Source organism: Xanthomonas melonis (assembly GCF_020783655.1).
Classification (GTDB): domain Bacteria; phylum Pseudomonadota; class Gammaproteobacteria; order Xanthomonadales; family Xanthomonadaceae; genus Xanthomonas; species Xanthomonas melonis.
Genome location: NZ_JAJGQH010000004.1, coordinates 55,087 through 168,642, shown reverse-complemented (window position 1 = coordinate 168,642; position 113,556 = coordinate 55,087). Strand labels below are relative to the sequence as shown.

The 113,556-nt window shown below is 66.9% G+C and carries 107 protein-coding genes and 2 other RNA genes (2 of these 109 cut by a window edge); 63 read left to right on the top strand and 46 right to left on the bottom strand.

The window, feature by feature from the left end; translation table 11 throughout:
- Positions 1–179, bottom strand: partial view of a two-component system sensor histidine kinase CreC gene (gene creC / locus LL964_RS05715; RefSeq protein WP_104587331.1) — the start only. 1,270 nt of this gene lie to the left of the window's left edge; only the first 179 of its 1,449 coding nucleotides appear in the window; the start codon lies at positions 177–179; its stop codon lies beyond the left edge, outside the window.
- Positions 180–228: 49 nt separating this feature from the next.
- Positions 229–933: a two-component system response regulator CreB gene (gene creB, locus LL964_RS05710; RefSeq protein ID WP_208621439.1), complete on the bottom strand. Its 705-nt coding sequence runs from the start codon at positions 931–933 to the stop codon at positions 229–231.
- Positions 934–1,093: 160 nt separating this feature from the next.
- Here creB and LL964_RS05705 point away from each other — a divergent pair, with 160 nt between their 5' ends.
- The 11 genes from LL964_RS05705 to LL964_RS05655 all read left to right on the top strand — a co-directional run bounded on the left by LL964_RS05705 (position 1,094) and on the right by LL964_RS05655 (position 16,212).
- Positions 1,094–2,002 (top strand): 23S rRNA (adenine(2030)-N(6))-methyltransferase RlmJ, encoded by a 909-nt coding sequence (locus LL964_RS05705; RefSeq protein ID WP_104587330.1) that lies wholly within the window; start codon positions 1,094–1,096, stop codon positions 2,000–2,002.
- Positions 2,003–2,384: 382 nt separating this feature from the next.
- Entirely contained in the window at positions 2,385–2,927 is a 543-nt protein-coding gene (locus LL964_RS05700) for a GNAT family N-acetyltransferase (RefSeq protein ID WP_104587329.1), read from the top strand.
- A gap of 407 nt (positions 2,928–3,334) precedes the next feature.
- The gene (mfd, locus tag LL964_RS05695; protein ID WP_104587328.1) at positions 3,335–6,799 is read left to right on the top strand and encodes a transcription-repair coupling factor; all 3,465 of its coding nucleotides are present in this window, start codon (positions 3,335–3,337) and stop codon (positions 6,797–6,799) included.
- Positions 6,800–7,353: 554 nt separating this feature from the next.
- Positions 7,354–7,683, top strand: coding sequence for an STAS domain-containing protein (locus tag LL964_RS05690; RefSeq protein ID WP_104587327.1), 330 nt, complete (start codon positions 7,354–7,356; stop codon positions 7,681–7,683).
- Between the two features lie 18 nt (positions 7,684–7,701).
- Positions 7,702–9,702, top strand: coding sequence for a chemotaxis protein CheA (locus LL964_RS05685; RefSeq protein WP_104587326.1), 2,001 nt, complete (start codon positions 7,702–7,704; stop codon positions 9,700–9,702).
- Positions 9,703–9,792: 90 nt separating this feature from the next.
- Positions 9,793–11,937 carry a methyl-accepting chemotaxis protein gene (locus LL964_RS05680; RefSeq protein ID WP_146092364.1) on the top strand — a complete coding sequence of 715 codons (2,145 nt, stop codon included), beginning with the start codon at positions 9,793–9,795 and terminating at the stop codon, positions 11,935–11,937.
- A gap of 11 nt (positions 11,938–11,948) precedes the next feature.
- On the top strand, positions 11,949–12,464 hold the full coding sequence (locus LL964_RS05675) for a chemotaxis protein CheW (protein ID WP_104587325.1): 516 nt from the start codon (positions 11,949–11,951) through the stop codon (positions 12,462–12,464).
- Positions 12,465–12,489: 25 nt separating this feature from the next.
- Complete coding sequence (locus tag LL964_RS05670) at positions 12,490–13,773, top strand: EAL domain-containing response regulator (protein WP_104587324.1); 1,284 nt, start codon at positions 12,490–12,492, stop codon at positions 13,771–13,773.
- Positions 13,774–13,776: 3 nt separating this feature from the next.
- Positions 13,777–14,583: a CheR family methyltransferase gene (locus tag LL964_RS05665; protein ID WP_104587323.1), complete on the top strand. Its 807-nt coding sequence runs from the start codon at positions 13,777–13,779 to the stop codon at positions 14,581–14,583.
- Positions 14,580–15,713: a protein-glutamate methylesterase/protein-glutamine glutaminase gene (locus tag LL964_RS05660; RefSeq protein ID WP_167395319.1), complete on the top strand. Its 1,134-nt coding sequence runs from the start codon at positions 14,580–14,582 to the stop codon at positions 15,711–15,713. The genes LL964_RS05665 and LL964_RS05660 overlap by 4 nt, the downstream gene beginning before the upstream one ends.
- Positions 15,714–15,888: 175 nt before the next feature.
- Positions 15,889–16,212 (top strand): hypothetical protein, encoded by a 324-nt coding sequence (locus LL964_RS05655; RefSeq protein WP_104587321.1) that lies wholly within the window; start codon positions 15,889–15,891, stop codon positions 16,210–16,212.
- 156 nt (positions 16,213–16,368) lie between these two features.
- On the opposite strand, the gene LL964_RS05650 is transcribed toward LL964_RS05655, so the two are convergent.
- The 3 genes from LL964_RS05650 to gpmA form a co-directional block, all read right to left on the bottom strand.
- Entirely contained in the window at positions 16,369–18,471 is a 2,103-nt protein-coding gene (locus LL964_RS05650; protein WP_104587431.1) for a M13 family metallopeptidase, read from the bottom strand.
- Between the two features lie 289 nt (positions 18,472–18,760).
- Positions 18,761–19,075 carry a hypothetical protein gene (locus LL964_RS05645; protein WP_104587430.1) on the bottom strand — a complete coding sequence of 105 codons (315 nt, stop codon included), beginning with the start codon at positions 19,073–19,075 and terminating at the stop codon, positions 18,761–18,763.
- 147 nt (positions 19,076–19,222) lie between these two features.
- Positions 19,223–19,972, bottom strand: a complete 750-nt coding sequence (gpmA, locus tag LL964_RS05640) for a 2,3-diphosphoglycerate-dependent phosphoglycerate mutase (RefSeq protein WP_104587320.1) — start codon at positions 19,970–19,972, stop codon at positions 19,223–19,225.
- Here gpmA and nfi point away from each other — a divergent pair.
- The 3 genes from nfi to LL964_RS05625 all read left to right on the top strand — a co-directional run bounded on the left by nfi (position 19,943) and on the right by LL964_RS05625 (position 22,539).
- Positions 19,943–20,782 (top strand): deoxyribonuclease V, encoded by an 840-nt coding sequence (gene nfi / locus LL964_RS05635; protein ID WP_146092363.1) that lies wholly within the window; start codon positions 19,943–19,945, stop codon positions 20,780–20,782. The two genes, gpmA and nfi, sit on opposite strands and share 30 nt — an antisense overlap.
- Positions 20,783–20,935: 153 nt before the next feature.
- Complete coding sequence (locus LL964_RS05630; RefSeq protein WP_104587319.1) at positions 20,936–21,826, top strand: pirin family protein; 891 nt, start codon at positions 20,936–20,938, stop codon at positions 21,824–21,826.
- Between the two features lie 251 nt (positions 21,827–22,077).
- Positions 22,078–22,539 carry a hypothetical protein gene (locus LL964_RS05625; RefSeq protein ID WP_104587318.1) on the top strand — a complete coding sequence of 154 codons (462 nt, stop codon included), beginning with the start codon at positions 22,078–22,080 and terminating at the stop codon, positions 22,537–22,539.
- A gap of 378 nt (positions 22,540–22,917) precedes the next feature.
- On the opposite strand, the gene LL964_RS05620 is transcribed toward LL964_RS05625, so the two are convergent.
- Complete coding sequence (locus tag LL964_RS05620) at positions 22,918–23,772, bottom strand: pirin family protein (protein WP_104587317.1); 855 nt, start codon at positions 23,770–23,772, stop codon at positions 22,918–22,920.
- Between the two features lie 230 nt (positions 23,773–24,002).
- Between LL964_RS05620 and LL964_RS05615 the strand changes: the two genes are divergently transcribed.
- Entirely contained in the window at positions 24,003–26,075 is a 2,073-nt protein-coding gene (locus LL964_RS05615; protein WP_104587316.1) for a carbon starvation CstA family protein, read from the top strand.
- A complete protein-coding gene (locus tag LL964_RS05610) occupies positions 26,075–26,299 on the top strand; it encodes a YbdD/YjiX family protein (RefSeq protein ID WP_104587315.1) in 225 nt (74 codons plus the stop codon). The genes LL964_RS05615 and LL964_RS05610 overlap by 1 nt, the downstream gene beginning before the upstream one ends.
- A gap of 639 nt (positions 26,300–26,938) precedes the next feature.
- Here the strand turns inward: LL964_RS05610 and LL964_RS05605 are convergent.
- Together LL964_RS05605 and LL964_RS05600 are read right to left on the bottom strand one after the other, a co-directional pair.
- A non-coding RNA gene (locus tag LL964_RS05605) (sX9 sRNA) lies at positions 26,939–27,014 on the bottom strand.
- A gap of 104 nt (positions 27,015–27,118) precedes the next feature.
- Positions 27,119–27,823 carry an HAD family hydrolase gene (locus LL964_RS05600; RefSeq protein ID WP_167395318.1) on the bottom strand — a complete coding sequence of 235 codons (705 nt, stop codon included), beginning with the start codon at positions 27,821–27,823 and terminating at the stop codon, positions 27,119–27,121.
- Positions 27,824–28,060: 237 nt separating this feature from the next.
- On the opposite strand from LL964_RS05600, the gene LL964_RS05595 reads away from it, so the two are divergent.
- Positions 28,061–28,825 carry an ankyrin repeat domain-containing protein gene (locus LL964_RS05595; protein ID WP_167395317.1) on the top strand — a complete coding sequence of 255 codons (765 nt, stop codon included), beginning with the start codon at positions 28,061–28,063 and terminating at the stop codon, positions 28,823–28,825.
- Positions 28,826–28,861: 36 nt separating this feature from the next.
- Positions 28,862–30,046 (top strand): Tle-like phospholipase domain-containing protein, encoded by a 1,185-nt coding sequence (locus LL964_RS05590; protein WP_104587312.1) that lies wholly within the window; start codon positions 28,862–28,864, stop codon positions 30,044–30,046.
- Between the two features lie 184 nt (positions 30,047–30,230).
- Here LL964_RS05590 and LL964_RS05585 read toward each other — a convergent pair whose 3' ends face one another.
- The 8 genes from LL964_RS05585 to LL964_RS05550 all read right to left on the bottom strand — a co-directional run bounded on the left by LL964_RS05585 (position 30,231) and on the right by LL964_RS05550 (position 39,618).
- Positions 30,231–31,481, bottom strand: a complete 1,251-nt coding sequence (locus LL964_RS05585) for a DUF819 family protein (protein WP_104587311.1) — start codon at positions 31,479–31,481, stop codon at positions 30,231–30,233.
- Positions 31,482–31,739: 258 nt separating this feature from the next.
- The gene (locus LL964_RS05580) at positions 31,740–31,955 is read right to left on the bottom strand and encodes a hypothetical protein (protein ID WP_104587310.1); all 216 of its coding nucleotides are present in this window, start codon (positions 31,953–31,955) and stop codon (positions 31,740–31,742) included.
- Positions 31,956–32,502: 547 nt separating this feature from the next.
- Positions 32,503–33,111 (bottom strand): nucleotidyltransferase family protein, encoded by a 609-nt coding sequence (locus tag LL964_RS05575; RefSeq protein ID WP_104587428.1) that lies wholly within the window; start codon positions 33,109–33,111, stop codon positions 32,503–32,505.
- A gap of 290 nt (positions 33,112–33,401) precedes the next feature.
- Positions 33,402–34,412 carry an XdhC family protein gene (locus LL964_RS05570; protein WP_104587309.1) on the bottom strand — a complete coding sequence of 337 codons (1,011 nt, stop codon included), beginning with the start codon at positions 34,410–34,412 and terminating at the stop codon, positions 33,402–33,404.
- Positions 34,409–36,616 (bottom strand): aldehyde oxidoreductase molybdenum-binding subunit PaoC, encoded by a 2,208-nt coding sequence (gene paoC, locus LL964_RS05565; protein ID WP_104587308.1) that lies wholly within the window; start codon positions 36,614–36,616, stop codon positions 34,409–34,411. The genes LL964_RS05570 and paoC overlap by 4 nt, the downstream gene beginning before the upstream one ends.
- Position 36,617: 1 nt before the next feature.
- Positions 36,618–37,568, bottom strand: a complete 951-nt coding sequence (locus tag LL964_RS05560) for an FAD binding domain-containing protein (RefSeq protein WP_104587307.1) — start codon at positions 37,566–37,568, stop codon at positions 36,618–36,620.
- The gene (gene paoA, locus LL964_RS05555; RefSeq protein WP_255626215.1) at positions 37,565–38,224 is read right to left on the bottom strand and encodes an aldehyde dehydrogenase iron-sulfur subunit PaoA; all 660 of its coding nucleotides are present in this window, start codon (positions 38,222–38,224) and stop codon (positions 37,565–37,567) included. The genes LL964_RS05560 and paoA overlap by 4 nt, the downstream gene beginning before the upstream one ends.
- Positions 38,225–38,619: 395 nt before the next feature.
- On the bottom strand, positions 38,620–39,618 hold the full coding sequence (locus LL964_RS05550; RefSeq protein WP_104587305.1) for a zinc-dependent alcohol dehydrogenase family protein: 999 nt from the start codon (positions 39,616–39,618) through the stop codon (positions 38,620–38,622).
- A gap of 249 nt (positions 39,619–39,867) precedes the next feature.
- Between LL964_RS05550 and LL964_RS05545 the strand changes: the two genes are divergently transcribed.
- Positions 39,868–41,373 carry a GGDEF domain-containing protein gene (locus LL964_RS05545; RefSeq protein WP_208621438.1) on the top strand — a complete coding sequence of 502 codons (1,506 nt, stop codon included), beginning with the start codon at positions 39,868–39,870 and terminating at the stop codon, positions 41,371–41,373.
- Between the two features lie 147 nt (positions 41,374–41,520).
- On the opposite strand, the gene LL964_RS05540 is transcribed toward LL964_RS05545, so the two are convergent.
- The 5 genes from LL964_RS05540 to LL964_RS05520 form a co-directional block, all read right to left on the bottom strand.
- The gene (locus tag LL964_RS05540) at positions 41,521–42,897 is read right to left on the bottom strand and encodes a sensor histidine kinase (protein WP_104587304.1); all 1,377 of its coding nucleotides are present in this window, start codon (positions 42,895–42,897) and stop codon (positions 41,521–41,523) included.
- A complete protein-coding gene (locus LL964_RS05535; protein ID WP_208621441.1) occupies positions 42,894–43,577 on the bottom strand; it encodes a response regulator transcription factor in 684 nt (227 codons plus the stop codon). Before LL964_RS05535 ends, LL964_RS05540 begins: the two co-directional genes overlap by 4 nt.
- A gap of 139 nt (positions 43,578–43,716) precedes the next feature.
- On the bottom strand, positions 43,717–44,640 hold the full coding sequence (locus LL964_RS05530) for an aspartyl/asparaginyl beta-hydroxylase domain-containing protein (protein WP_228329387.1): 924 nt from the start codon (positions 44,638–44,640) through the stop codon (positions 43,717–43,719).
- A gap of 97 nt (positions 44,641–44,737) precedes the next feature.
- Positions 44,738–45,544 carry a MipA/OmpV family protein gene (locus LL964_RS05525; protein WP_104587301.1) on the bottom strand — a complete coding sequence of 269 codons (807 nt, stop codon included), beginning with the start codon at positions 45,542–45,544 and terminating at the stop codon, positions 44,738–44,740.
- Positions 45,545–45,842: 298 nt separating this feature from the next.
- Entirely contained in the window at positions 45,843–46,853 is a 1,011-nt protein-coding gene (locus LL964_RS05520; protein WP_104587300.1) for a LacI family DNA-binding transcriptional regulator, read from the bottom strand.
- Positions 46,854–46,948: 95 nt separating this feature from the next.
- Here LL964_RS05520 and LL964_RS05515 point away from each other — a divergent pair, with 95 nt between their 5' ends.
- From LL964_RS05515 to LL964_RS05490, 6 genes are all read left to right on the top strand, one after another.
- Positions 46,949–48,001, top strand: a complete 1,053-nt coding sequence (locus tag LL964_RS05515) for a sugar phosphate isomerase/epimerase family protein (RefSeq protein ID WP_104587299.1) — start codon at positions 46,949–46,951, stop codon at positions 47,999–48,001.
- A gap of 25 nt (positions 48,002–48,026) precedes the next feature.
- On the top strand, positions 48,027–49,244 hold the full coding sequence (locus tag LL964_RS05510) for a nucleoside permease (protein ID WP_104587298.1): 1,218 nt from the start codon (positions 48,027–48,029) through the stop codon (positions 49,242–49,244).
- Positions 49,245–49,255: 11 nt separating this feature from the next.
- Positions 49,256–50,380, top strand: a complete 1,125-nt coding sequence (locus LL964_RS05505) for a Gfo/Idh/MocA family protein (RefSeq protein WP_104587297.1) — start codon at positions 49,256–49,258, stop codon at positions 50,378–50,380.
- Between the two features lie 19 nt (positions 50,381–50,399).
- Positions 50,400–51,254 carry a sugar phosphate isomerase/epimerase family protein gene (locus tag LL964_RS05500; RefSeq protein ID WP_104587296.1) on the top strand — a complete coding sequence of 285 codons (855 nt, stop codon included), beginning with the start codon at positions 50,400–50,402 and terminating at the stop codon, positions 51,252–51,254.
- A 16-nt stretch (positions 51,255–51,270) separates the two neighbouring features.
- The gene (locus LL964_RS05495) at positions 51,271–51,567 is read left to right on the top strand and encodes a c-type cytochrome (protein WP_208621437.1); all 297 of its coding nucleotides are present in this window, start codon (positions 51,271–51,273) and stop codon (positions 51,565–51,567) included.
- Between the two features lie 59 nt (positions 51,568–51,626).
- Positions 51,627–51,702, top strand: a non-coding RNA gene (locus LL964_RS05490) — sX9 sRNA.
- Positions 51,703–51,736: 34 nt separating this feature from the next.
- Here LL964_RS05490 and LL964_RS05485 read toward each other — a convergent pair.
- The 5 genes from LL964_RS05485 to LL964_RS05465 all read right to left on the bottom strand — a co-directional run bounded on the left by LL964_RS05485 (position 51,737) and on the right by LL964_RS05465 (position 56,540).
- Positions 51,737–52,468, bottom strand: coding sequence for a 3-keto-disaccharide hydrolase (locus LL964_RS05485; protein ID WP_208621436.1), 732 nt, complete (start codon positions 52,466–52,468; stop codon positions 51,737–51,739).
- 44 nt (positions 52,469–52,512) lie between these two features.
- Positions 52,513–53,088, bottom strand: a complete 576-nt coding sequence (locus tag LL964_RS05480; protein WP_104587295.1) for a gluconate 2-dehydrogenase subunit 3 family protein — start codon at positions 53,086–53,088, stop codon at positions 52,513–52,515.
- The gene (locus LL964_RS05475; RefSeq protein ID WP_104587294.1) at positions 53,088–54,773 is read right to left on the bottom strand and encodes a GMC oxidoreductase; all 1,686 of its coding nucleotides are present in this window, start codon (positions 54,771–54,773) and stop codon (positions 53,088–53,090) included. The genes LL964_RS05480 and LL964_RS05475 overlap by 1 nt, the downstream gene beginning before the upstream one ends.
- A 30-nt stretch (positions 54,774–54,803) precedes the next feature.
- The gene (locus LL964_RS05470; protein ID WP_104587293.1) at positions 54,804–55,718 is read right to left on the bottom strand and encodes a hydroxypyruvate isomerase family protein; all 915 of its coding nucleotides are present in this window, start codon (positions 55,716–55,718) and stop codon (positions 54,804–54,806) included.
- A gap of 294 nt (positions 55,719–56,012) precedes the next feature.
- On the bottom strand, positions 56,013–56,540 hold the full coding sequence (locus LL964_RS05465) for a single-stranded DNA-binding protein (RefSeq protein WP_104587292.1): 528 nt from the start codon (positions 56,538–56,540) through the stop codon (positions 56,013–56,015).
- A 272-nt stretch (positions 56,541–56,812) separates the two neighbouring features.
- Here LL964_RS05465 and LL964_RS05460 point away from each other — a divergent pair, with 272 nt between their 5' ends.
- Entirely contained in the window at positions 56,813–57,811 is a 999-nt protein-coding gene (locus LL964_RS05460; RefSeq protein WP_104587291.1) for a polyprenyl synthetase family protein, read from the top strand.
- 196 nt (positions 57,812–58,007) lie between these two features.
- Here LL964_RS05460 and LL964_RS05455 read toward each other — a convergent pair whose 3' ends face one another.
- The 5 genes from LL964_RS05455 to LL964_RS05435 all read right to left on the bottom strand — a co-directional run bounded on the left by LL964_RS05455 (position 58,008) and on the right by LL964_RS05435 (position 65,001).
- Positions 58,008–58,808, bottom strand: a complete 801-nt coding sequence (locus LL964_RS05455) for a dienelactone hydrolase family protein (protein WP_146092362.1) — start codon at positions 58,806–58,808, stop codon at positions 58,008–58,010.
- Between the two features lie 399 nt (positions 58,809–59,207).
- Complete coding sequence (gene murD, locus LL964_RS05450) at positions 59,208–60,617, bottom strand: UDP-N-acetylmuramoyl-L-alanine--D-glutamate ligase (protein ID WP_104587290.1); 1,410 nt, start codon at positions 60,615–60,617, stop codon at positions 59,208–59,210.
- Positions 60,598–61,953, bottom strand: a complete 1,356-nt coding sequence (murL, locus tag LL964_RS05445; RefSeq protein ID WP_104587289.1) for a UDP-N-acetyl-alpha-D-muramoyl-L-alanyl-L-glutamate epimerase — start codon at positions 61,951–61,953, stop codon at positions 60,598–60,600. The genes murD and murL overlap by 20 nt, the downstream gene beginning before the upstream one ends.
- Positions 61,950–62,408: a hypothetical protein gene (locus LL964_RS05440; protein ID WP_104587288.1), complete on the bottom strand. Its 459-nt coding sequence runs from the start codon at positions 62,406–62,408 to the stop codon at positions 61,950–61,952. The genes murL and LL964_RS05440 overlap by 4 nt, the downstream gene beginning before the upstream one ends.
- Positions 62,392–65,001 carry a bifunctional aspartate kinase/diaminopimelate decarboxylase gene (locus LL964_RS05435; RefSeq protein ID WP_104587287.1) on the bottom strand — a complete coding sequence of 870 codons (2,610 nt, stop codon included), beginning with the start codon at positions 64,999–65,001 and terminating at the stop codon, positions 62,392–62,394. The genes LL964_RS05440 and LL964_RS05435 overlap by 17 nt, the downstream gene beginning before the upstream one ends.
- 180 nt (positions 65,002–65,181) lie before the next feature.
- Here LL964_RS05435 and LL964_RS05430 point away from each other — a divergent pair, with 180 nt between their 5' ends.
- Both LL964_RS05430 and LL964_RS05425 read left to right on the top strand, forming a co-directional pair.
- Entirely contained in the window at positions 65,182–66,060 is an 879-nt protein-coding gene (locus tag LL964_RS05430) for a PhzF family phenazine biosynthesis protein (protein WP_104587286.1), read from the top strand.
- A gap of 31 nt (positions 66,061–66,091) precedes the next feature.
- Positions 66,092–66,973, top strand: a complete 882-nt coding sequence (locus LL964_RS05425) for a PhzF family phenazine biosynthesis protein (RefSeq protein ID WP_104587285.1) — start codon at positions 66,092–66,094, stop codon at positions 66,971–66,973.
- A 278-nt stretch (positions 66,974–67,251) separates the two neighbouring features.
- Here LL964_RS05425 and LL964_RS05420 read toward each other — a convergent pair whose 3' ends face one another.
- From LL964_RS05420 to LL964_RS05400, 5 genes are all read right to left on the bottom strand, one after another.
- Complete coding sequence (locus LL964_RS05420) at positions 67,252–67,863, bottom strand: glycine zipper 2TM domain-containing protein (protein ID WP_167395315.1); 612 nt, start codon at positions 67,861–67,863, stop codon at positions 67,252–67,254.
- A 151-nt stretch (positions 67,864–68,014) separates the two neighbouring features.
- Positions 68,015–68,449, bottom strand: coding sequence for an OsmC family protein (locus tag LL964_RS05415; protein WP_104587283.1), 435 nt, complete (start codon positions 68,447–68,449; stop codon positions 68,015–68,017).
- Between the two features lie 202 nt (positions 68,450–68,651).
- Positions 68,652–69,599, bottom strand: a complete 948-nt coding sequence (locus LL964_RS05410) for an aspartate carbamoyltransferase catalytic subunit (protein ID WP_104587282.1) — start codon at positions 69,597–69,599, stop codon at positions 68,652–68,654.
- A gap of 13 nt (positions 69,600–69,612) precedes the next feature.
- Positions 69,613–70,080, bottom strand: coding sequence for a Holliday junction resolvase RuvX (gene ruvX / locus LL964_RS05405; RefSeq protein WP_104587281.1), 468 nt, complete (start codon positions 70,078–70,080; stop codon positions 69,613–69,615).
- Positions 70,073–70,639 (bottom strand): YqgE/AlgH family protein, encoded by a 567-nt coding sequence (locus LL964_RS05400; RefSeq protein ID WP_104587280.1) that lies wholly within the window; start codon positions 70,637–70,639, stop codon positions 70,073–70,075. The genes ruvX and LL964_RS05400 overlap by 8 nt, the downstream gene beginning before the upstream one ends.
- A gap of 77 nt (positions 70,640–70,716) precedes the next feature.
- Between LL964_RS05400 and LL964_RS05395 the strand changes: the two genes are divergently transcribed.
- The 3 genes from LL964_RS05395 (at position 70,717) to LL964_RS05385 (ending at position 74,099) form a co-directional block, all read left to right on the top strand.
- Positions 70,717–72,564 carry a DUF4153 domain-containing protein gene (locus tag LL964_RS05395; protein WP_104587279.1) on the top strand — a complete coding sequence of 616 codons (1,848 nt, stop codon included), beginning with the start codon at positions 70,717–70,719 and terminating at the stop codon, positions 72,562–72,564.
- On the top strand, positions 72,561–73,100 hold the full coding sequence (locus LL964_RS05390) for a DNA-3-methyladenine glycosylase I (RefSeq protein WP_104587278.1): 540 nt from the start codon (positions 72,561–72,563) through the stop codon (positions 73,098–73,100). Before LL964_RS05395 ends, LL964_RS05390 begins: the two co-directional genes overlap by 4 nt.
- Positions 73,101–73,199: 99 nt before the next feature.
- Positions 73,200–74,099: a DUF72 domain-containing protein gene (locus LL964_RS05385; RefSeq protein WP_104587277.1), complete on the top strand. Its 900-nt coding sequence runs from the start codon at positions 73,200–73,202 to the stop codon at positions 74,097–74,099.
- A 13-nt stretch (positions 74,100–74,112) separates the two neighbouring features.
- Here the strand turns inward: LL964_RS05385 and LL964_RS05380 are convergent, their stop codons facing one another.
- From LL964_RS05380 to LL964_RS05370, 3 genes are all read right to left on the bottom strand, one after another.
- On the bottom strand, positions 74,113–74,787 hold the full coding sequence (locus LL964_RS05380) for a YitT family protein (protein ID WP_167395322.1): 675 nt from the start codon (positions 74,785–74,787) through the stop codon (positions 74,113–74,115).
- A 380-nt stretch (positions 74,788–75,167) separates the two neighbouring features.
- Positions 75,168–76,298: a PilT/PilU family type 4a pilus ATPase gene (locus tag LL964_RS05375; RefSeq protein ID WP_104587276.1), complete on the bottom strand. Its 1,131-nt coding sequence runs from the start codon at positions 76,296–76,298 to the stop codon at positions 75,168–75,170.
- Between the two features lie 112 nt (positions 76,299–76,410).
- Entirely contained in the window at positions 76,411–77,448 is a 1,038-nt protein-coding gene (locus LL964_RS05370) for a type IV pilus twitching motility protein PilT (RefSeq protein WP_104543511.1), read from the bottom strand.
- A gap of 305 nt (positions 77,449–77,753) precedes the next feature.
- On the opposite strand from LL964_RS05370, the gene LL964_RS05365 reads away from it, so the two are divergent.
- From LL964_RS05365 to LL964_RS05335, 7 genes are all read left to right on the top strand, one after another.
- Entirely contained in the window at positions 77,754–78,446 is a 693-nt protein-coding gene (locus LL964_RS05365; RefSeq protein WP_104587422.1) for a YggS family pyridoxal phosphate-dependent enzyme, read from the top strand.
- A gap of 312 nt (positions 78,447–78,758) precedes the next feature.
- Complete coding sequence (proC, locus tag LL964_RS05360; protein ID WP_104587275.1) at positions 78,759–79,613, top strand: pyrroline-5-carboxylate reductase; 855 nt, start codon at positions 78,759–78,761, stop codon at positions 79,611–79,613.
- Between the two features lie 491 nt (positions 79,614–80,104).
- Positions 80,105–80,527 carry an HU family DNA-binding protein gene (locus LL964_RS05355; RefSeq protein ID WP_104587274.1) on the top strand — a complete coding sequence of 141 codons (423 nt, stop codon included), beginning with the start codon at positions 80,105–80,107 and terminating at the stop codon, positions 80,525–80,527.
- Positions 80,528–80,670: 143 nt separating this feature from the next.
- Positions 80,671–81,255 (top strand): M23 family metallopeptidase, encoded by a 585-nt coding sequence (locus tag LL964_RS05350; RefSeq protein WP_104587273.1) that lies wholly within the window; start codon positions 80,671–80,673, stop codon positions 81,253–81,255.
- Positions 81,256–81,343: 88 nt separating this feature from the next.
- Positions 81,344–81,646 (top strand): DUF3861 domain-containing protein, encoded by a 303-nt coding sequence (locus LL964_RS05345; protein WP_104587272.1) that lies wholly within the window; start codon positions 81,344–81,346, stop codon positions 81,644–81,646.
- A 169-nt stretch (positions 81,647–81,815) separates the two neighbouring features.
- Positions 81,816–82,238: a hypothetical protein gene (locus tag LL964_RS05340; protein ID WP_228329386.1), complete on the top strand. Its 423-nt coding sequence runs from the start codon at positions 81,816–81,818 to the stop codon at positions 82,236–82,238.
- 55 nt (positions 82,239–82,293) lie between these two features.
- On the top strand, positions 82,294–82,890 hold the full coding sequence (locus LL964_RS05335) for a YceB family lipoprotein (protein WP_104587271.1): 597 nt from the start codon (positions 82,294–82,296) through the stop codon (positions 82,888–82,890).
- A gap of 132 nt (positions 82,891–83,022) precedes the next feature.
- Here LL964_RS05335 and LL964_RS05330 read toward each other — a convergent pair whose 3' ends face one another.
- Together LL964_RS05330 and LL964_RS05325 are read right to left on the bottom strand one after the other, a co-directional pair.
- Complete coding sequence (locus LL964_RS05330) at positions 83,023–83,562, bottom strand: type 1 glutamine amidotransferase domain-containing protein (RefSeq protein WP_104587270.1); 540 nt, start codon at positions 83,560–83,562, stop codon at positions 83,023–83,025.
- A 101-nt stretch (positions 83,563–83,663) separates the two neighbouring features.
- Positions 83,664–84,131, bottom strand: coding sequence for an SET domain-containing protein (locus LL964_RS05325; RefSeq protein ID WP_104587269.1), 468 nt, complete (start codon positions 84,129–84,131; stop codon positions 83,664–83,666).
- Between the two features lie 173 nt (positions 84,132–84,304).
- Between LL964_RS05325 and LL964_RS05320 the strand changes: the two genes are divergently transcribed.
- From LL964_RS05320 to LL964_RS05250, 15 genes are all read left to right on the top strand, one after another.
- A complete protein-coding gene (locus LL964_RS05320) occupies positions 84,305–84,763 on the top strand; it encodes an SUF system Fe-S cluster assembly regulator (RefSeq protein WP_104587268.1) in 459 nt (152 codons plus the stop codon).
- 15 nt (positions 84,764–84,778) lie between these two features.
- On the top strand, positions 84,779–86,236 hold the full coding sequence (sufB, locus tag LL964_RS05315; RefSeq protein WP_104587267.1) for a Fe-S cluster assembly protein SufB: 1,458 nt from the start codon (positions 84,779–84,781) through the stop codon (positions 86,234–86,236).
- 107 nt (positions 86,237–86,343) lie between these two features.
- Positions 86,344–87,108: a Fe-S cluster assembly ATPase SufC gene (gene sufC, locus LL964_RS05310; protein WP_104587266.1), complete on the top strand. Its 765-nt coding sequence runs from the start codon at positions 86,344–86,346 to the stop codon at positions 87,106–87,108.
- Positions 87,108–88,370: a Fe-S cluster assembly protein SufD gene (gene sufD, locus LL964_RS05305; protein WP_104587265.1), complete on the top strand. Its 1,263-nt coding sequence runs from the start codon at positions 87,108–87,110 to the stop codon at positions 88,368–88,370. The genes sufC and sufD overlap by 1 nt, the downstream gene beginning before the upstream one ends.
- Entirely contained in the window at positions 88,367–89,611 is a 1,245-nt protein-coding gene (locus LL964_RS05300) for a cysteine desulfurase (RefSeq protein WP_104587264.1), read from the top strand. The genes sufD and LL964_RS05300 overlap by 4 nt, the downstream gene beginning before the upstream one ends.
- A 195-nt stretch (positions 89,612–89,806) precedes the next feature.
- Positions 89,807–90,346 (top strand): GNAT family N-acetyltransferase, encoded by a 540-nt coding sequence (locus tag LL964_RS05295; RefSeq protein ID WP_104587263.1) that lies wholly within the window; start codon positions 89,807–89,809, stop codon positions 90,344–90,346.
- Entirely contained in the window at positions 90,343–90,672 is a 330-nt protein-coding gene (locus LL964_RS05290) for a non-heme iron oxygenase ferredoxin subunit (RefSeq protein WP_104587262.1), read from the top strand. Before LL964_RS05295 ends, LL964_RS05290 begins: the two co-directional genes overlap by 4 nt.
- Positions 90,673–91,027: 355 nt before the next feature.
- A complete protein-coding gene (locus LL964_RS05285) occupies positions 91,028–93,346 on the top strand; it encodes a TonB-dependent receptor (RefSeq protein WP_104587261.1) in 2,319 nt (772 codons plus the stop codon).
- Between the two features lie 48 nt (positions 93,347–93,394).
- Complete coding sequence (locus LL964_RS05280; protein ID WP_104587260.1) at positions 93,395–94,081, top strand: Fe2+-dependent dioxygenase; 687 nt, start codon at positions 93,395–93,397, stop codon at positions 94,079–94,081.
- Positions 94,074–94,832, top strand: a complete 759-nt coding sequence (locus LL964_RS05275) for a tetratricopeptide repeat protein (protein ID WP_104587259.1) — start codon at positions 94,074–94,076, stop codon at positions 94,830–94,832. The genes LL964_RS05280 and LL964_RS05275 overlap by 8 nt, the downstream gene beginning before the upstream one ends.
- 7 nt (positions 94,833–94,839) lie before the next feature.
- Positions 94,840–95,478: a PepSY-associated TM helix domain-containing protein gene (locus LL964_RS05270; RefSeq protein WP_104587258.1), complete on the top strand. Its 639-nt coding sequence runs from the start codon at positions 94,840–94,842 to the stop codon at positions 95,476–95,478.
- Between the two features lie 21 nt (positions 95,479–95,499).
- Positions 95,500–96,015, top strand: a complete 516-nt coding sequence (locus LL964_RS05265) for a DUF2271 domain-containing protein (protein WP_104587257.1) — start codon at positions 95,500–95,502, stop codon at positions 96,013–96,015.
- A 147-nt stretch (positions 96,016–96,162) separates the two neighbouring features.
- Positions 96,163–96,966 (top strand): DUF4198 domain-containing protein, encoded by an 804-nt coding sequence (locus LL964_RS05260; protein WP_104587256.1) that lies wholly within the window; start codon positions 96,163–96,165, stop codon positions 96,964–96,966.
- Positions 96,967–97,193: 227 nt separating this feature from the next.
- Complete coding sequence (locus tag LL964_RS05255) at positions 97,194–98,168, top strand: FAD:protein FMN transferase (protein WP_146092361.1); 975 nt, start codon at positions 97,194–97,196, stop codon at positions 98,166–98,168.
- Positions 98,165–99,787 (top strand): sulfite reductase subunit alpha, encoded by a 1,623-nt coding sequence (locus LL964_RS05250; RefSeq protein ID WP_104587255.1) that lies wholly within the window; start codon positions 98,165–98,167, stop codon positions 99,785–99,787. The genes LL964_RS05255 and LL964_RS05250 overlap by 4 nt, the downstream gene beginning before the upstream one ends.
- Positions 99,788–100,207: 420 nt before the next feature.
- Here the strand turns inward: LL964_RS05250 and LL964_RS05245 are convergent, their stop codons facing one another.
- Positions 100,208–100,909, bottom strand: a complete 702-nt coding sequence (locus LL964_RS05245) for a HutD/Ves family protein (protein WP_104587254.1) — start codon at positions 100,907–100,909, stop codon at positions 100,208–100,210.
- A gap of 422 nt (positions 100,910–101,331) precedes the next feature.
- Positions 101,332–101,706 (bottom strand): ComEA family DNA-binding protein, encoded by a 375-nt coding sequence (locus LL964_RS05240; RefSeq protein WP_323132941.1) that lies wholly within the window; start codon positions 101,704–101,706, stop codon positions 101,332–101,334.
- A 157-nt stretch (positions 101,707–101,863) separates the two neighbouring features.
- On the opposite strand from LL964_RS05240, the gene LL964_RS05235 reads away from it, so the two are divergent.
- The 4 genes from LL964_RS05235 (at position 101,864) to murU (ending at position 106,010) form a co-directional block, all read left to right on the top strand.
- Positions 101,864–103,357: a M20 family metallopeptidase gene (locus LL964_RS05235; protein ID WP_104587252.1), complete on the top strand. Its 1,494-nt coding sequence runs from the start codon at positions 101,864–101,866 to the stop codon at positions 103,355–103,357.
- 587 nt (positions 103,358–103,944) lie between these two features.
- Entirely contained in the window at positions 103,945–104,217 is a 273-nt protein-coding gene (locus tag LL964_RS05230) for a GlsB/YeaQ/YmgE family stress response membrane protein (protein WP_104541895.1), read from the top strand.
- Between the two features lie 42 nt (positions 104,218–104,259).
- Positions 104,260–105,279, top strand: coding sequence for an aminoglycoside phosphotransferase family protein (locus tag LL964_RS05225; protein WP_104587251.1), 1,020 nt, complete (start codon positions 104,260–104,262; stop codon positions 105,277–105,279).
- On the top strand, positions 105,276–106,010 hold the full coding sequence (murU, locus tag LL964_RS05220; RefSeq protein WP_104587250.1) for an N-acetylmuramate alpha-1-phosphate uridylyltransferase MurU: 735 nt from the start codon (positions 105,276–105,278) through the stop codon (positions 106,008–106,010). Before LL964_RS05225 ends, murU begins: the two co-directional genes overlap by 4 nt.
- 79 nt (positions 106,011–106,089) lie before the next feature.
- Here the strand turns inward: murU and hda are convergent, their stop codons facing one another.
- Genes hda through LL964_RS05205 form a run of 3 tightly spaced genes read right to left on the bottom strand, consistent with a single transcriptional unit; the run spans position 106,090 to position 109,093 of the window.
- Complete coding sequence (hda, locus tag LL964_RS05215) at positions 106,090–106,821, bottom strand: DnaA regulatory inactivator Hda (protein WP_228329385.1); 732 nt, start codon at positions 106,819–106,821, stop codon at positions 106,090–106,092.
- Complete coding sequence (locus LL964_RS05210) at positions 106,818–107,984, bottom strand: AI-2E family transporter (RefSeq protein WP_104587249.1); 1,167 nt, start codon at positions 107,982–107,984, stop codon at positions 106,818–106,820. Before LL964_RS05210 ends, hda begins: the two co-directional genes overlap by 4 nt.
- Positions 107,981–109,093: a DUF2066 domain-containing protein gene (locus LL964_RS05205; RefSeq protein ID WP_167395314.1), complete on the bottom strand. Its 1,113-nt coding sequence runs from the start codon at positions 109,091–109,093 to the stop codon at positions 107,981–107,983. The genes LL964_RS05210 and LL964_RS05205 overlap by 4 nt, the downstream gene beginning before the upstream one ends.
- 129 nt (positions 109,094–109,222) lie before the next feature.
- Here LL964_RS05205 and purM point away from each other — a divergent pair, with 129 nt between their 5' ends.
- The 6 genes from purM to LL964_RS05175 all read left to right on the top strand — a co-directional run.
- Positions 109,223–110,248 carry a phosphoribosylformylglycinamidine cyclo-ligase gene (gene purM / locus LL964_RS05200; protein ID WP_208621434.1) on the top strand — a complete coding sequence of 342 codons (1,026 nt, stop codon included), beginning with the start codon at positions 109,223–109,225 and terminating at the stop codon, positions 110,246–110,248.
- A gap of 15 nt (positions 110,249–110,263) precedes the next feature.
- Positions 110,264–110,722, top strand: a complete 459-nt coding sequence (locus tag LL964_RS05195) for a hypothetical protein (protein ID WP_104587246.1) — start codon at positions 110,264–110,266, stop codon at positions 110,720–110,722.
- Positions 110,723–110,744: 22 nt separating this feature from the next.
- The gene (locus LL964_RS05190) at positions 110,745–111,362 is read left to right on the top strand and encodes a DUF2238 domain-containing protein (protein WP_104587419.1); all 618 of its coding nucleotides are present in this window, start codon (positions 110,745–110,747) and stop codon (positions 111,360–111,362) included.
- The gene (gene purN, locus LL964_RS05185; RefSeq protein WP_104587245.1) at positions 111,349–112,017 is read left to right on the top strand and encodes a phosphoribosylglycinamide formyltransferase; all 669 of its coding nucleotides are present in this window, start codon (positions 111,349–111,351) and stop codon (positions 112,015–112,017) included. Before LL964_RS05190 ends, purN begins: the two co-directional genes overlap by 14 nt.
- Positions 112,018–112,081: 64 nt before the next feature.
- Positions 112,082–112,921: a DUF3108 domain-containing protein gene (locus LL964_RS05180; protein WP_104587244.1), complete on the top strand. Its 840-nt coding sequence runs from the start codon at positions 112,082–112,084 to the stop codon at positions 112,919–112,921.
- Positions 112,922–112,923: 2 nt separating this feature from the next.
- Positions 112,924–113,556 carry the 5' portion of a DUF3108 domain-containing protein gene (locus tag LL964_RS05175; RefSeq protein WP_104587243.1) on the top strand. The gene runs 48 nt beyond the window's last position, so the window shows 633 of its 681 coding nt (coding positions 1–633); the start codon lies at positions 112,924–112,926; its stop codon lies off the right edge, out of view.

The window sequence follows — 113,556 nt, the reverse complement described above, 5'->3', positions numbered from 1 at the left end:
CCCTGCGCAAGCTCGGGGCCGGCCATTTCCGCCAGTACATTGGCCGCATCCACCAGCGTGGATTCCATCGCCTGGCGCACGCCGGGCTTGACCTCGTTGACGAACACCCGCATCACGAAGAACGCGGCCAGCCCGACGATCAGGAAAAACCCCAGGAACAGCTTCAGACCGAGCCGCATCTCAGCGCCCGGCCCGGGGGACGCACGCACGCCTGGGCGAGGTCATCGGCTACACCTCCAGGGCGTAGCCGAGGCCACGGTGGGTGCGGATCGGATCGGTCGGCACGCCGGCCTCGCGCAGCTTGCCGCGCAGTGTCTTGATATGCGTATCGACGGTGCGATCGGCGCTGTCGGCGCTGGCGTCCCAGCCGCGGTCCATCAGCTGCGCGCGGCTGAGGATGGCGCCGGGCCGCTGCAGCAGCGCGGCCAGCAGCGCGTATTCGTAGCGGGTCAGCGGCAGCAGGGTCTGGCCGTAACGGATGCGGCTGCCTTCGCGGTCGATCGCAAAGGCGCCATGCGGCTGCCAGCCGGCTTCGGCGGCTACAGGCGCCGCCCGCCGACGCAGCCGCGCCCGCACCCGCGCCACCAGCTCGCGCGGAGAGAATGGCTTGGCCATGTAGTCGTCGGCGCCCAGCTCCAGCCCCAGCACCCGGTCGATCTCGTCGTTGCGGGCGGTCAGGAAGATCACCGGCACCTCGCTGAAGCTGCGCAGGCTGCGGCAGACGTCGAACCCGTTGATGTCCGGCAGGCCCACGTCCAGCACCACCACATCGGCAGGATCGGCACGCAGCCGCGCCAGCGCCTCGCGCCCCAGCACGCAATGTTCGGGCGCATAGCCCTCGCTGCGCAGCGCGTACAGCACGGTATCGGCAATGGCGGCCTCGTCTTCGACGACGAGCACGCGGACAGGAGCTTGGGACATGGCGCGCAGCATAGCCGCATGCGCGCGTGGTCTGCAGCGCCGTCGTCTCCCGCTCGCCCAGCACCGCGGGCTGCACCCGCTTTCGCAACGCTTGCCGGCCGGGTCCCGCGTCCGCACGCCGCCAGCCACCCGCGCACCAGCGCAAACGCGCCCGCCCGCTTACACTGCCGCGATGAACTATCGCCACGCCTTCCATGCCGGCAACCACGCCGACGTGCTCAAGCACATCGCCCTACTGGCGCTGATCGACTCGCTCAAGCGCAAGGACACCCCATTCTTCGTGCTCGACACCCACGCCGGGCGCGGCCGTTACCAGCTCGGTGGCGAGGAAAGCCGCAAGACCAGCGAAGCCGACGCCGGGGTACTGCGATTGATGGCCCAGCCCACCCTGCCAGACGTGGTCGAGCGCTATCTGCGTGCGGTGCAGGCCGACAACCTGGCGCCTGCACGCCCCGTGACGCCCGGGCAGAAGCCGGCCCGCCCCACCGCCGGCATCCAGCTCGATCATTATCCCGGCTCACCGCTGCTGGCCGCACAGGCGCTGCGCGCGCAGGACCGCATGGCGTTCTGCGAACTGCAGGCCGACGAGGCACAGGCGCTCAAGAGCCTGTTCGACAAGGACAGCCGCGTACGCGTGCATGCCGGCGATGGCTATGCGGCGATCCGCGCCTTCCTGCCACCGCGCGCGGGCGACATCAAGATCGGCCGCGGGCTGGTACTGATCGACCCGCCGTACGAGGCGCAGGACGCCGAGTACCCGCAAATCCTGCACAGCGTGCGCGAGGCGCTAGCGCGCTGGCCGCAGGCGATCTGCATGGTGTGGTACCCGATCAAGCTGCGCCGCAGCCTGCAGCCGTTCATGCGCAAGGCCGCCGCGCTGCCGGCCAAGTCGGTGTTGGTGGCCGAGCTGCAGGTGCGGCCGGACGACTCGCCGCTGCGCCTGACCGGCAGCGGGCTGTTGATCGTCAATGCCCCCTGGCAGTTCGACCGGGTGCTGGCGCCTGCGTTGCCGGTACTGAAGCAGCATCTTGGCGAACCCGGCGCCTCCACCCGGCTGGAGTGGCTGCGGCAGGACGCCTGATCCGCCGCCGGCGGTCGCGGCTGCCGGCGGCAGCCGGGGCCGGCTGGCGCTGCAGCGCGACACACGCCGGCCGTTACCGTCCCACCACCTGATCGCGCGCCCCCCGCTTCGAGGCGCGGCAACGCACGCGCCGGCCCGCGCGTGTCCGGGCCGCCGACCCGGCTGCCGGAGCTGCGTGTGTGAGCGTGCCACGGGAAGCCCCGCGGTCGGATGGCCGCCCACGCGCACCCTGCACTCTCACGACTGGCTCACGGCTCGGCTCGTTACAGTGACGTGAGAAGCACTGTCACCGCTTGTCGATCCCTCGCCGCGCACCGGATTCATTCACGGTTGCGCGCCGTGCTGGTGCCAGAATCTTCCGATCTTGAAGGAATTACCGGTCATGGCCATTCGCAATCGCATGCCTCCGTGGCATGAAAACTTCAGCCTGCCCAATGGCCGCACCCTGCTGCTCCGTCCGATCCGCCCCGAGGACGGCCCACCCTTGCAAGGGGCCTTCAGCCTGCTGGGGCCGGAGGAAATCCGCGCGCGCTTCGTGCGCTCCTCCACCGAGATCACTCCGGAGATGGTGCAGCGCCTGACCCATCCCAACCCCAAGAGCGAGATCGTACTGGTGGCCGCCGAGCAACTGCCGCCGGGCGAGGCCCTGGTCGGTGCGGTCGCGCGCGCCGCGCTGGTACCCGGCACCCGCCAGGCCGAATACACCATCCTGGTCAGCAGCTTCGTCGCCGGCCAGGGCTTGGGGCGGCAGTTGATGCGCAAGCTGGTCAAGTGGGCGCGTCGCAAGTACCTGGACTGTCTGTTCGGCGACGTGCTGCAGAGCAACGTCCCGATGCTGCAGCTGGCCGAATCCCTGGGTTTCAGACCGCAGGCGCATCCGGAGTCGCCGGAGCTGGTGCGGATGGTGCTGGAGTTGGATGCCTGAGGGGCTGGGATTCGGGATTTGGGATTTGGGATTCGGCTTGGAGCTGGCGATCTGCGGCTTGGTTGCAAGGACCAGTCGAGTCGGTCGGTGTGCCTAGCTTTCAATAAAACCACCAGCAAACTCTCTGGCGCGGTGTGCTTACCGATTGCGGGACCGTTGGCGGCATGGATGCCGCCAACGAGCCTCCAGGGACGGATTCACGGCGTGTCCCGCGAGCGGTAAGGGCGCCGCGCACTCGACCAGCGTGGCTTTGGACTCTCCAGGCCCCACAGAAAGCCGCCAACAAAACAGATGCACGAGCTCGCAAGGGCTGTAGCCCCGCAGCGCCCTTCGGCATGCACCGTGCGAATCACCTTTCACGCCAGATGGACCGGCCGCGGCGGGCGCTCTGATAAAATTGCCGGCTGATGCCGTCGCCTACCTACCCTTCTCCGCCGCTGCCCAAATCCGGCCAGCTCCGCGCCTACTGGCGCGCACCGTCGTCGCCCACTGCGCTGGCCTGGTCGATCGCCCGCGCGGCCGAGGCGCATGCCGGGCCGCTGCTGGTGATCGCGCGCGATAACCAGAGCGCGCACCAGATCGAATCGGATCTGCTGACCTTGCTGGGTGACTCGACGGCGCTACCGGTGGTGCCGTTTCCCGACTGGGAAACCCTGCCCTACGACCAATTCAGCCCGCACCCGGAGATCATCAGCCAGCGGCTGGCCGCGCTGCATCGCCTGCCCGGACTGAGCAAGGGCGTGGTAATCGTTCCGGTGCAGACGTTGCTGCAGCAGCTGGCACCGCTGAGCTACATCGTGGGCGGCAGCTTCGACCTGCGCGTCGGCCAGCGCCTGGATCTGGACGCGGAAAAACGCCGCCTGGAAAGCGCCGGCTACCGCAATGTGCCGCAGGTGATGGACCCGGGCGATTTCGCCGTGCGCGGCGGTCTGCTCGACGTGTTTCCGATGGGCGCGGACGCACCGCTGCGGGTGGAGCTGCTGGACGAGGACATCGACTCCATCCGCGCCTTCGACCCGGAATCGCAGCGCTCGCTGGACAAGGTGGACGCGGTCAAGATGCTGCCCGGCCGCGAAGTGCCGATGGACGACGCCAGCATCGAGCGCGTACTGGCCTGCCTGCGCGAACGCTTCGACGTGGATACCCGCCGCAGCGCGCTGTATCAGGACCTGAAATCCGGCATCGCCCCGTCGGGCGTGGAATATTACCTGCCGATGTTCTTCGGCAAGACGGCCACGCTGTTCGATTATCTGGACAGGCGCGTGCTGCCGGTGATCGCCACCGGTGTCTCCAACGCCGCCGATGCATTCTGGACCCAGGCGCAACACCGCTACGAACAGCGTCGCCACGATGTGGAACGCCCGCTGTTGCCGCCGGACGAGCTGTACCAATCGCCCGATGCGTTGCGCGAGCGGCTCAACAAGCTGGCGCGTATCGAAGTGTGGCCGGCCGATCACCCGCGCATCGACGAGGCGTCCGCGCTCGGCGACCAGCCATTGCCGCCGCTGCCGGTGGCCGCGAAAGACGCGCCCGCCGGGCAGGCGCTGGCGTCGTTCCTGGGCCATTACCCGGGCCGGGTGCTGGTCGCCGCCGACTCGGCCGGCCGCCGCGAAGCGCTGATGGAAGTGCTGGCCGCCGCGCAACTGAAGCCGGAGGTGGTTGCCGACGTGCCGGCATTCCTGGCCGGCACGCTGCGCTTCGGCATCACCGTGGCGCCGCTGGACGACGGCTTTGCGCTGGATGCCCCGCAGATCGCGGTGCTGACCGAGCGCCAGCTGTTTCCGGAGCGGGCAAACCAGCCGCGTCGCACCCGCCGCGTGGGACGCGAGCCGGAAGCGATCATCCGCGACCTGGGCGAGTTGTCCGAGGGCGCGCCGATCGTGCACGAAGATCATGGCGTGGGCCGCTACCGCGGGCTGATCGTGCTCGATGCCGGCGGCATGCCCGGCGAATTTCTGGAGATCGAATACGCCAAGGGCGACCGGCTGTATGTGCCGGTGGCGCAGTTGCACCTGATCAGCCGCTATTCCGGCGCCTCGGCCGAGACCGCCCCGCTGCATTCGCTGGGCGGCGAACAATGGACCAAGGCCAAGCGCAAGGCCGCCGAAAAGGTCCGCGATGTCGCAGCCGAACTGCTGGAAATCCAGGCACGCCGACGCGCGCGTGCGGGTCTGGCCTTGCAGGTGGATCGTGCGATGTACGAACCGTTCGCGGCCGGCTTTCCGTTCGAGGAAACCGGCGACCAGCTGGCCGCCATCGATGCGACCCTGCGCGACCTGGCCAGCAGCCAGCCGATGGACCGCGTGGTCTGCGGCGACGTGGGCTTCGGCAAGACCGAGGTCGCGGTGCGTGCCGCGTTCGCCGCGGCCAGCGCCGGCAAGCAGGTCGCGGTGCTGGTACCGACCACGCTGCTGGCCGAACAGCATTACCGCAATTTCCGCGACCGCTTCGCCGATTACCCGATGAAGGTGGAGGTGCTGTCGCGCTTCAAGAGCACCAAGGAGATCAAGGCCGAACTGGAGAAGGTGACCAGTGGCGAGATCGACGTGATCATCGGCACGCATCGGCTGCTGCAGCCGGACGTGAAATTCAAGGATCTGGGCCTGGTGGTCGTCGACGAAGAGCAACGCTTCGGTGTGCGGCAGAAGGAAGCGCTCAAGGCGATGCGTGCCAATGTGCACCTGCTCACGCTCACCGCCACGCCGATCCCGCGCACGCTCAACATGGCCATGGCCGGCCTGCGCGACCTCTCCATCATCGCCACCCCGCCGCCGAACCGTCTGGCGGTGCAGACCTTTATCACCGCCTGGGACAACACGCTGCTGCGCGAAGCGTTCCAGCGCGAACTCAGCCGCGGCGGCCAGCTGTATTTCCTGCATAACGATGTGGAAAGCATCGTGCGCATGCAGCGCGAGTTGTCCGAACTGGTGCCGGAAGCGCGCATCGGCATCGCGCATGGGCAGATGCCCGAGCGCGAGCTGGAACGGGTGATGCTGGATTTCCAGAAGCAGCGCTTCAACGTGTTGCTGTCGACCACGATCATCGAATCGGGCATCGACATCCCCAATGCCAACACCATCATCATCAACCGCGCCGACCGCTTCGGCCTGGCGCAGCTGCACCAGTTGCGTGGCCGCGTCGGTCGCTCGCATCACCGCGCCTACGCCTACCTGGTGGTGCCGGACCGCCGCTCGATGACCTCCGATGCCGAAAAGCGCCTGGAAGCGATTGCCTCGATGGACGAGCTCGGCGCCGGCTTCACCCTGGCCACCCACGACCTGGAGATCCGCGGCGCTGGCGAGCTGCTGGGCGAGGACCAGAGCGGGCAGATGGCCGAGGTCGGTTTCAGCCTCTACACCGAACTGCTGGAACGCGCCGTGCGCAGCATCCGCCAGGGAAAGCTGCCCGACCTGGATGCCGGCGAGGAAGTGCGCGGTGCGGAAGTGGAGCTGCACGTGCCCTCGCTGATTCCCGAGGATTATCTGCCCGACGTCCATACCCGCCTGACCCTGTACAAGCGCATTTCCAGCGCGCGCGATGCGGAGGCCTTGCGCGAGTTGCAGGTCGAGATGATCGACCGCTTCGGCCTGCTGCCGGATCCGGTCAAGCACCTGTTCGCCATCGCCGAGCTCAAGCTACAGGCCAATGCACTGGGCATACGCAAGCTGGATCTGGGCGAAAACGGCGGACGGCTGGTGTTCGAAGCAAAGCCGGCGATCGACCCGATGACCATCATCCAGATGATCCAGAAGCAGCCGAAGATCTACGCGATGGACGGCCCCGACAAACTGCGCATCAAGCTGCCGCTGCCCGAAGGCGCCGACCGCTTCAACGCCGCACGCGGCCTGCTGGCGGCGTTGGCACCGGGCTGAAGCGGGTAGCGGCGCAACGCTCCGCTGAGCAGACAGCCTCGAACGCTACGCGGCGTACGCACTATGCGCATGTGGGTCACGTGCCCGGCGGCGAGGCGATCCCCGGTCCTCGGCCGCAGCTGGATCCAGGCAAGACCCCTGCACGCCTGCGTATTCCCATCCTGTGCCCACCTCGCCGTTTCTCCAGCGGCGCTCTTCCACCGTCGGGATCGGCTTGCCTGCGGCACCACACCGCCACCTTCACGCCGATCGACCAATCTCCCGCGCTATGGCTGCGTTGGGGGTGCGCGCTGTCCAGGCACGATCGATCCGGCGCCATTGTCCACAGGACTGTCCCGGACAATCCGTCCCTGAGCCTGCTTGCGACAAAACTGAGCGATTAATTCGCGCGCAGTGACCCGTTTCGCATTTCCGTCATCGCACTGAATTAGGCCTAAATATTCCGGACCAGGGCCGATACCTGCATAGACCGGCAGCTGCGGCGTGTGCGAACCGCGCACGTTCACCCCACCGCAGCGCCATTCCCCGCGTCAGCGTATCGCCTCGAGGCATCCATGAGCACCCCATCGTCCGATTTTCCTGCGCCGCTGACGCTTGCCCTGGAGGGCGAGATGACCATTCGGCGCGCCGCCGAACTCAAGCCGCTGCTGCAGCCGGCGTTGGCGCATCCGGGCGGTCTGCATCTGGACCTGGGCGCGGTCAGCGAGATCGACACCACCGGTCTGCAATTGCTGCTGGCCACCAAGCAGGCCATCCAGGCCGACGGACGGCCGTTTTCACTGACCGACTCCAGCCGCGCGGTGGTCGATGTGATCGAACTGCTGGGCCTGCTCGAAGCCTTGTATCCGCACGCGGTCGCAAGCCTCGACGCACGCATTCACTAACGGACCGGTGACGCGCGCATGGACATGAATCAGCTGATGCAGACCTTCCTGGCCGAGAGCCGGGATCTGCTCGAGGACATGGAACGCCATCTGCTCGAAGCCGAGCGTGGCGAATCCTCGCCGGATGCGGTCAACGCAATCTTCCGCGCCGCGCATACCATCAAGGGCTCGGGCGGTCTGTTCGATCTGCCGCAGTTGGTGGGCTTTACCCACGTGGTGGAGAGCGTGCTGGACCTGGTGCGCGATGAAGCGCTGACGCTGAGTTCGGAACTGATCGCGCTGCTGCTGGTGTGCTGCGACCATATCCACGCCCTGGTGGAAACTGCGGCCGACCCCGGCCATGCCGATGCGGCGGCATTGGCCGCCGAAGCCGAGCCGCTGCTGGCGCAGTTGCAGACCTACCTGCAAGGCAGCGGCTGTGGCGTCACCGCGGCCGTCGCGCAGCACAGCACCCCGGAAAAACAGAGCGGTTACTGGCGCATCGACCTGAAACTGTTCGCCGATGCGCTGCGCTTCGGCAATTCCCCGCTCAAGCTGATCCGCAACCTGCGCAGCCTGGGCTCGGTCGAGTCGATCGACACCGACGACAGCCAGTTGCCCGCCTTCGAGGATCTCGACCCGGAGGCCAACTACCTGGGCTTCCGGATCCTGCTGCGCAGCGACGCCGACCGTGCTGCCATCGACGACGTATTCGAATTCGTGCGCGACGATTGCGACCTGCAGATCGCCGCCGTTCCGGCACCGGCCGACGCCGCCGCACTGCTGGCCAGCGCACCGGTGACGGTTGCGACGCTGGCCAACGTGCCCGCGGCCGCACCGGCAGCGCCGCGTCCAGCGCCGGAGTCCGGTGCGCGCGGCGGTGCCGACGCGCGCTCGATCCGGGTGGATGCGGACAAGCTCGATCGCATGATCGATCTGGTGGGCGAACTCATCATCGCCGTGGCCAGCACCAACGCCAACGCGCAGCGCAGCGGCGACGCGCAGCTGCTGGAATCGGCCTCGATCCTGGCCGGGCTGGTGGAAGAGGTGCGCGAAAGCGCGCTGCAGCTGCGCATGGTCAAGATCGGCGGCACCTTCAGCCGCTTCCAGCGCGTGGTGCACGATGTGGCCCGCGAGCTGGGCAAGGACATCGCGCTGGTGGTGGCCGGCGAAGACACCGAACTGGACAAGTCGGTGGTGGAAAAGATCGGCGACCCGCTCACCCACCTGGTGCGCAATGCGATGGATCACGGCATCGAACCGGCCGAGGTGCGCGTGGCGCGCGGCAAGCCCGCGCGCGGCACCGTGGGCCTCAACGCCTACCATGACTCCGGCAGCATCGTCATCGAGATCACCGACGATGGTGGCGGGCTCAATCGCGACAAGATCCTGGCCAAGGCGCTGGAACGCGGCCTGGTCGAACCCGGCCGCCAGCTCAGCGACCGCGAGGTCTTCGCCATGATCTTCGAGCCGGGGTTCTCCACCGCAGAAAAGGTCACCAACCTGTCCGGCCGCGGCGTCGGCATGGACGTGGTCAAGCGCAACATCACCGCGCTGCGTGGCACCGTGGAGATCGACAGCGCCGCCGGGCTGGGCACCACCATTTCGGTCCGCCTGCCGTTGACCCTGGCCATCATCAACGGGTTCCAGGTGGGCGTGGGCAAGTCGGTGTTCGTGGTGCCGCTGGACGTGGTGGAGGAATGCGTGGAGTTCGCACCCGACTACGCCAGCGACTACATCGACCTGCGCGGCAGCGTGCTGCCCTATGTGCGTCTGCGCGAGCTGTTCGCACTTGGCGGCAAGACGCCGGCCCGCGAGAGCATCGTGGTGATCCGCCAGGGCGCGCAGCGCTTCGGCCTGGTGGTGGACACCCTGCTGGGCGAATGGCAGACGGTGATCAAGCCGCTGTCGAAGGTGTTCGCGCAGGTCAAGGGCATCAGCGGCTCGAGCATTCTGGGCAGCGGCGATGTCGCGCTGATCCTGGATGTGCCCAGCCTGATCCAGCAGTTGCACCCGCAGCAGGACGCGCTGGCCGCCTGAGTGCCTGCACCACCGCTGTTGATATCCGGCGTCATCGCTGGCCAACAAACCGTTCGTCACGTTGTTCCCTGACCCCAGGAAGCTACCGCCATGTCACACCGTCTTCCGATCGCCACGCAGTTGTGGTTCACCGCCGCACTGGCCGTTGCCCTGCCCGTTCTCGTGATCGTCGCCGGCTTCGCGCTGACGCTCTCGCATGCCGCCCTGCTGGCCGCCAGCGTGGTCGCCGCGCTGGTCAGCGGCGTACTGCTGGCATGGGCCATTCGCCTGGTCAACGGTTCGCTGGACCTGGCCACCACGACGCTGGATGCCTTCTCGCGCGGCAATTTCGATGTCGCCCTGCCGCAGGATCGCGACGAGCAGGCCGGCGACGTGTTGCGCGGGCTGCGCAAGGTGCAAAGCGGCATCCGCCACGTCAACGAGGAGATCATTCGCGTCTCGCGCGAACACGATGCCGGCGAGATCGATGCGCGCATCGACGTGGCGCGCTTCGAAGGCGATTTCCGCGCCATGGGCGACGGCATCAACCGCATGGTGGCCAGCCATATCGCAGTCAAGAAGCAGGCGATGGCCTGTGTGGCCGAGTTCGGCCGCGGCAACTTCTCGGCGGAACTGGAACGGTTGCCGGGCAAGAAAGCCTTCATCAACGAGATCGTCGACCAGATCCGCGGCAACCTCACCGGCCTGGTCGCCGAGGTCAACCGCATGTCGGCCGAGCACGATGCCGGCGATATCGACGTGGTCATCGACACCCAGCGTTTCACCGGCGATTTCCGCCGCATGGCCGAAGGCATCAACGCGATGGTGGCCGGCCATATCGCGGTCAAGAAGCAGGCCATCGCCTGCGTGGGCGAGTTCGGTCGCGGCAACTTCACCGCGCAGCTGCCGCTGCTGCCGGGCAAGAAGCGCTTCATCAACGAAATCATCGAGCAGGTGCGCGGCAATCTCACCGGACTGATCGGCCAGATCAACCATATGTCTGCCGAACACGAGGCCGGCGACATCGACGTGGTGATCGACATCAGCCGCTTCGATGGCGATTTCCGCAGCATGGCGCTGGGCATCAACCAGATGGTCGGCGCGCATATCGCGGTGAAGAAACTGGCGATGGGCGTGATGGCCGAATTCGGCCGCGGCAACTTCGATGCGCCGCTGGCGCAGTTGCCGGGCAAGAAGGCCTTCATCAACGAGACCGTGGAGCGCGCGCGCGGCAACCTGCGCAGCATCTCGGAGGTGATCCAGGTGATGGGCGCCATGGCCGAGGGCGATCTCACCCATACCGTGGAAGGCCGCTACGAAGGCGCATTCGCCGACATGCAGCGCTACGTCAACACCACCATGAGCCGCCTCACCGAGATCGTCGACGAGGTCAACCGCAACGCCGAGAACCTGGCCAGCGCCTCCGAAGAGGTCAGTGCCACCGCACAGGCGCTGGCCCAGGCCGCCAGCGAACAGGCCGCCGGCGTGGAAGAGACCAGCGCCTCGCTGGAGCAGATGACCGCCTCCATCGCGCAGAACACCGAAAACGCGCGGGTCACCGACAGCATGGCCGCCAAGGCCGCCAGCGAAGCGGCCGACGGCGGCGACACCGTGCGCGCCACCGTGGTGGCGATGAAGGACATCGCCAAGAAGATCGGCATCATCGACGACATCGCCTACCAGACCAACCTGCTGGCGCTCAACGCCGCCATCGAGGCCGCGCGTGCCGGCGAGCATGGCAAGGGCTTTGCGGTGGTCGCCGCGGAAGTGCGCAAGCTGGCCGAACGCAGCCAGATCGCCGCGCAGGAAATCGGCGAGGTGGCCGGCTCCAGCGTGGAACTGGCCGAAAGCGCCGGCCGCGTACTGGGCGAGATGGTGCCCTCGATCCGCCGCACCTCCGATCTGGTGCAGGAGATCGCCGCCGCTTCGGAAGAACAGACTGCCGGGGTCAGCCAGATCAATACCGCCGTGGGGCAATTGAACCAGACCACGCAGTCGGCCGCGGCCAACGCCGAGGAACTGGCCGCCACCTCGGAGGAGATGAGCGCGCAGGCCGAACAGCTGCAGCAGCTGATGGGCTTCTTCCGGCTGGGCAATGGCGGACGCCCGGCCGGCCGGTCGGGGCCGCGTCGGACGACGCAGGCCAGCCAGCCGGTGGCCGCCCATGCACCGGCACGGCGTACCAATGTGCGCCAGATCGGCGTGGTGGCCGCCACTGCCGATGCCATCGACGAATCGCAGTTCGCCAGTTTCTGAAGGAGCCGACGATGCAACCGCACAGCAGCGCGTCCGCCGATGCGCCTTCGCCCACGGCGCCGCAGCAATACCTGACGTTTTCGTTGGGCAAGGAGATGTTCGGCCTGGGCATTCTCGGCATCAAGGAAATCATCGAGTACCGCGTACCGACCGATGTGCCGATGATGCCGTCCGCCCTGCGTGGGGTGATCAACCTGCGCGGGACGGTGGTGCCGGTGGTGGATCTGCAGCAGCGCGTCGGCCGTAGCGCCAGCGCGATCACCAAGCGCAGTTGCATCGTGATCGTGGAGATCGCCCATGGCGACGGGCACCAGGTGCTCGGCCTGTTGGTCGATGCGGTCAGCGAAGTGCTGGAGATCGCAGCCGAAGACATCGTCCAGGCGCCCAGCTTCGGTACCGGGGTTGCGCGCGATTTCATCCATGCCATGGGCAAGATCGGCGAGCGCTTCGTGATCCTGCTCGATGCCGATGCCGTACTGGGCCAGGATGCACTGGCCCAGCTCCCCGCCGCCGCACTGGCGGCCTGACTCTCGGATGCTCGCCAGGATTCCCATGCGCCCTGTTCTTCTCTCCTGCAACTGTACGCTGGCCGGCCCGGTGCTGGTCGTCGACGACAGCGTGGTCCAGCGCGAACACGCCATGGCGCTGTGCCGCCAGCTTGGCGCCAACGTGGTCGAGGGCGCCGCTGATGGTCATGCCGCATTGGACTGGTTGAGCCGCGCCAACGCACCTTCGCTGCTGCTGGTCGATCTGGAAATGCCCGGCATGGACGGCGTGCAGTTGCTCGACGCCTTGGCACGCGGCCAGTACACCGTGCCGGTGGTGGTGGTGTCGCAACGCGGCGGCGCGCTGATCGACGCGGTGATGCAGCTCAGCCGCAGCGCCGGGGTGCGCGTGCTGGGCGGCATCGAAAAGCCGATGAACCTGCAGGACCTGGCCGCCGTGCTGGAATGCGAACCTGCCTCCGCCGGTGCGACGCCGGCAGCGCGGTCGGCGGCGATCTCGCCACTGATGTCCAGCGGGGGCGCAGCCGCCTCGCGGCTGGACCGTGCCATGCGCCGCGGCGAGATCCGCGTGGCGTACCAGCCCAAGCTCGACCTGAAGGACGGCCGGCTGCGTGGCGTGGAAGCCTTGGCGCGCTGGCGCCGCCCGCAGGGCGACATGATCGGGCCGGACCGTTTCATTCCGCTGGCCGAACGTGAGGGACTGATCCACGCGCTGACCCAGCAGGTGATCGACAAGGCCATTGCGCAGATGGTGGACTGGCGCGAGGAAGGCTTTCAGCTGAGCCTGGCGTTGAACCTGTCGCCGAACCTGCTGAGCGAGCAGGATTTCCTCGAACAGCTGTGCGCCAAGCTGGCCGACAACGGCCTGAGCCCGGCTGACCTGGTGCTGGAATTGACCGAGAGCGCCATCGTGGAGCCGGCCAACGCACTGAGCATGCTGGCGCGCCTGCGCCTGCACGGCTTCGGGCTGTCCATCGACGATTACGGCACCGGCTTTTCGTCGCTGCAGCGCCTGGCCAGCATTCCGTTCACCGAACTCAAGCTGGACCGCAGCTTCGTGCAGGCCGCCCATCGCAGCCGCAGCCAGCGCACCGTGCTCGAATCCACGCTGGAACTGGCGCACCGGCTGGAGCTGACTGCAGTGGCCGAAGGGGTGGAAACGCCCGACGACTGGCGCCTGCTGCGCGAGCTGGGCTGCGATCTGGCGCAAGGCTACCTGATGGGCTCGCCGATGCCGGGGCCGATGCTGTCGGACTGGTGGCGCGAGCACGCCGTGCGCATCGCGCGCCTGAGCGATGGTTCCTTCTCCGCCGATGCGGATGTGGCCTGAGCCATGAGTACCGCCACTGCCATCACCGAGCAGGAGTTCGGCCGCTTCCAGCGCTTCATCTTCGAGGCGGCCGGCATCAGCATTTCCTCCGGCAAGAAAGCCATGCTGTGCGGCCGCTTGGGCAAGCGCCTGCGCGAACATCAGTTCAACAGCTACACGCAGTATCTGCAGCTGCTGGAAAGCCGCCAGGACCGCGCCGAGATCCAGACCGCGATCGATCTGCTGACCACCAACGAAACCTATTTCTTCCGCGAGCCCAAGCATTTCGACCTGCTGCGCAAGCTGGCAGGCGAGCACCGCGGCGGGTTGCCGTTGCGGTGCTGGAGCGCGGCCAGCTCCAGCGGCGAAGAGGCCTACAGCATGGCGATGGTGCTGGACGACACCTTGCAGGGGCGCCCGTTCGACGTGGTGGGTACCGACATCAGCACCCGCGTGCTGGCCAAGGCGCGTACCGGGCACTACGCGCTGCAGCGCATCGACGGCATTCCGCAGCCCTATCTCAAGCGCTACTGCCTGCGTGGCCAGGGCGAGTACGCCGGCACCTTGCTGGTGGAGCGGCGCCTGCGCGAGCGCGTGCAGTTCGTGCATGCCAATCTCAATGCCGCGCTGCCCGCACTGGGCAGCTTCGATGCGATCTTCCTGCGCAATGTCATGATCTATTTCAACGGCCAGACCAAGCGCGAAGTGATCCTGCGTGTACTCGCCAACCTGAAGTCGGGCGGCTACTTCTGTATCGGCCATTCGGAAAGCCTGAGCGAACTCGACATCGATCTGGTCCAGGTGGCACCCTCGATCTTCCGTAAGGCATGACCCGAGGATCCGCCGTGCCGACAGCCTTCAACCGCCCCGCCTCCGCCCCTGCCCCGCACACCATCAAGGCGATGGTGGTGGACGACTCGGCGGTCGTCCGCCAGGTCCTGGTGGGCGTGCTCAACGACGCGCAGGGCATCGAGGTGATCGCCACCGCCGCCGATCCGTTGCTGGCGATCGAGAGGATGCGCCAGCAATGGCCGGACGTGATCGTGCTGGACGTGGAGATGCCGCGCATGGACGGCATCACCTTCCTGCGCAAGATCATGAGCGAGCGTCCCACCCCGGTGGTGATCTGCTCCACGCTCACCGAGAAGGGTGCGCGCGTGACCATGGATGCGCTGGCGGCCGGTGCCGTCGCGGTGGTGACCAAGCCGCGCCTGGGGCTCAAGCAATTCCTCACCGATTCGGCCGATGAACTGGTGGCCACGGTGCGCAGCGCCGCGCGCGCCAACGTCAAGCGGCTGGCCGCACGCGTCAGCGCCGCGCCGCTGGAGGCCGAGGTCAAGCACACCGCCGATGTGATCCTGCCGGCGCAAAGCGGCCGCGCCCTGGCGCAGACCACCGAGCGCATCGTGGCCATCGGCACCTCCACCGGCGGCACCCAGGCGCTGGAAGAAGTGCTCACCGCTCTGCCGCGCGTGTGCCCGGGCATCGTCATCGTGCAGCACATGCCGGAAAAGTTCACCGCCGCCTTCGCCGCACGCCTCGACGGCCTGTGCCAGATCGCAGTGAAGGAGGCCGCCAACAACGACCGCGTCATGCCGGGCCGTGCGCTGATCGCACCGGGAGGCAAGCACCTGCTGTTGCGCCGTAGCGGGGCGCAATACTTCGTCGAAGTGATGGAAGGCCCGCCGGTCAACCGGCACCGCCCGTCGGTGGATGTGCTGTTCCGCTCGGCCGCGCGGGCGGCCGGCAGCAACGCGCTGGGCATCATCATGACCGGCATGGGCGACGACGGTGCCGCCGGCCTGCTGGAAATGCGTCAGGCCGGCGCACGCACGGTGGCGCAGGACGAGCACACCAGCATCGTGTTCGGCATGCCCAAGGAAGCGATCAAGCGCGGCGGTGCCGACCGCATCCTGCCGCTGGGCGCGATGGCGCGCGAGATCGTCACGCAGTTGCAGTAGCTGCCACGCGCTCGTGGTCGTGGCTCTACCGGCATGCATGCCCCCGGGCGACTGGAACCCTTGGTCGCCAGCCCCTAAAGATCCACCACCGCTGCCGCTATCGTTCTTGAAGACCCAGCATTGCGCGGGTCACCCGATGCGGCGACGCCCGCCGTCACGGGACAGGAGGTGCAGCATGGCCACACGCGATCTCACCGACAGCCTGTTCATCGATCCGGTCAGCGTCGACTCGGTATTCGTCGACCCCGTCATCGACGCAGGTGCCCACATCCACTGCACTGCCGCCACTGCCCCGCCGGTCCCTACCACCGAGGACGAGCGCTTGCGGCCGCAGCGACTGCAGCAGGCGCTCACCGTGCAGTGCCCGCAGCCGCAGCCGGTTCTTCGCCCCGAGTGGGTGCAGGCACGGGCCGCCTTGCTCGCGATGGGCGATGCGCAAGGCGATCGGGCTGCGCCGGAACCGTTCGACCGCTCGCCGCACGGCTGCCGCCTGCACTGACACGGGTGTGCGCTGCCGACGCACGCCGCTCGCGTGCGCCGGCGGATCTCGGCGCTGCGCATCCGGCGGTAGCCATCCAGATGCCGTGGCCGCACTACGGCGCCGCAGGCCGACCGCGCTCGCCCGAGGCGAGCGCGGTCGTTCGAGATGCCGCGGTTACCAGATCGCGACGCGGTCCTTGTCGCCGCGCACCATCGCATCGCCCGGCTTGCACTGGAATGCCTGCGCGAACGCCGGCATGTTCGAAGGCGCCCCGTTGGCGCGGAAATTCGCCGGCGCATGCGGGTCGGTGTTCAGGCGCACGCGCAATTCGCCAGCGGTGAAGTTGCGGCGCCATACCGTGGCCCAGTTCATGAAGAAGCGCTGGTCCTGCGAATAGCCGTCGATCGGCTTGTTCGCATCCGGCCGCTCCTTCAACGCCATCTGCAGGGCATCGTAGGCCACGGTCAGGCCCCCCAGGTCACCGATGTTTTCGCCCAGGGTCAGCTTGCCCTTGACGTGCACGCCGGGAATCGCCTCGTAGCCGTCGAACTGCGCCACCAGTTGATCGGTGCGTTGGGTGAACAGCTTGCGGTCGGCATCGGTCCACCAGGTCGCGAAATTGCCCTTGGCATCGAACTGGCTGCCGGAATCGTCGTAGCCGTGCATCATCTCGTGCCCGATCACCGCGCCGATGCCGCCGTAGTTCAAGGCCGGATCGGCCTTGGGATCGAAGAACGGCGGTTGCAGGATCGCCGCCGGGAACACGATCTCGTTGCGGGTGGCGTTGTAGTACGCGTTCACCGTCTGCGGCGTCATATGCCACTCGCGCTTGTCCACCGGCTTGCCGATCTTGTCCAGCATGTAGCGGTAGTTGAACGCCTGGGCGGCCTGCATGTTGGCCAGGAATCCGTCGCCACGCGTCTGCAGGCCCGACCAGTCGCGCCATTGGTCCGGGTAGCCGATCTTGGGCGTGAAGCTGGCCCACTTTTCCAGCGCGCGCTGCTTGGTTTCCGCGCTCATCCAGTCGAGCTTTTCCAGCCGCGCCTTGAGCGCCGCCGACAGGTTCTGCACCAGTTGCTGCATCTGCTCCTTGGATTCGGCGGGGAAGGCGGACTGCACGTAGAGCTGGCCCAGCGCCTCGCCCATCGCCTCGTTGACCGCGTTCAAGGTGCGCTTCCAGCGCGGCAGCATGTCCTGCTGACCGCGCAGCGTCTTGGCATAGAAATCGAAGTTGGCCTGCTCGAATGGCTTGGCCAGATACGGCGCGGCCTCGTCGATGCTGTGGAAGCGCAGGTAGGCCTTCCAGGTCTCCACCGGGGTGTCGGTGAGCATTGCATCGAGTTCGGCGAAATAGCCGGGCTGGCTCAGCGAGAAGGTGCCTGCCGGTACCTTGAGCGCGCTGAAGAAGGCCTGCCAGTCGAAGTGCGGCGTCACCGCGTTGGCGCCGGCCACATCGACCGGGTTGTAGCGCTTGGCCGGGTCGCGCAGTTCGATCCGCGACAGCGAGGCCTTGGCCAGCCGCGTTTCGAATGCCATCACCGCCTCGGCCTGCGTTGCCGCCTGCGCCGCCGGGATGCCGGACAGTTCCAGCACGCGTGCGATGTAGGCCACGTACTGCTCGCGGATCCTGGCCTGCGCCGGATCGGTGTAATAGCCCTTCTCGGGCAGGCCCAGACCGCCCTGCCCCGCATAGGCGATCATCTGTTCGGAATTCCTGTAGTCGGCATTGGCACCGAACGAGAACACCAAGCCCTGGCCCTTGGCATAGCTGTCGCGTAGCCACGCCGCGATGGCCGGCGCATCGCGCAGCGCATCGATCGCCTGCAACTGCGGCTGCAACGGCGCGATGCCGGCGGCGTCGATGGCCGCTTCGTCCGAGCCGGTGCGCCATAGATCGGCGATCTTGGCGTCGACCGAGCCGGCCGATAGATTGCCGCGCGCCAGCTGTTCCACCAACGCATGCTGGATGGTCAACGAGCGCTCGGCCAGTACTTCGAAACTGCCCCAGCTGCTGCGGTCGGACGGCACCGGGTTGGCCTTGAGCCACCTGGCGTTGACGAAGCCATTGAAGTCCTGGCATGCCTTGATGGACGGATCCAGGTCGCCACTGCCGAACGCCACGATCGGCGCATCCAGCGTGGACACGTCCACTCTGGCCGGTGCAGCCTGCGGCGCGGCGGGCGCGGCCTTGGGGGCCTGGTCCGAGGCACCACAGGCCGACAACGCGGCCGTCATGGCCAACGCAAGCGACAACGGCGAGAAACTGCTCAACTTCATTGCATTCTCCAAGGCACGACCGCGCATGCGCGGCCGAAGAAAGGTCGGCAGCCGGTCGAGCGCGCTGGCGACGAGCAGCGCATCGAGCAGCGCCCGCTCCTTCGTCAGCCACGCAACAACCGGCCATCCCAGATCACTGCAGCGGCACCGCAAGGCACTGAGGTCCGCTGCCGCGCGTTATCGAACGTCATTGCAACCCCTGGCCGCTGGCGCTCCTATCACTGACGCCGCGACCGACGTTTGTCACCCAACACCCGCATCCCGGCGCAGCACGCGCCATCGCATGCCCTCAACGACGCACGTAGAACGGCGCCATCACCAGGTACAGCGGATACGCCAACACCATCAGCACCAGGGCGACCTCATGCCCGGATGCCGCATCGGCCCATGCTTCCATCTGTCGCACCGGTCCGACGACGCCAAACCCCATCAGCAGCGCGCCCATCGCGCTGATCAACAACGCCAGCACCAGCCCAGCGCCGGAGATGTCGCGAGCGGCAAGGGCGACAAAGCCAGCGCCGCCTGCCACCAGCATGCCCAGCGTCACCAGATATGCGCGGCAGTAGACGGCATTCATCTGCCGGGTCTTCCGTTTGCCGGACATCATGTCCGGCCCGCACACGCGTGCGGGGCGCGCATCACGCCCATGCACCACCTCCATGCAACGCAGCACGCAGCGCTTTGCAGCCGTGTGCCACACAAGAACAGGCGCTGCGCGCGACGCACGCAACGCTGCAACCGCCAGCGGCGCTTACTTCGCCTTGCCCTGATTGGCGACTGCCTCGGCCGCCCGCTTGGCCGCTTCCGGGTCGCCCAGATAGCGGTAGCTGCGCACCTGCAGGCTGTCGTCCAGTTCGAACAGCAGCGGGATGCCGGTGGGGATGTTGAGCTCCAGGATCTGCTCGTTGGAAATGTCGTTGAGATACTTGTACAGCGCGCGCAGGGAATTGCCGTGCGCGGTCACCAGCACGGTCTGGCCAGCCTTCAACTGCGGTGCGATTGCATCGTGCCAGTAAGGCAGCACGCGCACCAGCGTGGTCGCCAGCGACTCGGTGCCCGGCAACGCATTGCGATCCAGCGTGGCATAGCGGCGATCGTGGCAAGGATGGCCGGGGTCGTCGACATCCATCGTCGGCGGCGGGATGTCGTAGGAACGCCGCCAGATCTTGACCTGCTCTTCGCCATGCTTGGCCGCGGTCTCCGCCTTGTCCAGGCCCTGCAACCCACCGTAATGGCGCTCGTTGAGGCGCCAGCTCTTGTGCACCGGCAGCCAGTCCTGGTCGAGCTCCTTCAATGCGCCCTGCAGCGTATGGATGGCGCGCTTGAGCACCGAGGTGTACGCCACGTCGAACTGCAGCCCTTCGTCCTTCATCAGCTTGCCGGCGGCAGCGGCCTCCTGACGGCCCTGCTCGGTGAGGTCCACATCCACCCAGCCGGTGAAGCGGTTGTCCAGATTCCATTGGCTCTGGCCATGGCGCAGCAGTACGAGTTTGCGGGTCACTACGGTTCTCCGATTGGGGCCGATCAGCCTGCGATTGTAGCGGCAGCCAGCGCATCGCTGGCGTGCACGATGCCGCCACGCACTGCACGCGATGCTGCGGCCATGTCCACCATCGCTCCCGTCTTCGCCGGTTGGGACGGCAGTGTCGTCCAGGCCCGACAGTTGCAGCAGCAACTGGCGCAGCAGGTCGTGCTGCAGGATACGCTCGCCGCAGCGCCGCAGCTGCTGGCCGGCTTCGACGTCGGTTTCGAAGACGAAGGCCGGACCACGCGCGCGGCGGCCGTGCTGCTGGACGCGCAGAGCTTGCTGCCGCTGGAGATGCAGGTGGCACGCGTACCGACCTCGATGCCCTACGTGCCCGGCCTGCTCAGCTTTCGCGAACTGCCGGCCCTGCTGCAGGCGCTGACGCTGTTATCGCGGCCGCCGGATCTGGTGTTCGTCGACGGCCAGGGCATCGCCCATCCGCGCCGGCTCGGCATCGCCGCGCACTTCGGCGTGGTGACCGGGCTACCCAGCATCGGCGTGGCCAAGCAGCGTCTTGCCGGCCAGTTCGCCGACCCCGGCCCGGAACGCGGCGACCACAGTCAGATCCTGCTGGGCGGCGCGCAGATCGGCTGGGCGCTGCGCAGCAAGCCACGCTGCAAGCCGTTGATCGTCTCGCCCGGCCATCGCGTGTCACTGCAAGGCGCACTCGACTGGACCCTGTGCACCCTGCGCGCCTATCGCCTGCCGGAACCCACGCGCCTTGCAGACCGCCTGGCCTCACGCCGCGGCGAGATCGTGCTGCCCGCGCAAGCAAGCCTGCTCTGATACAGCACGAGCGCGGGCCCCATGCATGGCCGGCGCGTGGACCACAGCCGTGCGCGATCGGGGCAGGCAGAACATTCCATCTTGGGCGCCGCCGCACGCAGGACGCGATGCGCATGCGAAGCTTCGGCCTCCGCTTCGTCACGAGCCAGCGCCATGACCACCCTGATCGCCCCGCGTGTGCACGACATCGGCGGGCTGCAAGTGCGCCGCGCCGTGCCCACCCTGCAGGCGCGCAGCGTGGGTCCGTTCGTGTTCGTCGACCACATGGGGCCTGCGGTGCTGGAGCCGGAGCATGGGATCGACGTGCGCCCGCATCCGCATATCGGCCTGGCCACGGTGACCTTCCTGTGGGCCGGCGAGATCGGCCATCGCGATACGCTGGGCTCGGATCAGATCATCCGTCCTGGCGACGTCAACTGGATGACCGCCGGGCGCGGCATCGCCCATTCCGAACGCACGCCCGGCCCCGAGCGCGTGCGCGAACACGCGTTGCACGGCATGCAGACCTGGATCGCGCTGCCGCGCTCGGCCGAGGAAACCGCGCCGGCGTTCCATCACTTCGCCGCCGCCAGCCTGCCGCAGCAACGCCGCGACGGGGTATGGCTGCGCGTGATCGCCGGCCGCGCCTATGGCGAGGAATCGCCGGTGCAGGTGTTCAGCGGCACCCTCAACGTGGCGCTGGATCTGGCACCGGAGGCGGAGATCGACCTGGATGCCGGCCATGCCGAGCGTGCCCTGTACATCCTCGACGGCCAGGCGCAACTGGACGGCGCCGATGTGCCGGCGCGCCACCTGATCGTCCCCGCGCCGGGCGCTCGTGGGCGCCTGCGCGCCAAAACCCCGCTGAAGGCACTACTGCTCGGCGGCGAGCCACTCGATGGCCCGCGTCATCTGTGGTGGAACTTCGTGTCCAGCTCCAAGGAGCGCATCGAACAGGCCAAGGACGATTGGCAGGCCGGCCGTTTCGGCACCATTCCCGGCGACGATCAGGAGTTCATCCCCCTGCCGCAGACTCCGGCACCGAAGCCGGTTGATTACCCTTGAAACCGTGCGCGAAACCAGCATCGGTACCCGATCGGTCGCCATGTCCCGTTTTGCGAGTGCCGCACCGCACAAGCGGTGCCGTGGGCGATTGCGACAGGGCTTGAGCTTGCTCCCGAAGATGTGGTAGTGATGGTGGCGTGAGCGGAGCGCGTCATGTGCACGGCAGACTCGAAGCGGGGAGCTAGAGGCGCTGCACGGCACGAAGGTCGACGTCGCCCCCGCATCGTCATCCAACGCCGGGGAACCCTTGAATGAAGCCTGCATCCTGCCTTGTCGGCCTGAGTCTGCTGCTAGCCGCAGCCACGGCCAACGCCCAGACCTCGCCAGTCTGCCCACCGCTGCCGCCAGCCTCAGGCCTGCAGTGGAACGAGCTGGCCGGTGCCGACTATCTGGTCTGCAAGGCGGTCAATGCCGAAGGCCGCCAGCTGGTGGGCATCATGCTGACCACGCGGGACCCGGCCATGGCGCTGGCCCGCGACCGGCGCGCCGAAAAGGGCCAGATCCAGCAGGAAGACTTCTACTGGTACAAGCTCGACCTGGGCGGCCGCGAGGTACCGGGCATGGAGTCGCGCCGCGTCACCGTGGTGGAGCTGGGCAAGAGGCGCTATGCGCAGCTCTGGATCGACGGGGCCAACAACGACGAACTGGCCTCGATGCAATCGCTGGTCCAGGCCATGGATCTGCAACCGGCCAGCCTCGCCCTGCAGCGCTGACCCGCGTGCGATGAGGCGCCATCCCGTGCCGGAGCGCGCCTCATCGGATCCCCCTCGCCTTCCGGACGTCCGCACGGCGAGCGCCGGTCGTTGATGGGCGCCAGGGCAGCGCACATCGAACCCCGCATGCGCCATGTGTCACGTGAATGCACCACGCATGCCCTGCATCCAATCGCACCTGAGCTCGCGGGCCGGCAGCCACACATCCTGGCTGTCGGCCCGCGAGGTATCGCTGCCGATCTCCCCAGGCAGGCACGATGCCGAGGCGGTGCGTGCCCGATAGGTCTGGCCTCAGGAACGCGCGCGCGGCAGCGTTATCGCGCGGGGGCGCAACAACCCGTGTGACCGTCGCCCTACCGCACGCTTGCGCGTTCGGGATCAGAACCGTCCTTCCTGAAAGTCGACGAACGCCTGCATCAATTCCTGCCTGGTGTTCATCACGAACGGGCCATGCCGCATCACCGGCTCGTTGAGCGGGCGCCCGGCCACCAGGATCAGGCGCGCGCCCTGATCGCCCGCACGCAGCGCCAGACGCTGGCCGCCGCCCAGCACCGCCAGTTCCTGCGCCGGCAGGTTGCGTGCGGCCTCGCCCTCGCCCACCGCCACCGCGCCCTCGAAGGCATACGCAAAGGCACTATGCCCCTCGGGCAGCAGATAGTCCCACGCCGCGTTCGCGTCCAGGGCGATATCCAGGTACACCGGGCTGGTCGCCGGCTGCACGATCGGGCCGGTCACCTCGCCCACTGCGCCGGCGATCACCTTGACCGTCACGCCTGCCGCAGGCTGCGCCACCGGAATGCGGTCCGGCGCGTACTCCTGGTACCGGGGGTCGGTCATCTTGTCGCGTGCCGGCAGGTTCACCCAGAGCTGGAACCCACGCATCCGCCCGGATTCCTGTTCGGGCATTTCCGAATGGATCACGCCGCGGCCGGCAGTCATCCACTGCACGCTGCCGGGCGTCAGCAGACCTTCGTTGCCGTGGTTGTCCTTGTGCCGCATGCGCCCGTCCAGCATGTAGGTCACCGTCTCGAAGCCGCGGTGGGGATGGCTGGGAAACCCGCCGATATAGTCTTCGGGCTTTTCGGTACCGAACTCGTCCAGCATCAGGAACGGGTCCAGTTCGGGAAGCTGCTGGGTGCCGATGACGCGCGTCAGGCTGACGCCGGCGCCGTCGGAGGTGGGCAGGCCGCGGATGGTGCGCAGCACATGCGCCGGTGTGGTCGGAGTGGTCATTGCCTGATCCCTGTGCAGTGTCTAGGTACAGCCATCATGGGTGCGGGTAGCGCCGCTCCCAATCACGACCGCTGCAACCGATCGTTCCAAACGCCGGCGTGCGCCCTGCCGCTAGCGCATCCTGCGCCCAAGCACTCTACGACCAAAGTTCTACCCTGCTGCGGAGCGCCGGCATTGACCGCAGGCGGGCACGGGTGGACCCTTGGGCGAATCGTTTCTGAGGGGCATGCATGAAAGGGTTCTCGAAGCTGGCCTGGGGCGCGCTGGCGCTGCTGGCTGCATTCTGTCTGGGTACCGTGGCGCTGCGGCGCGGCGAGCACATCAATGCGTTGTGGATCGTGGTGGCGGCGGTGTCGATCTATCTGATCGCCTACCGGTTCTACAGCCTGTTCATCGCCAACAAGGTGATGCAGCTGGATCCCACACGCGCCACCCCGGCCATCGCCAACAACGACGGCCTGGACTATGTGCCCACCAACAAGCACGTGCTGTTCGGCCACCACTTCGCCGCCATCGCCGGCGCCGGCCCGCTGGTCGGCCCGGTGCTGGCCGCGCAGATGGGCTACCTGCCCGGCCTGTTGTGGCTGGTGGTGGGCGTGGTGTTCGCCGGTGCGGTGCAGGACTTCATGGTGCTGTTCCTGTCCAGCCGCCGCAACGGCCGCTCGCTGGGCGACCTGGTCCGCGAAGAGATGGGCCAGGTACCGGGCACCATCGCCCTGTTCGGTGCGTTCCTGATCATGATCATCATCCTGGCGGTACTGGCGATGGTGGTGGTCAAGGCGCTGGCCGAAAGCCCGTGGGGCATGTTCACGGTGATCGCCACGATGCCGATCGCGATCATGATGGGGGTGTACATGCGCTACATCCGCGTCGGCAAGATCGGCGAGATTTCGGTGGTGGGGTTGATTCTGCTGCTGGCTGCGATCTGGCTGGGCGGCAAGGTCGCCGCCGACCCTACCTGGGGCCCGGCCTTCACCTTCACCGCCAAGCAGATCACCTGGATGCTGATCGGCTACGGTTTCGTGGCCTCGGTACTGCCGGTGTGGCTGCTGCTGGCGCCGCGCGACTACCTGTCCACCTTCCTCAAGATCGGCACGATTCTGGCGCTGGCGATCGGCATCCTGGTGGTGATGCCCGACCTGAAGATGCCGGCACTGACCCAGTTCGCCTCCAGTGGCGATGGCCCGGTATGGAAGGGCGGCATCTTCCCGTTCCTGTTCATCACCATCGCCTGTGGCGCGGTTTCCGGTTTCCATGCGCTGATCTCTTCCGGCACCACGCCCAAGCTGCTCGCCAATGAAGGCCACATGCGCTACATCGGGTACGGCGGCATGCTGATGGAATCGTTCGTGGCGATCATGGCGCTGGTGGCAGCGTCGATCATCGAGCCGGGCGTCTATTTCGCCATGAACAGCCCCGCTTCGCTGGTCGGCACCGATGCGGTCGCCGTCGCGGCCAAGGTGTCCGAATGGGGCTTTGCGATCACCCCTGAAGTGCTGGAAGCCACTGCCAAGGACATCGGCGAACACAGCATCCTGGCCCGGGCCGGCGGCGCGCCCACGCTGGCGGTGGGTATCGCGCAGATCCTGCACCAGCTGTTGCCGGGCGAGGACACCATGGCGTTCTGGTACCACTTCGCCATCCTGTTCGAAGCCTTGTTCATCCTCACTGCGGTCGATGCCGGCACGCGTGCGGGCCGCTTCATGCTGCAGGACCTGCTGGGCAACTTCATCCCGGCGCTGAAGAAGACCGAATCGTGGGCCGCCAACATCATCGGCACCGCCGGCTGCGTGGCGCTGTGGGGCTATCTGCTGTACACCGGCGTGGTCGATCCATTTGGCGGCATCCAGACGCTATGGCCGTTGTTCGGCATCTCCAACCAGATGCTGGCCGGGATCGCGTTGATGCTGGGCACGGTAGTGCTGTTCAAGATGAAGCGCGACCGCTACGCCTGGGTCACCATCATGCCGGCGCTGTGGCTGTTGCTGTGCACGACCTACGCCGGGCTGATCAAGATCTTCGACAGCAACCCGGCGCAAGGCTTCCTGGCACAGGCGCACAAGTTCCAGGCCGCCATTGCCAGCAACACCATCACCGCACCGGCCAAGACGGTGCCGCAGATGCAGCAGATCGTCACCAATGCCTACGTCAACACAGGGCTGACGGTGCTGTTCCTGTTCGTGGTGGGCGCGATCCTGATCTACTCGGTCAAGACGATCGTGATCGCGCGACGCACTCCGCAGCGCAGTGACCGCGAAACCCCCTACGTGGCCCTGCAGCCACACCAGATGGCGGACCTGTAATGGGCACCCAACTCGTCCTGGCCAGCCAGTATCAGGCGCACCGCCGCATCTGGCGGCGCCTGATCCAGACCGCGCGGCTGTGCTGCGGCATTCCCGACTACGACAACTACGTGCGGCATATGCTGGAAACGCATCCCGACAAGCCGGTGATGGATTACCCCGCCTTCTTCCGCGAGCGCCAGGACGCGCGCTACGGCGGCAAGAGTGGATTTCGCTGCTGTTGATCGGCTGAGTGGCTGAGTGGCTGATCAGCGAGTGACTGATCATCTGGTGGAACCGCAACAGGGCGCGATGCGAATCGCGCCCTATTGCGTTGCTGGCGTGAGTTAGCCGCAGGGTGCTTGCCTGCCACCGTCGCGGGACGCGCCGCAAAGTAGAGCGGCTGATCTGCGGCTTGGCTGCAAGGCCCTTGCCCGCTCACCATCGCGGGACACGCTGCAAGCTAGAGCGGCTGATCTGAGGCTTGGTTGCAAGGCCCTTGCCCGCCCACCATCGCGGGACACGCTGCAAGTACGTCCTTGTAAGATCTTACGCGGCATCCATGCCGCGTAAGGTCCCGCGACGGTGAGCGGGCAAGGACCAGTCAGGATGGTCGGTATGCAAGATGCAGGAGGCAATACATGAGGTGCTTCCAATTCGCTAATTCTCATGTCGTTGCGGCCCGCAGCGGCAAGCCAATGCAACTAGCAAGCTGGCCCGGTTTCACCTAGCGACCGACCAACTCTGGTGCGATGTCCTCACCGATTGCGGGACCGTTTGGCGCATGGATGCCGCCACCGAGCCCCCAGGGACGGGTTTACGGCGTGTCCCGCAAGCGGTGAGGGCATCGAACGCTCGACCAACTAGGCTTTTGATCTACGAGCGGCCAACAAAACGTGGCGAGCGGTCGTCAGGTGGGTGTGGACGGCGCGGAGGAGCCGGAGTGTACGGGTGGTTCGTGCCGATTCCGAGCAGCGGTGGCGCCCGCCTGGCGGCTGCACAGCCGCTTTATCAGTTGCTCTGAGCATTCGACTGCAGCCGAACGATGCGACGACGCGACATCCTCAACCAGCGCGCTTTTGCGCGAGCCGCTCGAACAATGCAGGCAAATCGCGCATATCGTCGAACACCTCCAGCACGCCGATCCGACGCAAGGTCTCGCTGTGCCCCTGTGGAATATGCCTGGCACCGGTAAACCCCAACACCTGCATGCCTGCCGCCAGCGCGGCGGTGGCACCGGTCGGGCTGTCTTCGATCACCAGGCAACGCTCCGGGGCGACACCGGCGGTGCGCGCGGCCAGCAGGTACACATCCGGTGCCGGCTTGGGCCGCTCCACCATATCGGCACTGAAAATCCGCCCTGCCGCACGCGCCGTGAGCCCGGCCCGCTCCACCGATGCAATCACGTTGTGACGCCGGCTGTTGGAGGCCACCGCCAGCGGCAACGGAATCTGCTCCAGCGCCTCGCGCACGCCCGGGATGGGCTGTACTTCGGCGGCGATCAGGGACTCGCTGCGTGCCTGGATCTGCGCCAGCAAGGTGTCCGGCAACGGCAAGACAAAATGCTCTTCCACACGCCGCAACACCTCGCGCGTGGTCTGCCCGAACGTGGTTTCCAGCAGCTGTTCCAGCGGCTCGCTCGGCACAAAAGACGCGAGCGCCTCACGCATCACCCGATCGGCCAATATCTCGCTGTCGACAAGAACACCATCGCAGTCACTGATCAGTAGCTCGTAGCCCATTGCACCCATCTGCTTGCAAAGCGCCATTATGCCGGCCGCCTTGTGACCATTGGCCGTGCCGCGGCGCCTGCGTGACGCTGACCGCATCGGACGACCCCGGGGCTGCACAGCCGCGCAAGCAGGCCGGGCCGTACGCCGACGCTGCTGCAGACGCAGGTTACGAAATCTTACCGCACCCGTTTTTTGCAGCTGGTAGGATCTGCCCCGCTGCGGCGGGACCTGCCGTAGCGTCTTCAGGAATGCGATCAGGAGAAGGAGATTTCGATGCAGACGCGATTCCCGACCCTGCTCGTTCTTGCGACCTCGTTTTTCGCGGTCTCATGCACCGCTTCCGCTGGTGCCAAGGAGCAAACCAACATGTCAGCTACGCTGCAGGACCACACCGTCGCCTTTCGCGACCCACGCTTGACTGACATCGCCGGCGCCATCGCGCAAGGCGACGTCGCCCGGCTCAAGGCCCTCGCCCCCACCGTCGATCTCGCCGCGCACGGCGATCAGCACGTGACCTTGCTGGAGTGGGCGATCTGGAACGAACAACCGCGCGCGCTGGATGCCCTGCTCGCTGCAGGCGCAGACCCTGCGCTGCCGGGTATGGACCAGGAAACCGTGGTGCACATGGCCGCGATGGCGCAGGATCCGGAGTATCTGAAGATCCTGCTGCAGCACAAGGCGCCGATCGACGTGGTCAGTGCGCGTGCCGGCTGGACGCCGTTGTTCCGCGCCGTGCAGAGCAAGCGCGATGCGCAGATCGACCTGCTGCTCGATGCCGGCGCCGACGTCAGGCGCGTCGATCACACCGGCAATAGCCTGCTGCATGTGGCCGCCCAGAGCGGTGCCGCCAATCCGGCAGTGTTGCGGTTACTCGAGGCCGGCGTGGATCCTGCGCTGCGCAACGCACAACAGAAGACCTTCCAGGCGTATTTCTTCATCACACCGGACCGGCTGCTCAATGCCGGCGGCCAGCAGGTCAGATCGGATGTGCGCGCATGGTTGAACGCCCACGACATTCCCGTTGAAAGCAGCCGCTAAGCGCGCTTTCCGCACGATCAACGCAAGGAGCCGCGCATGAGCCCGCAAGATTCCACTTCTTCCACCGCCGCATTTGCAGAAGCGATGCGCGGACAACAGCCGCAGCCGCAGGACCGGCAGTTTCCGGCGCTGCTGCAAGACCTCTACGCAACTGCGAACCAGCGCCGCGAGGGCGTCCCGGAGACGTTTGCGCCGCTCGCCAATGGCTGGTCGCGGATGGACGATAACGCATTGCGGCAGGCCGGCATCGACCCTGCCCTGCTGCACGATGGCAAGAGCGGCTTCGATGCCGCGTTCTATCGCAACGACCAGGGCCAGGTGGTGCTCGGTTTCTGCGGCACCGACGAAGGCAAGGACTGGAAGCACAATATCGGCCAGGGCCTGGGGTTCGACGATGCGCAGTACGCATCGGCCATCCAGCTCGGTGGCCAGGCCAGGCAGGCATTCGGCGACCAGGTCGTGATTTCCGGCCATTCCCTGGGCGGCGGCCTGGCGGCCGCATCGGCCATGGTCAACGACATCCCCGCTGTGACCTACAATGCGGCCGGCGTCAACGACCGCACGCTGGAGCGCCAGGGTCTGGATGCAGCGGCAGCCAAGGAGTACGCCAGCAGCGAGTTGATCCGCGGTTATCACGTCAAGAACGAACTGCTGACCCACTTGCAGGAAGACAGCATTCCGCTCAAGTGGGCGATGCCCGATGCGGCCGGCCACCAGATCGAATTGCCTGACCCGGATCCACTGTCGTTCGGGCAGCGCCTGGTGCCCGGCATGATGCTCAAGCATCGTCTGGACCTGCACGGCATGGATGCGGTGATCAAGGCGCAGGACATGCAATCACCGGAGCCCAACCGTGTCGCCGCGTTGCAGCCCGGCAGCCAGCTGTTCAACGATGCGGTGGTGCGGCTGGACGGCCAGCGCGAACGCCTGGGATTGCGCGACGACGACGCCTTCCTCAACACCGCCGCCAGCGTCGCTGCACGTGCCGGCAACGACGGCCTGCAGCGGATCGATCACTTGGTCCCCAACCGGCATGGCGACAGCCTGATTGCGGTGCAGGGCCGGATGGACGACCCGGCCCATCTGCGCAGCCACGTACAGACTGCCTCGGCGGCCAACGAACCTGTGCAAGGCAACGTGAGTCAGTTGCAGCAGCATAACCAGCAACCGGCGCATCAGCCTGCCCAACAGGAAGAGCAGCGGCGCGTCGTCCAGCACTGACGCGCGCCTGGCGACGCGAGAACCACTGGCGCCAGCGCAGGCTTGAGATCCAAAGGCATTGCAGCGTCGCCGCACGAGTGGCGGCGGCGCTGCGCTCCCTGTCGCAGCCGCCCGACGTGCAGCCGCTGTCAGGCGCAAGGGGCGCGGCCGAACGCCGGCGGGGTTGCGGCAGGCAGGCAGCCTGTCATCCGGCCCCAGCCATCGCGCGCAGCGTGATGCCAACGACATAGGCCAGGTAGGTACCGGTGGCATAGCCCAGCGTGCCGAGCAGCACTCCGACCGGTGCCAGCGCCGGGTGGAATGCGGCGGCGACCACAGGCGCCGAGGCCGGGCCGCCGACATTGGATTGCGAGCCGATCGCGAAGTAGAAGAACGGCACCTGCAGCCAACGGCCCAGTGCCCATAGCAGGACGATATGCACCGCAATCCAGATCAGGCCGAGCAGGAACAACCAGGGCCGGTCCAGCAGCGCCAGCAGATCCATCTGCATGCCGATGCAGGCGATCAGGAAATACAGCAGCAGCGAACCGATCCTGGAGGCGCCGGCGCCTTCCAGATTGCGTGCGCGGGTGAAGCTGAGCAGCAGCCCCAGGCTGGTCGCCAGCACCACCACCCAGACGAACGGCGCATCCAGACTGAATCGGCTGGCCCAGCTCAGATGCGCCTTGCACCAGGCGGCCAGCGGATTGGCGAGCGTATGCGCCAGGCCGACACCACCGAAGCCCACCGCCACGATCACCATCAGATCGCTCAGGCTGGGAATGCGCGCATGCTCGGCCTGGAAGCGCGCCATGCGCTCCTGCAGCGCGTCCAGCGCGCGCGTATCGGCGCCGCTGCGCGCATCGATCGCGCGGGAGCGCCCGGCCATGAAGATCAGGACCGCCATCCACACATAGCCGACGCCGACATCGACCACCGCAAACTGGCCGAAGGTCGTGGCATCCACATTGAACACCTCGCGCATCGCCAGCATGTTGGCGCCGCCACCGATCCAGCTACCGGCCAACGCCGCCATGCCGGCCCAGGTATCGCCCGCCACGGTGGCAGGATGCAGCCAGCCCATCACCTGGAACGCCACCACGGCACCCAGCATGATGCTCAGCGACGCCCCCAGGTACATGACCACCAGCTTGGGCCCCAGCCCCAGGATGGCGCGCAGGTCGATGCTCAGGGTGAGCAGGATCAGCGCCGCAGGCAACAACACATCGCGGGCGATCGGGCTATACAACCGCGTGTTGCCGCCGTCGATCAAGCCGATGGTGTTGTAGATTCCCGGCAGCAGATAGCACAGCAGCAATGCCGGCACCACCGCGTAGACCCGCCGCCACAGCCCCTGCTCGCGCGAAGAGGTCCAGAACACCGCGCCCAGGGTGGCGGCGATCAGACCGAAGACGACGATATCGTTCTGGATCAGGGCAGGAGCGGACGCAGTCACTGCAAGGCGGGTTCCGGACAGAGGGCCGCCGATGCGGATCGGTCCGACAGCGGCCGATGCGTTGAATCTAGCCGACCCGGTCGCCCGCGCAAAGCCCTGCAGGCTTGCAGCATGCCCGCACTCCAGCCGTATGGGTCAGCCGGCAACGGCGCAGCGCACGACCGTACACCGGCCAGCCGACCGGCAAGCGGACCAAGGGTGATGTTCGTGCCGGGATTGCCCTCGTGCGGACAGCCGGCACCAACGCCTCACATCGGATCAGCCGTAACGCCGCACCACGCGATCGCCCTCGGCGGTGTTCAGCACCACCCCACTGGGTTGACCGGTGAGCATGCAATGCAGCTTGGCCATGAGCTCGGCATTTTCCAGCGCGCCCTGCTCGCGCAGGTAACGCAGCGGCGACCATTGCGGGCGGGTGACCCACCAGCCACCTTGTTCGGGATGAATGCGTATGACGTATCGGGACTCGTCCATCAGGCCTCCGGCCAGTAGGTACAGCGCTCTAAACGAGGAGTGCCCTGCCGCGCAAACCACGCGGTGCACCCGGGATCGGACCATCCGTCTCAACCTGCGTGTACACCCCGCATGCCGACATGCCCTTACTCAAGGGGCCGCGGGAGAGTAGCCATAGGCCCCGCGTTCGGCATAGCCAGCATGCGTGTTTCCTAATGGTGGCGCCGTCGGGGGGACACTGGCGTACCGGTAGGAAAATTCTTACGTGACACGGATCACGTCCAGCGGTACATTCCTATACACAGGGTGAACGCCACGTAACAAGCGGCCACGACAAGGCTGCCATATCCGTGGGATTCACCCGCTGTTGCAATCGATTCATGAGTTCATGCCTCGGGGGAGGGCCCGCATGTATCTGCTCAGAAAGTTTCAGTTTCCGGTCAAGACGGCCATGGTGGTCGGCTATGTCCTGATCATCCGGGAAGTCGTGGTGCTGTGGTCCTGACGGGCCGGCAGCGTTAGGAGCCATAGCCTGCCGGGCCCAGGGAGCTGTGCCCGACAGAATGTCTCAGTCGCGATCCACCCAGCCCCGCTGCTGCGCTGCGGCCAGATCGGCGGGCGTGTCCACGTCCAGCGCGAGCGCGGGGGCGCTGACGCATCCGAGCGAATGGAGATCCAGGCTGGCGAACAGGCCGCGCAGGCCGCTGTCGCCTTGCAGGGGCACATTCGCCCAGACCGCATGCGCGACCACCGCGGGGATGCCGCGCACGCCCGCGTAGCCGCTGCTGGCACATCCGGACGCGGCGCGGTCGGCCGCGTCCAGCAGCGCGTGCAGATGCGCCGCCTCGAGCGCAGGCTGGTCGCAGCCGAGGATCAGGCTGCGGCGCAGCCTGTTGTCCTCGCGCACATGGCGCCGGAGCACGCCCAGACTGGAGCCCATGCCTGCGCTCCAGTCTTCGTGCTGCAGGATGTCCACCTGCAACCCGTGCAGCATGTCGCGCAGACGCGCCGCATCGGAGCCCAGAACCACTGCGCAGCGCAGCGGCGCGGTCTGCAACGCGATGCGCACCACCCGACGCAGCAACGGCTCTCCATCGCGCAACAGGGCCTGCTTGGAACGTCCCAGGCGCCTGCTCTCCCCTGCCGCCAATACCAGTGCCGCGTGGTCGTTGCTCATGCGCTGAAACTCCGTGGCAGCAGGGCACCGGGCCAATGCGCGGACCGCATCGGTGCGTGCGTTCCAATGGCGCTGCATGCCGGGCGCACCTGTCTTGCCACTGGGATGGACGAACCAACCGACTGACTGCAGTCCGAGGCGTCGCGGCGAACGGAGAACGGAAACATGGCGACGTTGCCCGCGGTGAGGGGAAGCATCAGCGTAGGGACTGGGCTGTACGTGCCAGGTGACCTCGACCGTGGCGAACGCGGGTCAGCGACGTTGAGGTGGGTTGCGATAGCCCAGGCGCATCAGGCGGCTGCCGCCCTCTGCGCGTCGGCGACGGCCTGGGTCGCCTCGGCAAGGATCCCCAGCGCGATGCCATGTGGCGACGAGTGCCCCGTGCGCCAGCCGGCGGGCAGCCGCAAGCGCGCCAATGCCGCCTCGTCGTACCCCAGCGCACGCAGCGCCTGCAGGCGCGTCTGGCGCTTGCTGCGACTTCCCAGGATGCCGATGCAGGCGACCGGCGATGCGAGACCGCGCTGCGCCACCTGCAGATCGATCTGCTCGTCGTGCGCAAGGCTGTACACGGCCGTCTCCGCGTCCAGCTGCAGCTCGCGCAATGCATCGCTCAGGTTGCGGCGATCGTAGTGTTCCATGCTCAGCCCGGGTGGCGGTTCGCCGGGGCCGTGCGGGCGCAGCACACGCACCTCGATGCCCATCTGGCTGGCCAGGGAGACCAACACCAACAACGCCGGGTCCGCGCCGACCAGCACCAGCCGCAAGGGCGGGCGGTGCACGCGCAGGAATTCGCCAGGACGAATGTCGCGCGCCGTGGCCGGATAGCGCACCGCGCCGCTGTTGCGATCCAGGCCGACAAGAAACGCCCGACGGTGCTGACGCGCGTTACGCCAGCGTGCCAGGTACTCGCCAAGATCCGCAACAGGCCAGACCAGGATGCCGATGCGGCCGCCGCAGCTGAGCTGGATGTCCAGTACCGCGCTGCCTGCGCCGTACTCCAGCCAGCGCGGCCGCCCGTCGCGCAATGCCGCCTGCGCCTCATGCGCCACCGCGGCCTCCACACACCCGCCCGAGACGTAGCCGGCTACGTCGCCGTCGGCAGTGATCGCCATCTCGCTACCCAGTGGCCGCGGCGAAGAGCCCTCTATCTCGATCAGGGTCGCCATCGCGACACGCTGCCCCGCACGGTGCCAGGCGGCAAGAACCGGCAACAGGTCTTCGTGCAGGGCGTAGCCCGGCCAGGCCGGCCAGGCCGGCGCCACTGGCGCGGCCCGGGCGGCGGGGGCGACCACGGCGCTCACGCGCGCAGCAGCTCGGGCAGTTGCGGCAGCAACTTGTCCAGCGTGATCGGATACTCGCGCACACGCACGCCCGTGGCGTTGTAGACCGCATTGGCGATCGCCGCCGCAACCCCGCAGATCCCGAGCTCGCCCACACCCTTGGCCTTCATCGGCGAAGACAGCGGGTCGCTTTCTTCCAGGAACACCACCTCCTGGTGCGGAATGTCCGCATGCACCGGCACTTCGTAGCCGGCCAGGTCGTGATTGACGAAGAACCCGAAGCGCTTGTCCACCGCCAGCTCCTCCATCAATGCCGCGCCCGCGCCCATGGTCATGCCGCCGATCACCTGGCTGCGCGCAGATTTTGGATTGAGGATGCGACCTGCCGCACACACCGCCAGCATGCGGCGAATGCGGATCTCGGCCGTCGCGATGTCCACGCCGACCTCGACGAAGTGCGCGCCGAACGTGGACAGCTGGTGTTGCTTGGCCAGGTCGCCGAATTCGATCTTGTCCTCCACCACCAGCGCGCCGTTGGCGGCCGCATCGCCCAGCGCGACGCGCTTGCCCGCGGCACGGACGTGGCCATCGGCGAACTCGGCCCTGGCCGGATCCATTCCAAGCCGCGTGGCGATGGCCTCGCGCAGTTTCACCGCCGCCGCATAGACGCCGGCGGTGGAGCTGTTCGCCCCCCACTGTCCGCCCGAACCTGCCGATGCCGGAAAGCTGGAATCGCCCAGACGTACATCCACCCAATCCAGCGGCACGCCCAGCATTTCGGCGGCTGTCTGCGCGATGATGGTGTAGGAGCCGGTGCCGATGTCGGTCATGTCGGTTTCCACCACCACACGCCCGCCCTGCTCCAGCCGCATGCGTGCGCCGGAGGTCATGACCGGGGCGTTGCGGAATGCTGCGGCCACGCCCATCCCGACCAGCCAGCGACCATCGCGCGTGCTGGCTGGCCTGGTCTTGCGCCTGGACCACTCGAAGCGTTTGGCGCCATCTTCCAGGCACTTGACCAGCTGCCGCTGCGAAAACTTGCGTTGCGGATTTTCCGGATCGACCTGGGTGTCGTTGACGATGCGGAACTGGACCGGGTCCATGCCGAGTTTTTCGGCCATTTCGTCCATGGCCACTTCCAGGGCCATCATCCCGGGCGCTTCGCCGGGCGCGCGCATCGCATTGCCTTCGGGCAAATCGAGCACGGCCAGGCGCGTGGCGATCAGGCGGTTGGCACCGGCGTACAGCAATTGCGTCTGCGCGGCGGCGATTTCCGGCTCGCCGTCGGGCAAATCGCCGGACCAGGTTTCATGCGCAATGGCGGTGAGCTTGCCGTCGCGCCCGGCACCCAGGCGAATGCGTTGCAGTGTGGCCGGGCGGTGGGTGGTGTTATTGGCGATCAGTGGCCGCGGCAGCATGACTTTCACCGGGCGCCCGACCTGGCGCGCTGCCAGCGAGGCGAGCAGCGCATCGGCGCGCAGGAACAGCTTGCTGCCAAAGCCACCACCGACGTAAGGCGACATGATGCGCACGTTCTCGCGCGGGATGCCCAGCGTGGTGGCCAGATCGCGTGCACCCCAGGCGATCATCTGATTGGAGGTCCAGACGCTGAGCTTGTCGCCCTCCCACATCGCGATCGACGCATGCGGCTCCATCATGGCGTGCGAGTGATCGGGCGTGGTGTACTCGGCATCGAGTTGCACCGGCGCCGCGGCGAACGCAGTGGCGAAATCGCCAACGTTGCTGTTGGGCGCGCCGCCCGACGTGACGACCTTGGCCCCGCCGCGCGCCTTCTTCAGGTCATACGCCCCCACGTGGCGGCCATAGTCCACCTTGATCAGCTGTCCAGCGGCGCGGGCCTGCTCGAACGTCTCGGCAACCACTACCGCGATCGCCTGGTGGTAATGCTGGATCTGGGGTCCCCCCAGCAGCTTGGCGGTATTGAGCTTGCCCTTGTGCAAGGTTCCGGCATTCTGCGCGGTGACGATGCCCAGCACACCGGGCGCATTGCGCGCGGCACTCAGATCGATGCTGCGGATGGTGCCTTTGGCAATCCCCGCACCAACCACATGCCCATAGGCCGTGCGGCCCGGCAGGTCGTGGTGTTCGTAGGCATACGGTGCCTGGCCAGTGGTCTTGAGCGGGCCATCGATACGGTCGACGGGCTTGCCGACGACCTTGAGCTGATCGATGGGATTGCGACCGGCAGGAGTGTCGAATTTCATATCAGGCCCTCGCGTCGGCCAGGATCGAGGTCAAGGTGCGCTCCACCAGCGGCAGCTTGAAGGCATTGTGTTCGGTCGGCTGCGCGCCGCCGAGCAGCACCGATGCGATGGCGCGCGCGCCCTGGCGTGATTGCGCTTCCGCGGCCTCGCTGCGCCAGGGCTTGTGCGCTATCCCACCGACACCGACGCGCGCGCTGCCATCGCGCTGCACGACGGCGGCAACCGATACCAGTGCGAACGCGTAGGAGGCGCGATCGCGTACCTTGCGATAGACGTGCGTGCCGCCAAGCGGCTTGGGAAGCGTCACCGCGGTGATCAACTCGCCGCGCTCCAGCACAGTCTCCAGATGCGGGGTCGTTCCCGGCGCCCGGTAGAATTCCGCAAGCGGCACCGCGCGGGTCTGCCCGTCCGGTCGCACGGTTTCCACCGTTGCATCCAGCACGCGCATGGCGATCGCCATGTCGCTGGGATGGGTGGCGATACACGCCTCGCTGGTACCGATCACCGCCAACTGCCGGTTGAACCCGCCGATGGCCGCGCAGCCACTGCCGGGCAGACGTTTGTTGCACGGCTGGTTGGTGTCGTAGAAATACGGGCAACGGGTACGCTGCAGCAGGTTGCCAGCCGTGGTGGCACGATTGCGCAGCTGCCCCGAGGCCCCGGCAAGCAGGGCGCGCGATAGCACCGCGTAATCGCGGCGCACCCGTTGGTCGGCAGCGAGATCGGTGTTGCGTACCAGCGCGCCGATCCGCAGGCCACCTTCGGGAGTGGCTTCGATGGTGTCCAGGCTCAACCCGTTGACGTCGATCAGATGCGACGGCGTTTCGATCTGCAGCTTCATCAGGTCCAGCAGATTCGTGCCGCCGGCGATGAACTTGGCCCCGGGCTGACGCGCAGCCTTGGCCGCCGCATCGGCCGGCGACGACGCGCGCTCGTAACTGAAAGCCTTCATGCGCGACCTCCGGCGACGTCATTGATCGCATCGACGATGTTGGAATATGCACCGCAGCGGCAGATGTTTCCGCTCATGCGCTCCTGCAACTCGGGCGTGGTGAGCCTGGTCTTGCCGGTGAGATCCTCGGTCACATGGCTCGGTATACCGCGTTCGACCTCGTCCAGCACCGCCACTGCGGAGCAAATCTGACCGGGCGTGCAGTATCCGCACTGATAGCCATCGTGCTTGACGAAGGCGGCCTGCATCGGGTGCAACTTGTCGGGTGTTCCCAGCCCTTCGATGGTGGTGACCTTGGCACCTTGGTGCATCACCGCCAGCGACAGACAGGAGTTCATGCGCTGCCCGTCGACGATCACCGTACAGGCGCCACACTGACCATGATCGCAGCCCTTCTTGGTGCCGGTCAGGTGCAGATGTTCGCGCAGCGCGTCCAGCAAGGTCGTGCGGTTGTCCAGGGTCAGCGTCACCGGCTTGCCATTGACATCGAAGCTCACCCGACTGGATGCGTTGGTCGGTTCCACGGCCTGACGTTGCGCTGCCGCGCCGGCAGCACTGGCGGCCATCGATTGGGTTGCGGCAACGCCGGCTGCCGACGCCGTGCCAGCGATCAATACCTCGCGACGGGTCATCTTGATGTCTCTCATGGCTGGCATCTCCAACAATGCTGGCTTGTACAGTTCTTTATCAATGTGCAGCGCAGCGGGTCACAGGCGCGTGAGCGACTGACCGCACGGGTCACAACGCGCAGGGTATCGCTCCATCCTGGGGCGGGGTTGGCTGCATCCGCACAGCCTGCGGAATACGCCGCCGAGCGGGCCGTATCGCCTCACTGCAGGGACGTAAACGGATGCGGCTGGAAGCACAGGCACAAGCGTGCGGCATGCACGATGATGCGCGTTGCAGCACACTCCGCGGCAACTGTCGGGACGACGCGCCAGCGACCGAAGTCGTCACGGTTGCGCCCGCCAACACGTCATTGGCGGGCGCGGTGCAGGCGCATGTGCGCTGTGTTGCCGTGATTTCCCTGCAGACAGGGCAGCAGGCGGGCTCAGAACTCCAGCGCGATCTTGCCGAAGTGGCCACCGGATTTCTGCAGCGCGAATGCCTCGCCAATCTCCTCCAGCGCATAACGACGATCGATGACCGGGCGCAGCGGCAAGCTGTCCAGTGCGCGCACCAGATCCTGCTGATGCCGCCGGCTGCCGACGACCAGCCCCTGCAGGCGCTGCTGACGCCCCATCATCTCGGCGGTCGGCACAGCGCCGGTCAGAACGCCGATCAAGGCGATGTGTCCGCCCACGCGCGCTGCGCGGATCGATTGTGCGAGCGTTCCAGGTCCACCCACTTCCACCACATGGTCCACACCACGGCCATCGGTGATGTCCAGCACCTGCGCGGACCATTCGGCATGCTGCCGGTAATTGATGACATGGTCGGCCCCGAGCGCGCGCACCTTTTCCAGCTTTTCGTCGGAAGACGACGTGGCGATCACGCGCGCGCCCATCGCCTTTGCGAACTGCAGCGCGAAGATGGAGACGCCACCGGTGCCCAATACCAGCACCGTGTCGCCCGCCTTCAGGCCGCCGTTGACGACCAGCGCGCGCCAGGCGGTGACGCCGGCGGTGGTGAGGGTGGCGGCCTCGACATGGCTGTAGCCGGCCGGCGCATGCGTGAATGCGTGCGCATCGGCGACCACGGCCGACCGCGCGTATCCATCCACGCCATCGCCCGGCGTGGTGGAAAATCCCGCATGCAGCGGCTCGCCATCCAGCCAGTGCGGAAAAAAGGTGGACACCACGTGGTCGCCCACAGTGAATTCGTCCACCTCCGGCCCTACCGCTTCCACCACGCCGGCGCCGTCGGACATGGGGATACGGCCATCTGCGGCCGGCATCTGTCCCAGGACCACACCCAGGTCGTGGAAGTTGAGCGAACTGGCATGCAGGCGTACGCGGATCTGACCGCGTGCGGGCTGCCCTGGGTCGGCCAGATCGACCGCGCGCAGGGCACTCAGTCCGGCAGGCTGCGAAAGACGGATGGCACGCATCGGAGACTCCTTGCTGTGATTCGGCTTCTTGGATAACAAAGGAGCCGTTATGCGCATGCAGTCGAGCTGGCTTGCGCGCCACGACGTGGCAAGGACCGCGACAGCGTCGCAGAGGCGTGACCGCAGCGCCGGTGCGAGGCGCAGGCCGCGATGACGTGGTGCAGATCACAGATCCTCGCGCTTCACGGCAGCGCGCGCCTGATGGCCAGCGATGGCGGGGCACGATGGCACAACGATTGCACCGAGCCAATGTCCAGACAGGCAGCGACCGTGATCTCCATCACCGCACAGCGACGACACCATGCTCAGCGCATTGCGTTGCACTTCGTGCTGGCCGTCGCCTGCCTGCTGTTGCTCGGCTCGGAATACTGGTCCATTCGCGAGGAACGGGCCTCGGCGCTGCGCGGTGCCGAGGTCCAATCGCTGAACCTGGCCAATTCGCTGGCGCAACACGCCAGCGACAGCCTGTCCATCGCCGATGCAGTGCTGTCGGGTCTGGTCTCGCGCGTCGAGCACGAGCAGGGATCCGCCAGCGCGCATGCGGCAATGCATCAGTTCCTGATGGGCGAAGCGCGGCGTTCGGATCGTCTGCATGGCATCTTCATCTACGCCGCCGACGGCAGCTGGGTGAGTTCGTCGCTGGACAGCACTCCCCGAACGCACAACAACGCCGATCGCGCGTATTTCAAATACCACCGCGACCACCGCGATGCCATGTCGCTGGTCGGACCGCCGGTGCAGAGCCGCTCCGATGGCAGCTGGGTCATGACGCTCAGCCGCCGGCTCAATACCCCCAGCGGAGAGTTCGCCGGCGTGGTCCTGGTCACCCTGCAACTGCGCTACTTCCAGAACTACTACAGCGCCTTCAACGTGGGCCCGCACGGCAGCATCGGCATGGTCAGCGACGCAGGCATCGTGCTGGTGCGCCGCCCGGACCGGCAAGGCGTGATCGGCGCATCGATCGCGGGCTCTTCGATCTTCGTCGCCATCCGCGCACGCCGGCACGGCACCGCCACCTATCGCTCGCCGATCGACGGCGTGACGCGCATTGCCAGTTTCGCGCCTGCGCGCCCCTATCCCCTGACCGTGCTGACCGGCTTATCGGTGGACGATGCGCTGAGCAGCTGGCGACAGGCGGCGCAGCAGCGGATCGTGATTGCCGCGCTCGGTTGCGCGCTGTTGCTGGCAGTCGGGCTCTGGCTGGATCTGCAGCTGCGGCGCATGCATCGCAACCAGGCGCAGCTGAGCTCCGAAGCCTGGGTGGACGCGCTGACCGGCATCGCCAACCGCCGCGCCTTCGACCGGCGTCTGACACAGGCGCTGCAGGATGCAGTGCAGCTACAGGCCCCGCTATCGGTCCTGATGATCGATGTCGACCACTTCAAGCTCTACAACGACACCTATGGACACGTGAACGGCGATGCCTGCCTGCGCCTGATCGCCCAGGCGATCGCCAGCTGCACGCGCCGCAGCGATGACATTGCCGCGCGCTATGGCGGCGAAGAGTTCGCGATGATCCTGCCGCACACCGACGCAGCCGGTGCGTTGCGCCTGGCCGACAGCGTGCGCGGTGCCATCGCCGACCTGGGCCTGATGCATCTGCCCAGCCCGACCAGCGCGCATGTCACCGTCAGCATCGGCGCTGCCACCTTCGAACCCGGCCAGACCCCCGCCGCGCCGGAGACGATCGTGCACGACGCCGATGTGGCGCTCTACCGCGCCAAACAGGCTGGCCGGAATCGAACTGCGATGTGAGCTGCGCGCTGCGCAGCGCAGCCCGGTTGGCGCGTGCCCGAAGCTCGCGCCGCCATCACGCGTCACGGACCACGCATACTCGGCCACGCCAGGCAAACCCCGGGGCAGCCGCAGGACGGCAACGCAGTGCCCCGCCGCCTGCCGCCGCTAGGGACGGAAGTCGATCATCGCCAGGGTGCCCTGTGCGGCCGAGGATTCCAGGTGCAGACGCCAGCCGAACCGCTCGCAGATGCGCCGGGTCAGGAACAGTCCCAGCCCGGCGCCGCCGCCCTGCTTGACCGACTGCTTCAACGACTCGGTGTAGCGCTGCGCCGCCAGCGCGGTGTCGAAGCCTTCGCCGGAATCGCGGATGCGCAGCCGGTGGTCGCACACGCTCACCTCGATATCGCCTGCATAGGTGTGATCGGCCGCATTGCGCAGCAGGTTGCCGACTGCGATGCGCACCATCGACTCGGGCGCCTGCAGGGTCAGCGGTTCCAGCGCAGTGATGCGGTACTCCACCGGCTTGGCCGACACCAGGTACAGGTGATCGTGCACCAGTTCGGGCAACACCCCGTGCAGGATCGTCACCTGCCGGCGCTCGGCAGGCGTGGGTTCGCGCGACAGGTACAGCAACGCTTCCATGATGCGGGTGAGATTGTCCACCGCCTCGTCGATCCGGTGCAGCGGACCAAGCGCCCGCTCCGGCAACTGCTGCTTGTGCAGCACATCGGCCGCACCGGAGATCACCGCCAGCGGCGTGCGGAACTCGTGGCTGGCCTGATCCAGCAGACTGCGTTCGCGCTCGATGGCACGTTCCACCCGTTCCAGGTGCGCGTTGGCCTCGCGCGCGATGGTGTTGAGCTCGCTCTTGCGGTAATCGGTGGGCAACCGCTGCGCCGGCTGCAGCGGATCCAGTCGGCGCATGCGCCGGGCGAGATCCTGCACCGGCCGGGCGAATCCCAGGAACAACCACCAGATCACCAACCCGATCATCGCCAGGTTGCAGATGAAGAACAGCACGCTGAGCTGCACGCTGCCGTTCTGCTTGTCCTCCAATGCAGTCAGCTCGATGCTCATGATCAATCGCCCCTGCGGCAACGCAGTCACCAGCGCCGAATAGCTGCGATCGTGGCGCACGCTGCCCGTGTCGTCGGCGAAGGGCCCCCAGTGCGGGCGGACGATGGACATCAGCTTCGCCAGCGTGGAGGGATCGCCCTGCGTGTCCAGCTCGGCATCTCCGTAATAGCCCGGCGCAAGCCCGTCGAAGAACGCGGGCATGTCGGCAGGCAGCGGTGCGCCTTCGCGCAGCAGCCAGCCCTTGACCGGACCGCTGCGCGGCAATGCCTGCTGCTGCTCCTGCTGCGGCAGACGCGCGACGTTCTCGGTACTGACGGTCAGCAGCTGCTGCCAGATCGGATCCTCGATCACCTCCTGGCTGAGCAGGCCCTGCACCGACAGGCCAAACGCCAGCACCGCGCACGACATCAGCAAGCTGGCGCTGATCATCCACTGCAGACTGCGCGGACGGCCGTTGCGACTCATTCGCCCGTTCCGCCGAGACGGTAGCCGGCACCGGTGACGGTATGCAGCAACTTGGGCTCGCCCTCCTGATCCAGCGCACGCCGCAACACGTGCATATGCGAGCGCAACAGGTCGCCCTCGGGCAAGACATCGCCCCAGATCAACTGCTCCAGCCGGTCACGCCGCACCACACGCGGCGATTCGCGCATCAGCAGTTCGAGCACACTACGCAAGGTACCCGACAGCACCACCGCACGCCCGCCACGCGATACCGCCAACCGGTCCAGGTCGTAGCGCAGGTCGTGCACCTGCAGCACGTTGCCGGCCGCTGCACTGGCGCGGGCACGGCTCACCATCACGCGCAGGCGGATTTCCAGTTCCGGCAGCGCGACCGGCTTCACCAGGTAATCGTCGGCCCCGTTCTCGAAACCCAGCAGCTTGCCTTCCAATTGGTCCTTGGCGGTGAGCATGATGATGGGCGTGCGACAGGCATGCTCTTCGCGCAACTTGCGCAACACGCTCATTCCGTCCATGCGCGGCAGCATCCAGTCCAGCACGATCGCGTCGTAACGATTGCCGATGGCCAGATTCAGGCCCGACTGCCCATCCGGCGCTGCGTCGGGCCGGTGCCCGCAGGCCTCCAGATAATCGAAGATATTGGCCGCCAGGGCGCGGTTGTCCTCGATGATGAGGACCTGCAACACCTGCGTGGCGGCGACCGGTTGCGTCATCGGCATAGTGATTCTCGAAGGTGGGACCATCATACCCAGCGCACGGCCGATGGCCTCGAACAGGCAAGGCAGCGCCGACCACAGCCGTGGCATCCATCGTTGGTCGCGCTCAGCCATGCAGCAGCCACCGCAGCGCAGCGGCCGTGCCGGCAACCAACGCAAGCATGCACCCGAGCAGGCTCAGATTGATCGTCCATTTGAGCAAGGCATAGAGCGGTCGGCACTGCGCACGCAGGCGCTTGCCGGCCGCCATCCACGGTGCAACGCGCGCAAACAGGGCGCTCACCGGTCCGCGCCGGTCGCGCGCGTCATTGGGCGTCATCGCCGCGCGCGCCACCTGCGTGTAGGCCAGATTGAACAACCGCCCTGGCCAGCGCATCGGCCGCTCCACATCGCACATCAGGATCAAGCGCGGCGCATCCGTATCGTTGCGCACGAAATGCAGGTAGGTCTCGTCGAACACGAATGCCTCGCCATCGCGCCATGCACGGTCATGCCCGTCGACGTTGATGAAGCACCGCGGCGCGTTCGGCGTCGCCAGGCCCAGGTGATAGCGCAACGAGCATCCCAGCGGATCGGCATGCGGGGTAAGCGCCGAACGCGGCGGCAACACCGCGAACATCGCCGCGCGGATCTCCGGATAGCCTGCCAGCAGCGCCAGGGTGCGCGGACAGCTGGCACGCGCCGATGCATGCGGCGCGCCATACCAGCGGAGGTAGTAGCGGCTCCAGCCGTACTTGTAGAAGGTCCGGAAGCCCACGTCGAAAGAGGCCAACGCGCCTTCGCGCCGTGCCTCCTCGAAGCCGCCGCCGTCCAGCAGCGCGATGGCTTCGTCGCGAATGGTCTCCCAGTGCCGCGCCAGATCCGGAAGTCTCCGATAGAGCCGCAACGGTACGAACGGCCCGCGCGCCGCCGCACGGGTGTTGGCATACAGGACCACGTTGGGCAGCGCGAACACCGGCCAGCTCTTGCGCAGGTACTGGCGCACGCTGGCGTAGCGCGCCTGGTCGCGGAAGCGGTAGACGTAGGTCATCGCTGCCATCCAGGCCAAGAGCACGCAGAGCAGTGCGGCGGCGATCATGGCCGTGCACCCGGCATCGCAACGCACCGCGTGGAGTTTGCGCGGTCCATCAAAAGCCCCATGCCAGGCCGACCAGCACCGAACCGACCCCGTCGCGATCCGGCTCCAGCAAGGGGCTGTCGCTCAACGCGGTGGGCAATACGCTGTACTGCAGGCGTGTCAGGAACTGCCAACGTGCGCCGATCGACCGCACATAGGTCAGCCCCACCGTCGGCACGGTGGCCGAACCGGGCTTGTAGTCCACCACGCCGCGCGCGACTTCCTCATCGAGCGTGCCGTAGTAGTAATTAGCCAGATCCTTGGACAGGTGACTGACGCTGATACTCGGCGTCAGCTGGCCGCGACCGATGTCGATGGCATAGCCGTAGCGTGCGGTCAGCTCGTACCCATCGCTGGTGCCGGTGACGTCCGCCTTGGCGGTCAGTTCCAGCTCGCCGGCTGCGCCGCGCCAGGCCCCTGCCAGCCCCATGTCCAGGCTGTGGTCGCGGTCGTCCAGTCGCGCACGGTCGATTCCGTTGCGGGCCAGCTCCGCCGCGCCCAGATCGTCCGCATCCACGCCATCCACGCGCAGCGCCACGATCGCGTCCAGGCCGAAGGTCTCGCCCTGGAACAGGTGGGCGCCGCCGCTGATGCCGCGGAAGAACAGGCGCTCGCCTTCGAACAGCACCAGCGGAATCGGATTGGTCCGCGTCCCCTCGCCTGCGAACGGGCTATCCAGGGCCACCACGCCGAGTCCGATGCCCCAGCGATAGGAGCCCTGCTCGGACAACGACGGATCGGTTTGCGGAGTGGACTGGGCGACGGCAGTTGCGGGCAAGGCGAACAGCGCAGCGAGCGCAAGGCGGGACAGGGTCATGGGCGCGGTCTTCGATGAAAGGGGAGCCCCGCGGCAGCGGCCGAGCTGGTCGGCACGCTGCAGCAGCGGTGCGGACGCAGCGTGCCGCAGCGATGTCGGCCAAATGTCGGCGTGGCGCCGACGCCCGACTCAGCGCATCCGTTTCGCGGCAATGGCAGCTGACTCAGCCCTTGGCCTCGCGCGCATCCCGCAGTGGCTCTCCGCCCCGCTCATCACCGCCATCGAAAAGGCCCGCGCGAGCGGGCCGAGTCACTTTCTGCGATTGCGCCAACAGTCCCGATGGCCCTTCCCGCTGCGCTCACCTCTCCCTCGGCGCAGCAGTGGATCCGCGCAACATCAAGCTGAAATCCAGCGTCTGCTGCAGCGGCACGTCTTCCCTTTCGATGATGGCGAGCAGCAGATTGACTGCGCGCACACCGATCTCCCGCATGGGTTGCCGGATGGTGGTCAACGGCGGGGTGAGGTAGCTGGAAGACGCCAGGTCGTCGAAGCCGACGATGGACAGCGCATCCGGCACGCGGATGCCGAGGTCCCGGCAGGCCGCCAGCGCGCCCAGCGCCATTTGATCGCTGAAGCAGAAGATCGCCGTCGGCGCCGGCGCACAGGCCAATAGCGCCATCGCAGCCGCATGGCCGGATTCGACGGAGAAGTCGCCCGGCACCACGGTCAGCTTGCGCACACGGCCACGCGCCTTGCAGGAAGCCCGCACCCCTTCCAGCCGTTGCCGGTGCAGCGGGTTGTCGGGCGGACCGCCCACCACGGCGATCCGCTCGTGCCCCAAGCCGTAGAGGTGTTCCATCACGGCGCGCGCGGCGGCCGCGTTGTCGATGTGGACGCTGGGGATGCCCAGCGCCGGGTCGAACTCGCATCCGTTGACCACCGGCGCGGCGGCGCCAAGTTGCTTGACGATCTGGCGCGCCGTCGGCGGGAGGCGGTGCCCAAGCACGATCAGGCCATCGGCCTCGTTGCGCCGGAGCATCTGCGCATAGCGCTCCTCGCGGTCGGCCTGGTGCTGGGTATCGCCCAGCAGGACCGCGTAGCCGACCGCCTGCGCGGCGTCCTCCGCGCCCTGCAGGATCTGGGCAAAGAACGGATTGGTGATATCCGGAACGGTGACCAGCAGCTTGCCGCTGCGCTGGGTCTTGAGCGTCCTGGCCACCGTGTTGGGGACATAGCCCAGCGCGGCGGCGGCCTGCTCGATGCGCGTGCGCGTGGCCGGCAGGACTTTCTCCGGCCGGGAAAGCGCGCGCGACACGGTGCCGGCAGTGACGCCGACGTGCTTTGCGATGTCGTAGATGGTTGTTGCCATGGCATTGGTTCTTCTTTCTGCTGTGCAGTGCACAACGGGTCTTGCGGGACGCCCATGCTAGGATGATTCAATCGATTGCATCGAGGCGAATCACGTTGAAGACGCTCAAAGGTCCAGCGCTGTTCCTTGCGCAGTTCATTGACGACAAACCTCCCTTCGATCGTTTGGACACGCTGGCCGGTTGGGCTGCGGGCCTGGGTTATTCTGGCGTACAAGTCCCCACCAGCGCGCCCCGGCTGTTCGATCTGGCCCAGGCCGCGCAGAGCCAAGCTTACTGCGACGACATCGCCGGCATGCTGGCCGGGCATGGCCTGCAGATCACCGAGCTGTCCACGCACCTGCAGGGGCAACTGGTCGCCGTCCACCCCGCCTATGACCACCTGTTCGACGGATTCGCACCGTCGGACAAGCGCGGCGATCCTGCCGCCCGCCAGGCCTGGGCGGTGGAACAGTTGCTGCTGGCGGCCAAGGCCAGCCAGCGTCTGGGCCTGACCGCGCATGCCACGTTCTCCGGCGCGCTGGCCTGGCCTTACATGTACCCCTGGCCGCAGCGCCCGCCCGGGCTGGTGGAAGCGGCGTTCGCCGAACTCGGTCGCCGCTGGCGTCCCATCCTGGATGCCTTCGATGCCTGTGGTGTGGACCTGTGCTTCGAGATCCACCCAGGCGAGGACCTGCACGACGGCGCGACCTTCGAGCGCTTCCTCGATGTGGTGGACCATCATCCGCGCGCCAGGATCCTGTACGACCCCAGTCACTTGCTGCTGCAGCAGATGGACTATCTGGGCTTCATCGACCGGTATCACGCGCGCATCGGCATCTTCCACGTCAAGGACGCGGAGTATCGCCCCAGCGCGCGCAGCGGCGTCTACGGCGGCTACCAGGACTGGATCGACCGTCCGGGGCGGTTCCGTTCGCTAGGCGACGGCCAGATCGACTTCAAAACGATCTTCTCGAAGTTCGCGCAGTACGATTTTCCGGGTTGGGCGGTACTGGAGTGGGAGTGCTGCCTGAAGCATCCGGAAGACGGCGCACGTGAGGGTGCGGCGTTCATCCGCGACCACATCATCCGCGTGACTGAGCGCGCCTTTGACGACTTCGCCGACAGCGGCGCCGATCCGCAATCACTGCGCCGCACGCTGGGGATCTGAGCCGAACCGCCTGGGAGGGCAAGCCATGACGCACACCATGTCGCGCTTGGGCGCGATGATGTTTCTGCAGTTCTTCATCTGGGGGGCATGGTTCGTGACCCTGGGCACGTACCTGGTGCAGGGCCCTCTCCAGGCCAGCGCGAGCCAGGTGGCGACCGCCTTCCTCAGCCAGTCCATCGGCGCCATCCTGGCACCCTTCCTGGTTGGCCTGATCGCGGATCGTTATTTCGCGGCGCAGCGCATTCTCGCGTTGCTGCATCTCGCCGGCGCGGTGCTGCTGTGGCTGGCGTCCACGGCGGCGAGCTTCGGCGTGTTCTCCGCTTACGTCATGGCCTACATGCTGTTGTTCATGCCGACGCTGGCGCTGGCCAACAGCGTGGCGATGCGGCACATGCAATCTCCTGAAAAGCAGTTCCCACCCGTGCGCATGGCCGGCAGCGTCGGCTGGATCGTGGCGGGCCTGCTGATCGGCTGGCTGGGCTGGGAACAGGCGCACCGGCTCGAGCTGACGTTCCGGATGGCGGCGCTGGCATCGCTGGCCCTGGGCCTGTATGCCTTCACCCTGCCGCATACGCCGCCGCTGGCGCGACAGCGCGACGCCGGGCTGGGGCAGATCCTGGGACTGGACGCGCTGCGGCTGCTGAAGTCGCGCTCCTACCTGGTGTTCTTCCTTGCATCCATCGCCATCTGCATCCCGCTGGCGTTCTACTACAACTTCACCAACCCGTATCTCAACGCTTTGGGCGTGCGCGGCGCAGCCGGCCTGCAATCGCTGGGCCAGGTGTCCGAAGTGCTGCTGATGCTGGCCATGCCGCTCCTGTTCGCGCGGCTCGGGGTCAAGACGATGCTGGCGCTGGGCATGGCGGCGTGGGTGCTGCGTTACGTGATGTTCGCCTTCGGCGATGCGGGCGGCGGCTTCGCCTTGCTGGTGATCGGCATCGTGCTGCACGGCATCTGCTACGACTTCTTCTTCGTCACCGGCCAGATCTACACCGATGCGCATGCCGGCCCCGCCGCGCGCAGCAGCGCGCAGGGGTTCATCACCCTGGCCACCTACGGCGTGGGCATGTTGATCGGCACGTTCCTGTCCGGCGCGGTGGTGGAGCACTACACCACCGCGGCCGGCCCGGACTGGCAGCAGATCTGGTTGTTCCCGGCAGGCGTGGCGCTGATCGTGCTGGTCGCCTTCCTGCTGCTGTTCCGCGACCGGCCGGTCGTCGCCGCCGTTCCTTCCACGCGCTGAGGTCCAGTTCGATGAGCAAGCTTGGAATCGCCATCGTCGGCACCGGCATGATCGGCGCCGTGCATCGTCGCGCGGCACTACTGGCCGGTGCGCAGATCCGCGGCATTGCCGCCTCTTCCCCGGAACGCGCACGCGACGCGGCCCAGGCATGGGAGGTGCCGCGTGCCTATCGCGACATCGAGGACGTGGTCGCAGATCCGCAGGTGCAGGTGGTGCACGTGTGCACGCCCAACCATCTGCACCGCGCCATGGCGCAGGCCGCGCTGGAGTCCGGCAAGCACGTGATCTGCGAGAAACCCCTGGCCACAACGTTACAGGACGCCCAGGCATTGGCGGCACTGGCCGCCTCGACCGGCTTGGTTGCCACGGTTCCCTTCGTCTACCGCTACCATCCGGTGGTCCGCGAGGCGCGCGCGCGGATCGCGCAGGGCGAGCTGGGGCCGCTGCGCTTGATCCACGGCAGCTATCTGCAGGACTGGCTGCTGGACCCTGCCAGCAACAACTGGCGCGTGGACCCGGCGCTGGGCGGCGCATCGCGCGTGTTCGCCGACATCGGCTCGCACTGGTGCGACCTGGTGGAATGGGTCGGCGGCGAGCGCTTCGTCGAGGTCAGCGCGGCGTTCGCGACCGTGATCGCCGAACGCGGCGCCGTCACCGGGCAGAGCTTCAGCACACCGGCGGCGGGCGGCGCGATGCAGGCGGTCTCCAGCGAGGACGTGGCCGCGGCAATGTTCAGAACCGGCGCGGGCACGCTGGCATCGTTGACGGTGAGTCAGGTCTCGGCGGGACGCCGCAATCGCCTCTGGTTCGAGATCGACGGCGCCAGGGCCAGCGTGGCGTTCGACCAGGAGAACGCCGAACGGTTGTGGATCGGCCTGCCCGACCAGCGCGAGGAGATCTTCGTGCGCGGGCCCGGTGCCGGCAGTGACGAACAGCGCCGGCTGTCGGTGCTGCCGGCCGGGCATGCGCAGGGCTACGGCAATTGCTTCGAGGCGTTCGTCGCCGACACCTATCGCGCCATCGACAACGAGCGGCCGGAAGGTCTGCCCACCTTCGAAGACGGCGTGCGCTCGGCGCTGATCGTCGATCGCGTCATCACATCGGCCAGAACACGCGGCTGGACATCCATCGATTGAATCCCGGGAGGATATTCTGATGCCTACACCTACACGCAAGACTGCGGCCCTCGCCCTGCTGCTGCTCGCCGCCCTGCCCGCCTTCGCACGCGACGCTGCCGGCCCCCACAAACCCATCGCGGTGCAGATGTACACGCTGCGCAACGCCGGCTCGCTCGAGCAACAGCTGAGGATCGTCCACGATGCAGGCGTGGGCGCGGTGGAAACGGTCGGCACGCAGAACGTCAGCGCCGCCGAACTCAAGCAACTTCTGGACAAGTATTCGATCAAGGCGATCTCCTCGCACGTACAACTGGCCGAACTCCGCAGGGACCTGGACGGCGTGGTGGCGTTCAACCGTTCGATCGGCAACACGACACTGGTGGTGCCCTACCTGGACGAGAAGGACCGGCCGGCCGATGCCGCGGGCTGGACCGCCTTGGGCCAGGAACTGGGCCGGATCGCCAAGCGGATGCGGGCCAAGGGCATGCAACTGGCCTACCACAACCATGACTTCGAACTGGTCGACTTCAATGGCAAGACCGGCCTGGAACTGCTGTTCGCAGCAGCCGGCCCCGACCTCAAGACCGAGTTGGACCTGGCCTGGGTTGCGCGCGCAGGCTACGACCCGGCGATGATGCTGGGCAAGTTCAAGGGCCGCATGTTCGCGGTGCATGCCAAGGACAATGCCCCCAAAGGCCAGGCCGAGGACGAGGGCGGCTTCGCCGCGGTAGGCCGGGGGGTGCTGGACTGGAACGCGATCCTGCCTGCCGCGGCCGGGGCTGGCGTGCGCTGGTACATCATCGAACACGACCAACCGCGCGATCCGGCGACGGTCGTCCGGACCGGTGCCGACTACCTGCGGGTACACCTGCCCGTCCGTACGCATCGCTAGCGCGAAGGAGCTCCGCTTGAAACCGATCCTGATACTGGCGGTGGCGCTGCTGGGGCCGACACTGGCGACCACGGCGTGGTCCAAGGACGCGCCGACGGCCGGCGCACAGCTCTACGCACAACACTGCACGGCCTGCCACGGCGCGAATCGCACAGGCATGCCGCCCGCATTTCCCGCGCTGACCGACGTGGGCAAGCGGCTGCAGCCTGCACAGATCAAGGAGAAGATCAGCAAGGGCGGCGGATTGATGCCGCCCTTTGCCCAGCTATCGCAACAGGAACTCGACGAGATCGCCAGCTTCCTCGTGCAATAAGAGCAACTGATAGCGACTGTGCCCACCACCAGGCGGGCGCGGCCGGTGCTCGGTGCGGCATGCACCACGCGTACGCTGCGTTTCCTCCGCGCGGCCCACACCCACCGGACGACTGCTCGCTATGTTTCGTTGGCCGCTCCAAGCGACCGGCGCCAGCCGCACGCCGGCGCTACAGCGTGCGCACCCAGATGTTGCGATAGCTGACCTTGGAATCGTGTTCCTGCAGGAAGATCGGCGCGCAGGCATGCGGTGCGTACGACGGCGCACCGATGTACTCGGTCTTGCCCGACACGACGGTGTCGTTCTGCACCAGCACACCGTTGTGGAGGACGGTGATGCGCGCAGGCGACGTGAGCCCGCCCCCCTGCGAGAAGCGGGGCGCCTTCCAGATGATGTCGTAGGCCTGCCACTGACCCGGCGCACGCGACGCGTTCACCAACGGAATGGCCTGCTTGTAGATCGCGCCGGCCTGGCCGTTGGTGTAGGTCGGGTTGTTGTCGCTGTCGAGCACCTGCAGCTCATACAGTTCCTGCAGGAAGATGCCGCTATTGCCGCGCTGCTGCCCTTCGAAACCGCGGGTCGCGGTGGGCGTGCGCCATTCGACATGCAGTTGGATATCGCAGAAGCGCTGCTTGGTGCGGATGCCCTTGCTTCCCGGAACCACGGTCAGCGCGCCGTCGGCGACACTCCAGGGCACCGGTCCGCCCTGCTCCGACTCCCAGGCGGAGAGATCCTTGCCATCGAACAACACGATCGCGTCGGAAGGCGCGCGGCCCGGAGGCGTGGCCACGATCGCGGGAACGGGCGTCCACACCTCGGTCTTGGCCGGGTCGCCGCTGGTCTGCGCGAACGCAGGCGCTGCGGCCAGCAGGCCGGCCGCCATCAGCAAAGGTCTGGTCATGGTGTTCCCGGGAAAATAGCGCAGGAGCGTAGCGTCGCGATCCATCAGTTGGTCGCCCAGGCGGGCGTGCCGGGGGCATACGCCATGTCGCCGTCGTAGCGGCCCGGCACGGCGACGTAGCGCAGCACGTCGGTGGCGGCGACCTTCGAGCTGAAGAAGCTGAAGATGGCCAGCTGCTTGATCATCGTGAAGTAATGCGGCATCGCCTCCGCCACTTCGGCAGTGCCGGTATCGGTCGTTCTGACGGCGTGTTTCCTGGCTTCTGCATCCAGCGCGCGCAGCAGCTCGGTGCGTGCCTGCGGCGCCAGCGATACGAATCGGCCGCCTGCGCGTTTGTCGATCTCGCGCAGGCCGGCGCGGAACGCCGCCTGCTGGCGGGCGGTGTAGCAGTCGGTGACGAATTGCGCCATGAACGGGCCGGCGCCGGCGTCCTTCGCCCCCGGCGTTCCGGTCCGCGGCAGGATGGTCTCGGCGATCTCGTCCAGCATGCCGATATCGGCGGCGGAGAACAGCGTCTTCGCTGCTGCGGCCGGCGCCTGTGCATGGGCCAGTGCGGGCAGGCCGACCATGGCCGCGCCGGTGGCGGCGACGATCATCTTCAACAGTTCGCGGCGGTCCATCACAGGTTCCCCGCTTTCAGCTCGCGCACGGCGTGATCGGCGGCCCGCGCGGTCAACGCCATGTAGGTCAGCGAGGGATTCACGCAGGCGCTGGAGGTCATGCAGGCGCCGTCGGTGACATAGACGTTCGGCGCGTCCCAGACCTGGTTGTGCTGGTTCAGTACGGAACTCTTGCGGTCGCGGCCCATGCGCGCGGTGCCCATCTCGTGGATGCCCTTGCCCGGGGCGTAGTCGTCGTCGTGCATCTGCACGTCCTTGACGCCGGCGGCCTCGAACATCTCGGCGGCATCGGCGGCCATGTCCTTGCGCATGGCCTTTTCGTTCGCGCGCAAGGACACATCCATCGCCAGCACCGGCAATCCCCACTTGTCCTTGCGCTGCGGATCCAGGCGAATCGTATTGTCGTGGTGAGGCAGCATTTCGCCGAAGCCGGTCATGCCGATGCGCCAATCGCCCGGCTGGGTCAGCGCTTCCTTCAAGTCGGCGCCGATGTTGAGCTCGGCGATCTCGCGCGACCACCCGGTGCGGCTGGCGCCTCCCTGGTAGCCGAACCCGCGCAGGTAGCCGCGCCTGTCCGCGGCAACATTGCGGAATCGCGGAATGTAGAACCCGCACGGACGACGGCCGAAGTAGTACTTGTCCTCATAACCCTCGACCCGGCCGGAGGCGCCTGCGCCGAAATGATGGTCCATCACGTTGTGCCCGAGCTCGCCGGACGAAGAGCCCAGCCCGCCCTCCCAGACTTCGGTGGCCGAGTTCATCAGCAGCCAGGTCGAGTTGAACGAGGACGCATTGAGGAAGATGACCTTGGCCGTGTACTGATAGGTCTGGCCGCTCTCCGCATCGATGATCTCCACGCCCCGCGCACGCTTGCGGTCTTTGTCGTAGAGCACTTCCTTGACGATCGAGAAGGGGCGCAAGGTCAGATTGCCCGTCTTCATGGCCGCCGGCAGCGTCGCCGACTGGGTCGAGAAATAAGCGCCGAACGGACAACCCAGGATGCACTTGTTGCGATACTGGCAGTTGACGCGGCCCTGCTCGGCCATCGGCTGAGTGATGTTGGCGGTGCGCGAATGGATCAGGTGCCTGGTTCCGCCGAAGGCCTTCTTGATCCGCGCGGCCACGTCCTTTTCCACGATGTTCAACGGGATAGGCGGCAGGAACTGACCATCGGGCAATACGTCCAGGCCCTCGCGCGTGCCGGCGATGCCGGCGAACTTCTCCACGTAGTCGTACCAGGGTGCGATGTCGGCGTAGCGGATCGGCCAATCGGTGGCGATGCCGTCCTTGAGGTTGGCCTGGAAATCCAGGTCCGACAGGCGATAGCTCTGCCGTCCCCACAGCAGCGAACGCCCCCCCACGTGATAGCCGCGGTACCAGTCGAATCGCTTGATCTCGGTATAGGGCGATTCCTTTTCGTTGGCCCACATGCCCTGCAGGTTCTCGACCAGGCCGTAGTCGCGTCGCAATACCGGATAGTCGGCCTTCATCGCCTGGGTCGGCCGGTTGTAGTGAGGGAAATCCCACACTTCCTTCATCGCGTTGACATAGTCCTTGACGTGCTCGATGTTGCGTCCGCGTTCCAGCATCAGCACCTTGAGACCTTTCTCGGTCAGTTCCTTCGCCGCCCAACCGCCACTGATTCCCGAACCGACGACGATGGCGTCGTAGTGATTGTCTGCCATGGGTTGTACTTCACCTGGGTGGATAGCGTTTCAGACATCGCAGAGGCGGATCGCCTCGCGCAGCGAGCCGACGGGATCCGGCGCGGCAGGAATGAATTCCTGCGCCAGATAGCCATCGAAACCGGTATCGCGGATCGCGCGACAGATGGCGGGATAGTGGAGTTCCTGAGCGTCTCCGATCTCGTGCCGACCAGGCACCCCCGCAGTGTGGTAATGCTTGAAGAACGTGTGGTGCTTGCCGATGGTGGCGATGATGTCGCCCTCCATGACCTGCATGTGGTAGATGTCGTACAGCAGGCCGAAATGTTCCGAGCCGATCCGCCGGCACAGCTCCACGCCCCACGCCGAGTGGTCGCACAGATAGTCGGGATGATCGACCCTGGAGTTCAGCAGTTCCATCACCAGTACGACGCCACGCTTTTCCGCATGCCCGAGAATGCGCTTGAGTCCGGCTTCGGCGTGGGCCATGCCGTCTTGCGGATCCATGCCATTCCGGTTGCCGGAAAAACAGATGAGGTTGCGATAGCCGGCATCGGCCACCAGATCGATGTGCCGCGTGTAGCGCTCGACCAGCTGGTCGTGGAACTGGCGGTTGGCGAAGCCCTTGTCCAGGCCGATCTCCGCGCCATTGCACATCGAGCTATCGACACCATTGGCCTTGAGCGTGGGCCAATCTGCCGGGCCGACCAGATCGATGGCAGCGAACCCTAGCCGTTTCACCGTCTGGCAAAGCTGGGCGACCGACTGCTGCGGGAACGTCCAGCGGGCCACGGAATGCTTCAGCTTGCCCTTGCCCTCGCCCGTAGCCTTGCGCGACGCGTCAACGGCAAGCGCAGGCAACACACTCGTCGCGCCGAGGCCAAGGCTCCCGGCAACAGCAACCCGCAGCGCATCTCGTCTCGTGAATCCCGGGGCCGGCGCCGGCCCGCTCGATCTGATGGACATCCGTATTCCGGCCTCCCAACCGGCATCAAATGCTGAAAATTCGCGGCGATTCAATCGATTGCACCGTATCGATTGCACCATAGAGTAGACAATCGCTTTTTTGCAAGACGCAGTGCACGAAACCCATGTCGCAGGCCACCACGTCCGGCGCACGAGTCGCTGCATGAAGGTGATGGAACGTCGGGCGATGACTCCCTGCCATTGCTCTGGCATGCAAGGAGGTGAGAAAAGAAAAAAGCCCCGTAGAACGGGGCTTCTCGCTTCTCTCATCAACACTACTGGATCGAGTGCTGTTCAGAACGGGATATCGTCATCGGCAAAATCGTCCATCGGCGGAGCCGACTGCTGCTGGGCCGGTTGCTGACGGCGCGGGGCATAGTCCTGACCACCGCCGCCGTACCCGCCGCCGCCCTGGCCGCCGCCACCCTGCTGCTGGCGCGGGGCCTGCGAGCGCTGCGGACGGTCGCCGCCCATGCCGCCCCCTTCACCACGGCCGCCGAGCATCTGCATTTCGTTGGCGACGATGTCGGTGCTGTACTTCTCCACGCCGTCCTGGCCGGTGTACTTGTCGTAGCGCAGCTCGCCTTCGACGTAGACCTGCGAGCCCTTGCGCAGGTATTCGCCGGCGATCTCGCCCAACTTGCCGAAAAACACCACGCGGTGCCACTCGGTGCGCTCCTGGTTGTTGCCGTCGCGGTCCTTGCGCACGCTGGTGGTGGCCAGGCTCACTCGGGTGATCGCCATGCCGGCCTGGGTGTACTTGGTGTCGGGATCGTTGCCGAGGTTGCCGACGAGGATGACTTTGTTGATGCCGCGGGCCATAAATGCTTCCGATGATGCGCCAGCGCCGAAGCGGCACGGCGGTGAATGTCTTGGGGCCAATGTTACCGCACCTGCCACGCCCGGGTGCCGCCATACGGCCCGTCGACGGGCCGGGAAACACCGCGCTGGCAGGTGGGAATCCATGCCTGCCGGCCGTTGCGCAGGCGAGGCGCCGCAACGGTTTCCAACCTGCCCAAGGTGCCACCGGCACACGCGGCGGGACGGAACCGGCCGGGGCACCTATAATCGAGGCACATCACGAACGCCTGCGCATGACCATCGCCGAAGACCTCCCCACCGCCCTGGGCCTGCCCCAGATCCAGTCCCTCGCCGCGCCCGACATGGCCGCGGTCGATGCACTGATCCGTCGTCGCCTGGCGTCGGACGTCGTGCTGATCAACCAGATTGCCGACCACATCATCTCCGCTGGCGGCAAACGCCTGCGCCCGATGCTGGTGATGCTGGCCGGTCACGCAGCCGGCGGCTCCGGCCCGGAGCACCACCAGCTGGCGGCGATCATCGAGTTCATCCACACCTCGACCCTGCTGCACGACGACGTGGTGGACGAGTCGGACCTGCGTCGCGGACGCAGCACCGCCAATGCGCTGTGGGGCAATGCGCCCAGCGTGCTGGTCGGCGATTTCCTGTATTCGCGCAGTTTCCAGCTGATGGTCGAGCTGGACCGCATGGAAGTCATGCAGATCCTGGCCGACACCACAAACCGTATCGCCGAAGGCGAGGTGCTGCAGCTGCTGCACGTGCACAACCCTGATACCGATGAGGCCGCCTACCTGCGCGTGATCGAGCGCAAGACCGCGGTGCTGTTCGCCGCCGGCACTCGCCTGGGCGCGCTGGCCTCGGGTGCGGATGCGCACGTACAGCAGCAGCTGTACGACTACGGCATGCAGTTGGGCTTCGCCTTCCAGATCGCCGACGACGTGCTCGACTACGCCGCCGAAGCCGCCGATCTGGGCAAGAACCTGGGCGATGATCTGGCCGAAGGCAAGGCCACGCTGCCGCTGATCCACGCGATGGCACACTCGGACGAGGCCACGCGGCAGCGCCTGCGGCAGATCGTCGAACAAGGCGATGCAGCGGCGATGCCGGAAGTGCTGGCCGCCATCCATGCCACCGGCGGGCTGGACTACAGCCGTCAGCGCGCGGCCGACTATGCCAGCGCCGCCGAACAGGCACTGGACGCGCTGCCCGCCAGCCCGGCGCTGGCCGCGCTACGCGGCCTGGCCCGTTACGCGGTCGAGCGCACGCATTGATCCGGCGCGCTGGGCGCGCCGGATGGGATTTGGGATTTGGGATTCGTAAACGCGGCTTGATCGCGTCTTTGCGAATCCCGGCATTCGATCGCCTGGCGATAGGGCCAGCGTAAACCCCTGGGCACAAACTCACGGGAAAATTCGAACGACGGGACCGCGCTTTTGCGAATCCCGAATCCCGAATCACCAATCCCCGCTACAAACCAAACCGCTCGTCGAAAAAGTCACCCAACATGCGGTACGCGCGCTTGGCGGCACGTGGGTTGTACAGACATCCGGGCGGACTGTTCGCATCGGCCTCGGCGAAGCAATGCACCGCGCCGCTGAAGTTGACGAACTGCCAATCGGCGCCGGCAGCATTCATCTCGCTCTCGAACGCGGCGATGTCGGCCTTGCTCACGCCTTTGTCATCGGCGCCATTGAGCACGAGTAACGGCGTCCTGGCCGAGCCTGCGACCGCCGGGCTGGGCGTGGCGATGCCACCGTGCAGGCTGACCACCCCGGCCAGCTGCACGCCCGCACGCACCAGTTCCAACACCGTGGTGCCGCCGAAGCAGAACCCCACCGCACCGATCCGGGCGGCATCCAGCGGCGCCTTGCCGGCCTGCGCCTTGAGCACCTCCACTGCCTTGAGCGCACGAGCGCGCAGCGTCGGCGGGTCCTTCTTCAGGGCGCCGGCAAACTGCCCAGCCTCGCTGTCGTTGGCCGGACGCTTGCCCTTTCCGTATACATCCGCCACCAGCACCACGTAATCGTCGCCGGCCAGCTGCTTGGCCTTCTGCACGGCAGAATCGTTGACGCCGCGCCAGTTCGGCACCATCACCAAGCCCGGGCGCTTGGCATCGCCGGCATCGTCGTACACCAACACGCCGCTGAAGGTGTCCTTGCCGACCTTCCATTCCAGCGGCTTGGCCTGCATCGCGGCCATTGCCGGAAACGCCAGCGACGCCAGGACGCCGACCAGGCCCACGCGGCTCCACGACCATTGCTTGTGCATGTGCTTGCTCCGGGAGATGTGCATGCAGTGTAGGCCCAATCGCTGTGCAGCACCGGTCGCGGCGCAGGCTGGCAGCAGGCGAGTGACCGGCCATGAGCCAACTCGCAGCTCCCACCACTGCCCACCACGGGGCAACGTCCCCGCGAAGGCGGCGCGAACATCCTTGCTGCACGCTATCCGGACCTGCTTCGATCGAAGACGGCTTGAACGCTGCCGGCCGAGATCAGCTGACGTTGTCCGGCGATACCGGCAGCGATGACGATCGCGTCGACGCCAATGCTTCTCTCGCCGGCCTGCCCGGAGCCGGCGCAGCGAACCCTGCCCACGGCGTGAGCGCGTCGCCCTTGCCGCCATTGCCGATGGACCGTGCGACCGCGCAAGCGGAGACCGGCACGCTGCTTACTGCACGCCCAGCCCGGGAATCGCACTGATCGCCGCCGGGTCGAACCCGGCCAGCTGGGCGAAATGCCGACCGCGTGCCACGTAGTCGCTGTACGCGCCGAAGCTGGGCGCACCGGGCGACAACAGCACCACGCCTCCCTGCTCGCCCAGCGCAGCGCGCGCCAGCTGCATCGCGTCCTCAAGATCGCTGGCGGCGTGCAGACCGAAACGCCCCGACGCGGCCAGCGGCGCCAGCAAGGCATGGATGCGCGGGCCATTGGCACCCATGGTGACGATTTCCACCGGCGCCTGTTGCGCCATGTGGTCGGCGAAATCGTGCCAATCCAGGCCGCGGTCATGACCTCCCACCAGCAGGGCCACGCGCCGCTGCGCGAAGCACGCCAGCGCCGCCAGCGACGCATGCGGCGTGGTGCTGATCGAGTCGTTGACGTAGCTGACGCCGTCGACACTGCCGAGCAGTTGCAGGCGATTGGGCAGCGGACGGAAACTGCGCGCGGCCGGCGCCAGCGCCGCGGCATCCAGCCCCAGCGCCTCCACCGCAGCCAGCACCGCGCACAGATTGCGGCGATTGTGTTCGCCGGGCAGTGGCACATCGGCGGTATCGAAAACGGCCTGCTCGCCGCGGTACACCACCTCGCCGCGCAGGTGCCAGCCCTCGGGCTGGTTGAACCAGCGCACCTCGCTGGCAGGCAGCTGCAGACCGCGCAATAGCGGGTCGGCGGCGTTGAGCAAGGCGATCCGCGGGCGGCCCTCGGTCACCAGCGACAGCTTGTCGCGCACGTAGCGCGCCTCGTCGCCGTGCCAGTCCAGGTGTTCGGGAAACAGGTTCAACACCAGCGCCAGCTGCGGGCGTGCGCCGCTGCGCGCGACCTCACCGGTCTGGTAGCTGGACAACTCGATCGCCCAGTACTCCGGCGGCGGCTGCGGCGCCAGCACTTCCAGCAACGGCTGGCCGATGTTGCCGACCAGCGCGGTGCGGTGCCCGGCGCTGCGCAGCAGGTGCGCCAGCAAGGCAGTGGTGGTGCTCTTGCCCTTGGTGCCGGTGATGCAGATGGTGCCCGGCACGTCGCCCCCGGCCTGCGCGTGCTCGGCGAACCACAGCGCAGTGCCGCCGATGAACTGGGTGCCATGCGCTGCGGCGGCAGTGAGCGCCTCGGCGCGGTAGGGGCTGATGCCCGGCGACTTCACCACGATCTCGAAGCGGCCCAGTGCATGCGCGCTGGCATCGGTTTCCATCTGCAGTGCCGCATCGCCCAGCACCGCGAGCTCACCTGCCTCCTCGGCATTGCAGAACACCGTCAGCGGCTGGGCGGGCAGCGCATCACGCAAGGCACGATAGGCGGCGCGTCCCTCGCGGCCCCACCCCCACAACGCAACCGCCCTGCCCTCAAGCTGCGAAATTCGCACGCACGCGCTCCCACAGCGCAGCCGGAATGCGGTGCTCGCCATCGAGGGCCAGCAGCGGCTCCAGCTGCAGCGCCTGCGGCTCCAGCTGCGGCAGGATCTCGCGGACGAAGCGCTTCACCAGCGCGTCTTCCTTCCACTCCGCGCGCGTGGCCAGCACCGCCATCGCCGCACGCGATTCGCGGCCTTCGCCCACGCATTCGAACGGCTTGTGGTCCTGGAATTCCAGCAACGCATCGTAGCCAGCGGCCTGCGCGCTGTCGTCGAGCAGGTTGCGCCCGAAGATGCCGACCAGTCGCGTCTTCGGCATGAACGGCGCCAGCGCGAGGAACACGAAATGGCATTTCGGGCACACCCCGCACCAACGGTGCACCGGCCGCTCGCCCATGATGTGGAAGTTGCGGTTGCAGCTGGAAAAATGCGCGTCGTAGTGATCGGTCCTGGCGAACTGGCGTGCCACCGCCAACTCGGACAAGGGCCGCAGCAACGAGTAGTACCGCAGGTCGGCGGCCACATGGCGCTGCACGTACTCGCCGAAGGCCTGCTCGAACGCCCAGCCCTTGGACCATTGGTGATTCACTTCGCCGGTGCCGGGAATCTGGCTGCCGTAACTGGCCGAGCGCTCGTTGGAGAACACCACCTGGTCCACGCCGGTGAGCAGCGCCGACAAGACCAGGATGGCCGAGTTCACCGCCGTGACCGGGATATGCCCATTCCATGCGCCCTGGCGGTTGAGCTCGAACAACTCCGGCGCCAGCACGCGGCCGATATTGAGCACCGGCAGGCCGGTCCGCTCGGCGCAGGCGCGGATCAGCTGCGAGCCGCCGATCCAGCTCACGGTCTGATCGATGCCGGCATGGCGCAAGGCTTCGATGCTGACCAGCGAGTCCTTGCCGCCGCCGATGGCCACCAGCGCATGCGCGCGCAGCCCCAGCGCCGGCGCAGCATTGACCGCCTGCGCAGCCACCGGAAACGCGATCCTGCCATGCAGGTTCAGGCCATTGCGGTAGGCGAATTCGCCCAGGCCATGCAGATACACGCTTTCCACCAACGCGGCGGTGTCCGCATCGATGCTGTAGTCGTCGATGGCGATGGTCGGCGGCACCGCGGCCTTGAAGTAACTCACGCCCGCGATCAGGTGCAGCAGGCGCAGGGCCTGTTGCACCGCCACGGCATGCGCGCCCTCCAGCACGAAGGGTGCACCGGGCACGGCGACGGTTTCCACCAGTTCCGGGCCCTGGTCGAAGGCATACACCAGCGTCGCCACGCCGGTCTGCGCGTCGAGCGCGCAGCGCACGAAACGGAAGGTGGAGATCTGGTGTTTGTCGAAAGCGCTCATGGACTACCTGCAGGAACGTGCAAACGACGCAGATAACGTCGGCACAGGACATATTCAATCATGGAAAACGGCAGCGCGGCCCACAGCAGCGGCAGGCAACCGACCGCAAACAACAGCAGCATCACCTGCGTACCGATCACCTTCGCGTCCCCGGTCGCGGCAAGCGCCACCAGCAGATACAGCAGCAGCGCAGGCAGATAGCCGAGCCCGCTCAACAACACCGTGCGCAGCGCCATGCCGCCGGCCTGCCGTACCGGCATGCGCGCCTGACGGCGACGTTGCCAGCGGCCCGCCCACCATGCGCCCATGCCGGCCGCCAGCAACGCGGGCAGCACCCACTTCAGGCTGTCGGTCCAGGGCAGGCGCAGGCCGGCCATCTCGATGGCGGCGGAGATCGCCATCGACACGCCGCCGGCCAGCGCGCTGAGCGCCACGAACTCAGCCAGCGGGCGCATCGATGACCTCTTCGCGCGGCAATTCGCGCTGGTTGTAGGTACTGGCCATCGAATACCCGTACGCACCGGCATCGGCCACCAGCATCACATCCTCCGGCGCGGTGGTGGCCGGCAGCCGGCGACGCTTGCCGAACACGTCCGACGATTCGCAGATCGGCCCGACGATATCGAAACTGCCATCGGCCGGCGCGTCGAGCCGGCTGAGGTTCTCGATGTCGTGCCAGGCATCGTAGAGCGCCGGACGGATCAGCGTGTTCATGCCCGCATCCAGCCCCACACGCTGCACGCCATCCTTTTCGATCACCTGGGTCACCTGCGCCAGCAGCACCCCGGCTTCGGCCACCAGATAGCGGCCCGGCTCGATCGCCAGCCGATAGCCCGGATGCACGGCCTTGACCTCGGCCAGGCCCTTGGCCCACTCCTCCAGGTCGAACGGCTCGTCTTCGGCGCTGTAGGGAATCGGCAGGCCGCCACCGATATCGATGGTCTCCACGGTGCCGATACGGCGCGCGAAACCGGCCAGTTCGTCGTACATCATCCGCCAGTGTTCGCCAGTCTCCACGCCACTGCCCAGGTGTGCGTGCACGCCGGTGATGGTGACCTCCAGCGTGCGCGCCACTTCCACGAATTCATCCACGCGCGTGGACGACAGACCGAACTTGGACGCCTTGCCGCCGGTATTGACCTTCTCGTGGTGGCCATCGCCGTGGCCCAGGTCGATGCGCAGCCACACGTTGCGGCCACGGAACACCTCGGGCCAGTTGCGCAACGCCTCCACGTTGTCGACGGTGACGGTCACGCCCAACGCGAATGCGGCTTCGTACTCGGCCTTGGGCGCAAAGCTCGGTGTGAACAGCACGCGCCGCGGCGACAGCTCCGGCAGCACCTGGAACACGCGGCGCAATTCGCCGTGCGATACGCACTCCAGCCCGAACCCGGCCTGTTCCAGCGCGATCAGGATGGCCGGATGCGCATTGGCCTTGATCGCGTAATAGCGCTGGTCCACCGCGCCGATCTGCGCCAGCGCCTGCGCGCGCGCGCGTACCGTCGGCAGGTGATAGGCGTAGCGCGGCGTACCGGCCTTGGCCAGCGACAGCAGATGCGCGCGCTCGGCATGCCACCATGGCGTGGCGCGCGCGCGCACCGAGCCGATGATCTCGCGCCAGCGCGGACCGAACACCTCGCCTTCGCCGACCGGCATCGCGCCGCTGTCGATCAGTTCGGCATGCAGGATCGGCAACAGGCCATCGGCATCGGCTTCGTCGATGACGAAGGTCAGGTTCAGGTCGTTGGACGACTGCGAAATCATGTGCACGCGTTCCTGCCCGAACGTGGCCCACACATCGGACAGCTTGTGCAGCAGCGAGCGCATGCCGCGCCCGACCAGGGTGATCGCTGCGCAGGGAACGATGATCTTGACCTTGCAGATCTGCGACAGATCCGCCGACAACGCGGCCAGCACATCGGTATTGACCAGATTCTCCGATGGATCCAGCGACACGGTGACGTTGGTCTCGGCCGAACCGATCAGGTCCACCGACAGGCCGTGCTTCTTGAACAGCGCGAACACATCGGCCAGGAAGCCCACCTGCTGCCACATGCCGATACCTTCCATCGACACCAGCACGATGCCGTTGCGGCGGCTGATCGCCTTGACGCCAGGCACCGGTTCGGCACTGCCGTCGATGCTGGTGCCTGGCAGCTCCGGGCGTTCGGTGTCCAGAATCGCCATCGGCACGCCGGAATCGCGGCATGGCTTGATCGAGCGCGGATGCAGCACCTTGGCGCCGGTGGTGGCGATTTCCTGCGCCTCGTAATAGTCCAGCCGGGTCAGCAGGCGGGCATCCGGCACCTCTTTCGGATTGGCGCTGAACATGCCGGGGACGTCGGTCCAGATCTCCACGCGGCTGGCGCCGAGCAAGGCACCAAAGTACGCCGCCGAGGTGTCCGAACCGCCACGGCCCAGGATCGCGGTGCCACCATCGGCATGGCGCGAGATAAAACCTTGCGTGATCAGCAAGCGCGTGGGCTGCGCATAGAAACGCGCGCGCCAGTCCGCATCCGATTGCCACTGGCACGACACCGACAGGCGCTTGGACCATTCGCTCTGGTTCGGCTGCGGCGGCAACGCCGCGAGCCACTCGCGCGCGTCCAGCCAGCCCATGTCCAGACCGCTGGCGCGCAGATACGCCGCACCGATCGTGGACGACAGCAATTCGCCCTGGCCCAGCACCTCGGCCTGCCAATCGAGCGTACGCGTTGCAGCGCGCGCATCGCCAACCAGTGCGTGCAGCGCGGCCAGCCGCTCGCCCAGTACCAGTTCGGCATCGAGCTCGAGTTCGGCAACGAACGCGCGATGACGCTGCTCCAGCGCAACCACGCGCTGCGCGCTGTCGGCCGCACCATCGGCAATGGCGGTGAGCTCGTTGGTCACCCCGGAGAGCGCAGACACCACCACCAGCACGCGGCCGCCGGTTTCGTTCGCCCGTTTGCCTGCCAGTTTTCCAATCGTGTCCCAGCGATGACGACGCGACACCGAGGTGCCGCCGAACTTGAGGACGATCCAACGATCGGTAGAGTGGGGAGCTGACATGGAGTAGGCGTTTAAGATTGGGGGGAAAGCCGGTATGCCGGGCGGAACCCCCGATTCTACTGCCAATATCTCTCTCATGACCCCGCCAGCGGTCGCAGTCGCACAGCCTGGCCCCGCCACGCCGAGACGGTTCTCACTGCAACCATCGGCATCTGCATCCACCATCGAGATCGCACCCGCATGAGCAAACATCGCTATCTGCAACTGGATGTCTTCGCCAGCCGCACCGGCAGCGGCAACCCGCTGGGCGTGGTGTTCGACGCGGCCGCCTTGTCGAGCGAGCAGATGCAGCAGATCGCCGCGTGGCTGAATCTGTCGGAGACGATCTTCTTCCTGCCGGTCAGCGTGCCCGATGCCGATTACCACATCCGTATCTTCACCCCGCGCGCCGAACTCCCCTTCGCCGGCCACCCCAGCGTCGGCGCTGCCTGGGCCGCGGCGACGCACGGATTGACCGGCTACAAGCCCGACGGCCGTCTGCGCCAGCAATGTGCTGCAGGCGTGCTGCCGGTGGAGGTGTTCGACCGCCATGGCGCGCTGCAGGTGCGGCTGCGCGCGCCGCCTGCACGCCTGGTGGCGACCGGCGACACCCACGTCGCGGCAGTGGAAGCCGCCTGTGCCGGGCTGCGCACGGCCCGGCAGCCCGCGGCGTTGTGGAACAACGGCCCGAACTGGTGGCTGCTGGAACTGGCCGATGCCGATGCGGTACGGCAGGCGCTGCCCGATCTCGCCGCGATCACCCGTCTGACCCAGGCCAGTGGCACCACCGGATTGGCCATCTACGCGCCCGCCCATGGCGGCAACGAAGACCTGGTGGTGCGCGCGTTCTGCCCCGGCGATGGCATCCCGGAAGACCCGGTCACCGGCAGCGCCAATGCCTGCATCGCCGCGCGCCTGCACGACGAAGGACGCCTGCCTGGCACGGCCTCGCGCTATGTCGCCAGCCAGGGCCGCGAGGTCGGCCGCGATGGACGCATCCAGGTGGAACTGGACGACCACGGCGAGGTCTGGATCGGCGGAAGCACGCTGCAGGTGATCGACGGCCACATCGATTGGTAAGCTGCCGCGCCCTGCCCCGCGGATCGCGCCCATGACCACACGCCGTTTCCTGCAACTGGATGTGTTCTCCGCCCGCCCCGGCAGCGGCAACCCGCTCGCGGTGGTGCTGGATGCTCAGGGCCTGGACGATGCGGCGATGCAGGCGATCGCACGCTGGACCAAATTGCCGGAAACCACCTTCGTGTTTCCGGCAGCCGACGCGCACAGCAGCTACCGGCTGCGCATGTTCTCGCCGCAGAAGGAGGTCCCGTTCGCCGGGCACCCCAGCGTGGGCACGGCCCATGCAATCCTCGACGCAGGCCTGGCCGCGCCGGATGACGGACTGCTCGTGCAGGACGGCATCGCCGGCCAGTTGCCGCTACGCGTCGAACAGCGCGATGGTCACCGCAGCATCGCCATCCGTACGCCGCGCGCGCGCCTGGCCGAACAGACCACCACCGACGACCCGCGCCTGCGCGCCGCCCTGCATGGCTGGCCGCTCGGCAACCTGCCACCGGCGCTGATGGACGGCGGCCGCACCTGGTGGGTGGTGGAACTGGCCAGCGAGGCCGCCTTGCGCAGCCTGCAACCGGATTGGGACGCGATTGCCGCATTGGCCGAATCCACCGGCAGCATGGGCGTGTTCGCGTATGCGCGTGCGGCGGCCGAAGGCGCTTACGATCTGGCCGTGCGCGCCTTCGTAGGCAATGGGCGACGCTTCGAGGATGCCGCATCCGGCGCAGCCAATGCCGTGCTGGCCGCCTGGTTGGACAGCCGCCATGCACTGCCCGGCAGCGGTCGCCGCTACGTGGCCAGCCAGGGCCGCGAAATCGGCTTCGATGCGCTGCTGGAGCTGCGCATCGATAGCAATGGCGATGTATGGTCCGGCGGCCAGGTGCAGACCGTCATCCGCGGAACGCTGGACTGGGGCTGAGGGCGGTCGGCAGGAGTGTCTCGATCAGGGCGATACGACGGCCTCCGAACGCAACAGACCAGCGAAACACGCCTACCAGTCCAGGAACGGCCAACCACCGCCGCGACCGCGCAGCCTGCAGGGGCGCGCGAATGCCGGAACTCTTGCAGGGCACTCGTCGCAACCTGTCCGCACGCAGCGATTACGCGTCGAGCCAGCAAGCGCTTCGCAAGCCGAATACAAAAAAACGCTGCGGCCGCCCGCAGCGTTCTTTCCTACCCTACTGACCTTGCACCAACTCAGTCGGGACGCACGTCCACGCGCACGCGGATCCGGTCGCCGGGGTTGTAGTCGCTGCGCGTGTGGTACATGCGCCCGCCGTACTCGTAGGTGACGTCGTAGCCATCCACGCGCTCGCGCGAGGTGCGATAGGACACCGGCTCGCAAACGCTGACATTGCCACGGTAGGTGCGGTTGTTGGCCTCGTAGATCGAGCGGCCCGCAGCCACGCCGGCCATGGTGCCGACAGCGGTACCCACCAGCCGGCCATTGCCGCCGCCGACCTGGCTACCCAGCACCGCGCCGGCGATGCCGCCGATCACACTCGCCACGCCACGACCGGAATTGGGCGACGCATAGCCACCCTCGTTGCGGTAGTAGCCATCGTTGCTGGTGTAGTAACCGTCCGCCGGTCGGTTGTAGCAGCGCTCGTTGGTGCGTTCGCTGTAGGAGTCGGACACGATGATCGGATCCACGCGCACGACCCGCGCGTATTCGTAACGGCCATCCTCGTAGCCGCCGCGGTAGGTATCGCGATAACCGTCGCGGTACCCGCCGTCGTAACGCTGCGCCGTCGCGGTGCCAGCCGCGGCCAGACCCATTACCAGAGCACCAAGCACAAGAGTTTTCATTGCGGCAGCTTCACAGGGAGGACACGCTGCCGATGCTCGGCGCGCGCCAGTGAAACCGCCCTGAACCGCGCAGCCCGGCGAAAAGCCTATTCAGCTTGCCGCCAGTTGCATCCGTCGGCGTCCGACGCCGACGGATGCACGCCTGCAGGGATCAGTTGGAAAACTCGGTTTCCAGGCTGATCGGTACCGCGCTCAATGCCTTGGAGACCGGGCAGTTCTTCTTGGCGGTATCGGCCAGCTCGCGAAACTTGGCCTCGTCGATGCCTGGCACGACCGCCTTGAGCTTGAGGCGGATCTGCGACAGCTGCGGGCCGCCTTCCATCGACAGATCCACATCCGCGCGCGTGTCCAGCGTGGCGGGCGGAAAGCCGGCCTCGCTCAGCTGCGCAGACAGCGCCATGGTGAAGCAGCCGGCGTGCGCGGCCGCGATGAGCTCTTCCGGATTGGTGCCTTTCTCATCGCCGAAGCGGCTGCTGAAGGCGTAGCGGGTATTGTCCATCAAGCCGCTTTGCGGCGTGCTGAGCTGGCCCTTGCCGGTCTTGAGGTCGCCGACCCAGTGTGCGGTGGCGTGACGCGAAATACCCATTGCGGTCTCCTGCGTTGAAAGGGATCGTCACGATAGGGGAGCGCGTGTTACGTGGTGGTGCTGGGATTCGGGATTCGGGATTCGGGATTCGTGAGAGCGGACTACGGGGCGCGTCTGGTAGCGAGACTCGTGTCTGTTTGCCATGACAACGTCACACGCCGGACGCGACCGCGCTGGCTGGCGGCCGCGTTGCCGGCAACGCTTAACCGAGCAAGGTTTCCAGCACGGCCATGCGCACGGCCACGCCGTTGGCGACCTGGCGCAGCACGCACGATTGCGCGCCGTCGGCGACCTCGTCGGTGATCTCCACGCCGCGGTTGATCGGGCCCGGATGCAGCACTGCCGCATCGCGCCCGGCACGCACCAGGCGCTCGCGGGTGAGCCCATAGTCGGCGTGGTACTGCTCCAGCGACGGTACCAGCCCTTCTTCCATGCGCTCGCGCTGCAGGCGCAGCATCATCAACGCATCGGCGCCCTCGAGCATGGCGTCGAAATCCTGGCCGACCACGCAGCCGTCGAGCATGCCGTCGTCGGGAAGCAGGCTGGCCGGGCCGCAGACACGGATCTCGCCGGCGCCCAGGGTCCGCAGCGCGTGCAGGTCCGAACGGGCCACGCGCGAGTGCTTCACGTCGCCGACGATGACGACCTTGAGCCTGGAGAAATCGGTGCCCTTGGCCTGGCGCAAGGTCAGCATGTCGAGCAGGCCCTGCGTGGGATGCGCGCTGCGGCCGTCGCCAGCGTTGATCAGGGCGGTGCCCTCTCCGGCCGCGGCGGCCAGCGCTTCCACCGCACCGTCGTCGGGATGGCGCACCACGAAACCGCGCACGCCCATCGCCTCGAGATTCTTCAAGGTATCGCGTGCGGTCTCGCCCTTGCGGGTGGACGAGGTCGATGCATCGAAATTGAGTACATCGGCACCCAGGCGCTGCGCGGCGAGATGGAACGAACTGCGCGTCCGGGTGGACGGCTCGAAGAACAGCGTGCACACCGCGGTGCCGGCCAGCACGCTGCGCTTGCCGACACGGCCCACCGCGGCATCGCGGATCTGGCCCGCGCGGTCGAGCAACTGCAGCAGCGTGGCGCGCGGCAAGCCTTCCAGGGTGAGCAGGTGACGCAAACGTCCATCCGAATCGAGTTGCATGGCAGTCATCGCAGGTCGGGAATCAAGGGAGGAAAGTGGCCTGGTCGGGCGCGGCCAGCCAGCGTTCGACGATCACGGCTGCGGCCATCGCGTCTAGCGCCTCGGCATCGCGACGACGCTTGCGCCCGTCGGCACGCTCGCGTGCGAAGCGTTGCGCGGCCTCCACCGAACTGGAGCGCTCGTCGATCAACACCACCGGCAGCGCGTAGCGTTCACGCAGCTCGCGGGCGAAGGCATGCGCACGCTTGCGTGCGGGCTGGTCCTTGTCGTCCAGGGTGAGTGGGTCGCCGACCACCAGGCCGTCCGGACGCCATTCCCTGTGCACGCGATCCAGGGCCACCCAGTCCGGGCCGCCGGCATGCACGTTGATCACGGCCACCGCACGCGCGCCGGCGCCCAGCGCGGTACCGACCGCCACGCCGATCCTGCGCGACCCCACATCGAAGCCCAGCACCGTGCCATCGGGGCGGAGGGTGCCCGCCTCAGGCATGCCCGGAATAATCCGTGAGCCGGAACAGGTCCACACCGATGCGCCCGGCAGCGGTCTGCCAGCGATCTTCCAGTGCGGTATCGAACAGCACGTCGGCATCGGACGGTGCGGTGAGCCAGCTGTTCTCGCCCAGCTCGAATTCCAGCTGCCCTGCCCCCCAGCCGGCACACCCCAGCGCGACCAGCGCATTGCGCGGGCCTTCGCCAGCGGCCATGGCCTCGAGGATGTCGCGCGAGGTGGTCAGGAACACGCCCTGCCCCACTTCCAGGCTGGAATCCCATTCGCGCGCGTCGTCATGGATGACGAAGCCGCGCTCCGGATGCACCGGCCCGCCACTGAGCACGATCTGCTCGCGTAACTGCGCGTCTTCGGTTTCGATCCCCATCTGCGACAGCACTTCGCCCAAGGTGTACTCGGAAGGACGGTTGACCAGCACCCCCATCGCGCCGTTCTCGTCGTGCTGGCAGATCAGCGCGACGCTACGCGAAAAGGTGGGGTCGGACAGCGCCGGGAGCGCAATCAGCAGTTGGTTGGCCAGCGGCGTGGGCAAAACGGACATGGCCGCATTCTAGCCGTTCGCTCTGCCGCGCGCTGGGCCGGTGCGATACTGCGGCCCCACGCCGCCAAGGACCGACGATGCCGAGCCCACCGCCACCCGCGCTTCCCGACGCGCCGCTGCCCCGCCAGATCCGCGCCGCCATCGTGCTGGTGGCACTGCTGCAGGGCGGCCTGCTGTACCTGGCCGCGCTGGGCGCGCAGCAGGGCATGCGGCCCTTCACCGACCTCGGCGTACGCGTCTGCTGGTACACCCTGGTGATGACGGTTCCCAGCATGGTGCTGCTGAGCCTGCAGGATCTGCGCGATCGACGCCTGTGGCAGCACGTGGCCGGCAGCACGCTGGTATTGGCTGCATTGGGCAGCTGGGCGGCATGGAGCGCCACCGGTGCGCCAGGGCTGCGGACGGGCGCGGTGCTGTGGCCGTTCGGCTTCACTGTTGCGGTGGGCTGGTTCGTTGCGCTGCCGTGGTTGCAGTATCGGCAACAGCACGGCCATTGGCGGGCCGACTACCGCGAGCTGTTCGAACATGCCTGGCAGAACGCGCTGACGCTCGCACTGGCGCTGCTGTTCGTGTGGGTCTGCTGGATGGTGTTGTGGCTGTGGGCCAGCCTGTTCGCGCTGGTCAAGATCATGGTGTTCCGCGAGTTGTTTCGCGAACAGGCCTTCATCTACCTGGCGACCGGCGTGATCGCCGGGCTGGGCGTGCTGATCGGGCGGACCCAGCACCGCGCCGTGCAGGTGATGCGGCAGATCCTGTTCTCGCTGTGTACCGGCCTGCTGCCGCTGCTGGCCGGCATCGCGCTGCTGTTCCTGCTGGTACTGCCGTTCACCGGCTTGCAGGCGCTCTGGCAGACCCGTTCGGCGGCCGCGCTCCTGTTGAGCCTGGTGCTCGGGCTGGTGCTGTTCACCAATGCGGTCTATCGGGATGGCAGCGTGCAGCCGCCCTATCCGCGTTGGCTGCGCGGCGTGGTCGAGGCCGGCCTGCTCAGCCTGCCGCTGCATGCGGCCCTGGCGGCTTACGCGGTGATGCTGCGCATCACCCAGCACGGCTGGACCGGCGAACGCTTCTGCGCGGCGATCCTGGCGGCGCTGGCGCTGGCCTATGCCCTGGCCTATGCCTTCGCGGTGCTGCGGCCGCGCGCCGATCGCTGGCTACCGCACCTGGCCAGCGGCAATCTGCTGCTGTCGTGGGTGGTGATCGGCCTGGCGATCCTGATCAACAGCCCATTGCTCGATCCCTACCGCATCACCGTGCATAGCCAGCTGCAGCGCTTGGCCAACGCCACGCCCGCCCGCGCGAACGAGAATCTGGAGTTCCTGCGCTTCGACAACGGTCGCCGCGGCTATCTGGCGGTGCAGTCGCTGCGCGAAGATCCGGCGATTGCCGGTGATGCGGCGCGCAAGCAGCGGGTGGAGCGGCTGCTGGCACGCACCGAGCGCTGGAGGCGCGACGAGCCGGCAGCGGAGCCGGCGAGCAGGGAATTGACCGATCTCGCCCAGATCCGCAAGCAGGTCGGCGTGGCTGCCGGCAAGGCAGAGCCGCCAGCCGATTGGTGGACCTACCTGCTGACCTCGACGCCGCGGCTGCAGGATCGTGGCGACTGCACGCGCAGCGACAGCGATTGCGTGGTCAGCAGCGACGACCTGGATGGCGACGGCCAGCCCGACGTACTGCTGTGCAACGTCAAGGGCGAATATGCGATCGATTGCGTGCTGTATGCACGCAATTCCGGTGGTTGGTATCAGGCAGGCACGAGCCGGCACTATTCCGGCGGCGGCCATGCCCAGGAGCAGTTGCGCGGCGCACTGCGCAACGGCCAGCTGCACACACGCCCCAGCCGATGGCCGGATCTGGTGCTGCCGGAAGACACGCGCATCGACATCAAGCCCAGCGCCGAAGGCCTGGCACCGGAGCCTCGCCCATGAGCAGCTACTGCTCCGTCGCACCCGGCCACCCGGTGCATGCCCATTACCACGAACACGAATACGGCTTTCCGCAACGTGACGAACGCGAGCTGTTCGAACGCCTGGTGCTGGAAATCAATCAGGCCGGACTGAGCTGGGAAACCATCCTGCGCAAGCGCGACAACTTCCGCCGCGCCTATGCCGGGTTCGACGTGGACAGCGTGGCCGCCTACGACGATGCCGAGATCGCGCGCCTGCTGGGCGATACGGGCATCATTCGCAATCGGCTGAAGATTCTGGCGGCCATCCACAACGCGCAGGTCATCCAGACGCTGCGCCGCTCGCACGGCAGCTTCGCGCAATGGCTGGATGCGCAGCATCCGCTGGACAAGCCGGCCTGGGTCAAGCTGTTCAAGAAGACCTTCCGCTTCACCGGCGGCGAGATCACCGGCGAATTCCTGATGAGCCTGGGCTATCTGCCCGGCGCGCATCACGCCGGCTGCCCCGTGCATGCGCAGATCGCGGCACTGGCGCCACCGTGGATGCGCACGGGGTGAGCGATCGCATTCGCGCCTCAAGCACCGGGCGCATGCGATCCACGCCGCCTTGCCGCAGTATCGACGGAGGCTGCACGTCCCGCGCTGCATGGTCGGCGCATGAGCATTCGCATCGGCATCTCCGGCTGGCGCTATCCACGCTGGCGTGGCACGTTCTATCCCAGCGGACTGGTCCAGCGGCGCGAACTCGAATACGCCGCAGCGTGCTTCCCCAGCGTGGAGATCAACGGTTCGTTCTATTCGCTGCAGCGGCCCGAGAGCTATCGAAGCTGGCGCGACGAGACGCCTGACGACTTCGTGTTCGCGATCAAGGGGCCGCGTTTCGTTACCCACATGAAGCGCCTGCGCGACTGCCGGCAGGCGTTGGCCAATTTCTTCGCTTCCGGCGTCCTGCGCCTGGGGCCCAAGCTGGGCCCCGTGCTGTGGCAACTGCCTCCGAACCTGCGTTTCGACGCCGATCTTCTGGACGCCTTCCTCTCCAGCCTGCCGCGCGACACCGATGCCGCCCTCGCGCTGGCGCGGCGACGCGATAGTGCGCTCATGCATGGGCGCACCGCGCTCAGCATCGATCGCCCCCGCACGCTGCGGCACGCGCTGGAGGTACGCCACCCGAGCTTCTGCGACAAGGCCTGCATGCACCTGCTGCGCAAGCACAACGTGGCCGTGGTCGTGGCCGATACCGCCGGCAGATTCCCTTATCTGGAAGACGTCACCGCCGACTTCATGTATCTACGCCTGCACGGGGACGCGCAACTTTATGCCAGCGGCTACAGCGAGCCGGCGCTGGATCGCTGGGCGGCACGGATCGCGACATGGGCCGCAGGACGGGAACCCGGCGATGCCGAACGCATCGGCTCGCGCGCCACCAGGCGGGCGCGACGCGATGTGTATTGCTACTTCGACAACGACCTGAAGGTGCATGCACCGTTCGATGCGCGTGGCCTGATGCAGCGACTGGGGCTGCCCACCGACTGCCCCGGGCGCGCGGAGCCGGCCTAGTGCCGCGGCGCGCTCACACGCCCATGTAACGGTGCGGGCGGTGGTTGAACATCAGCACCAGGCTCAGCATCAGCGCGCCGATCGCCGAATACAGCACCTTGTCCGGCCTCAGCACGAAGAAGGCCGCCAGCATCAGCATCGCATCGAAGCTCATCTGCACCTTGCCGGCGCTCCAGCCACGTTCGCGTTGCAGGTAGACCGCCAGGATGCCGATGCCGCCCAGGCTGCCGCGGTGGCGGATGAAGAACAGGATGCCCAGGCCGGACAGCGCACCGCCCACGATGGCCGAAAACGCGGTACTCATCCGCGCGTAGTCGGCCCAGCGCGGCAGCAGGTTGGTCAGTGCGCCGCAGGCAGCCACCGCCACGAAGGTCTTCAGCGTGAATTCCCAGCCCATCCGGCGCACGCTCAACCAGTAGAACGGCAGGTTGACCAGCACGAACACCAGGCCGAAGTTCCAGCCCAGCGCGTAGTGCAGCAGAAATGCCACACCGGCCATGCCACCGATCATCAGCCCGCCCTTGGCGAAGATCGCAAGGCCCAGCGACGCCACCAACGTGGCCAGCACCATTCCCTGCACATCCTCGGCGACCGAATGGTGATACGCGTGGTCGTCGGCCGGGGTGCCCGCCGAATCCGGCGGTGGCGTCAGCGGGCCGGACGTGACCACGGCGCCATCATCGGGCAACGGCTCTTGCTCCGGACGCAAGTCGGAATCGGGAAGGCTCACGGGTATGGGGAACTGCAGTGGGGTGCGATATTAGACACTATCGGCTGGCGCGGTTACATCTGAAACCGGGGCGCGCCAGGCAGACGTCAGAGACTACGCGGGCTGGCGCGACATATTGGAGCGTGCCCTCTGCAGGGCACGATGTTGGCAAGCGCAGCGTGTCTCTGCGATTCAGCGCTTTGCTGACGATTACGGCCTGATTGCCTGTGACCAGCCCGGGACGCGGCATTCCCGACGGCACAGACAGAAGGGTCTAGGTCCTGCCAGCGGACCATCGGCCTGATGCCGTGAGCTGGCGACGCGACCAGGGCACGCCATCGGCATCCTGGCTACCGACCTCACCGAACCTCGGCGATCTCCACGCCGTCCAGTCCCTGGGCCAGGGTCTTGGCATCGCCCCCCTGGGACAGCTTGATACGCAGGCGCACCTCGTTCTGCGAATCGGCGTAGCGCAAGGCGTCTTCGTAGCTGATCTCGCCGGCCTGGTAGAGCTCGAACAGGCTCTGATCGAAGGTCCGCATGCCCAGGTTGGTGGACTCCTTCATGATCTCCTTGAGCTTGTGGATCTCGCCGTCGCGGATGTAGTCCTGCACCAGCGGTGTGCCCAGCATGATCTCCATCGCCACCCGGCGACCGCGCCCGTCCGGGGTCGGAATCAGCTGCTGCGCGACCACGCCCTTGAGGTTCAGCGACAGGTCCATCAGCAACTGGTTGCGGCGGTCTTCCGGGAAGAAGTTGATGATGCGGTCCATCGCCTGGTTGGCGTTGTTGGCGTGCAGGGTGCACAGCACCAGGTGGCCGGTCTCGGCGAAGGCAATGGCGTGGTCCATGCCCTCGCGGGTGCGCACCTCGCCGATCATGATCACGTCCGGCGCCTGCCGCAGTGTGTTCTTCAGCGCGTTCTCCCAGCTGTCGGTGTCGATGCCGACCTCGCGCTGGGTGATGATGCAGCCCTCGTGCTTGTGCACGAACTCGATCGGGTCTTCGATGGTGATGATGTGCCCGGTGGAATTCTGGTTGCGGTAGCCGATCATCGCCGCCAGCGAGGTCGACTTACCGGTACCGGTGGCGCCGACGAAGATGATGATGCCGCGCTTGGTCATCGCCAGGGTCTTGATCACCGGCGGCAGGCTCAGCTCTTCCACCGTGGGAATGCGCGTCTCGATCCGGCGCAGCACCATGCCGACCTGGTTGCGCTGGTAGAAGCAGCTCACACGGAAGCGCCCGACCCCGGACACGCCGATGGCGAAATTGCATTCGTGGGTCTTTTCGAACTCCTCGCGCTGCGCCGGCGTCATCACGTTCAACACCAGGTCGCGGCTTTGCTGCGCGGTCAGCGGCGTCTGCGTGATCGGGCTGATCTTGCCATGCACCTTGATCGCCGGCGGCATGCCGGAGGTGATGAACAGATCCGACGCCTTCTGGTGCGCCATGAGCTTGAGGAAGGAGGTGAAGTCGATGGTGCTCATGGCGTGCTCCTCGGGAGCTGGGATTCGGGAGTGGAGATTCGGGATTGGCAAAGGCGGGGTCCGGTCCGGGAGCCGCCGTAACGAATCCCCAATCCCGAATCCCGAATCCCGGCTACTCGAATATCCGCTTGTCCTTGGCGTACTCGCGCGCCTGGTTGCGCGTGATCAGGCTGCGCTTGACCAGGTCCTGCAGATGCTGATCCAGCGTCTGCATGCCGTATTGCTGGCCGGTCTGGATCGCCGAATACATCTGCGCCACCTTGTCCTCGCGGATCAGGTTACGGATGGCCGGGGTGCCGACCATGATTTCCCACGCCGCCGTCCGGCCGCCGCCGACCTTCTTCAGCAGCGCCTGCGAAATCACCGCGCGCAACGATTCGGACAGCATCGAGCGCACCATCGGCTTTTCGCCGGCCGGGAACACGTCGATGATGCGATCGATGGTCTTGGCCGCCGAACTGGTGTGCAGGGTGCCGAACACCAGGTGGCCGGTTTCCGCCGCGGTGAGCGCCAGGCGGATGGTTTCCAGATCGCGCAATTCGCCGACCAGGATGATGTCCGGGTCTTCGCGCAACGCCGAGCGCAGCGCCTCGTTGAAGCCGTGCGTATCGCGATGCACTTCGCGCTGGTTGATCAGGCACTTCTGCGAGGTGTGCACGAACTCGATCGGATCCTCGACCGTGAGGATGTGGCCGTATTCGTTCTTGTTGATGTAGTCGATCATGCCGGCCAGCGTGGTCGACTTGCCCGAACCGGTCGGACCGGTGACCAGGATCAGCCCCTGCGGCTGGTCGATCAACTGGCGGAAGATCGGCGGGCACCCCAGGTCTTCCAGGGTCAGCACCTCGGAGGGAATGGTGCGGAACACCGCACCGGCGCCGCGGTTCTGGTTGAACGCGTTGACGCGGAAGCGCGCCAGCGAGGGAATCTCGAACGAGAAGTCGACCTCGAGGAATTCTTCGTAGTCGCGCCGCTGCTTGTCCGACATGATGTCGTACACCAGCGCGTGCACCTGCTTGTGGTCCAGCGCCGGAATGTTGATGCGGCGGACATCGCCATCGACACGGATCATCGGCGGCAACCCTGCGGACAGGTGCAGGTCCGATGCCTTGTTCTTGACTGAAAACGCCAATAGTTCAGCGATATCCATGCGCTGCTTTTCCCCTAGGCTGCGATTGGAAGGTACTCCCCGGCCGGCAGTATAGCGTTCTGGCAGCGCGCTGGAAGCGGCCCGGGGCCGGTTCAGGCCGGCAACCGCATGCGTGGCTGAAGCGGTCGGTTTGTTCGCTGTGCCGGGCTGACGAGAGCAGATTCGCAGAACCTGGCCAGCTCCCACCAAACCGGCTCGACGCCCCGATCTCGCCTGGCTGCCAGCGGGTCATGGTTGGCCCCGGCCTGGAACGCGGCAGCGGGCGGCGTCACACTAGCGCTCCGCATTCTTAATTGGAGCGCCACGTGCCGGCTTCGTCGCTGCAGCAGATTCTCGATGCCATCCAGGCCGCTGCGGTCGCGCACGCGCGCCAGGAGGTGCGCCTGCTGGCGGTATCCAAGACCAAGCCGGCCGAGGCCATCGCCGCATTGGCGGCCCAGGGCCAGCGCGCGTTCGGCGAGAACTATGTGCAGGAGGCGGAAGCCAAGATCGTCGCGCTGCAGGCCCTGGAGCTGGAATGGCATCTGATCGGCCACCTGCAGTCCAACAAGGCCGAGATGGCCAGCCGCTGCTTCGACTGGGTGCAGAGCATTGACCGACCCAAGCTGATTCCGCTGCTGGCGCGCCACCGCCCGCAGGATCGCGCCCCATTGAATGTGCTGATCCAGGTCAACATCGACGACGAGGACAGCAAGCACGGCTGCGCGCCCGAGGCGATCGACCGGCTTGCCGATGCCATCTCCCTGCAACCGCGTCTGCAGCTGCGCGGGCTGATGGCCATCCCCGCCCCGTTTGCCGAGCAGGCGCGGCGTGACGCCGCGTTCTCCCGCATGCAGGTGCTGTTCGCCCGGCTGAGGCAGCGCTTCGGCCAGGTGGATACCTTGTCGATGGGAATGAGTTCGGACTTCACCGAAGCGATCGCCGCCGGCGCCACCATGGTGCGGGTGGGCACAGCGCTGTTCGGCGAGCGCGCGGCGTCGCACGCTGCCTCAGCCTGAGTCGAGTGCCCGGCATCGGGCGTGGCGCCTCCGGTCTGGAGCGGCAGACAGCATGTTGCGGAGGAGGATCGGCAAGCGTGATCGCATAACAACCGCAGTGGACGCGACATGCATCTGCGTTCGCATGCGGCTGGCGCGCGCCGGATAGCCGGACCGGCCTTCATGGGCAGCACCACAGCCATCGCGGCGACCATGGTCCGCCTGCGAACGCGCAGCACCACGCGCCCGTACACTGACGCGCTGTGCGGTCATCGGCCCGAACCGAGTGCCGGCTGCCCGTTCCATCCACCCGCCAAACTCCGAGGTGTCGCAATGTCACTGCCAGTGTCTTCCGCATCGCCGCTTTCCACCGCAGCGCGCATCGCATTCGTCGGAGGCGGCAACATGGCGCGCAGCCTGATTGCCGGACTCATCCGGCAAGGAATGCCGGCCGCCAGCATCCGGGTCGCCGAACCAATGGACGAACTGCGCGCGGCGCTGTCGCACGATTTCGGCGTGGAGGCCGTGACCGAGGCACGCCTCGCCGCCGACGGCGCCGCTATCTGGATCATGGCGGTCAAGCCGCAGGTCATGCCGACGGTGTGCGCGCACCTGGCCGGGCTGGCACAGGCGCAGCAGCCGTTGTTGCTGTCCATCGCCGCCGGCATCACCGCCACCCAGTTGCAGCGTTGGTCGGGCGGCGACCTGGCCGTGGTGCGTGCCATGCCCAATACCCCCGCCCTGCTCGGCGCCGGCGTCACCGGCCTGTACGCCAACGCACGCGTGTCCGACGCGCAACGCACCCAGGCAGGCCAGCTGCTGGAAAGTGCCGGGGTCACCGTGTGGATCGACGACGAAGCACAGATGGATGCAGTGACGGCGGTCTCCGGCAGCGGGCCGGCCTATGTGTTCCTGCTGGCCGAGGCGATGGAAGCGGCGGCACGGGAGCAAGGCGTGCCGGCGGACACCGCACGCACGCTGGTCCTGCACACGCTGCTCGGCGCCGCGCGCATGCTGACCGAATCGGGCGAAGCGCCCGAGGTGCTGCGCCGTCGCGTTACCTCGCCCAATGGCACGACGCAGACAGCGATCGAGACATTCCAGGCCGGCGGCTTCGAAGCGCTTGCGTCGAAAGCGATCGCGGCGGCCACCGAACGTGGCCGCAGTCTTTCTGCCGCAAACGACTAGGCCGGCGCTGGCAGGGCGGCATGCGCAGACCGGCAGGATGCCGCCGATCGCGTCCAGCGCTTCGCGCACGTCTGGCATCCGCCGCATGCCACCGCAGCGGCGAGGCGGCCACAAGCAGACGCCGCCACACTGGCGCCGCTTCCAGTAGCAGAGGCACTGGCGGATACCGGGCGCACGGCAACAGCGGCCGTATGCAATCGTTCGCAACCGCCGAACGCAGTGCGCACCGCCGTCGCCTGGTGCGCGGAGCGCATGCGCCTGCGCAACCTGCTGCTGCGCATCAGATGCCGTGCGAAGGTCGCTGCCCTCTGCGTAACGCACGCGGTTTCCCCGCGTTTTACCCCGCCAGTGAACGAATCCCGGTCCAAACGCGCTTTTTTATGCCGTTTCATCGTTTGCCTATTGGCGGCGCGCAACAGTTGCCCTACATTTCGCGTTGCCGACCGGGTCGGCAGACCCAACACCACCAACGAATACGGAACGCATAACCCATGGCAAAAACCGCCGCTAAGAAGGCTGCCCCCAAGAAGGCAGTGAAGAAGGTCGCCGCCACCAAGACCGCAAAGCCGGCCAAGGCCGCGACCAAGTCCGCCGCGCCGAAGCCGATCAAGGAAGCCCTGAGCAAGACTGGCCTGGTCGCGCACATCGCAGAATCCACCCAGCTGGCTCCGAAGGACGTCCGCGCCGTGCTGGCCTCGCTGGAAGCCGCCGCGCACGCCTCGCTGAGCAAGAAGGGCGTCGGCAGCTTCACCCTGCCGGGCATGCTGAAGCTGACCACCGTGCACGTGCCGGCCAAGCCCAAGCGTAAGGGCATCAATCCGTTCACCAAGGAAGAGCAGACCTTCGCAGCCAAGCCGGCGACCGTCAAACTCCGGTCTCGCCCGCTCAAGCGGTTGAAGGACGCCGCGCTCTGATCGAGCGCGCCGGCAATGCCATCGAGACGGCCTTCGGGCCGTCTTTTTTTTGTGCCGCTCGAAACCTCGTTGCAGCGCTGCACCACATGCCGCTCATCGCCGCTCCCCTACCCTGAGCGGTGTCTCCGCAAGCAGCAGCGTCCATGACCTCAGCCGCTCCGACATCGAGCCCGGCACGCCGGCTTCGGCGCTTTCTGCTCTGGATCGCGGCGCTGTGCGTCCTGGCGGTCGGCGCGCGCTGGGCATGGCAGCTGCCGATGGCCGAACAACTGCGCACCACCTGGGAGTTGTCGCGGATGCCGCCACCGCAGGCGTTGCGGATTCCAGTGCAGGACGTACGTGCCCGACAGATCGCAGACACCTTCGGCGCGCCACGTGGACGCGACCGCACGCACGCCGGAGTGGACATCTTCGCGCCGCGCGGTACTCCGGTATTGGCCGCAACCCGCGGCGTGGTCAGCGCGATCCGCGATCGCGGACTGGGCGGCAAACAGGTGTGGATACTGGGTCCGGCAATGGAGCGACACTACTATGCGCACCTGGACGACTGGGCCGCGGGGCTGAAGGTCGGCGACGTGGTCGAGCCCGGCACGCACCTGGGCAAGGTGGGCACGACGGGGAACGCACGCGGTACACCGCCACATCTGCACTATGGGGTCTATGGACGCAACGGTGCGTACGATCCGTTGCCGCTACTGCGTCAGAACGCGCCGGCAGCGGGCGATTGAGGACGCTGGAACACTGCGTCATGGCTTGCGCTATCGAGCGCGCCGCGCCCTATGCCTATGGTGGTGCACCAACAGCGACGCGATCACCATGTCCAGAAAACGCTATCGCATCACGGTCACGCCCATCGAACCCGATGGCCGGCCCTGCGCGGACCGCTGCGCCATCGAATTCGAACAGCGCTCCCGCGCGGACTGGATGTGCCTGCTCGAAGACCTGCACCGGCGCCGCGACCTGAGCAGCGACGAGTGCGCCGCGCTGACGGTGGGCGCGCAACTGCTGGAAGATCTGGCAGCACGCCCACGCGCACGCCCCAGCAACGCGCTGGATGCACTGCGGCCAAAACTGCAGGCACTGCTGGAGCGCCTGCAACGCGTGCAGCCCGGCGGCTGAGCATGGCGGCGCGACCTGCCGTTACACTGCGCGCTTCGGGAAGGGGAACTCCATGCGCTGGATCGGAATCATCGTCGCGGTCGTTACGATCGGCGGCTGCAGTTGCGGGCGTAACCCGGACGCGGACACGCGGACCGCAGCATCGGCGCAGACACATTCGAACCCGGCAATGGCCGCCGCCAATGCCGGCGGCAACCTCTCCGCGCCACCCGCTGCCGCACCGTCGGTCGATGCGGCGACGCTGGCCGGCCTGACCGCGGCCGGGTCCACCGTGCAGCGTTATCTGGGTGCCCTGCCCGGTGCCGCGCGCACGCAGGCCGATGCTCTCTGGGTCGGCGGCCGCCCACCACCGGTGCCGGACGACGCTGCGCTGCGCGCCATCGGCGGCATCGTCTCGATGCGCATCCTCAACGATCCTCCACGATCGCTGGATCCCCGACAGCCGCTGCAACGGGTGGAAGTGCCGGTACGCATCCTCGTCCGCACCACCTCGGGCAGTCAGCAACTGAACGGGACATACCGGTTGCAACCACGCCCCGGCGGCGATGACTGGGAGATCTATTCGGCCACCTTGCAGCCGGTATTGCGCTAACCCTCGGTTCACCGGCACCGACTAAGGTTGTGCCATTCGTTGCCGGAGCCATTCGATGAAAGTGTGCTTGCTCGCAGGACCCATGCTCGCCCTCGCCCTGGCCTTACCCGTCGCCGACGCCTGGGCGGCGCCACAGATCCAGGGACACCAGATTAGTGTGCAGGCCAGTGACGTGCAGCAGTATCTTGGCGGCCGCTTTCCACAAACGCACGATGCCCTTGGTGGTCTGATCGCCATGACCGTCAGCAATCCCGCGTTGTCGTTGCCGCCGGGCGACCGGCTCAAGATGGCCTTCGATCTGGCGGTAGCCACCGCAGGTGCGGCGCCCAGCCCGGTCGGTAACGTCATGCTGACCAGTGCCTTGCGCTACGACACCGCCAAGCAGGGCTTCTATCTCGATCAACCGCGCATTGACGAGTTCCGACCGGTCAACGCCGGTGCGAAGCTCGACCATAGTACGCGCGAACTACTCAATGCCTGGCTGGCAGACTACGCCCGCAAGGAGCCGATCTACCGCATCGATCCATCGATTGCCGCCTTGATGGGAGCGGTGCAGGTGGAATCGGTTGCCATCCAGAATGGCCGGGTGGCGGTCAATTTCAATCAGAACATCGAACAGTTGGTGCCGCCGGCAGCACTTTCCGGCAACTGATCCAGATCGAAATTGGTGCGCGCTTCGAGCATCGAGGGGCAACTGCCAACGAACGAAGGCCCGGCGCAGGAATGGCCGGGCCTTCATGCTGTCATCGGTGCGATCGGCCGTGCAGTGGCCGTGACCGGCGCCTCAGGCAAGTGCCTTGGCCACCGCTGCGCTGAAGGCCGGGATATCGTCAGGTTTGCGGCTGGTGATCAGCGTGCCATCCACCACGACTTCCGCGTCCTGCCACTGCGCACCTGCATTGGTCAGATCGGTCCTGACCGAGGGCCACGAGGTCACCTTGCGATCGCGTACCAGGTCGCTTTCCAGCAATAACCAAGGCCCATGGCAGATCGCTGCCACCGGCTTGCGCGCTGCCGCGAAAGCGCGGATGAAGGCAAGCGCCGTCGCATCGGTACGCAATGTATCGGGATTGAGAACACCGCCAGGCAGCACCAATGCATCGTAGCCATCGTGCGTCGCCTGATCCAGGCGACGATCCACTGCCACCGAATCGCCCCAGTCGGTGTGATTCCAGCCGCGGATCTCGGCGCCCTCGCCCGGCGCGATCACCTCCACCTTGGCGCCCCAGGATTCCAGCAGGCGTTTGGGTTCGGTGAGCTCGGATTGTTCGAAGCCGTCGGTGGCGAGCACCGCGACGGACTTGCCAGAGAGCGAATAAGACATGTGGGGCTCCTCGCTGAAAGAAGCCCGCACCCTAGGTAGCGCGCCGTTGCGCACCCGTGAACCGATGTCTGCGTGACGTCATGGCCAGGCGCATGGCGCGCTCAGCGCTTGGGTTGCAGCATGGTGCCGGTGCAGTTCCTGGAGCCGCAGCGGCATTCCCAGATCTTCTTCAGACGCGGCGTGTGCCGTTCGCTCAAGGTGATGCCGTAGTTATAGGTGAGTTCTTCGCCGGGCTTGATGGCACGCTTGGCCTCGATGAAGATCTTGTCCTTGCGACGATCGTCGCCCTCGGCTTCTTCGATCACCGCTTCGCAATTGGGGTTGCAGCTGTGGTTGATCCAGCGCGCCACATTGCCCTCGTAGTTGGCATCCAGCACGTATTCGTCGCTCAAGGTGAACAGGAAGGTGTGCCCGCTTTCCACATCGCCGGTATCGTCGGCATCCACCTCGGCATGCGTGCGCAGACGCCCCTTGTACTGGATGATGCGTTCGCCCTTGCGGAGCGGGGCGAGGGCGAACATGCCATTGCCGTGGATACGTGACTTGCGGGCGGCAACTTTGCGCGACATGTAAGGGTCCGGTGATGGGGCCGCCCATTGTGACCGCAGCGCGCCGATGCGCCAAGCACAAGCGGATCACCGATCGCAACTGGCGCGGCTTGCCCGCGGCTGAATCGGGCGGTTGGCCGTACCGCTTCAAAAGAGTACAATTTCGGTCCGCTTTAGGATTCAGCTGTCTCCCCATGTTGCGCGTCACCAAACTTACCGACTACGCCACCGTGGTGCTGACCGTGCTTGCTGCCCGCGGCGAGCAGGTACTCAGTGCCAGCGAGCTGGCCGAGCACGCCGGCCTGGAAGCACCAACGGTGAGCAAGATTCTCAAGCCTCTGTCGCAGGCCGGCCTGGTGGAGGGCTTGCGTGGCGTGCACGGCGGTTACCGGCTGGCGCGTGCGGCCAGCGACATCACCCTGGTGGAGATCGTCGAGGCGATGGAAGGCCCGCTGGCGATCACCGAGTGCAGCCAGGACCACAGCCAGTGCGGCATCGCGCAGACCTGCGGGGTGCGCTCCAATTGGCGGTTGATCAACGACGTAGTGGCCGATGCCCTGCGCCGCGTCACGCTGGAGCAGATGCTGCAGCCCCTCTCCCTTCCTGGCGACAGCCGCCGGCGCTCCATCGCCGCGCGCGTCGCGACCACCTGACCTGTAGGCAGCCCGATGGCCACCGAACTTGCTCCTCCGCAGAATGCGCAGATCCTCGAACGGCTAGGCCGGCGTTACGACGCCGGCTTCGTCACCGAGATCGAATCCGACTCGCTCCCGCCCGGCCTGGACGAAGATGTCATCCGTGCACTTTCGGCCAAGAAAGACGAGCCGCAGTGGATGACCGACTGGCGTCTGGAGGCCTACCGCCATTGGCTGAAAATGCCGATGCCGGAGTGGGCGAAGCTGCAGATCGCGCCGATCGATTTCCAGGCCCTGAGCTACTACTCCGCGCCCAAGGGACCCAAATACGCTTCGCTGGACGAGGTACCCAAGGAACTGCTCGACACCTACGACAAGCTCGGCGTGCCGCTGCACGAACGCGCCAAACTGGCCGGCGTGGCGGTGGATGCAGTGTTCGATTCGGTGTCGGTCGGCACCACGTTCCGCAAGGAACTGGCCGAAAAGGGCGTGATCTTCTGCTCGATGTCCGAAGCCATCAAGGAGCATCCGGAAATCGTCAGACAGTATCTGGGCAGCGTGGTGCCGGTCGGCGACAACTACTTCGCCGCGCTCAACTCGGCGGTGTTCTCAGATGGCAGCTTCGTGTTCATCCCCAAGGGTGTGCGCTGCCCGATGGAACTGAGTACCTACTTCCGCATCAATGCCGGCCATACCGGCCAGTTCGAGCGCACCTTGATCGTCTGCGAGGACAAGGCCTACGTGTCGTATCTGGAAGGCTGCACCGCACCGATGCGCGACGAGAACCAGCTGCATGCGGCGGTGGTCGAGCTGGTGACGCTGGAAGATGCCGAGATCAAGTACTCGACCGTGCAGAACTGGTATCCCGGCGACGAGGAAGGCCGCGGCGGCATCTACAACTTCGTCACCAAGCGTGCCGAATGCCGCGGTGCGCGGAGCAAGGTCACCTGGACCCAGGTCGAAACAGGCTCGGCGATCACCTGGAAGTATCCGTCCTGCGTGCTGCTCGGCGACGATTCGGTGGGCGAATTCCATTCGGTGGCGCTCACCCATCATCGCCAGCAGGCCGATACCGGCACCAAGATGATCCACGTCGGCAAGCGCACCAAGAGCAAGATCGTCAGCAAGGGCATCAGCGCCGGGCGCGGCCAGAACACCTACCGCGGCCTGGTCAAGGTGGACCGCAACGCCGATGGCGCGCGCAACTACACCCAATGCGATTCGTTGCTGATCGGCAAACAGTGTGGCGCACATACCTTCCCCTACATCGAAGTGAAGAACCCCGGCGCAACCGTCGAGCACGAGGCCACCACCTCCAAGATCAGCGACGACCAGCTGTTCTATTGCCGCGCGCGCGGCATCAGCCAGGAAGATGCGGTGTCCCTGATCGTCGACGGCTTCTGCAAGCAGGTGTTCCGCGAACTGCCGATGGAGTTTGCGGTGGAGGCCAAGAAGCTGCTGGAAGTCTCGCTGGAAGGCAGCGTCGGCTGACGCGCCTTCGAGATTCGGCATTGGGGATTAGGGATTCGCACAACCCCGTTCCCATGCCGGCCAGTTGATCTGCTTTTACCAATCCCAAATTTCGAATCCCCAATCCCATGCTTACGATTAATAATCTCCACGCCAGCATCGCCGGCAAGAACATCCTCAAGGGCCTGTCGCTGGAGATCCAGCCCGGCCAGGTGCACGCCATCATGGGCCCCAACGGCGCGGGTAAATCCACGTTGGGCAATGTGCTGGCCGGGCGCGAGGGCTATGAGGTCGGCGAAGGCAGCGTGCAGTTCGACGGCCAGGACCTGCTCGAGCTGTCGCCGGAAGAACGCGCCGCCGCCGGCCTGTTCCTGGCCTTTCAGTACCCGGTGGAAATCCCCGGCGTCAACAACACCTATTTCCTGCGCGCCGCGCTCAATGCACAGCGCAAGGCACGCGGCGAAGACGAGCTGGATTCGATGCAGTTCCTCAAGCTGGTGCGGCAGAAGCTGGCCGTGCTGCATCTGAAGGACGAGCTGTTGCACCGCGGCGTCAATGAAGGCTTCTCGGGTGGCGAAAAGAAGCGCAACGAGATCTTCCAGCTGGCCGTGCTCGAACCCAAGCTTGCCATCCTGGACGAGACCGACTCCGGCCTGGATATCGACGCGCTCAAGAGCGTAGCCGACGGCGTCAATGCGTTGCGTTCGCCGGAGCGCTCGTTCCTGGTCATCACCCACTACCAGCGCCTGCTCGACTACATCAAGCCGGACGTGGTGCATGTGCTGGCCGAAGGCCGCATTGTGCAGAGCGGTGGCCCGGAACTGGCGCTGGAGCTGGAACAGCACGGTTACCACTTCCTGAAGGACCGCGTGGTGCCCGAGGTTGCCGCCTGATGAGCGCCCTGCTCGACTCCCTCTCGCGCGGTTTCTGCGGCGATGACAGCCGCCGCGCCGAACTCGATGCCGCCCTGCAGGCCGGATTGCCTGGCCCGCGTGCCGAAGCGTGGAAGTACACCTCGCTGCGCCAGCTGGAACGGCGCAGCTTCGAACCGGCACCGCTGGTGCCGACGCTGGTGGATGCCGCTGCGTTGGACGAGATCCCCTCGCCGCGGCTGGTGTTCGTCAACGGGCGCCCGTCGCAGGCACTGAGCGATCTTTCGGGTCTGTCCGAAGGCATACAGCTGGACACCGTGTCCGCTGCGCTGCACGCGGGCGGCCAGGTGCAGCACCTGCTCGGCCGCCGCTTCGAAGGCAGCGACGCAGTGTTCGCCCGCCTCAATGCGGCGCTCGCCGACGAGGGCGTGCTGGTACAGGTGCAGGAGGCTGCGCAGATCGCGCTGCCGTTGCACCTGGTGTTCGTCAGCGCGGCAGGCGAGCACGACCTGGCCTGGCATCACCGGCATTTGATCGAGCTGCGCGCCGGCGCATCGCTGAACGTGGTCGAACACCACGTGCATCTTGGCGACGCGGGGCACCTGAGCAATAGCGTGATGCATGTGCATCTGGCACAGAACGCTGTCTTGTCGCATGCTCGCGTGCAGGCCGATGGTGCGAAGGCGACCTCGCTGTTGCGTACCGAAGCGGTGCTTGCGCGCGATGCCCGCTACCAACGCGTGGATCTGGAACTGGGCGCCGGCCTGTCGCGACACGAACTCAATGTGCGGCTGGAAGGCAGCAATGCCCGGCTCACCGCCAACGGCGTGCTGCTCGGCGATGGCCGCCGCCATGTCGATACCCGCCTGGGCATCGAACACATCGCCCGCGATACTGCCTGCGAGCTGGTGTGGCGGGGCGTAGGGGCCGACCGCAGCCGCGTGGTCTTCCATGGCGGCATCCGCATCCGCCCCGGCGCCGACGGTACCGATGCGCGGCTGTCCAACAAGAACCTGCTGCTGTCGTCCAACGCCGAGATCGACACCCAGCCGGTGCTGGTGATCGATGCCGAAGAAGTCCAGGCCGCACATGGCGCCACCGTCGGCCAGCTCGACGACAACGCCTTGTTCTATCTGCGCTCGCGCGGATTGCCGCAGGCGCAGGCGCAGCGGTTGCTGAGCGCCGCGTTCTGCCACGAACCGCTGCGGGTCCTCCCGGACGCACTATCCGCCGCACTGGCGTTGCAGCTGGATCGCGCCCTGAATTCGGCAGGCGTGGCATGAACATGCCAGCCGTCCCGCAGCACGCAGCGCCCGACTGGGACCGCGTGCGCCTGGATTTCCCGCTGCTGATGCGGCAGGTGCATGGCAAGCCGTTGATCTATTTCGACAACGCCAACACCGGGCAAAAGCCGCTCCAGGTGATTGCGGCCACCGACGCGTTCTATCGCCGGCAGAACGCCAATGTCAGCCGCGCAGTGCATGCGCTGGGAACCGAAGCAACCGATGCGTTCGAAGGCGCGCGCAGCAAGCTGGCGCGCTTTCTCAACGTGCGCGCCGACGAACTGGTGCTGTGCAGCGGCACCACCTTCGCGATCAACCTGGTGGCTTACTCGTGGGCGCTGCCGCGGTTGGGCCCGGGTGATGTGATCCTGATCTCGCGCATGGAGCACCACGCCAACATCGTGCCGTGGCAGCTGGTGGCCCAGCGCACTGGCGCCAACATCCGCGTGGCCGAGATCACGCCCGATGGCGCGCTGGATCTGGACGCACTGCGCAAGGCGATGACGCCCGAGGTCAAGCTGCTCGCCGTCACGCATGTGTCCAACGTATTGGGCACGGTGAACCCCGTGCGCGAGATCTGCCGCGATGCGCGCAAGCGCGGCATCGTCACCGTCGTGGATGGATCGCAAGCGGCGCCGCACCGGCGTATCGACGTGGCCGCGATCGGCTGCGACTTCTATGCCATCACCGGCCACAAGATGTGCGGCCCCACCGGCACCGGTGCGCTATGGGCGCGCCGCGAACACCTGCAGGCGATGCCGCCGTTCCTGGGCGGCGGCGAGATGATCAGGGAAGTCAGCTTCGAGGGGACGGTGTTCAACGACGCCCCGCACAAGTTCGAGGCCGGCACCCCCAACATCGCCGGTTTCGTCGGCCTGGGCGCGGCCGTGGACTATCTGGATGCCCTCGGGCTCGCGCATGTGGAAGCGCGCGAGGCGGAGTTGCTGGCGCACTTCACCGAAGAGCTGCAGCGCATCGATGGGCTGCGCATCTTCGGTACCACGCCCGACAAGGCAGCGGTGGTGTCGTTCCTGATCGAAGGCGCCCATGCGCACGACCTGGCGACCTTGCTCGACCTGGAAGGAGTGGCGATACGCTCGGGCCAGCACTGCGCGCATCCGTTGTTGCAGTATTTCGGCGTTGCCGCCACCTGCCGGGCATCGCTGGCGTTCTACAACACCCACGACGAAATCGAGCGCTTCGTTGCAGCGCTGAAGAAGGTACGCACCCTGTTGGGGTGAATCGGATGCCGGGATTGGGGAGTCGGCATTCGGGATTCGCAAGAGCGGGCGTCGTGGGCGTCCATGCACTGCGCTCGCCACGCACCGAAGGGCGAGACAGTGACACCCGGCATCGATACAAGGACTGCGCTTCCACGCCTTGGCGAATCCCGAATCCCCACTCCCAAATCACCGATTCTCGCTAAACTGCTCCACATGCAGACCACCACCTTCCGTACCGCCACCGTCGATGACATCGACGCCATCGTTCATCTGGTCACCTCGGCCTATCGCGGCGACAGCAGCCGAGCGGGCTGGACCACCGAAGCCGATTTTCTGGAGGGCGCGCGTATCGAGCCGGACGTGCTGCGCCAGGACATCCTGCGCGAACGCAGCCTGGTGCTGCTGGTGGAACAGGACCGCCGCCTGGTGGCCTGCGCGAACATCGCCGACGATGGCGGCGCCGGCTACTTCGGCATGTTCGCGGTGGATCCGTCGCTGCAGGGCAGCGGGCTGGGCAAGACCCTGTTGGCCGAAGGCGAGCGCATCGTGGCCGCCGAATGGAAGCTGCCGGTGATCCGCATGAGCGTGATCGATGTGCGGCACGAACTGATCGCCTTCTACGAACGCCGGGGCTACCGCCGTACCGGCATCTTCAAACCGTTCCCCTATGGCGACGAACGCTTCGGCGTGCCGCTGCGCCAGGACCTGCGTTTCGAAGTCCTGGAAAAGTATTTCGCTGGCGCCGCGCCGTGAGCGAGACCTGGACCTTCGTGTGCGCCAGCGAGGCCCTGTTGCCCGGCGAATTGCAGACGGTGTGGGACGACGTGACCGACGCGCCGATCGTGGTGCTCAACCTCGACGGCGATCTGTATGCGCTGGAAGACCGCTGCAGCCACGAGGACTACGCGCTGTCTCCCGGTGACTTCGACCCGGTGGCCGGCACCCTCGAATGCCAGCTGCATGGCGCCCGCTTCGATGTCCGCGACGGAAGCCCGCTGTGCCCTCCCGCTTACACTGCGGTGGCAAAGTTTCCGGTCAAGCGCGAACACGGCGGCATCTGGACCCGCGACGACCGTTGAACACGGCATCCGCAGTCCCTTGAAGCAGCGGAGCTCCAGGTCGGCACACCGCGCACCGCCCATCGGCGAATATTGCAAAAAAGAATGATTAGCATTTAAGATCGCATTCCTTCAGGCCTTCTTAACAACTGGCCTTTTCAGCGATCCCATGCGCCCGACTCCGCTCAGCTCCCGCACCAATTCGCCGCCCTGCCAGCGCTTGCTGGTGCCGTGCCCTGGCGTGCCGCTGGGACTGCAGCAGCGATGCACCGCCTCGGGCTAGCCGGCTTCCTTCGGTTCTTTCGCTTCGCCCCACCCTCCCGCATCCGCCGAGCCGTCGCCAGGCAGGAGCACCGTTTCCCTTTCGAGACCTGCCATGACTCCCAGGATTTCCCCGCTCGCCTCGGCCGTGCTGCTGACGCTGTCCGCCCCCGTACTCGCCCAACCCAGCGACGCGCCGGCTCCTCCCGGCGCGGTGGATCTGGATGCGATCCGGGTGCAGCAGGAACGCGCGCAGAAGCCGTCCTCGCCCAAGTACACCGAGGCGCTGCGTGACACGCCGCAGACCATCACCGTGGTCACCAAGCAGACCATGGACCAGCAGAACCTGCTGTCGCTGCGCGACGTGCTCAGCACCCTGCCCGGCATCACCTTCGGTGCAGGCGAAGGCGGCGGCGGCTATGGCGACAGCATCAACCTGCGCGGCTTCACCGCCAGCAGCGACATCACCACCGACGGCGTGCGCGACAGCGCGCAGTACAGCCGCAGCGACACCTTCAACCTGGAAGCGGTGGAACTGATCAATGGCGCCAACTCGGCCATGTCCGGTGCCGGCTCGGTCGGCGGCAACATCAACCTGGTGACCAAGACCGCGGGCCAGGGCGATTTCACCAACGTGCTGGTCGGCGGCGGCAGCGACCGCTACGGCCGCCTCACCGTCGACAGCAACCAGGATTTCGACAACGGCACCGCAGTGCGCCTGAACGCCATGGGCCACACCCAGGACGTGCCCGGCCGCGATGAAGAGTTCCGTCATCGCTGGGGCTTTGCGCCGTCGGTCACCTTCGGCCTGGGTTCGGATACCCGCTTCACCCTGAGCTACCTGCACCAGCACGACAACAACCTGCCGCAATACGGCGTGCCGTTCGCGCTCAGCCCGTTCAACGACGGCCCGCTGCCGGGCGTGGATCCGGAAACCTACTTCGGGTACCGCAACACCTCGCGTCAGGAGATCGACGTGGACATGCTGACCGGCGTGCTGGACATGGATTTCAGCGACACGTTCAAGCTGCGCAGCCTGGCGCGCGTGCAGCGGGTGGACCAGTCCCTCAATGCCACCGCGCTGCAGGGCACCTGGTGCCTGCCCAACGGCACCGACCCGTACACCGGGCGCGCCTGCGTGGGCCAGCGGCCGGCGACCTGGAACCCGAGCAGCGGCCCGCGCGGGTTGGTACGCAATACCGAGAACTTCATCGCCCATAGCCAGACCGACCTGACCGCAACGCTGCACACCGGCGCCATCGAGCACCGCATCGTCGCCGGCGTGGCGATCAGCAAGGAAGACTTCGAACTGGACAGCGGCACCACCTTCCGCAACGCCGACGGCTCCACCACCGGCATTACCTATCCGCAGCAGTCCTTCGACAACCCGTACAACATCTGGACCGGCCCGCAGAACTACTTCCGCACCGGCCGCAGCAAGGGCAGCCTGACCAATCAGGCCGTGTACCTGTTCGATACGCTGCAGTTCAACGAGCAGTGGATGCTCAATCTCGGCGGCCGCTACGAGCACAACGAAGGCGATAGCACCAACTACACCGTCAACGCGGCCGGCGATGTCACCGGCGTCGCGGCCGGCTTCCCGGCGGGCAACGAAGAAGACCTGTTCTCCTACCGCGCAGGCCTGGTGTTCAAGCCGGCGGACAACGCCAGCCTGTACCTGTCCTACGCCAACAGCAAGACCCCGTCCAAGGCCTCGGTCAACGGCTCGTGCACGCCGGTCGCCACCGCCACCGCCGGCGCCAACTGCAATGTGGAGCCGGAAACGGCGGTCAACATCGAACTGGGCGGCAAGTGGGACGTACTGGACGAGCGTCTGGCGCTGACCGCGGCGGTGTTCCGCAACGAGCGCGAAAACTACCGGGTCAACAGCGGCGACCCGCTGATTCCCGAACAGGTGCTGGACGGCAAGGCGCGCGTGGACGGCGTCGCGCTGGGCGTGGCCGGCTATCTGACCGACCGCTGGTCGATCTTCGCCAACTACACCTTCCTGGACAGCGAAGTGCTGCAGAGCGTGTCCAACCGCACCGCCAGCCTCACCGGCGACCCGGTGGCCGGACGTGAACTGGTGCAGACCCCGCGCAATGCCGGCAATGTCTGGACCACCTACACGCTGGATCGCTGGATCTTCGGCTACGGCATCACCTACCAGGGCGGCTTCTACCCGAACAATGGCTCGACCGCGGCCTACATCAAGACCGACGACTACTGGGTCCACCGTGCGATGGTCGGCCTGCGCGTCAACGATTGGCTCAGCCTGCAGTTGAACGTCAACAACCTGTTCGACGAGGAGTACTACACCAGCGTGCGCAACAACCTCACCGTCAATGCCGCCGGTACGGTCACTGCCGGCAACGGCTGGGCAATTCCGGGCGAAGGACGCTCGGCGGTGTTGAACGCCACCTTCAGTTTCTGACCCAGCAAGACGCCGTCCGCCGCGTGCGGACGGCGTGGAGACCGCCGCATGCTGCTGTCCATTCCCGAGGTCCTCGATGCCGCGCAGCTGGACACGCTGCGTGCGCGCCTGGGTGCGGCCGACTGGGCAGATGGCCGCATCACCGCCGGCTATCAATCGGCCCAGGCCAAGGACAATGCACAGCTACCCGAAGACAGCGCAATCGCGCGCGATGCCGGTGCGCTGGTGCTGGAGGCGTTGTCGCGCAGCAGTACGTTCTTCTCGGCCGTGTTGCCACGCCGGATCTATCCGCCGTTGTTCAATCGCTACAGCGGCGGGCAATCGTTCGGATATCACGTGGACAACGCGGTGCGTTACGACCGCAGCCGTGGCGGCGCCGAACCGGTGCGCACCGATGTCTCCGGCACGTTGTTTCTCAGCGACCCGGACAGCTACGATGGCGGCGAGCTGGTGATCGAGGACACCTATGGCACGCAGTCGGTCAAGCTGCCGGCCGGGCATCTGGTGATCTATCCCGGCACCAGCCTGCACCGGGTGATGCCGGTCACCCGTGGCACGCGCCTGGCGTCGTTCTTCTGGACGCAAAGCATGCTGCGCGACGCAGCGCAGCGCCGGTTGCTGTTCGAACTGGATGTTTCGATTCGCCGCCTCACCCAGGATGCGCCCGGCCATCCATCGCTGATCCAGCTCACCGGCGTGTATCACAACCTGTTGCGGCAATGGGCCGATGTCTGAGGCTGCGCTGGAGCCCGCACGACTGATCGCGTTGCTGCGCACGCAGCCCGATCGCGCCGTCGCCGCGCTGCGCAAGGCCGCTGCCGGTCAGGACATCCACGCGCAGTTGCTGCTCGCGCAGCTGTACGCCGAAGGGCGCGGCATCCCGGCCGACCCGGCCGCAGCGATGCTGTGGTATGAAGTGGCCGCCAATGCCGGGCATCCGGACGCCATGAACCGACTCGGACGCTGCCACGAACTGGGCTTCGGAACCCCCGTCAACGAAGCGCTGGCGGCGTTGTGGTATCGCCGCGCGGCCGAGCACGATCTGGATTGGGGCATGTACAACCTGGCGCATCTCTACGCGTCCGGGCGTGGCGTGGAGCAGGACCAAGAGCAGGCCCTGACGCTGTATCGCCGCGCCGCCGAACGCGGCCACGCCAAGTCGATGAATTTCCTGGCGCGCTATCTCGACCAGGGCCTGGCCTGCAGCGCCGACCCGCAAGCCGCGCACGACTGGTATCGCCGCTCCGCCGAGGCCGGCGACTTCCGCGGCCAGGCCAGCTACGCCACCTTGCTGGCCGACGCAGGCGCGCTGGAGCAGGCAGAGCATTGGCTGCGCCGCGCCATCGCAGGTGGTCATGCCGGCTTTCTGCGCCAGCTCGCGGCCTTGCTCGAGGGCGCACCACAGCCGCGCCTGCGCGCCTTGCTGGGCGAGGTGGCTGCACGGCAAGCGCAACTGCAAGCGGCCGTCACCGCGAACGTGGTCTGAGCCCGGCATGTCGCTTCCACCCGACCCCATCGCCATTGCCCGACAGCGCCGCGGGTTCTGGCTGCGCATGCTGCATCAATGGCACTGGATCAGCTCTGCGCTGTGCCTGATCGGCATGCTGCTGTTTGCGATCACCGGGCTGACCCTCAACCACGCCGCGCGCATCGAAGCCAGCCCGTCGACCGAGCATCGCACGCTGACGCTGCCGGCGGCCCTGCTCACCACCCTGGGAGAGCGCCAGCAAGGCGATGCGCCGCTGCCGCCACGCGTTGCGCAATGGCTGGGGCGCGAGCTGGGGATCGGCATCGGCACGCGCAGCGGAGAATGGTCGCCCGAGGAGGTGTATGTGGCGTTGCCGCGCCCAGGTGGCGATGCCTGGCTGAGCCTGGACCGCGCGACCGGGGCGGTCGAATACGAGCGCACCTCGCGCGGCTGGGTCGCGTATCTCAACGATCTGCACAAGGGCCGCAATGCCGGGCCCGCCTGGGGCTGGTTCATCGACGTCTTCGCCGTCGCCTGCCTGGTGTTCTGCATCACCGGCCTGTTCCTGCTGCATCTGCATGCGCGGCAACGCCGCATGACCTGGCCGCTGGTCGGCCTGGGCCTGCTGATCCCGCTGCTGCTTGCCCTGCTGTTGATCCACTGACCTTTCCCATCGGAGACGATCATGCGCGCCACCCTCACCATCGCCCTGAGCGGCCTGCTCGCCATGCCGGCGTACGCGGCCACGCTCGACATCAGCGTCGAGATTCCCAGGCTCAACGTCGCCGAATACCACCGCCCGTATGTGGCGATCTGGCTGGAGGGCGCCGATCAAAAGGTCGCCGCCAATCTTGCGGTCTGGTATCAGTCCAAGGACACCGCCGAAGGCCACGGGACCAAGTGGCTGCCGGATCTGCGCCAGTGGTGGCGCAAGAGCGGCCGCACCCTGACCGTGCCGGTCGATGGCGTCACCGGCCCCACCCGTCCGGCCGGCGCACATGCGCTGTCGTTCTCCGACAGCAAGGGCGCATTGAAGTCGCTGCCGGCCGGGCAATACACGCTGGTGGTGGAAGCTGCCCGCGAAGTCGGCGGCCGCGAGTTGGTCAAGGTGCCTTTCACCTGGCCGGCGACATCGGCACAGACCGCAAAGGCCAGCGGCAACAGCGAGCTCGGCGCCGTCAGCCTGGTCGCAAAGCCCTGACCGCTGCAGCGCCGCCCGCAGCGATGCACATTGCGGCTCGCTTGAGGCAGCCAAGATCCTTCGTTATCCACGCATCCACGCAGCGTTGCAGTCTCGCGCTGATCAGACACGTGACCCACCGTTGTCATCGTCATTCAAGGAGTTGTCATGAAACGTTCCCTCGTCCTGGTCGCCCTGCTCGCCGCGCTGCCAGTCAGCGCACTCGCCCATAAGGCCTGGTTGCTGCCATCGCAGACCGTCATCGCCGGCGAAGCGCCCTGGATCACGGTCGATGCTGCCGTCTCGAACGACCTGTTCTACTTCAACCATGTGCCGCTGCGGCTGGACAACCTGAGCATCACCGCGCCCGACGGCAGCGCGCTCAAGCCGGAGAACCCGGCCACCGGCAAGTACCGCAGCGTGTTCGATCTGCAGCTCGCCCAACCCGGCACCTACAAGCTCAGCATCGTCAATGCCGGTCTGTTCGCCAGCTGGAAGGAGGACGGCAAGCCCAAGCGCTGGCGCGGCAACGAGGCCAGCTTCGCAAGCGAGGTCCCGAAGAATGCACAGGACCTGCAGGTGTCGCAGTCGCTCAGCCGGGTGGAAACCTTCGTCACCCGCGGTGCGCCGACCACCACGGTGTTCAAGCCCAGCGGCAAGGGCATCGAGCTGGTTCCGGTCACCCACCCCAACGACCTGGTCGCCGGCGAAGCGGCGCAATTCACCCTGCAGCTGGACGGCAAGCCGGCGGCGGGCCTGGAGATCGAAATCGTGCGCGGCGGCACCCGCTATCGCGATGCGCAGAACGAGATCAAGTTGAAGACCGACGCCAAGGGTGGCTTCAGCGTGACCTGGCCGGAGCCCGGCATGTACTGGCTGGAAACCGGCAGCGAGGACAGCAAGACCTCGTTGCCGCAGGCCAAGCAGCGTCGCCTGGGCTATGTGGCGACGCTGGAAGTGTTGCCGCAATAACTGCCTGCTCAAGCCTGGCCTGCCACGGCCTCGGCGGTTGCCGACGCCGTGGCAGCGCGGGGCATCACGCTCCGACGCGCCCCGTGCAATGGACGACTGCGTCGATGGTCGAAGGGGCCCACTCCCACCGCTTGCCGACGAGCGCAGCGCTCCTTCAGCAAGCAGCTGCACCCGGCCGCGCCGCAGGTCACCATTGCGGCCCTGCCCCATCGCTCTCCGGTCCACGCATGACTTCAGCCGCTTCCGTCCCCTCCACGCTGGCCACCCTGGGCGGCAGCAGCATGGGCACCACCTGGAGCGTCAAGCTGGTGGTGTCGCCCGCACGCGACCTGCATCCCCTGCATGCCTGCATCCAGTCGGCGCTCGACCGCGTCGTGGCGCAGATGAGCACCTGGGAAGCCGGCTCGGACATCAGCCGCTACAACCGCGCGCCAGCCGGCCAGTGGCAGCACTTGCCCGAGGATTTTCACACCGTACTGCGCACCGCACTGGAAATCGCGCACGCCAGCGGCGGCGCGTTCGATCCGACGGTCGGGCCAATGGTGGAGCTATGGGGCTTCGGTGCCGGCGCAGGCCAGCGACGGGTACCTGCACCCGAGCAGATCGCGCTGGCCAGCCTGCGTTGCGGATGGCGGCGCGTGGATCTGGTGGACGGGCGGGTGCTGCAGACGGGCGCGGTGGCGCTGGATCTGTCCGCCATCGCCAAGGGCTACGGCGTGGATTGCGTCCACCGCGCATTGCTGCAGGCCGGTGTCGCCAGCGCCCTGATCGAGGTGGGCGGTGAGCTGTTCGGCTATGGCCGCAAACCCGATGGCAGCGCCTGGCGCGTGCTGGTCGAATCGGCTCCCGACGAGGAGGCCGGTGCCGCGTTGCCGGCGCGTGTGGTCGTGCTGGACGGGCTGGCGGTGGCCACGTCGGGTGACCGCTGGCATCGCTTCGATGCCGGCGGCACGCGCTACGCGCATACCATCGATCCGCGCACCGGCGCGCCGGTGCCGCATGCCGCGGCGGCCGTGACCGTGCTGGCGGCCGACGCCATGCATGCCGATGCCTGGGCCACCGCGATGACCGTTCTCGGCCCGGAGGCCGGGCTTGCCCACGCCCGCAGCAGCGAGCTGGCGGTGCGATTCCTGACCCGCCAGGACGGCGCGCTGCACGAATCCATGAGCCCGGCCTTCGAACGGCATCTGGCTCGGGCATGAGCCGCACTTCTGCACGCCTGTGGCTGGGCAACGGCGCGCTGCTGCTTGCGCTGGCGGGACTCGCCGGCTGGCTGGGCAGCCTGCATGCCGGTATCTGGTGGAGCACTCCGGCGCCAGCCCGCTGGCAGTGGGCCAGTGTCGCGGTACTGTTGTACGCAGTGCTCTGCGTGGCGGTACTGGCACGGCGCCGCAAACAGCATGGCGCCGAAGGGGGAAGCGATGGCGTGCTCATCGTGTGGGCAAGCCAGACCGGATTCGCCCGCGAACTGGCCGAGCGCAGTGCCGCCGCCCTGCAGGCCGCGGGCGTCGGCGCCCACACCCTGCCGCTCGAGGCGGTGGATACCGATCGACTCGCGCACGTGTCGCGGCTGCTGTGCATCCTCAGCACCAGCGGCCAAGGCGATGCACCCGACCACGCGCAGGCCGTGGAGCGCGACTGGCTCACCCGCGACAGCCAGGATCTTGCCGCCGTGCGCTACGCAGTGCTGGCCTTGGGCGATCGTCGCTACGCACAATTCTGCGCCTTCGGCCGCCGCATCGACAGCTGGCTGCAGGCGCGCGGCGCCGACGCGCTCTTCGAACGCATCGATGTCGACAACGCCGATCCCCATGCATTGCAGCAATGGCAGCGCCAACTGAGCGCATTGGCGCCTGCGCTCGCCACGCAGGCCACATGGAGCGTGCCGAGCTACGCCGCCTGGCAGCTGTGCGAACGTGTCCACATCAATCCGGGCAGCGCCGGCGCGCCCATCCAGCGCCTTCGGCTCACCCCATGCGATGGTCAGCTGCCGCAATGGAGCGCAGGCGACATCGCCGAGATCGCCCCGCAGAATCCGCCGGATCTGGTGGACGCGTGGCTGCGCCGGCATCAGCTGGACGGCGCGCGCCTGGTCGATGATCGCCCATTGCGCGACTGGCTGGGCGGCGCACGGCTGCCTGCCGACGGCACTGCGGCCAGCGGTCCCGCAGCTGGCGCGATCGATGTGCACGCACTGGTCCGCAACCTGGTCGCGCTGCCGCATCGCGACTACTCGCTGGCGTCGATTCCGCAGGAGGGACATGCCGAACTGCTGGTCCGCGAACACCGGCATGCCGATGGCGGTCTCGGCCTGGGCAGCGGCTGGCTGTGTGCGCACGCGCCGCTGCATGCGCCGATCGCGCTGCGCATCCGCAGCAATCCCGGTTTCCATCCGCCGGCGCCGGACCTGCCGATGGTGTTGATCGGCAACGGCACCGGCATCGCTGGCCTGCGCGCGCATCTGTGCGCACGCATCGCCGCGGGCGCCTGCGAGAACTGGCTGGTGTTCGGCGAACGCAACGCGGCGCACGATGCGCTTTATGCCGACCAGCTGCAGCAGTGGCAGCGGGACGGCTGCATCGCACACCTGGATCTGGTGTATTCGCGCGATGGCGACCCGACGATGCGCTACGTGCAGCACGCGCTGGCCGCTGCCGCCGATCGCCTGCGGCTCTGGATCGACCGGGGTGCCTGCATCTATCTGTGCGGCAGCCTGCGCGGCATGGCACCCGAAGTGGATCGTACGCTCGACAGCGTCCTCGGCTCCGAGGCCAGACTGCAGCTGCTGCATAGCGGCCGTTATCGCCGCGACGTGTACTGAGGTGCACGGCCACGCGGCGACCACGCATTGCCGCGGCATCCTCCGGCCCTGCGGCGGCCCGACCGCCTCGCTGACAATCGCTGCACCGCGGCATCGGTGCACGGCATGCGCAGGCATCCAGCGCGCATCGATGTATCGAGCATGACCTCGTGCCAGATGCCTGGGCAACCGACACCACGGTCCATGGGCAATGACCGACATCTGCATCGCGAAAGGCGATGCGGACGCCACACCTGACGCGTATCGATCAACGCACCCGACTCTCCCGCGCCGCGGCGAAGCGAAGCGACCGATCGATCCATTGAGGCAATACCACCGAAGCACGGGGCGGCCTGCGTGCGAAAAGACGCTCAGAGAGCTTGGGGGGCCGTGGCATTGCAATGTCTGCCGCGCGCAGCAGCAGCCAGAAGCGGTGTGCCCTCAGGAGAGCGGACTCACCCGGATCGCCAGCAGTTCTCCGCCGCCATCGAGTACATGTCGTGTGCGCGTCGAGGCACTCAGCCAGGCCGTATCACCGGCAGCCAGCGGCGGCAGCGCGCTGTCGCGCCCGAAGCTGGCCTGCCCGGCGAGCAGATGGATGGCCCAGGCCGTGTCTGGATCCGCGAAGAACATCATGGTGCCGACCAACGGCCGGTGCAGCAGTTCGGCCTGCAGCAGATCGCGCCGCCACATCAGGTTGAAGTCCTGCGTGGGACCGTCGAACAGCGTCGCGTGCACCGTGTCTTCGCCAGCAAACCGAACCCGCTGATACGGCGGCGACAATGTCACCGAGCGATCGTCGCCTGCTGCGCCTGCCTCGGCCGCGTCGACGGAGTGCCCAGGCGCCCGACTGCCACCACCAGCCCGACTCGCCGCCGTGCCGGCATGCGGATCGCCGGTACCGCCGCCGCCAAACTGCAGGCGCATCCCATTGCCGCGCAACAGGACCAGTTCGCGATCGACGCCAGGGAACGCGGAGAAGGCCGCATCCTGCTCGATCTCGGCGATCGACAGGCGCAACGCCCAGTGTTGCGCATCGCCGAGCCGCAGGATTTCGCGGGTCCAGCCCAAGCGATTGCGCCAGCGCTCACGACGGTACTCGTTGGCCGGAATCACCCGGCTGCTCAGATCTGTCAGCTGCATTGGCGCATTGTGCCTCAGGCACGAGACTGCGGCCGTCACGCTGGCACGCGTGTCACCCGAAGACGCCGCGCGACTACTCCGGCGCGCAGGCTCCAGGCATCACCCGATGCGCGCGCGCCTGCTGCGCGACGTCGATGCTTGAAGGGACGCTGCTGTTGTTTCCGTGCACGGGATCGGGCGTATACGGGATGGGCGAGATCGCGCGCAGGAGGCGACGCCCCTGGCCTGCTGCATCCGGCGGAATCCGTAGCCAGGAAATCCACAGCCACGCAGGCCCAACGAAAAACGCCCGGCTGCACGTCCAAGTGCAACACCGGGCGATTCCACGTCCCTGTCGGCTTCCAGCCATCCCCCAGACATCCTGTCCAGTTAGGTTGCGGCCACGCATCCTCGCGTCGAACCGTATCTCGGATCCATTCCCCTCAACGCCGTCCCACCGGTTTCACCACCGCCCCCTTGGCAGCCTTCTTGGCGGGCGCCATCGTGGCCCCCACTTCGATCAGGTCGCGATTCCGTTCGACCGTCTTGAGTCCGATGCCCTTCACCAGCGCCAGTTCCTCGGCGCTCTTGAATGGACCGTTCGCCTGACGGTGCTCGACGATCGCCTCGGCTTTTGATCGCCCGACGTTCATCAGCACCTTGTCCAATTCCTCAGCAGAGGCGGTGTTGATATCGACCTTGTCGAGCGCATACGCATTCGAGGACAACAACAACGCCAGTAGCAGGGACTTCAGGACTACGGTAAATGACTTCATTGCAACGCTCCTTGTGACTTGGGTGATGGTCCTAGCCAGCATTCCTGCCGACAGAGCCAGTGTCCCGCGCCACATGCAGCAATCCTATCGCCGGCCCTCTTTTCATACAGCCGGTGAACTGCGCGCCGCCTTGTAGGAAAATCCCTACCCCGAATGGCAGGCGTAGAATGCGCTGCTACGTCACGTATTCGGAGCCTCCATGGACAGCGCCAAGATCGACCAATTCATCAGCGACACCTGGGACCGCGAGATCGTCCCGCAGCTGGTCGATTACATTCGCATTCCCAACAAATCGCCAATGTTCGATGCCGATTGGGTGGCCAACGGCTATATGGAACAAGCCGTCACCCTGATGGAGCGTTGGGCGCGCGCGCAGGCGATCGAGGGCATGCAGGTCGAGGTGGTGCGCCTGGAAGGCCGCACGCCACTGATCTTCATCGAGATTCCGGCCACTGGCCCGGAATCGGGCGAGGACACCGTGCTGCTGTACGGGCATCTGGACAAGCAGCCGGAGATGACCGGCTGGGACGCCGACCTCGGCCCGTGGGAGCCGGTGCTGCGCGGCGACAAACTCTATGGCCGCGGTGGTGCCGACGACGGGTACGCCATCTTCGGCTCGCTGGCCGCGGTTCTGGCGCTGCGCACCCAGGGCGTGCCGCATGCGCGTTGCGTGGTGCTGATCGAGGCCTGCGAAGAATCCGGCAGCTACGATCTGCCTGCCTACGTGGATCACCTGGCCCAGCGTATCGGCAAGCCGTCGCTGGTGGTGTGCCTGGATTCGGGGTGCGGCAATTACGAACAGCTGTGGTGCACCACCTCGCTGCGCGGCCTCACCGGTGGCAACCTCACCGTGAAGGTGCTGGAAGAAGGCGTGCATTCGGGCGATGCGTCCGGGGTGGTGCCCTCCAGCTTCCGCCTGCTGCGCCAACTGCTGTCGCGCATCGAGGACGAGAACACCGGCCGCATCCTGCTGGAAGGGCTGCACGTGGAGGTGCCCGCCGAGCGGCTGACCCAGGCGCAGGCGGCCGCAGCCACGCTGGATACCGCGATCTTCGACAAGTTCCCGATGGTCGATGGCCTGGTGCCGATGCACGACGACCTGACCGAGCTGGTGTTGAACCGCACCTGGCGCCCGGCGCTGTCGGTCACCGGCGTGGACGGCATGCCGCCGCTGGCGTCGGCCGGCAATGTCCTGCGCCCGCAGACGGCGGTGAAGCTGTCGCTGCGGCTGCCACCGACCGCAGATGGCAAGGCCTGCGGCGAGCTGCTCAAGGCGGCGCTGCTGCGCGATCCGCCCAACGGGGCCCAGGTGAGCCTGGAGCTGGAAAAGGCCTCCTCCGGCTGGAATGCGCCGGCCATGGCGCCGTGGCTGGCAGAGGCCATCGACGATGCCAGCCAGGCCTTCTTCGCCAAGCCGGCCATGTACATGGGCGAAGGCGGCTCGATCCCGTTCATGGGCATGCTCGGTGAGAAGTTTCCCGGCGCGCAGTTCATGATCACCGGCGTACTGGGCCCGCACTCCAATGCGCATGGGCCCAACGAGTTCCTGCACATTCCGATGGGCAAGCGGGTGACCGCCTGCGTGTCGAAGGTGATCGCAGAACATCACGCAGCCTGCCTGCGCGGGGAGACCAGCGGCTCGCCGGTGGCCGCCGACAGCGGCACCCGGCATGGCGGGCACGGCTGCTGCTGAGTTCCGGGACAGGGCCTTGCATGCAGTGGGGTGAGAGGATCGTCGGACGGACTGCATCGTCCGGGGTTGGCAGGAGGCGATCGGTTTGGATTGCCTGGCGGCCGCACCCTCACCCCGCCCCTCTCCCGATGCGAGAGGGGCTCCGTCCGTGCGTTCAATGAGCGTGGACGGCGCTCTCCATTCGCGGTGTGGCTGCTGTCGCCCTGCACGGACGGAACGCACTGACGGAGCTGCATCCGGTGCCTGACGAGCGTGACCGGTGAGCCGCCGCCGGTGCAGGCGGGGGCAGATTACCGGTGTCGGCCATGCGTCGGCGGCCTGCGCCGTCTCCAGGCAACCCGCAATGCTCCCCGCTCCCTTCCCTTTCACGGCGTCGGCAGATGTCGCAATCGTGCTGCCTGCCAAGCTGGTCGTTGCGTGTCCTTCCTGCGTAGTTGCTGCTGTCGGACGGCGCGCACGACACCTTGCTTCACGCGCTCCAACAACGAGGTCGCTGGCCCCACCAAGCTGGCCGGCGCTGCGCGCGCAGCGCGAGCGAACGGCATCCGAAATGCTAGTCTGCCGATCCCGATCGCTCTGGTGCTGCAATGAACACATTGTTTGGTAGCGACAGCTGGCTGTACATCCTGCTGGTCGGCTTCGTGGTCGGGTTGCTGGCGCGCTTCATCACCCCGGGCACGCAACGTCTGGGCTGCCTGCTGACCATCGTGCTGGGCATCGCCGGCGCGGTGGTGGCGAGCTGGTTCGGCCGCTACATGGGCTGGTACCGGCCGGGAGAGCCGGCCGGATTCCTGGGCGCACTGCTCGGCGCCATCGCCATCCTCGCGCTGTTGCGGCTGTTCAGCGGAAGCAAGCGCTGAGCGCTGCAGCACGCGCTTTCTCCATTACCTCAGCAACGACAGATGACCCCATCGCCTTCAGAAACCGCGCGCGACGCGCTCCGCCTGCAATGGGCGCGCCATGCGCTCGACGATCCGCATGCCACGTTGAAACGCGCGTCGGTCGACGCGGGATTTCGTAGCTATTGGCGCACCCGGGGGCGTGGTGCCGATCGCATCCTGATGGATGCCCCACCGGAGCTGGAAAAGGTGGCCCCGTGGTTGCGCATGCAGGCGCTGCTGGGCGCGCAGGGCGTGCGCGTGCCGCAGGTGCTTGCGCAGGATCTGCAGAGCGGCTTCCTGCTGCTGGAGGACCTTGGGGCACCGACCCTGGCGCAGGTGCTGACCGAGGCCAATGCCGACGCGCTGCTGGACGGGGCGATCACGCAACTGTTGTTGCTGCAACGCATTTCGCCACCGAACGATAGCGGCACGTTCGGCGAGGCCCTGTTGCAACGCGATGCCGGATTGTTCGAGGAATGGTTCCTGGGCCGGCACCTGGGCGTGCATTTGGAGTGTGCGCATGCCGAACAGTTGCAACTGGTGCAGCGCCGCCTGATGGACAACGCGCTGGCGCAGCCCCGCGTATTCACCCACCGCGACTTCATGCCGCGCAATCTGATGCCGGTGCCCGATGGCCCGGCGGTGCTGGATTTCCAGGACTGCGTGATCGGCCCGATCGCCTACGATCCGATCAGCCTGTTCAAGGACACCTCGGTGAGCTGGCCGATCGCACGGGTGGACGGCTGGCTGGCGCGCTACCACGGGCGCGCCGTGGCGGCCGGATTGCCGGTTCCGCCGTTGGCGCAGTTCCTGCGCGATGCGGACTGGATGGGCGTGCAACGGCATCTGAAAAACCTGGGTATCTTTTCGCGCCTGAGCCATCGCGACGGCAAGCACTGGTATCTGGACAACGTGCCGCGCTTCATCGCCTACCTGGACGAGGTACTGCCGCGCTACGCGGAGCTGGCGCCGTTGATCGGCGTGCTGGAGGACGTGATCAAGCCGGCCCTGGCCGCGCGGATGGCGCAGGTCCCGGCATGAAGGCGTTGATCTTCGCCGCGGGGTTCGGCGAGCGCATGCGCCCGCTCACCGAGCACACGCCCAAGCCGCTGCTGCCGGTCGGCGGCACGGCCTTGATCGTCTGGCATCTGCGCAAACTCGCGGCATTGGGCGTGGACGAGGTGGTCATCAACACCTCGTGGCTGGCCGAGCAGTTTCCGCAAGCGCTGGGAGATGGCGGCGCCTTCGGCCTGCGCCTGACCTACTCCTTCGAAGGCCCCACGCCGCTGGAAACCGGCGGCGGCATGCTGCATGCGCTGCCGTTGCTGGGCGATGCGCCGTTTCTGCTGGTCAACGGCGACATCTGGAGCGACTTCGATTTCGCGCGCCTGTCCGACACACCCGCCGGGTTGGCGCAACTGGTGCTGGTCGACCCGCCTGCGTATGCGGCCCGCGCGGACTTCGCCCTGGACGCCGACGGCAAGGTCCGCGCCGATCTGCCTGCCACACACACCTACGCTGGAATCGGCATGTATCGGCCCGCGCTGCTGCGCGACTGGCAATCGATCGTCGGGCCGTTACCCGAATCCGCCGGCATGGCACCGCGGTTTGCGCTGGCGCCGATCCTGCGCGCGCAGATGGCAGCAGGCGTGATCGATGGCATTCACCATTCGGGGCGCTGGACCGATGTCGGCACGCCGCAGCGGCTGGCGGATTTGCAGCGGGAATTGGCGGGACCCGGGACCCGGGACCCGGGACCCGGGAAAAGCTGACCCGCCGCAGCGTGGGCATTGCCTGGAGCAGCCCACCAGAGCGCATCCACACGGCATCGCGATCCGCTTCGCTTCTGCCCTACCCGGGTCCCGGGTCCCGGGTCCCGGGTCCCGCCCCCGCCCCCGCCACCACCCGCCGCAGAAACGGCACCGTGACACGCCGCTTGGCGGCCAGCGATTCGCGATCCAGCCGATCCAGCAAGGCCACCAGACCGGCCAGCTCGCGCTCGCTATGGGTCAGCAACCACTCGATGGCGGCATCGTCCAGGGCCAGACCGCGTCGTTGCGCCCGGTCGCGCAGCACCGCCGCACGCGCCGCATCGTCGAGCACCGGTAATCCGATCCGCACGCACTGCGCCAGCCGCGAGCGCAGGTCGGGAAGCACCAGAGCGAGCCCGTCGGGCATCTGCCGCCCGGTGTAGAGCAAGGTGCTACCGGCAGCGCGCGCGCGGTTGTGGAAATCGAACAGCGCCACTTCGTCCTCGCGCTGCCCGGCAATGCTGTCAACGCCATCCAGCGCGACCAGGCTGCGCCCTTCCAGCGCCTCGAGCGCATCGCGCAGGCGGCCGGCGGCGGCCTGCAGCGGCAGGTAGGCGGGCCCGCGCCCGGCCTGCTCGGCCGCTGCGCAAACTGCCAGCGCCAGATGGGTCTTGCCGGTCCCGGTGGGACCGGCCAGGTACAGCCAATCGTTCACCTGCCCGGCGGCCAGCGCCTGCAACTGTGCGAGCACCCCTTCGGGCGCGGCGATGTAACTGTCGAAACGCTGATCGGAGGGCGCGCGCAACGCCAGCGGCAACTGCGGGACACTCACAGCCGATCCGCGTCCTTGGTCGGGTCGATGATGACGCTGCGCTCGTTGGTGGACTGCAGCACGATGCCGGCGCGCTCGCCCGCATACAGATCGCTACGGGTGTACTGCTCGTGCGCATAACGCAGCAGCACATTGGCCACCGCCGCGACCGGCAACGCCAGCAGCATGCCGAGGAAGCCGAACAACTGGCCGCCGGCCATCACCGCGAAGATCACCGCCACCGGGTGCAGGCCGATCTTGTCGCCGACGATGCGCGGGGTAAGCACATAGCTTTCCAGCAGCTGGCCGACCGTGAACACCACACCCACACCGATCAGCAGCTTCAGATCCAGGCCCTGGGCCTGCACGATCGCCGCCAGCAGGGCGAGCACGATGCCGGTGGTGGCGCCAAGATACGGGATGAAGCTGATGAAGCCGGCGATGATGCCGATCAACAGGCCGAGATTGAGCCCGATGATGGACAGGCCGGTGGCATAGATCGCACCCAGCGCCAGCATCACCAGGAACTGGCCGCGAATGAAGCCGCCGAGCACGTCGTTGGATTCCAGTGCCAGCCGGCTCACGGTGCCGATGTAGGCGCGCGGGATCACCGCAGCCACCCGCTCCACCAGCCGGTCCCAGTCACGCAGGAAGTAGAACGCCAGGATCGGCAGCAGCGCCAGGTTGATCACCCAGGTCACCATCGCAAAGCCCGAACGCGAGACGTAGCCGAAGAAGGTCTTGGCCGCGCCGCCGGCCTGCTCCCAGTGGCTGCGGATCCACTCGATCAGGCGCTCCGGGTCCAGCCAGCCCATCAGCTCCACGCCGGTCTTGGCCTCAAGCCAGGGGATCGCGGTGCGGATCGCCCAGGTGCGCATCTGCGGCAGCGCTTCGATCAGGGTCATGATCTGGCGTTCGATCATCGGCACCAGGATCATCAACGCCAGTACGAACAACAGCGTCGCCAGCACGAACACCAGGGACACCGCCACGTTGCGCGAACGTCCGGCACGCTCGATGCGATCCACCAGCGGGTCGCCCAGCCAGGCCAACAGCAGCGCCAGCACGAACGGGGTCAGGATCGGGGCAAGCAACGCCACCACCCACAGCACGCCGACGATCACCGCCGCCCACTTGAGGCGGCGCAGGAACAGGGCGATCTCGGCTTCGGGCGTCAGGGTCATTTCAGGCGGTACTCGGCGTGCTCGTTGTCGAGGATGATCGGGCCCTCGGTCGGCACCGACACCGAGACCAGGGGACTATTGTCACCGAGCATACGGTTGAGCCCGGAAATGCCCGTGAGCAATTCCAGATCCACCTCCATGCGGTCGCCATTGGCGCTGACCGGGCGGATGCTGCGTACCACCGAGACCGCCTGCAGCGCGGCGGCAACTCGCAGATAGTCGTCGGCACTGTGAATCCCGGTGATCACCGCGCGGTACACACCGGGGACGCCCGAATCCACCCGCTTGGCATAGCGCTTGACCAGCGCGTCGGCGGCGCCGTCGGCACCGGCGGCCATTGCGCGGCGGGCGTCGCCATCGCTGCTGGTCCAGCTGGACAACACATTGCCGCTGTCCACGAATGTCCAGTCGGCCGTCCAGCCGGATCCGCTGCGGTAGAGCTTGCCGATCAGCTGCATCGGCGGGCTGTACTTGGCCGAGGCGCGCGCCACCGCTGCCGTGTCCTTGCGCCAGATCGCGCCTGCCAGCGCCTGTTCGGCCGCCGCTCCGCCCGGCAGGCCGAGCCGGTAACCGCGCTCGATGGCGCGGTCGAGCACGCTGCGCGCGGCGTTGGCCTGGGCCACCCCGACCAAGCGCGGCCCGCTGCCATCGTCGATGGCCAGCCACAGTACCGGCTTGGGCCGTGGCAGCGGCCACACCGGCAGGCCCAGCGCGGCGATCAGGCCATCCACGTCGGACTGCCGGAAACGCGCGACCAGGGTGGTGCGGAAGGTCGGCGCACCGGTGCGCGAGGTGCCCTGATCCTGGCGGTAGTCGTAATTGTCGACGTAGTTAGGCGCGTTGCGCAGCGCCTGCGGCACCCCGGGGCGGCTCATCACGCTGCGATCGCCGGACACCTTGCCCAGCACCGCCGCCAGTGCGCGGGCCAGCGCACCCGGGCGGTCCGATTCGCTCTGGCTGTTGACCGGCACTTCGGCGTCATAGGCACTCTGCGCCTTGGCGACGTCGCCTTCGGTACGCAGATCCGCCTGCGCGAAGGCCGGCATGACCGGCATGGCGACCACGAGAGCGAGAAAGAAAGCGAGACTGCGGCGCATCGACGGTTCCATGGCGTAAGCGTATCCGGGTGAATTGTTGCCCGAATGGGACGCTAGCGCCAACGTGGCTGCTAAAATCGCCGTCTTTGCCGCCGAGCCCTCCAGCCCGTGACCAGCCCAACGCCTTCAGCCCCCTCGCCCATGACCTACCGCGATGCGGGCGTCGATATCGATGCCGGCAACGCGCTGGTCGAACGCATCAAGCCGTTGGTCAAGCGCAGCTTCCGGCCGGAAGTGATGGGCGGCCTGGGCGGTTTCGGTGCCTTGTTCGATCTGTCGGGCAAGTACAGGGAGCCAGTGCTGGTGTCCGGCACCGATGGCGTGGGCACCAAGCTCAAGCTTGCCCAGCAGCTCGGCCGGCACGACACCATCGGCATCGACCTGGTCGGCATGTGCGTCAACGACGTGCTGGTACAGGGCGCCGAGCCGCTGTTCTTCCTGGATTACTTCGCCACCGGCAAGCTGGACGTGGACACCGCCGCGGCGGTGGTCGGCGGTATCGCGCTCGGCTGCGAGTTGTCCGGCTGCGCGTTGATCGGCGGCGAAACCGCCGAGATGCCCGACATGTACCCGCCAGGCGAGTACGATCTGGCCGGTTTCACCGTCGGTGCGGTGGAAAAATCCCAGCTGCTGGACGGCGCGCAGGTGCGTGAGGGCGACGTCCTGATCGGCATCGCCTCCTCCGGCCCGCATTCCAACGGCTATTCGCTGATCCGCAAGATCTACGAGCGCGCCGGCGCGCCGGCCGAGCATGTGCTGGACGATGGCACCCGGCTGATCGATGCGCTGATGGCGCCGACGGCGCTGTATGTCAAACCGATCCTGGCCCTGCTCAGGTCGCATGGCGAGGCGATCCATGCCATGGCGCACATCACCGGCGGCGGGCTGACCGAGAACATCATCCGGGTGGTTCCGGACGGGCTGGGGCTGGACATCGATGCCACTGCGTGGACCCTGCCGCCGGTGTTCGCCTGGCTGCAGCGCGAGGGTGCGGTGGCCGATGCCGAAATGTGGCGCACCTTCAACTGCGGCATCGGCTTCGTGCTGATCGTCTCGCCCGACCAGGCTGCCACGCTGGAACAGGCGCTGACCGCGCAGTCGCTGGCACACTGGCGTATCGGTCAGGTGACGACAACGCACGGCGACGACCGCGTGCGGATCGGCTGAGCCCAGGAGACCCGCATAGACGCTTCCCCGATCGCATCGGCGCCGCGTGCCACCGCCGAAGATCTGCAGCAGCTCAAGCTGCTGTCGATCTTCCATTACGTGCTGGCCGGCATCACCGGGCTGTTTTCGTTGTTCCCGCTGATCCACCTGTTCATGGGCCTGGCCATCGTGACCGGGCACCTGCCGATGGAAAACACCAATCCCGATGCGCCGCCGCTGGATGCCCGCTGGTTCGGCTGGTTCTTCGTGGTGTTCGCGGCCGGGTTCATCTGCTGCGGCCTGACCCTGGCCGGGTTCATGGCCTATGCCGGCCGCTGCATCGCCCAGCGCCGGCGGCATCTGCTGTGCCTGATCGTGGCCGGCATCTCCTGCTCGTTCATGCCGTTCGGCACCGTGCTCGGCGTGTTCACGCTGGTCGTGCTGTTGCGCCCCCAGGTCAAGGCCTTGTTCGGTGGCGCGGCCACCGCAGCCTGAGACCGGCGTGAGCGAAGACGCAGTGCGCGGCGTCAAACCGGCTGCATCGCTGGTCGCCCTCGCAGTGTTCCTGGCCAGCTGGATCGCGCCGCCGTGGCCGGCCGAACAGGCGTTGCATAGTTCGCTGACGGTGATCGGGCTGATCGCGCTGGCCTGGATCGACCGCCGCCATCGGCTCGGCAATGCAGCGTTCGTGCTGATCTGCGTGTTCGTCGCGCTGCATTGCATCGGTGCGCGCTGGCTGTATTCCTACGTGCCTTACGAGCAATGGAGCCGGCAGCTGCTGCATTGGTCGCCAGGCACCGCCTTCGGCTGGACCCGCAATCATTTCGACCGCTTGATCCACCTGCTGTTCGGACTCTGCTTCGCGCCGGCCATCGCGCAGCTCGCAGCGCGGCGCTGGCCGCGTCTGGGGCAACGGCCGGGCTTCGCACTGACCGTCATGAGCATCATGTGCGTCAGCCTGCTCTACGAATGGTTCGAATGGGGCATCGCGCTGCTGCTGTCGCCGCAGGCCGCCGAAGCCTACAACGGGCAGCAGGGCGACCCCTGGGATGCACACACCGACATGCTGCTGGCCACGCTCGGCAGTCTGATCGCCTACCCCTTGGTGAGGACATCGTTCAATGCACGCCACTGACCCGTGCCTGCGCCTGGCCATTCTGGCGTCCGGCCGCGGCAGCAATCTGCAGGCCATCCTCGACGCCATCGCCGACCGACGCCTGCGCGCAGAAGTGGTCGGGGTGTTTTCCGATCGCCCGCAAGCGCCGGCGCTGCTCAAGGTCGACCAAGCACTGCGCTGGAGCGCCAGCCCGCGCGCGTTCGCCGACCGCGAAGCCTTCGACGCCGCGCTGGGCGACGCCATCGCCGCGGTACGGCCGGACTGGGTGGTCTGCGCCGGTTACATGCGCATCCTGGGCGAGCCGCTGGTACGTCGCTTCGCCGGGCGCATGCTCAACATCCACCCGTCCCTGCTGCCCAAGTACCGGGGTCTGCACACGCATGCGCGGGCGCTGGAGGCCGGCGATACCGAGCACGGCGCCAGCGTGCATCTGGTGGTGCCGGAGCTCGATGCCGGCAGCGTGATCGCGCAGGCCCGCGTCCCGGTACTGCCCGGCGACAGCGCCGAGCAGCTGGCCGCGCGCGTCCTCGGTCGCGAGCACCCGTTGCTGCTGGCCACGCTGGATCTGCTGGCCAGCGGGAGAGTGCAGGTCCACGGCGACGCCATCCATCTCGACGGTCAGTGCCTGTTTACGCCACTGCGACTAGAGTCCGCTGACACCGCATTGGCCTGAATGCGGAGACATCCTCCTCATCCCCTTTCGGACATCCTTGCGGCCCCGTGCCCACCCTCAGCGCATGAACGTCGTCCCGATCGCCACCGCGCTGTTGACCACCGCCCTGCTCGCCTCGGCCGGCACCGCCCGCGCGCAACAGCCTCCCGCCGCGCCTGCGTCCACGACGGCGCCCGCTGCTTCCCCTGCCGCTGCGACAGCGCAGCCAGCAACCGCGTCCGCGGCTGCGCTGCCGGCCAGCCCCTGGACGCCACCACCGTTGGAGCCGTTCGTGGCGACCTACCAGGCGTTTTATCGCGGCAAGGAGGCCGGCGACGCGACCATGCAGGTCAGCCATGGTGACGGCAGTCAGTGGCGCATCGACATGGCGGTGCGTGGCCGCAAGGGCTTTGCCAGCATCCTGGGCCTGAATCTGGAACAGAGCACGGTGTTTCGGGTGGACGGCGATACCTATGTGCCGCTGAGCCAGAGCACGGTGCGCAAGGCGGTGTTCTTCGGCAAGAAGGTCACCGGCGTGTACGACTGGCAGGCCGGTACCGCGCAATGGGACGGCGATCTGAAGAAGGAGCGTCAGCAACCCATTGCCCTGCAACGCGGCGACCAGAGCGCGCTGTCGTTGAACCTGTCGCTGATGCGCGACGCACAACCGGGGCGCAGCCTGAGCTATCGCTACGTCGACGTGGGCCGGGTACGCAAATACGACTACCGCGCCGCCGACACCACCGAGGTGGTGCAGGTCGGCGATCTGAGTTACGACGCGTTGCGCGTGTACCGCGTCAACAGCGGCGACAACGAAACCATCCTCTGGATCGCCAACGGGGTTCCGACCCCGGTGCGCATCCTGCAACGTGACAAAGGTGAGGATCAGGTCGATCTCCGCCTGGTCGAATACCAAGGAGCCTGAGCATGAACACCCTCTCCCGCACCAGCGCTTTGCTCGCCGCCGCCCTGGCCGTGGCCAGCCTGCCGGCCTTTGCCGTGCAGCCGTTCCAGGCCGATTATTCGGCCAACTACATGGGCATGCAGGCCAACGGCACCATGACCCTGGCCGCCGCCGGTACCAATCAGTGGCGCTATACGCTGACCATCCAGAACCAGCTGGCCAACCTGACCCAGAGCACGGTGTTCGAGGAGGCCGGTGGGCAGCTGCGCCCGGTGAGCAGCAACGACACGTCTTCGATGATGGTCAAGCGACGCAACGTCACCGCCAATTACGACTGGAAGACCAGCCAGGCCACCTGGAGCGGCGACATCAAGCCCGATCGCCGTGGCCCGGTCAAACTGCAACCCGGCGACATGGACGCCTTGCTGATCAATCTGGCGATCACCCGCGACCTGGCCGCCGGCAAGCCGCTGAACTACCGCATGGTGGACGAAGGCCGCATCAAGCCGATGAGCTACAAGGTCGTCGGCAAGGACACCATCACCGTCAACGGCAAGCAGGAGCAGGCCACCAAGGTCTCGCGCGTGGACGGCGACAAGGAATTGATCGCCTGGGTGGTCAAGGACCTGCCGGTGCCGGCGCGCCTGCTGCAAAAG

Excerpts from the sequence above, each read along its gene's own strand:
- LL964_RS05390 (WP_104587278.1), top strand. The coding sequence starts at position 72,561 with ATGAGCAGCTACTGCTCCGTCGCACCCGGCCACCCGGTGCATGCCCAT.
- LL964_RS05295 (WP_104587263.1), top strand. The coding sequence starts at position 89,807 with ATGCAGACCACCACCTTCCGTACCGCCACCGTCGATGACATCGACGCC.
- sufC (WP_104587266.1), top strand. The coding sequence starts at position 86,344 with ATGCTTACGATTAATAATCTCCACGCCAGCATCGCCGGCAAGAACATC.
- LL964_RS05415 (WP_104587283.1), bottom strand. The coding sequence starts at position 68,449 with ATGGGTATTTCGCGTCACGCCACCGCACACTGGGTCGGCGACCTCAAG.
- LL964_RS05520 (WP_104587300.1), bottom strand. The coding sequence starts at position 46,853 with ATGGCAACAACCATCTACGACATCGCAAAGCACGTCGGCGTCACTGCC.
- LL964_RS05350 (WP_104587273.1), top strand. The coding sequence starts at position 80,671 with ATGACCTCAGCCGCTCCGACATCGAGCCCGGCACGCCGGCTTCGGCGC.
- LL964_RS05580 (WP_104587310.1), bottom strand. The coding sequence starts at position 31,955 with ATGGACGAGTCCCGATACGTCATACGCATTCATCCCGAACAAGGTGGC.
- LL964_RS05300 (WP_104587264.1), top strand. The coding sequence starts at position 88,367 with ATGAACATGCCAGCCGTCCCGCAGCACGCAGCGCCCGACTGGGACCGC.
- LL964_RS05680 (WP_146092364.1), top strand. The coding sequence starts at position 9,793 with ATGTCACACCGTCTTCCGATCGCCACGCAGTTGTGGTTCACCGCCGCA.
- LL964_RS05550 (WP_104587305.1), bottom strand. The coding sequence starts at position 39,618 with ATGCGTGCCATCCGTCTTTCGCAGCCTGCCGGACTGAGTGCCCTGCGC.
- LL964_RS05620 (WP_104587317.1), bottom strand. The coding sequence starts at position 23,772 with ATGACCACTCCGACCACACCGGCGCATGTGCTGCGCACCATCCGCGGC.
- LL964_RS05500 (WP_104587296.1), top strand. The coding sequence starts at position 50,400 with ATGCCTACACCTACACGCAAGACTGCGGCCCTCGCCCTGCTGCTGCTC.
- LL964_RS05560 (WP_104587307.1), bottom strand. The coding sequence starts at position 37,568 with ATGAAGGCTTTCAGTTACGAGCGCGCGTCGTCGCCGGCCGATGCGGCG.
- murU (WP_104587250.1), top strand. The coding sequence starts at position 105,276 with ATGAAGGCGTTGATCTTCGCCGCGGGGTTCGGCGAGCGCATGCGCCCG.
- LL964_RS05595 (WP_167395317.1), top strand. The coding sequence starts at position 28,061 with ATGCAGACGCGATTCCCGACCCTGCTCGTTCTTGCGACCTCGTTTTTC.
- LL964_RS05320 (WP_104587268.1), top strand. The coding sequence starts at position 84,305 with ATGTTGCGCGTCACCAAACTTACCGACTACGCCACCGTGGTGCTGACC.
- LL964_RS05340 (WP_228329386.1), top strand. The coding sequence starts at position 81,816 with ATGGCCGCCGCCAATGCCGGCGGCAACCTCTCCGCGCCACCCGCTGCC.
- LL964_RS05480 (WP_104587295.1), bottom strand. The coding sequence starts at position 53,088 with ATGGACCGCCGCGAACTGTTGAAGATGATCGTCGCCGCCACCGGCGCG.
- LL964_RS05285 (WP_104587261.1), top strand. The coding sequence starts at position 91,028 with ATGACTCCCAGGATTTCCCCGCTCGCCTCGGCCGTGCTGCTGACGCTG.
- LL964_RS05245 (WP_104587254.1), bottom strand. The coding sequence starts at position 100,909 with ATGCAGCTGACAGATCTGAGCAGCCGGGTGATTCCGGCCAACGAGTAC.
- LL964_RS05510 (WP_104587298.1), top strand. The coding sequence starts at position 48,027 with ATGACGCACACCATGTCGCGCTTGGGCGCGATGATGTTTCTGCAGTTC.
- LL964_RS05475 (WP_104587294.1), bottom strand. The coding sequence starts at position 54,773 with ATGGCAGACAATCACTACGACGCCATCGTCGTCGGTTCGGGAATCAGT.
- sufB (WP_104587267.1), top strand. The coding sequence starts at position 84,779 with ATGGCCACCGAACTTGCTCCTCCGCAGAATGCGCAGATCCTCGAACGG.
- LL964_RS05235 (WP_104587252.1), top strand. The coding sequence starts at position 101,864 with ATGGACAGCGCCAAGATCGACCAATTCATCAGCGACACCTGGGACCGC.
- LL964_RS05655 (WP_104587321.1), top strand. The coding sequence starts at position 15,889 with ATGGCCACACGCGATCTCACCGACAGCCTGTTCATCGATCCGGTCAGC.
- mfd (WP_104587328.1), top strand. The coding sequence starts at position 3,335 with ATGCCGTCGCCTACCTACCCTTCTCCGCCGCTGCCCAAATCCGGCCAG.
- LL964_RS05435 (WP_104587287.1), bottom strand. The coding sequence starts at position 65,001 with ATGTCAGCTCCCCACTCTACCGATCGTTGGATCGTCCTCAAGTTCGGC.
- LL964_RS05240 (WP_323132941.1), bottom strand. The coding sequence starts at position 101,706 with ATGCTGGCTAGGACCATCACCCAAGTCACAAGGAGCGTTGCAATGAAG.
- LL964_RS05650 (WP_104587431.1), bottom strand. The coding sequence starts at position 18,471 with ATGAAGTTGAGCAGTTTCTCGCCGTTGTCGCTTGCGTTGGCCATGACG.
- LL964_RS05385 (WP_104587277.1), top strand. The coding sequence starts at position 73,200 with ATGAGCATTCGCATCGGCATCTCCGGCTGGCGCTATCCACGCTGGCGT.
- LL964_RS05260 (WP_104587256.1), top strand. The coding sequence starts at position 96,163 with ATGAAACGTTCCCTCGTCCTGGTCGCCCTGCTCGCCGCGCTGCCAGTC.
- creB (WP_208621439.1), bottom strand. The coding sequence starts at position 933 with ATGCTGCGCGCCATGTCCCAAGCTCCTGTCCGCGTGCTCGTCGTCGAA.
- LL964_RS05370 (WP_104543511.1), bottom strand. The coding sequence starts at position 77,448 with ATGGATATCGCTGAACTATTGGCGTTTTCAGTCAAGAACAAGGCATCG.
- LL964_RS05210 (WP_104587249.1), bottom strand. The coding sequence starts at position 107,984 with ATGACCCTGACGCCCGAAGCCGAGATCGCCCTGTTCCTGCGCCGCCTC.
- LL964_RS05630 (WP_104587319.1), top strand. The coding sequence starts at position 20,936 with ATGACCACCCTGATCGCCCCGCGTGTGCACGACATCGGCGGGCTGCAA.
- LL964_RS05465 (WP_104587292.1), bottom strand. The coding sequence starts at position 56,540 with ATGGCCCGCGGCATCAACAAAGTCATCCTCGTCGGCAACCTCGGCAAC.
- LL964_RS05460 (WP_104587291.1), top strand. The coding sequence starts at position 56,813 with ATGACCATCGCCGAAGACCTCCCCACCGCCCTGGGCCTGCCCCAGATC.
- LL964_RS05400 (WP_104587280.1), bottom strand. The coding sequence starts at position 70,639 with ATGTCCGTTTTGCCCACGCCGCTGGCCAACCAACTGCTGATTGCGCTC.
- LL964_RS05280 (WP_104587260.1), top strand. The coding sequence starts at position 93,395 with ATGCTGCTGTCCATTCCCGAGGTCCTCGATGCCGCGCAGCTGGACACG.
- LL964_RS05375 (WP_104587276.1), bottom strand. The coding sequence starts at position 76,298 with ATGAGCACCATCGACTTCACCTCCTTCCTCAAGCTCATGGCGCACCAG.
- murL (WP_104587289.1), bottom strand. The coding sequence starts at position 61,953 with ATGAGCGCTTTCGACAAACACCAGATCTCCACCTTCCGTTTCGTGCGC.
- LL964_RS05425 (WP_104587285.1), top strand. The coding sequence starts at position 66,092 with ATGACCACACGCCGTTTCCTGCAACTGGATGTGTTCTCCGCCCGCCCC.
- LL964_RS05430 (WP_104587286.1), top strand. The coding sequence starts at position 65,182 with ATGAGCAAACATCGCTATCTGCAACTGGATGTCTTCGCCAGCCGCACC.
- LL964_RS05505 (WP_104587297.1), top strand. The coding sequence starts at position 49,256 with ATGAGCAAGCTTGGAATCGCCATCGTCGGCACCGGCATGATCGGCGCC.
- LL964_RS05225 (WP_104587251.1), top strand. The coding sequence starts at position 104,260 with ATGACCCCATCGCCTTCAGAAACCGCGCGCGACGCGCTCCGCCTGCAA.
- proC (WP_104587275.1), top strand. The coding sequence starts at position 78,759 with ATGTCACTGCCAGTGTCTTCCGCATCGCCGCTTTCCACCGCAGCGCGC.
- paoA (WP_255626215.1), bottom strand. The coding sequence starts at position 38,224 with ATGCCAGCCATGAGAGACATCAAGATGACCCGTCGCGAGGTATTGATC.
- LL964_RS05345 (WP_104587272.1), top strand. The coding sequence starts at position 81,344 with ATGTCCAGAAAACGCTATCGCATCACGGTCACGCCCATCGAACCCGAT.
- LL964_RS05455 (WP_146092362.1), bottom strand. The coding sequence starts at position 58,808 with ATGCACAAGCAATGGTCGTGGAGCCGCGTGGGCCTGGTCGGCGTCCTG.
- LL964_RS05665 (WP_104587323.1), top strand. The coding sequence starts at position 13,777 with ATGAGTACCGCCACTGCCATCACCGAGCAGGAGTTCGGCCGCTTCCAG.
- LL964_RS05420 (WP_167395315.1), bottom strand. The coding sequence starts at position 67,863 with ATGAAAACTCTTGTGCTTGGTGCTCTGGTAATGGGTCTGGCCGCGGCT.
- LL964_RS05540 (WP_104587304.1), bottom strand. The coding sequence starts at position 42,897 with ATGAGTCGCAACGGCCGTCCGCGCAGTCTGCAGTGGATGATCAGCGCC.
- LL964_RS05325 (WP_104587269.1), bottom strand. The coding sequence starts at position 84,131 with ATGTCGCGCAAAGTTGCCGCCCGCAAGTCACGTATCCACGGCAATGGC.
- LL964_RS05265 (WP_104587257.1), top strand. The coding sequence starts at position 95,500 with ATGCGCGCCACCCTCACCATCGCCCTGAGCGGCCTGCTCGCCATGCCG.
- LL964_RS05575 (WP_104587428.1), bottom strand. The coding sequence starts at position 33,111 with ATGAGCAACGACCACGCGGCACTGGTATTGGCGGCAGGGGAGAGCAGG.
- purN (WP_104587245.1), top strand. The coding sequence starts at position 111,349 with ATGCACGCCACTGACCCGTGCCTGCGCCTGGCCATTCTGGCGTCCGGC.
- LL964_RS05485 (WP_208621436.1), bottom strand. The coding sequence starts at position 52,468 with ATGACCAGACCTTTGCTGATGGCGGCCGGCCTGCTGGCCGCAGCGCCT.
- LL964_RS05330 (WP_104587270.1), bottom strand. The coding sequence starts at position 83,562 with ATGTCTTATTCGCTCTCTGGCAAGTCCGTCGCGGTGCTCGCCACCGAC.
- sufD (WP_104587265.1), top strand. The coding sequence starts at position 87,108 with ATGAGCGCCCTGCTCGACTCCCTCTCGCGCGGTTTCTGCGGCGATGAC.
- LL964_RS05335 (WP_104587271.1), top strand. The coding sequence starts at position 82,294 with ATGAAAGTGTGCTTGCTCGCAGGACCCATGCTCGCCCTCGCCCTGGCC.
- LL964_RS05690 (WP_104587327.1), top strand. The coding sequence starts at position 7,354 with ATGAGCACCCCATCGTCCGATTTTCCTGCGCCGCTGACGCTTGCCCTG.
- LL964_RS05645 (WP_104587430.1), bottom strand. The coding sequence starts at position 19,075 with ATGTCCGGCAAACGGAAGACCCGGCAGATGAATGCCGTCTACTGCCGC.
- LL964_RS05205 (WP_167395314.1), bottom strand. The coding sequence starts at position 109,093 with ATGGAACCGTCGATGCGCCGCAGTCTCGCTTTCTTTCTCGCTCTCGTG.
- LL964_RS05660 (WP_167395319.1), top strand. The coding sequence starts at position 14,580 with ATGACCCGAGGATCCGCCGTGCCGACAGCCTTCAACCGCCCCGCCTCC.
- LL964_RS05440 (WP_104587288.1), bottom strand. The coding sequence starts at position 62,408 with ATGCGCCCGCTGGCTGAGTTCGTGGCGCTCAGCGCGCTGGCCGGCGGC.
- LL964_RS05470 (WP_104587293.1), bottom strand. The coding sequence starts at position 55,718 with ATGTCCATCAGATCGAGCGGGCCGGCGCCGGCCCCGGGATTCACGAGA.
- LL964_RS05670 (WP_104587324.1), top strand. The coding sequence starts at position 12,490 with ATGCGCCCTGTTCTTCTCTCCTGCAACTGTACGCTGGCCGGCCCGGTG.
- nfi (WP_146092363.1), top strand. The coding sequence starts at position 19,943 with ATGGCGCAGCAGTACGAGTTTGCGGGTCACTACGGTTCTCCGATTGGG.
- LL964_RS05250 (WP_104587255.1), top strand. The coding sequence starts at position 98,165 with ATGAGCCGCACTTCTGCACGCCTGTGGCTGGGCAACGGCGCGCTGCTG.
- LL964_RS05530 (WP_228329387.1), bottom strand. The coding sequence starts at position 44,640 with ATGACCTACGTCTACCGCTTCCGCGACCAGGCGCGCTACGCCAGCGTG.
- purM (WP_208621434.1), top strand. The coding sequence starts at position 109,223 with ATGACCTACCGCGATGCGGGCGTCGATATCGATGCCGGCAACGCGCTG.
- LL964_RS05590 (WP_104587312.1), top strand. The coding sequence starts at position 28,862 with ATGAGCCCGCAAGATTCCACTTCTTCCACCGCCGCATTTGCAGAAGCG.
- LL964_RS05610 (WP_104587315.1), top strand. The coding sequence starts at position 26,075 with ATGGGCACCCAACTCGTCCTGGCCAGCCAGTATCAGGCGCACCGCCGC.
- LL964_RS05525 (WP_104587301.1), bottom strand. The coding sequence starts at position 45,544 with ATGACCCTGTCCCGCCTTGCGCTCGCTGCGCTGTTCGCCTTGCCCGCA.
- LL964_RS05270 (WP_104587258.1), top strand. The coding sequence starts at position 94,840 with ATGTCGCTTCCACCCGACCCCATCGCCATTGCCCGACAGCGCCGCGGG.
- LL964_RS05705 (WP_104587330.1), top strand. The coding sequence starts at position 1,094 with ATGAACTATCGCCACGCCTTCCATGCCGGCAACCACGCCGACGTGCTC.
- LL964_RS05275 (WP_104587259.1), top strand. The coding sequence starts at position 94,074 with ATGTCTGAGGCTGCGCTGGAGCCCGCACGACTGATCGCGTTGCTGCGC.
- LL964_RS05625 (WP_104587318.1), top strand. The coding sequence starts at position 22,078 with ATGAAGCCTGCATCCTGCCTTGTCGGCCTGAGTCTGCTGCTAGCCGCA.
- LL964_RS05410 (WP_104587282.1), bottom strand. The coding sequence starts at position 69,599 with ATGACTGCCATGCAACTCGATTCGGATGGACGTTTGCGTCACCTGCTC.
- paoC (WP_104587308.1), bottom strand. The coding sequence starts at position 36,616 with ATGAAATTCGACACTCCTGCCGGTCGCAATCCCATCGATCAGCTCAAG.
- LL964_RS05675 (WP_104587325.1), top strand. The coding sequence starts at position 11,949 with ATGCAACCGCACAGCAGCGCGTCCGCCGATGCGCCTTCGCCCACGGCG.
- LL964_RS05355 (WP_104587274.1), top strand. The coding sequence starts at position 80,105 with ATGGCAAAAACCGCCGCTAAGAAGGCTGCCCCCAAGAAGGCAGTGAAG.
- LL964_RS05180 (WP_104587244.1), top strand. The coding sequence starts at position 112,082 with ATGAACGTCGTCCCGATCGCCACCGCGCTGTTGACCACCGCCCTGCTC.
- ruvX (WP_104587281.1), bottom strand. The coding sequence starts at position 70,080 with ATGCCTGAGGCGGGCACCCTCCGCCCCGATGGCACGGTGCTGGGCTTC.
- LL964_RS05615 (WP_104587316.1), top strand. The coding sequence starts at position 24,003 with ATGAAAGGGTTCTCGAAGCTGGCCTGGGGCGCGCTGGCGCTGCTGGCT.
- LL964_RS05395 (WP_104587279.1), top strand. The coding sequence starts at position 70,717 with ATGCCGAGCCCACCGCCACCCGCGCTTCCCGACGCGCCGCTGCCCCGC.
- LL964_RS05600 (WP_167395318.1), bottom strand. The coding sequence starts at position 27,823 with ATGGCGCTTTGCAAGCAGATGGGTGCAATGGGCTACGAGCTACTGATC.
- LL964_RS05700 (WP_104587329.1), top strand. The coding sequence starts at position 2,385 with ATGGCCATTCGCAATCGCATGCCTCCGTGGCATGAAAACTTCAGCCTG.
- LL964_RS05545 (WP_208621438.1), top strand. The coding sequence starts at position 39,868 with ATGTCCAGACAGGCAGCGACCGTGATCTCCATCACCGCACAGCGACGA.
- LL964_RS05230 (WP_104541895.1), top strand. The coding sequence starts at position 103,945 with ATGAACACATTGTTTGGTAGCGACAGCTGGCTGTACATCCTGCTGGTC.
- LL964_RS05685 (WP_104587326.1), top strand. The coding sequence starts at position 7,702 with ATGGACATGAATCAGCTGATGCAGACCTTCCTGGCCGAGAGCCGGGAT.
- LL964_RS05255 (WP_146092361.1), top strand. The coding sequence starts at position 97,194 with ATGACTTCAGCCGCTTCCGTCCCCTCCACGCTGGCCACCCTGGGCGGC.